Source organism: Nonomuraea cavernae, assembly GCF_040655715.1.
Classification (GTDB): domain Bacteria; phylum Actinomycetota; class Actinomycetes; order Streptosporangiales; family Streptosporangiaceae; genus Nonomuraea; species Nonomuraea cavernae_A.
The window spans coordinates 57,672-172,522 of the sequence record NZ_JBFAKL010000012.1; the positions used below are offsets into that span (position 1 = coordinate 57,672).

Consider the following 114,851-nt stretch of genomic DNA (forward strand, 5'->3'; position numbering starts at 1 on the left):
GACGACCCCGCGGTAGGCGGACGCGAGGGCGCCCGGCCTGGTGCAGGTGGCGGCGAGCTCCCGCCCGCCGGGGCCGCCGAAGACCACGACCGCGTCGGCTCCCAGGGCGCGCAGTCGGCCGACCGGATCGGCCACCGGGTCGAGCCGCCCCGACCACGCGGGCGTGCACTCCTCGGCGCCGGCGACCACGTGCCCGAGGGCGTACCAGCGCAGGCCGGTGCGGCGCGCGTCGGCGGGGAGGTCGAGGCCGGGCTCACGCGCGGTGTCGACGAACCTCACGAACCCGGACGGACCATCGCGACCGGCCTGCCGAGCGGGCGACGTGGACAGGGCGGCGGGCGCGGGCGGAGCGGACCCGGGACGGTCGGCGGCGTCGGCGGGGAGCAGGGTGATCGCCGCCCCCGTCGCACCGGCCAGAGTCAGTGCCACGAGGAAGGCCACAGGGCGCGGGAGCGTGCCCGGCTCCCGCCTGTGCCGCGGACCCGACATGAGCCACTCCGAGTGCTTGACCGGCTACCGGCCGTGAGGCTAGCAGGGGATCACGCGCCCCCGGGTCTGTTTCGCCGATGCCAGATAATGGCGGCATGAAGTTGCGGATCTTCACCGAGCCCCAGCAGGGCGCCACTTATGACGACCTCCTCACTGTCGCCCAGACCGCCGAGCGGCTGGGGTTCGACGCCTTCTTCCGGTCCGACCACTACCAGCGCATCGGACCCGGCGACCCGGGGCCCGGCTCCACCGACGCCTGGATCACGCTGGGGGCGCTGGCCAGGGAGACGTCCACGATCAGGCTGGGCACGCTCGTGTCGCCGGCCACGTTCCGGCTGCCCGGCCCACTGGCGATCGGCGTCGCCCAGGTCGACCAGATGAGCGGCGGCCGGGTCGAGCTGGGCTTCGGCACGGGCTGGTTCGAGGGCGAGCACACCGCCTACGGCATCCCGTTCCCACCGGTCGGCGAGCGGTTCGCCCGGTTCGAGGAGCAGCTGGAGATCATCCTGGGGTTGTGGACGGCCGGCACGTCCTACTCGTTCGAGGGCGCCCACTACCGGCTGGCCGACTCGCCCGCGCTGCCGAAGCCGGTCCAGCGTCCGCACCCGCCGATCATCATCGGCGGGTTCGGCGCCAGGCGGACGCCCCGGCTCGCGGCGACCTACGCCGACGAGTACAACGTGCCGTTCCGCTCCCTGCCCGACACGGGTGAGGCCTTCCAGCGGGTACGTCAGGCGGCCGAGGCCACCGGCCGCGGCCTCGTCTACTCCGCGGCCCAGACCGTGTGCGTGGGCAACGACCAGGCCGAGCTCGAGCGCCGGGCGGCCGCCATCGGCACCGGTCTCGACGAGTTGCGGGCCAACGGGCTGGCGGGCACTCCGGCGGAGGTGCTGGAGAAGATCGGCGCGCTCACGAAGCTGGGCGCCGAACGGATCTACCTCCAGGTGATGGACCTGGCCGATCTCGACCAGCTGGAGCTGATCGCGGCCGAGGTGCTGCCGTACGTGTGACTGGCTGCCGGACGTGCGACTAATCGAGTAGCACCGCTTTGTCGTGCTACGCCACACTTGGGTGGTGCTGCTGACGATCTCCACCACTGCTCGTCCGGCGACCGACCTCGGCTTCCTTCTGCACAAACATCCCGACCGGGTGCAGAAGTTCGGCCAGTCGTTCGGCACGGCGACGGTGTTCTACCCCGAGGCGGGCGAGCGGCGCTGCACGGCGGCGCTGCTGCTGGACGTCGACCCGGTCGCGCTGGCCAGGTCGCGCGGCAAGGGCTCGCCCGACTTCAGCCTGTCGCAGTACGTCAACGACCGGCCCTACGCGGCCTCCTCGCTGCTGGCGGTGGCCCTGGCCGACGTCTTCCGGACGGCCCGGGCCGGGCGGTGCGCGGCCAGGCCGGAGCTGCCCGGCACACCGCTGCCGCTGGAGATCGGGCTGCCGGCGCTGCCCTGCCGTGGTGGGCCCGAGCTGGCCGGGCGGCTGTTCGAGCCGCTCGGCTGGCGGGTGTCCGCGCAGGCCGTACCCCTCGACGAGGGGTTCCCCGAGTGGGGCGACTCGCGTTACGTCCGTCTGTCGCTCAGCGGGACCGTCCGGCTGGCCGACGCGCTCAACCACCTGTACGTGCTGCTGCCGGTGCTCGACGACACCAAGCACTACTGGATCGCGCCCGACGAGGTCGACAAGCTGATCCGCGCCGGTGAGGGCTGGCTTCGCGAGCATCCCGAGCGCGGCCTGATCAGCCGGCGTTATCTGGGTCGCCGGTGGGTGCTCACGCGCACGGCGCTGGCCCGGCTCGCCGAGCTGGGCGACGAGCCCGAGGAGCGGCTGGAGCCCGCGGTCTCCGAGGAGGCCGCCGTGGGCGAGACCGCGGCCGACGAGATGGCCGCGGCGATCGCCCAAGACGTCCCGGACGGCGCCCGGAACGACGTGCCATCGAACGGCGACGCCCCGGAGGGCGGACCCGCCGACGTACGAGACGGCGCGGCGGAGCCGAAGGCGCGACCGCTCGCGGTCCAGCGGCGCGAGGCCGTGCTGCGGACGCTGGAGGAGCTCGGCGCGGCGAGCGTGATCGACCTGGGCTGCGGGCAGGGCGCGCTGGTCGGCGCGCTGCTGGCCACGCCCAGGTTCGCCCGGGTTGCCGGGATGGACGTGTCGGCGATGGCACTGACCATCGCGGCGCGCAAGCTGCGGCTGGAGCGGATGCCGGACGGCAAGCGGGCCAGGCTGACCCTGTTCCAGGGCGCGCTCACCTACACCGACAAGCGGTTGTCCGGCTATGACGCGGCCGTGCTCATGGAGGTCGTCGAGCACGTCGACCCGCCGCGGCTGGCCGCGCTGGAGCGGGTCGTGTTCGGGCACGCCAGGCCGGAGCACGTGATCGTCACCACTCCCAATATCGAGTACAACGTGCGCTACGAGTTCCTGACCGGGCTGCGCCACCCCGACCACCGCTTCGAGTGGACCCGCGCCGAGTTCGCCGGCTGGGCCGCCCGGGTGGCCGCCGAACACGGCTACCGCGTCGTCCTCCGGCCCGTGGGCGAGGAGGACCCCGAGGTCGGCCCGCCCACCCAGATGGGAGTGTTCACCCGTGATCAGCGTTCCTGAGCTCTCGCTCGTGGTGCTCGTCGGCGTCTCGGGCAGCGGGAAGTCGACGTTCGCCGCCCGGCACTTCAGGCCGACCCAGGTCATCTCCTCCGACTTCTGCCGCGGCCTGGTGTCCGATGACGAGAACGACCAGTCGGCCACCCCGGCGGCGTTCGAGCTGCTGCACCACATCGTCGGCACCCGCCTGGCGCGCGGCCTGCTCACCGTGGTCGACGCCACGAACGTGCAGTATCCCGCCCGTAAGTCGCTCATCGACCTGGCCCGGCGGCACGACGTGCTGGCCGACGCCATCGTGCTCGACGTGCCGGAGGAGGTGGCGATCCGGCGCAACGCCGTGCGTCCCGAGCGTGACTTCGGAGCGGGCGTGGTGATCCGGCAGCGCAAGGACCTGCGCCGCTCGCTGGGCAAGATCTCCCGCGACGGGTTCCGCAAGGTGCACGTGCTGCGCGGTCTCGACGCGATCGACGACGCCACGATCTCGTACGAGAAGGCCTGGACCGACAAGCGGCACCTGACGGGACCGTTCGACATCATCGGCGACGTCCACGGCTGCCGCGCCGAGCTGGAGTCGCTGCTGGAGCGGCTCGGCTGGGTCGTGGAGCGGGCCGGCGGCCAGGCGGTGTCCGCCCGCCACCCCGAGGCCAGGACGGCGGTGTTCGTCGGCGACCTGGTCGACCGCGGCCCCGACACGCCGGGCGTGCTGCGGCTGGTCATGGGCATGGCCGAGGCGGGCACCGCGATCTGCGTGGCGGGCAACCACGAGCAGAAGCTGGTGCGCGCGCTGAACGGCCGGGCCGTCAAGACCACGCACGGCCTGCGGGAGTCGCTCGACCAGCTCGGCGCCGGGCCGCCGGAGTTCGCCGAGCGGGCCCGCGCGTTCATGGACGGCCTCATCAGCCACTACCGGCTCGACGGCGGCCGGCTGGTCGTCGCGCACGCCGGTCTCAAGGAGGCCTACCACGGGCGCGCCTCCGGCCGGGTCCGCGCCTTCGCCCTGTACGGCGACACCACCGGCGAGACCGACGAGTACGGCCTGCCGGTCCGCTACCCGTGGGCCGAGGAGTACCGCGGCCGGGCCATGGTCGTCTACGGCCACACGCCCACGGTCCACCCCGAATGGGTCAACAACACGATCTGCCTCGACACCGGCTGCGTGTTCGGCGGCTCGCTGACCGCGCTGCGCTACCCCGAGCGCGAGCTCGTCCAGGTGCCGGCCGAGCAGGTCTGGTACGCGTCGGTCAAACCGCTCGACGGCCCCGCCCGCGACCCCGCCATGCTGGACATCGGCGACGTGCGCGGCACCAGGCACGTCGAGACCCGCTTCGGCACGCGGGTCAAGGTGCTGGAGGAGAACGCGGCCGCCGCGCTGGAGGTGATGAGCCGGTTCGCGGTGGATCCGCGCTGGCTGGTCTACCTGCCGCCGACCATGGCGCCGCCGGAGACGTCCAGGCTGGACGGCTACCTGGAGCACCCGCACGAGGCGTTCGAGGAGTTCGCCGCCGCCGGCGTGAACGAGGTCGTGTGCGAGGAGAAGCACATGGGCTCGCGGGCGGTCGCCGTGCTGGCCCGCACGCCGGAGGTCGCGGCGGCCCGGTTCGGCGTCACGGACGGCGGCTCCGGGACCGTCTACACCCGCACCGGACGGCCGTTCTTCGGTGACCTGGCGCCCCTGGTCGACGGGCTCCGGGAGGCGTGCGAGCCGCTGTGGACGGCGCTCGGCTCGGACTGGGTGGCGCTCGACTGCGAGCTGCTGCCCTGGTCGGCCAAGGCGGGCGAGCTGATCAGGGCCCAGTACGCGTCGGTGGGGGCGGCGGCGCGGGCGGCGCTGCCCGAGGCGGTGTCCGCCCTGGAGGCGGCGGCCGGGCGCGGACTGGACGTGGGCGAGCTGCTCGACCGCACCCGCCGCCGGGCCGGCAACGCGGCGCTGTTCCGCGACGCCTACGCACGCTACTGCTGGCCGGTCGACGGTCTCGACGGCGTGCGGCTGGCGCCGTTCCAGATCCTGGCCTGCGAAGGGCGGGCGACGGCGCTGGAGCCGCACGCCTGGCACCTGTCGACGCTGGCGCTGCTCGACTCTCCGCTGATCACCCCGACCCGTCACGTGTTCGTCTCGCTGGACTCCGCGGAGTCCCGTGCCGGGGCGGTGGCCTGGTGGGAGGCGCTGACGGCGGCCGGTGGCGAGGGGATGGTGGTCAAGCCCGCCGTCCACACGCCGGGCCGCGTACAGCCGGGCGTCAAGGTGCGGGGCCGCGAATACCTGCGCATCATCTACGGGCCCGACTACACCGAGTCGCTGGACGTGCTGCGCCGGCGCTTCCTCGGCAAGAAGCGGTCGATGGCGCTGCGCGAGCACGCGCTGGGGCTGGAGGCCCTGTCCCGGCTGGCCGACGGCGACCCGGGCTGGCGCGTCCACGAACCGGTCTTCGCGGTGCTCGCCCTGGAGTCCGAGCCGGTCGATCCCAGGCTCTGACCGCCCTCACTCCCGCCGGCCGACACGTCAGCTCCCCCACTCCCGCCGGGCCGACGCGTCAGCTCCCCCACACCTGCCGGGCCGACGTGTCAGCCCCCCACACCTGCCCGACGCGTCAGCCCCCTACGCCTGCCGGGCCGACGTGTCAGCTTCCCTCGGCGCACCAAGCCCTGACGGCGGTGACGATCTGGCCGGCCTGGTGGCGGGTCACGTCGGTGAAACGCTCCTGGACGTTGCTGACCAGCTCGGTCTCCGGCACTCCCTGGACGATCTCCAGGCAGGTGGCGCGGGCCCGCGTCAGCGTGCGCGGCTCCTCGGCCACCAGCCATGGGGCGATCCCGTCCAGCCGGGCCAGGAACTCCGACCACTGCTCCTCGTTCGGATCCGGCGTCCCGCTCACCACCCCGGACGCGGCCCCGGGCAGCCGGCCACCCGTCCCGGAGAACGGCGGTGAGACGTCCAGGGCCAGGATCAGCGTGGCGGCCACCCCGGCCACCAGGACGCCCGTGAGGGACGCCCACGCCAGCGGGCCCCGTCGAAGCCGGCGGCTCGCGGACGATCGGCGCTCCTGTGATCGCTGGGGACCCATGCTGCGCACCGTACGCCCTCATGGGCGAATCATCCGGTTCTCACGCGTACGGACGCCCGAAAAAGCCCTTTCGGACCGGGACAAACCCCCGAGAGCTAGCCTCTGACCAGCAGCGCGACGCACTCCACGTGGTGGGTCATCGGGAAGGCGTCGAAGGCGCGCAGATCGTCGAGGCGGTAGCCGCGCTCGGCCAGCCAGGCCAGGTCGCGGGCCAGCGTCGCCGGGTCGCAGGAGACGTAGACGACGCGCGGCGCCTCCAGCGAGGCGACGCGGTCCACCACGTCACGCCCGAGCCCGGTCCGGGGCGGGTCGACCACCACCAGGTCGGCCCGCTCGATCTGGAACCGGTCGAGCGCCTCCTCCACCCGGCCCCGCTCCACCCGCGCCTGAGGGAGGTCGCGCAGGTTGGCCCGGGCGTCGCGGACGGCGGCGGCGTCGGACTCCAGGCCGAAGACGGCGCCCTCCGGGCCCACCGCCTCGGCCAGCCCGGCGGCGAACAGGCCCACGCCGCAGTAGAGGTCGAGCGCCCACTCCCCCGGCTCGGGAGTGGCATAGGCCAGAACCGCGTCGAGCAGCGTCTCGGCGGCCCCGGGATGCACCTGCCAGAAGCCGCTGCCCGAGACCCGGAACTCGCGGTCGCCCACCCGCTCACGCAGCACGCCCGAGCCCCGGCGCGGCACCGTGCGGCCCTTGCCCTGGTCGAGCAGGATCGAGGCTGGCACGTCGAGGTCGGGCACGGCCACCGCGCGGTGCGACCGGGGCCTGATGACCACGGCGTGGTCCCCGCCGGAGGAGGCGATCACTTCGACCCCGGCGGCGCCCGGCCACTCGTGGCGCTCCGCGCCGACCGTCTCGACCTCGGGGTGGGCGATCAGGCAGGCGTCGACCGGCTGGATGTCGTGCGATCGGTGTTTGCGGAAGCCCAGCTCGCCGCCGGGGCGGGCGGCGAACTGCACGCGAGTGCGCCAGCCGAGCCCGTCGGGGGCGCCGGGCACCTCCTCGACGACGATCTTCCGTTCGATGCCCGCCAGCCGCCGTAGCTGCTCGGCGACGACGTCGGCCTTGAGGGCGCGCTGCGCCTCCAGGGTGGCGTGCTGCCAGTCACAGCCACCACAGCGGCCGGGCCCCGCGTAGGGGCAGGGCGGCGTCACACGGTCGGGAGACGGCTCCAGGATCTCCACGGCGTCGGCCCGCAGGAACCGGGTCGTCTCCTCGGTGACCGCGGCGACGACCCGCTCACCCGGCAACGCGTGCCGGACGAAGACCACCCGGCCCTCGTGTCGTGCCACGCACCAGCCGCCGTGTGCGACCGGACCCACCGTCAACTCCAGAGATGCCTGTTCCACACGCATACCCTATGCCCTGCCCCTACGCGGGGCTGGACGCTGAACGACGGCCGGCAGGCGGCTGAGCGAGCGGCTCAGTGGTTCCGCGGCTGGTCGTCCTTGACGTTGCGCCGCGGAGGCCGGCGCGCAGAGCCGGGAGCGGCCGGCTCGGGGCGGCCCAGCAGCCGGTCGGAGGAGTGCAGTTGCCACGGCACGCTCGTCACCATCACGCCCGGCTTGAACAGCAGCCGCGCCTTCAGCCGGAGCGCGCTCTGGTTGTGCAGCAGGTGCTCCCACCAGTGGCCGACCACGTACTCGGGGATGAAGACCGTCACCACGTCGCGGGGCGAGCGCCGGCGCAGCGTCTTGACGTAGTCGAGCACCGGCTGGGTGATCTCCCGGTACGGCGAGTCGAGCATCTTGAGCGGCACCGGGATGCCCATCCGCTCCCAGTCCTCCTGCAACTGCCGCGCCTCCTTGCCCTCGACGCCCACGGTGACCGCCTCCAGGGTGGACGGGCGGGTGGCGCGGGCGTAGGCGAGCGCGCGCATGGTCGGCTTGTGGATCTGGGAGATGAGCACGATCGCGTGGTTGCGCGCCGGCAGCGTCGCCTCGTCGTACTCCTCGGTGATCTCCAGCTCGGCCGCCACGTTGTCGTAGTGGCGCCTGATGGCCTTCATCATGAGGAACAGCAGGGGCATCGCGATGCACACGATCCAGGCCCCGACCACGAACTTGGTGAGCAGCACGACCACCAGCACCACGCCGGTCATGACGGCGCCGAAGAAGTTGATCACCCGGGAGCGGTGCATCTGGTGCCTGACCCGCAGATCGCTCTCGGTCTTCAGGTGGCGGGTCCAGTGGATGACCATACCGGTCTGGCTCAGCGTGAACGACACGAAGACGCCGACGATGTAGAGGTTGAGCAGGCGGCTGACGTCGGCGTCGAAGCCCCACAGCAGCAGGCAGGCGCCGAGCGCCAGGAGGACGATGCCGTTGGAGAAGGCCAGCCGGTCACCGCGGGTGTGCAGCTGGCGCGGCAGGTAGCGGTCCTGGGCCAGGATCGAGCCGAGCACGGGGAAGCCGTTGAAGGCGGTGTTGGCGGCCAGGAACAGGATGAGCGCGGTGACCGCGGAGATGACCACGAACAACAGCGAACCGCCGCCGAAGACCGCGTCGGCCACCTGCGAGATGATCGGCTGCTGGTGGTAGCCGGGGCCGACCGGGGTGCCGTCGGGCCGGAGCAGGTCGGTGGCGACCACGGCCGGGTCCGCCACCTTGATCCCCGAGGCCAGGCCCAGAGCGATGATGCCGCTGAACATCGTGACCGCGATCAGGCCCATCAGCAGCAGCGTGCTGGCGGCGTTGCGGCTCTTGGGCTTGCGGAAGGCGGGCACGCCGTTGCTGATCGCCTCGACCCCGGTCAGCGCCGCGCAGCCGGTGGAGAAGGCCCGCAGGATCAGGAAAGCGGCGGCGAAGGAGGTCAGGTTGGTCTGCTCGGGCACGATGCCGAAGTCGGCGCTGGGCGCCCGCAACTCGTCGCCGAAGACGAGCAGCCGGAAGCCGCCCCACGCGATCAGCCCGAGCACCGCGATCATGAACGCGTACGTGGGCACGGCGAACGCGACGCCCGACTCGCGCAGCCCGCGCAGGTTGACCACGGTGAGCAGGATGACGATGCCGATGGCGACGGCGGGTTTGTGCGCGGCGACGAACGGGATGGTCGCGCCCACGTAGTCGACGCCGTTGGCCACCGACACCGCCACGGTCAGCACGTAGTCGACCATGAGCGCGCTGGCCACGGTGAGCCCGGCGTTCGGGCCCAGGTTGGTGGTGGCCACCTCGTAGTCGCCGCCGCCGCTCGGATAGGCGTGGACGTTCTGCCGGTAGGAGGCGACGACCGTGATCATGACGACCACGACGGCGAGCGCGACCCACGGGCTGTAGGTGTAGAAGGAGACTCCGGCCAGCGACAGGATGACGAGGATCTCCTGCGGCGCGTACGCGACGGAGGACAGCGCGTCGCTGGCGAACACCGGCAGGGCGAGGCGTTTGGGCAACAGTTGCTCGTGCAGTTGGCCGCTGCGCAGCGCGCGCCCCACGAGGACGCGTTTAAAGAGATCCGTTCCCTTCGCCACGTAACGAGATGGTAGTCCCATCTTCCGGGGCCACAGCCACTACGCTCCCGGTCCGCGCCATACTGGTGTCGAGCAACCGGCCGACCGCGAATTGCGGGGGAGAATGCATATAGTGATCATGGGATGTGGCCGGGTCGGCTCGACTCTGGCGCACATCCTCGAGGACAACGGCCATTCCATCGCGATCATCGATCGCGACCCTCAGGCGTTCCGCCGCCTGCGCGCCGGGTTCCGCGGTCGCCGGGTCACCGGGGTGGGCTTCGACCGTGACGTGCTCACCGAGGCGGGCATCGAGTCCGCGACCGCCTACGTCGCGGTCTCCAGCGGCGACAACTCCAACATCATCTCCGCCCGGGTGGCGCGCGAGACGTTCGGCGTCGACAACGTGGTCGCCCGCATCTACGATCCCCGCCGCGCCGAGGTCTACCAGCGGCTGGGCATCCCCACCGTGGCGACGGTGCGCTGGACCGCCGACCAGATCCTGCGCCGCATCCTGCCCGAGGGCGCCGAGCCGCTCTGGCGCGACCCGACCGGCACCGTGGTCCTGGCCGAGGTCACCGTGCACCCCTCCTGGATCGGCACCCAGGTGCACGTGCTGGAGCGCGAGGCCAGGACCCGGGCCGCCTTCATCAACCGGATGGGCGAGGCGCTGGTCATCACCGAGGACACCGTGGTGCAGGAGGGCGACATTCTGCACGTCATCGCCGCCGAGAGCGACATGGACCGGATCAACAAGCTGCTCGCCGCCGCCCACGAGGAGGAGCACTGATGCGTGTCGCCATCGCGGGAGCCGGCGCCGTCGGCCGGTCCATCGCCGCCGAGCTCCTGGAGAACGGCCACGAGGTCCTGCTGGTCGACATCGACCCCAAGGCCATCAAGATCCACACGGTGCCGCGCGCCGAGTGGCTGCTGGCCGACGCCTGCGAGATCGCCTCGCTGGACGAGGCAGGGCTCAACGACTGTCACGTCGTCGTCGCCTCCACCGGCGACGACAAGGTCAACCTGGTCGTGTCGCTGCTGGCCAAGACCGAGTACGGCGTGCCGCGCGTGGTGGCGCGGATCAACCACCCCAACAACGAGTGGCTGTTCAACGAGTCGTGGGGCGTCGACGTGGCCGTCTCGACGCCGCGCCTGCTGAGCGCGCTGGTCGAGGAGGCGGTGAGCGTCGGCGACCTGGTGCGGCTGATGACGTTCCGCCAGGGGCAGGCCAACCTCGTGGAGCTCACCCTGGCCGACGACGCGCCCGTGGTGGGCCAGCGGGCCGGCTCGGTGCCGTGGCCGGTCGATTCGGCGCTGGTGGCGATCCTGCGCGAGGGCCGCGTGCTGGTGCCCAGCGACGACGACCCGCTGGAGGCGGGCGACGAGCTGTTGTTCGTCGCCAGCCAGGAGGTCGAGCAGGAGCTCGCGCACCTGCTCTCCCGGCACTGACCCCCTGCTCTCCCAGCACTGACCCCCCGTTCCCCCGGCACTGACCCCGCGCCGGGGGTCAGGCCGAGGCGACGGGCGGTTTGATCGGGGTGCGGCCCCTGCCGAGCAGCCAGACCATGGCGGCCAGCGCCGCGACCTGCAGCGGCCAGCCCATCGCGATCTTGGCCAGGCCCAGCGCGGCCACGGCCTCGTCACCGCCGCCGAACAGGTAGACCGGCAGCTGCACCGCCACCCGCACCACGCACGGGAGCATGAGCAGCCAGGTCAGCTTGGTGCACAGCCGGACGATGCCCGGATCCTTGTGCCACCCGGTGGGATCACCGGTGACCGAGCCGATCAGGAACCCGACGAGCGGCCAGCGGGTCACGATCGAGACGAGCATGGCGATCGAGTAGGCGCCGTTGTAGAGGATGCCCGGCAGGAAATAGTCCTTGGCGTCACCGGTGCGGCTGGCGAAGAACGCGCCAATCGCGATGCCGATCAGGCTGTTGACCACGAACTGCGGCGTCGACCGCTGCACCAGCCTGACCACGAGCAGGAGCACCGACAGCGCGATGCTGATGATGAGCGACAGCTTCAGGTCTTCGGTGCTGATCCAGGCCACCGTGAACGCGACCGTGGGCACCGCGGCCTCGATGATGCCGCGCACACCGCCGAACGCCTTGCCGAGCTGGGCTCGAACCGCGGCCTCCACAGTGTCGTGGGCGACGTCTTCCGCCTCGGCACTCACCTGATCAACTCCCTGGGCGCAGTTCGTATCGCGGATTGAACATCACTTTGCGCCCGTCCTGCACGCTGACCAGGCCCTCGGCCTTGACGATGCGGCCGGGCTCGATCCCCGCGATCTTACGACGGCCGAGCCAGACCAGGTCGATCACGTCCGACCCGTCGTAGAGCTCGGCCTCCAGAGCCGGGGCTCCGCCCCGTGGACGCAAGGTGACGGTACGTAGCGTACCGGCCACGCAGAACCGGCGGCGGCCGCCACACGAGGCGATCGGTGTCGCGCCGGTCTGCTCGGCGTCTTTGCGCAGCTCCTGGGCCTCGATCTCGGATTGAGGCGAGGCCAGGCGGCTGAAGAACCCGCGCAGGCCCCCGCGTTTGGGGGGCGGTGCCGTACTCATGATGACTCAGCCTATGCGATGGGACGGTCAGCGAATCTCGCTGATCTCGGGCCCGCGTTTGAACGGGTTGAGGCTGGGCTCCTCGCCCGGCTCGGCCGTCTGGTCGCTGGGCCTGCGCAGGGTGATCGGCTCCTCGCGGGCCATCGGCTCGGCGCCGCGCACGACGACGACATCCCTGACGAAGGCGATGAACGGCGCGGCGACCTCCTCGTCCATGGCGGCCTTGCCGTAGATCACGGCGAGCAGGAACCAGCGCGGGCCGTCGATGCCGAGGTAGCGAGCCGGGCGCGTGGCGCCCTCGGAGGTGATCTCACCGGACAGCTCGACGCCGAACGGGCCCTGCCCCTCCTCCAGCGACGGAGCCTGCTGCAGGATCTTGGTCTTGACCTCGTCCCACAGGCTCATGGACCGGGGCGCGGCCAGCGCCTGCAGTTGGAGCGAGCTGTCCTCGTAGAGCACGACGACGCCGATGTGCTGGTCTCCCACCGAGGCCAGCCGTACGTCGAAGTCGGGGTTGTGCGGCAGCCGGAGGCCGCCGAGATCGATGCGGTCATGGTCGGGGTGGGGCTCGTCGGCGTCCCACGGGCCGGAGGCGCGCATGGGGGCGGAGGTCTCCGCCACGACTGGGTCCGGCTGCTCACGACGGCGACGTCGGAACACTGGTCTCACACTCCCTGGATTAACGTCCTGTTGAACCGAAACCGCCGGCGCCGCGCGCCGAGCGGGGCAGGTCTCCCACCTCGCGGAAGGCGGCCCGCTCCACGCGCTGCAGCACGAGCTGCGCGACGCGGTCACCGCGGCGAAGGCGGAACGGCTCCTTGGCATCGGTGTTGATCAGCGTCACCTTGATCTCGCCCCGGTAGCCCGCGTCGACGGTGCCGGGAGCGTTGACCATGGTGACGCCGTGCCGGGCCGCCAGACCCGAGCGCGGGTGCACGAACGCGGCGTAGCCCTCGGGCAGCGCGATCGCGATCCCCGTGCCGACCACGGCCCGCTCACCCGGCGACAACTCGACGTCCTCGGCCGAGTAGAGGTCGGCGCCCGCGTCGCCCGGATGGGCGTAGGAGGGCACGGGCAGCTCGGAGTCGAGCCGGTGGAGGAGGACCTCCATCGTGCCCTCGGCGGGCGTGTCAACGAACGGGCTGCCGGTCAAGGATTCACCTCGAAGTCGTGGTGCTCGGCGGTGATGGCCTCGGCGTCGCCGTGGCGGGCGAAGTGCTCCATCTCGACCTCGATGAAGAGCGCCGCCGCCCGGACGGCGACCGGGCCGTCGGGGGCGCCGATGCGCCCCTCAGCCTCAAGGTACGCCTTCCGGCCCGAGATGCCGTTGCACCAGGCACGCAGGTGGAGTGTCGTGCCGACGGGAACGGGGAGAAGGAAGTCGGTCTCCAGGCGGCCGGTGACGTAGGGCTTGCGGAACAGCCACACGGACATCCCGATGACCTCGTCCATCGCCGAGGCCAGCACCCCGCCGTGCGCGAGCATCGGCGCCCCCTGGTGGGGCTCCCCCACCAGGAACTCCGCCTCGACGCTGACCCCGTCGGGCGTGAACGCCGAGATGTGCAGGCCGGTCGGGTGGTCGACGCCACAGCCGAAGCAGCCGCTGTAGTGGCTGCCGAGCGCGCTGCCCGGCGCCGGTGCGTCGGGATGCGGCTTCGGAGGTTCGGTGCCCGAGGGCGGGGTGGTCACGGGAGAACGAGTCACGGATGACGAGGTTACTCGGTGTCGGCTGGACGCGGGTCCCTACCTGGTAGGACGGGCAGCGCGGGCGGCCGGTCGGGCTCGGGGCCGGGCTCCGGCTCGGCGGACTCCCCCGGAGGCAGGGCCGGCGGGGCGTGCCGCAGCTCGGGCAGCGCCCGGTAGATCACCGCCGCGACCGGCACGGCCACGGCCGCGCCGGCGATGCCGCCGAGGATGCCCCCGACGGCCAGCACGAGGATGATGGCCAGCGGGTGGAAGTTGAGCGCCCGGCCCACGATGAGCGGCTGCAGCACGTGGTTCTCGAGCTGCTGCTCGACGACCAGGATGCCGACGAACACCAGCGCGTAGACGGGCCCGTTGGCGCCGAGCGTGACGAGCGTGGCGATGGTGCCGGCGAAGAAGATGCCGACGATCGGGATGAAGCTGGCGAAGAAGATCAGCACGGCCAGCGGCGCCCAGAGCGGCACTCCCATGCCGGCCAGCACGATGCCCATGATGACGCCGTGCACGGCGGCCACGGCGACGGTGCCCTGCACGTAGTGGGAGAGCGTGGTCCACGCGGCCCGGCCGGCCCGGTCGACCCGCGGCGACATCGCGCCGAACCCGCGCAGGAACCACGACCAGATCCGGTCGCCGTCCTTGAGCAGGAAGAACGTGACGAACAGCAGCAGCACGATGGACGCGAGCACCTCGAAGGCGACGGCCCCGGCGCTCAGCACGGTGCCGGTGATGGCGGTGCGCTGGGTGTTGACCATGTTGGCGACTTCGTCGACATAGCCGGTGATCTGCGCCTGCTGGAGGTGCAGCGGGCCGGTGATCAGCCAGTTCTGGACGTCACGGGCGGTCGCCTGGACCTGCTGGACCAGGTTGGGGAACTCCTCGGTGGCCCGCGCGCCGACCAGCCACCCGGTGCCCACCAACACGGTGAGGGCGACCAGCATGGTGATCCAGGTGGCGTAGATGGGCCGCATCCCGGCCTTGCGCAGACTGTTGGTCAGCGGGAACAGCAGCGCGGTCAGCAGCAGGGCGACGGCCACGGGCAGCGCGACGAAACTGAGCCGCCCGATGCCGAGGGCGAAGAAGTAGACGACCACGCCGACGAGGATCAGGCACGCCGCCCAGGTGGCCATCTTTGCCAGCACGGGTGGCACGAGCGAGGTGGGGCGGTCGGTGGTCACGCCCTCCAGACTGGCACGTCCCGGGCCGGGATGCGCATGGTTAAAAGATCGGGCCTGGGCAAGGTCACCGAGCCGTGTCACCGTCGTGCCCATGAAGGCTGTGGTCACGCTCGTCAGCGTGCTTCTGACCCCGTTCCTCACCGTCCTCTCGGCTCCACCGGCCGCCGCGGCGGCCGGGTCCGCCTCTGGCGGCGGGCTCGCGCTGGAGGTGCTCTCCAGTCGCGCCGACCAGGTGAGCGGCGGTGACGCCCTGGTCAGGGTGCGAACGGCCCGCGGCGGCCCGGTGCGGGTGCTGCGCAACGGAGAGGACGTCACCCCGGTGTTCCGGGCCGATCCGGGAGGGCGCTCGCTCACCGGCCTGGTGACCGGGCTGCGGACCGGCGACAACACGATCAGCGCCGTGGCCGGGCCGCACCGCGAGACGCTGAGGGTGCGTGACCACCCGATCGCGGGACCGATCTTCTCGGGGCCGCACCAGTACCCGTTCGTGTGCAAGACCGAGCGCACCGGGCTCGGCCGGCCGGTGGCCGACAACCAGGACGGGCAGGGCATGCGCGTGCCGGGCGGCTGGAGCAGGGACTGCTTCGCGCCGGCCGTGACCGACCGGATCTACCGGGCGGCCGACGGCGCCTTCAAGCCGATGCCCGCCGAGCGTCCGGCCGACATGACGACCACCACGCTGCTCGACGGGCGCGTGGTGGACTTCGTGGTGACGCGCGAGCGCGGCGTGATCAACCGGTTCCTCTACTCGATCGCGATGATCGAGGGCGGCTGGAACGGCCGGGCGATCTACCGCTTCGACGGCGGCGTGGCGATCGGCCACGACCAGGGCACGCTGGGCGGCGGCGCGCTCGACCCGTACGGGCTGGGCAAGGGCTACGCGATCCTGCACTCGTCGGGCACCCGCACCTCGACCCACTACAACCTGATCCTGGGCGGCGAGACGGCGCTCATGGTGAAGGAGAGGTTCATCGAGCGGTACGGCCCGCCCCTCTACACGGTCGGCCTGGGCGGCTCCGGCGGCGCGATCCAGCAGTACATCTACGGCCAGAACCACGGCGACCGGGTGATCGACGCGGCCATCCCGCAGTATTCGTATCCGGACATGGTCACCCAGACCATCCACGTGGGCGACTGCGAGTTGCTCGAACGCTACATGGACCACAACCCGCGCTGGGCGAACTGGGACTCGCGCACCGCGCTCATCGGGATGAACGCCAGCGACACCGTGGCCAACCCCTACACCGGCAAGGCCGGGTCCGACGAGTGCGTGGAGGGCTGGCGCGGGCTCACCCCGCTGACCATGAACCCGCTGTGGACCCCCGACAACTCCCCCGAGTGGCAGCAGATGGATCCGCCTGGCGTGAAGGACACGGTCCAGTGGACGCACTGGGACGACCTGCGCACGGTCTACGGCCTCGGCTCCGACGGCTACGCCCGCTCCACCTGGGGCAACGTCGGCGTGCAGTACGGGCTGAAGGCGCTGGCCGACGGCACCATCACGGCCGCTGAGTTCCTCGACCTCAACGCCAGGGCGGGCTCGTGGAAGGAGGCTCGGGACATGGTCCAGGAGGGCTGCCCGTTCACGCCCTCGCTCTGCCCGGCCGAGTTCGACCCGTGGAGCTCGCGCAACATGCGCCTGGGCGACCCGGCGCCGCGTCGCGCCGGGGACCCGGTGGCGATCAGGAACGTCGAGCGCAGCGGGCTGGTCTTCCGCGGCGACATCGACATCCCGGTCATCGACTGGCGCCACTACCTGGAGGACGAGCTCGACATGCACAACTCGCACCAGTCGTTCGCCTCGCGCAAGCGGATGCTGAACCACGACGGCGACGCCGCCAACCAGGTCATCTGGTTCACCGACGCCCGCCCCGACGGCCCCCGGTTCGACCAGGCGCCCGAGGCGCTGCGGGTGATCGACGCGTGGCTGGCGAACATCCGGGAGCACCCGCGGCGCGGGGTGGCGGGCAACCGGCCCGCTGACGCGGTGGACCGCTGCTTCGCCACCGACGGCAGCCAGATCGCGGCCGGCCCGCGCGTCTGGGACGGCATCCTGAACCGGCGCGCCGCCGGCGCCTGCACGGAGAGGTTCCCGCTCTACTCGACCTCGCGCATCGTCGCGGGCGGGCCCATCGAGGGCGGCATCTACACGTGCCGGCTGCAGCCGGTGGCCCGCGCCATCGCGCGCGGGCTCTACGGCGGCTGGCGGCCCACCCCCGCCGAGCGGAGCCGCCTGGAGGCGATCTTCCCGACGGGGGTGTGCGACTACTGACCCTCGGCTACTGGCCCTCGGCCAGCGACACCTGGACGGCGAACTCGGGCCCGTCGAGGAGGACGAACTCCTCGACGTTGCCCGCGCCGCACAGGTCGTCCTGGGCGAGGCGGACGAGCCCGATCTCGGGGCCGATGACGGTCAGGCACGAGACCTCGGCCCGCATCGACAGCTTGGCCTCCGACTTGGCCTTGCGGACCCGCCCGAGCACCTCGGAGACGACCGTCAGCACGGCCGGGTCGCCACCGCCGCGCTCGGCCGCCGGCCAGGCGGCGCGGTGCACGCTGCCCTCACGCCACCACGACCAGACCTCCTCGGTGACGAACGGCAGGAACGGCGCGAACAGCCGCAACTGCACATCGAGCGCCCGGCGCAGCGCGGTGCGGGCCGAGGCCGCCCCGGCGCCGGACTCGTAGGCCCGGGCCTTGACCAGCTCCAGGTAGTCGTCGCAGAACGACCAGAAGAACCGCTCGACGGCCTCCAGCGCCCGCGTGTGCTCGTAGCCGGCGAACGCCTCGGTCGCCTCGCGGACCACGTCGGCCAGGGCGGCCAGCATCGACAGGTCGAGCGGCTCGGTGACCTCGCCACCGCCACCGCCCTCACCCGAGCCCCCGCCCGAGCCTTCACCCAAGCCCTCGCCCAAGCCCTCGCCCGAGCCCTCGCCCAGGCCGAGCACGAACTTGGAGGCGTTGAGGATCTTGATCGCCAGCCGCCGCCCGATCTTGAGCTGACCGGCGTCGAAGGCGGTGTCGATGCCGTAGCGGCCGTTGGCGGCCCAGTAGCGGACCGCGTCGGACCCGTGCCGCTCCAGCAGGTCCATCGGGGTGACCACGTTGCCCTTGGACTTGGACATCTTCTTGCGGTCGGGGTCGAGGATCCAGCCCGAGATCGCGACGTCGCTCCACGGGGCGTCGCCGAACTCCAGGTGCGACCTGACCACGGTGGAGAACAGCCAGGTCCGGATGATCTCGTGGGACTGCGGGCGCAGGTCGGCCGGGAAGACCCGCCGGAACAGGTCGTCGTCGGTCTCCCAGCGGCCCGCGATCTGCGGGGTCAGCGACGAGGTGGCCCAGGTGTCCATCACGTCGGGATCGGCCATGAACCCGCCGGGCACGCCCCGCTGGTGCTCCGCGTAGCCGGGTGGCGTGTCGGAGGACGGGTCGATCGGCAGCAGCTCCTCGGGCGGCGTGATCGGCCGGTCGTAGACGGGCCGGCCGGTCTCGTCGAGGGGGTACCACACCGGGAAGGGCACGCCGAAGAACCGCTGCCGGGAGATCAGCCAGTCGCCCGCCAGCCCGCCGACCCAGTTGTCGTATCTCACCCGCATGTGCGGCGGGTGCCAGCTCAGCTCGCGGCCCCGCTCCAGCAGCCGCTCGCGCAGCTCCGCGTCGCGCCCGCCGTTGCGGATGTACCACTGCCGGGTGGTGACGATCTCCAGCGGCTTGTCGCCGCGCTCGTAGAACTTCACCGTGCGCTGGACCGGCCGCGGCTCGCCGTCGAGGTCGCCGGACTCGCGCAGGAGCTCGACGATCCGTTCGCGGGCGCTGTGGACGGTCTTGCCCGCCAGCTCTTTGTACGGCTCCGCGTCGACGCCCGCCGGCGGCTCGGGCAGCAGCCGGCCGTCCCAGCCGATGATCGGGCGGGTCTCCAGGTCGAGCTCGCGCCACCAGGTCACGTCGGTGACGTCGCCGAACGTACAGATCATGGCGATGCCCGAGCCCTTGTCCGGCTCGGCCAGGTGGTGGGGCAGGACGGGCACCTCGACGCCGAACAGCGGCGTGAGCACCGAGGTGCCGAACAGCGGCCGGTAGCGCTCGTCGTCGGGGTGGGCGACCAGGGCCACGCAGGCCGGGATCAGCTCGGGGCGGGTGGTCTCGATCCAGACCGGGCCGTTCTGGCCGTAGAAGGAGATCCGGTGGAACGCCCCCGGCCACTCGCGGTCCTCCAGCTCGGCCTGGGCGACGGCGGTGCGGTAGGTGACGTCCCAGAGCGTCGGCGCCTCGGCCAGGTAGGCCTCTCCACGGCCGAGGTTGCGCAGGAACGCCCGCTGCGACACCCGGCGGGAGTCGTCGCTGATCGTGGTGTAGAGCAGCGACCAGTCGACCGACAGGCCGACCCGCCGCCACACGGCCTCGAACGCCTGCTCGTCGATGGCCGTCAGCTTGTGGCACAGCTCCACGAAGTTGCGCCGCGAGATGGAGATCTCACGTTTGCCGGGCTTGTCTGGCGGTACGAACTCGGGGTCGTAGGGCAGCGAGGGATCGCAGCGCACGCCGTAGACATTCTGCACGCGCCGCTCGGTGGGCAGGCCGTTGTCGTCCCAGCCGATCGGGTAGAACACCGACTTGCCCAGCATCCGCTGGTGGCGGGCCATGATGTCGGTGTGGGTGAAGGAGAAGACATGACCCACGTGGAGGGAGCCGGAGACGGTGGGGGGCGGGGTGTCGATCGAGTAGATCTCCTCGCGCGCCCTGGACCGGTCGAACCGGTAGGTGCCCTCGCTCTCCCAGCGGCCTACCCATACCTGCTCCAAGCCATCGAGAGTGGGTTTCTCGGGCATGGACGCATGGCGTGGTCGCTGTTGAGTCATGCCTCCTTATGGTACGGCTTCGCGGACCACGAACGCGTTGCAGACTAGGGTTCGTTATCTAGGGGAAGGAGACGCCGCATGGCAGAGGACAAGCCGGATCTGGCCTGGCGGGTCATTGGCGGACTGGTCGGTCTGGCGACCGCGTGGGCGGCCCGGAAGCTCCTCGGGTTCGCCTGGGTGAAGACGACCGGCAAGGAGCCACCCATCGACACCGACTCACCCGAGGTCAGCCTGGGCGAGGCGATCGGTTACGCCGTCGTGATGGGCGTCGGCATGTCCGTGGCGCAGATCGTGGTCAACCGGACCGCCAAGAAGCGGTATGAAGCGTGGCGGACTGTGAAACAGGTGACTCCAGGGCATTGAGAAACTCGTTGGCCCAGCGGTCCACGTCGTAGGTGGTGACCCGGCGCCGCATCGTGCGCATGCGCCGGGTCAGCTCGTGCGGCGTGGCCCGCATCGCCGCCAGGAGCTGGCGCTTGACGTCCTCGATGTCATACGGGTTGACCAGATACGACTGCCGCAGCTCATCGGCAGCCCCGGCGAACTCACTGAGCACGAGTGCCCCGTCCATCGCGTGGCGGCAGGAGATGTACTCCTTGGCGACCAGGTTCATCCCGTCGCGCAGCGGGGTCACGACCATCACGTCGGCCGCCAGGTAGAGCGCGGCCAGCTCCCTGCGGCCGTACGACTGGTGGAAATACTGGATCGGCTGCAGCCCGAGCATCGCGTGCTCGCCGTTGATCCGGCCGACCTGCAGCTCGATGTCGTCACGGAGCCGGCGATACTCCTCCACCCGCTCCCGGCTGGGCGTCGCGATCTGCACGAACACCGCCTCGTTGGGCGCCAGGCTGCCGTCCTTGAGCAGCTCGCCGAACGCCTCCAGCCGCTGCCCGATGCCCTTGGTGTAGTCGAGCCGGTCGACGCCGAGCAGCAGGTGGGCGGGGTCGCCGAGCTCCGACCTGATCTCCTTGGCGCGGGTGATGACCGCCGGGTCGCGCACCATGGTGTCGAGCTCACCGAAGTCGACGGAGATCGGGAAGGCCTGTGTGGTGACGACCCGGTCGTCGAGGAAGATCTCGTTCCCCTTGTACGGCAGGCCGAGCAGCCTGCGGCACAGCCGGCGGAAGTTGGAGGCGCCGCCGGACAGCTGGAACCCCACCAGGTCGGCCCCGAGCAGTCCCTCGACCAGCTCCTTGCGCCACGGCAGCCGCCAGAACAGCTCGACCGGCGGGAACGGGATGTGCAGGAAGAAGCCGATGCGCAGGTCGGGCCGGAGCTTGCGGAGCATGGCGGGCACGAGCTGCAGCTGATAGTCCTGCACCCAGACGACCGCCCCCTTGTCGGCCACCTCGGCCGCGGCGTTGGCGAAACGCTGGTTGACGAGGCGGTAGGCGTCCCACATGTCCCGCTCGAAGACGGGCGGCGCGACCACGTCGTGGTAGAGCGGCCAGAGCGTGGCGTTGGAGAACCCCTCGTAGTAGAGCTCCACCTCCTCGGTCGACAGCGGCACCGAGATGAGGTTCATGCCGTCCTGCTCGAACGGGTCCAGTTTCTCGTCGGCGGCGCCGTGCCAGCCCAGCCAGGCGCCGTGACGGCGCTGCATCACCGGAGCGATGGCGGTCACGAGCCCGCCCGGGCTCCTGCGCCATGAGGCCGTTCCGTCCGGCTCGACCGTCCGATCCACCGGCAAGCGGTTGGCAACGATCAGAAACGAGCTACGGCCACTCACTCAAGTCCTCCTACGACTCTGTCCAGCGTGCACCGCGAGGCGCGGTGCACGGCGGCCGCCACCGGCTCCGGCCCCGCATGGGGAATGATCGCGGCGATGTGAGCGTCGGGCCTGATCAGCCACGCTTCGTCCGGCCTGACGCCGAGTTCGTCGGCCAGGCCACCGGTGCCATCCATCGTCGCGAGCTCGCGGACGGCGAGCGGCGCCCTAGTGACTTTGCCCAAGACCTGGGCAAACAAACGCTAATCGCTCATTCCGCCCACAAGTAGTAGGAAACCGTCACAAAACTGATCTCGCAAGCTCCCGTCCGGCAGCCCAGCACCGGCACCGGCCACCACGTAGGAGGGCGAGCAGCGACCGCTCACCGCGAAGCCGGGCCAGCCACTCACGGGCGACCACGGGGGCCGGCACCTCGAAGCAGAGCAGAACATTGCTCGTCGGCGGGCTAGGAGCCTGATCGGCCCCGTTCAGGAGGCTCTAACCGGCCGCGCTCGGGAGCCGCCGGCAGCTTGATCCGCAGGTCTTCGCGGATGGCCTGGCCGAGCTTCTTGGTCGCCAGCCGGTTGAGCGCGCCGCCGGCGACGGCGCCGGTCAGGAACGGGCCGAGCGTGGTCAGGTGGCGGCCCAGGGTGCGCATGAGGCGGTTGCGCAGCGCGGTCTTGGTGGCCGCGCCGAGCGCGAGCGAGACGGAGGCGGGGGCCAGCGGGTCGACGCCGCGCTGCTTGGACCAGGCAGCGGTGAAGGCGACCGCGCGCTGGGCGCCGGTGCCCTCGACGCGTACGCCGTAGACCTCGTGCAGCTCCGCGAGGAGCTTGACCTCGATGGCGGCGACCACGATCGTCTCTGCGACGAGCTGAGCGGGAGCGGAAAGGAGAAGAGGGGGCGCGGCGAACTGGGCCGCCGCGAGCGCGCCACCGATGGCGCCGACCGTCATGGTGGCCTTCTGGGCGGTGCGGACCAGGTCGTCGGCGAGCTGCTCGCCGGTCAGGCCGTGGTGGTGCTCGGACAGGGTGCGCAGGTCCCGGATGGGGATGCGCGGCGCGATGTTGAGGAAGATGTCGGCCAGCCATCGGCCTCGTCCGGTGCCGCTCTCCTTGGCCCTCCTGGAGGCGGCCGAAAGGGACTGGGCTAGGCGGCCGAGCAGCTTACGCCGCTCGGCCGGCTCCAGCTCACCGGGCTCGGTGAGCCTGCCCACGAGCTCGCCGACCTCCCTGTCGAGGTCGGCCTCCTCCTTGCCCGGTTGCTTGTCCTTATCGGGTACGGCCACGCGAAGCCTCCGTCCGGTGGTGGCGACCGCTCAGGGCCGATCGGCATCGCCGCTTGCCCTGAGCCACGGCGTCAGGCAGCGCACTCCCGGCAGACCTGCTGACCGTTCCTCTCGGACGCCAACTGGCTGCGGTGGTGCACGAGGAAGCATCGCGCGCAGGTGAACTCGTCAGCCTGGCGCGGGATGACCCGCAGGCTGAGCTCTTCGTTCGACAGGTCCGCGCCGGGCAGCTCGAGCGACTCGGCGAGATCCGTCTCGTCGATGTCGATGCTGCCGGACGACTTGTCGGTGCGCCGGGCCTGCAGTTCCTGCAGGCTGTCCTCACTGAGATCGTCGTCCGTCTTGCGTGGGCTGTCGTAGTCGGTAGCCATCGTGCTAACTCCATCCCCCTCATCTATATGTCTTCACGCTCATCGCGCGTCTTCTAACGTCCGGGACGCCCATCTTGTGCCCGATCCCGGCGGGGAGATTGTGCATCGGTACCCCAGGAGAACGGCCATCGAACCTCCCAACACGTCAGGGCCTGCCGCCGATGGCAATGGTTAGCCAAATATGGCGAAACCCACAGCCTTGGCGTCACGCACCACCGTGTTCGACGGCACATCCAACCACATGTGCGGCGAGAACGAGACGCCCCCACTCGACCAACACGCCGGATCAGCGGCGTGGAAGCCGAATGGTCACGACAAGTCCGCCGCCGTCGCGTGGCACAGCGGTCACATTTCCCCCATGAGCCTGGACCACCGCTCGCACGATGGACAGCCCCAAACCCGCTCCCTTCGCGGATTCCACCCGGTCGGCGTGGAGCCTCCTGAAGGGCTCGAACAGGCTGTTGACCTCGTACGCCGGAACGTGCTGTCCGGTGTTGGCCACCTGAACAACCAACGCACCGTCCGCCATTCCCGTCTGGATCCAGACTTTTCCGTTTTCGGGAATGTTGTACTTGACCGCGTTCTCCAGCAGGTTACTGACGGACCGCTCCAGGAGCACCGGATCGCCCACGGTAGGCGCGCTGACCAGATCGGTGACGACCGAAACCCCGTGTTCGACGGCGAACGGCATGACCTGCTCGACCGCGGTGCGCGCGACGTCCTCGACGTCCAGGGGTTTGCGCACCGCCAGGTCGCGCTCGCTCCTCGCGAGCAGCAGCAGCCCCTCGATCAGCCGCTCGTTGCGGGCGTTCACCTCGAGCAGGGTGCGGCCCAGGGCCTGGAGGTCCTGCGAGGCCTCGGGGTCGGACAGGGCGATCTCCAGGACCGTCCGGTTGATGGTCAACGGCGTGCGCAGCTCGTGCGAGGCGTTGGCGACGAACCGCCGCTGGGTGTCGAAGGCGACGTTGAGCCGGGTGAGCATGGCGTCGAAGGTGTCGGCCAGTTCCTTCAGCTCGTCGTTGGGGCCCTGGAGGTCGATCCGCTGGTGCGCCAGGTTGCTCTCGGACAGCTTCCTGGCCGTGGCGTTCATCTGCGCCACCGGGCGCATCGCCCGGTCGGCGACGAAGTAGCCGAGGATGACCGCCAGCAGGCCGACGCCCAGCAGGGCGAGGAACGAACTGCTCAGCAGGGCGTCGCGGGCGGTCTGCACCGCCTGCTGCTGGGCCAGGCGCCACCGGTTCTCGATGATGGCCGCGTCGATGGCGTTCATGCCGCTGAGGTCGAGGGGCAGCCAGGCGTCGTCGATCGCCCTGCCGACGATCGCGTAGATCGAGAACAGCAGCACGGCGGCGGCCACGAAGAACAGCGCGCTGTAGGTCAGGGTGAGCCGCCACCGGATGCTCACCCGGCCGGGCAGCTCCCTGACCCGGTCCATCGCGCTCCGCTGGACCGGCGCGTAGGAGGGCGGCGGCGGGCCGTCCCAGGCCGGGGGTCCGCTCGGCGGCGGCGCCTGCCTCTTCCGCTCGGACGACGGGCTGATCATGGGGTGCGTCTGCACCTCTTCGCGCCGTTCTGGACGTTCGCTCACAACTTGTATCCCACCCCGGGCACCGTCTCGATCACCTGAGGGTCGCCCAGCTTCTTGCGCAACGTCATCATCGTCACGCGCACCACGTTGGTGAACGGGTCGATGTTCTCGTCCCATGCCTTGTCCAGCAGGTCCTCCTGGCTGACCACGGCGCCCTCGGCGCGCATCAGCTCCTCCAGGACCGCGAACTCCTTCTTGGTCAGCACGACCTCCCGCCCGTCGCGCTCGACCAGCCGCTTGCCGGGGTCGAGCCGGATCCCGCCGCGCTGCAGCACGGGCGGCAGCGCCGGGGCCGAGCGGCGGCCGAGCGCCCGGACCCGGGCGACCAGCTCGATGAAGACGAACGGCTTGGCGAGGTAGTCGTCGGCGCCCAGGCCGAGGCCCTCCACCTTGTCGTCCACGTCGCCCGAGGCGGTCAGCATCAGGATCCGCGAGGCCGAGCGCTGCTCCACCAGGCGGCGGCAGACCTCGTCGCCGTGCACCACCGGCAGGTCACGGTCGAGGACGATCACGTCGTAATCGATGTAGGACGTGCGCTCCAGCGCCCCGCCCCCGTCATAGGCCACGTCGACGGCCATGGCCTCGCGCCGCAACCCGGTCGCGATCGCGTCGGCCAGCACTCGCTCGTCCTCAACCACCAGCACCCGCACGCCCGTGCACCTCTCTCCGATTCCTGACCGACATTCTGACCTCAGCCTCGATAAGCGCACGGTAAGGCATGTCGGCGCCTGCCTCGGACAAGGCTCCGCGAATTTCCATGTTTCGGATGACGAGGGGGCTGGGTATGCCTGCGAAACACCCGCCGCCGTGTGCCGAACGACCCTCGCGTGCGCAGGCCGGGTCACACCCGTCGCCCAGGACGTTTCTGGACCCCCTCAGAAAGCTGGACCCCCTCAGAAAGCAGGTGAGATGGGCGAGTTCACGACCACGATCGAAAGCCGCCTCGACCAGGCTTACAAGGGCCTCAGGGAGGCCCGCAGCGCCGGTGACGACTACCTCGCCGACACCTTCACCGCGGAGATCGAGGATCTGCGCAGGCTGGCGGACGATCACGGCATCCCGTTGCGGAGCTGATGCCCGCGTGACGGCGGCCGGGCCCCTGGGAAAGGGGCCCGGCCGCCGTCACGTCCGGGGTCGCCCGCCGCTGACCCACGGCCGGCTCGCCCGCCGCGGCCAACCCGCGGCCGGCGTCGAGGTCAGCCGTCGCGCTCGGGGTCGAGCGCGACGAGCAGGTCGTGCAGCTCCTCGAACAGCCCGGGCGCCGCGCAGAGCATCAGGCCGTAGTTGGGCGGCCTGCCGTGCAGTCCGCCCAGCCCGGCCCCGGCCTCGGTGGCCACCAGCCCGGCCGCCGCGAAGTCCCAGTGGTTGACGCCCCGCTCGTAGTAGGCGTCCACCCGGCCCGCGGCCACCGAGCAGAGGTCGATCGCGCAGGACCCGCCGCGCCGGATGTCGCGCACCCGCGGCAGCACCGCCGCCACCACCTCGCCCTGCACCGCCCGCCGGTCGGCCCCGTAGCCGAACCCGGTCGCCACCAGCGCCCGTGACAGCGGCACCCCGGTGTTGCAACGCAGCCGCTCGCCGCCGAGCCAGGCGCCCTCGCCGAGCGCCGCGGTGAACACCTCGCCGCGCGGCACCACGTTGACCACGCCCGCGACGATCTCGCCGTCCACCTCGACCGCGATCGACACCGCCCACTCGGGCAGGCCGTACAGGAAGTTGACCGTGCCGTCGATCGGGTCGACGATCCAGCGGACATCGGAGGAACCGCCCTGCTCGCCGCCTTCCTCACCGAGGAAGCGGTCACCGGGCCGGGCCGCCCGGACGCGGGCGCGGATGAGCTCCTCCGAGGCCCGGTCCAGGGCGGTGACCACGTCAGTGGGGCTGGACTTGGTCGCGACCACGCCGGACATGGTGGGCCGCTTGGCGAGCAGCATGTCGCCCGCCTCCCGCGCGATGTCCTCGGCCAGCCGTGCGAAGTCGGTCATCAGGCCACCGAGTCCGGGCGCTTCCACTCCTGGCCGAGTACGTGCTGGGCGAGGAAGGCCAGGATCGTCTCGTACCAGGCGATGGTGTTGCCCGGCTTGAGGATCCAGTGGTTCTCGTCGGGGAAGTAGAGGAACTTCGACTCGACGTTCGTGCGCCTCAGGTCCCACCAGAGCCGCAGGGCCTCGCCGATCGGCACCCGGTAGTCCTTGTCTCCGTGGATGACGAGCATCGGGGTGCCGATCTCGTCCAGCGCGAGGTGCGGGGAGAGTTTCGCGTAGCGCTCGGAGCCGGGCGCGCCGAACTCGCGCTGCCAGTACATGGAGGCGTCGGTGGTGCCGGCGAACTGGTCGAGGTTCCACAGCGAGGCGTGGGTGACGATGGCCTTGTAGCGGTCGCTGTGACCGGCGACCCAGTTGGCCATGTAGCCGCCGAAGGAGCCGCCCATCGCGCCGAGCCGGTCGGCGTCGATGTCGTCCCTGGCCACGGCCACGTCCATGATCGCGTCGAGGTCGGCCAGGGTGCGCGGGCCCCAGTCGCCCCAGCCGCGGTCGATCATCTCCTGGCCGTAGCCGGTGGACAGGCACGGATCGGGCATCAGGACGGCGTAGCCGTGCTCGGCCATGATCCACGACTGCCAGCGCCACTGCCAGTCGTTCCACGAACCGACGGGGCCGCCGTGGATCCACAGCAGCAGCGGGGCCGGATCGGCGGCCGAGGCGTCCCGGGGCAGCACGAGCCAGCCGCGGATCGTGGCGCCGTCGTCGGCGGTGGTGGAGATCTCGGTCAGGGTGCCGGGCAGCTCGGGACGGGGCGTGGGAGACGGCAGGTCGGCGATCTCGCCGGTGGCGGTGTCGATCCTGGCCGGTGCGGGCGCGAGGCCGACCCCACTGCGCAGCGCGTACAGGAACCGGCCGTCGGGCGAGGCGTTGGGCGCGAGATAGGACGCGTCGTCACCGGTGAGCCTGACCGCCTCTCCGTTCTCGTGATCGCGCCCGTCGCGCTCGCCCACCGGGACGCGGAAGACCGGGCGGCGGCCCTGGTGATCGGCGACCAGGAAGACGGCCGAGGAGTCTGGCGCCCACGCGAGGCCCGCCGGGAACAGGTCGGGCGCGTGGGCGCCGCCCTCGCCGGTGGCCAGGTCGCCGATCCACAGCTCGGCGCGCGCCGACACCTCCAGACCGGTGTGCCGGTCGCGGGAGCAGGCGACGCGGGCGCCGTCCGGCGAGACGGCGATCGGCCCGGTGAAGTCGTGGGCGTCGTCGGCGAAGATCACCCGGCGCTCGCCGGTGGCCACGTCGATCGCGACGAGTTCGGTGCGCAGTTCGCCGCCGGACAGCGGAACCCGCCAGGTCGAGACCACGGTGGCGCCGTCGGGGGTGAGCTCGAACGCGACCTCGCGCAGCGCGTCGCCCGGGTCGGGTGTCAGGTCGCGCACGTCCTCCAGCCGGTCGTCGCCGAGCCTCCCGGCGAACAGCCGGGTCCGGCCGGGGCCGAGGTCGTGGTCCCAGTAGCGGACCGGGTAGCCCTCGTGCAGGATCGCGCTGATCCCGGCGTCCTTGCGCGACTTGCGGCGTTCCTCCTCGGTCGCCTCCTCGCCGTCGAGCACGTCGGAGGCGAACACCACGACGTCGCCCGCCGCGCGCACCGCGCCGATGCCGCCGGGACGGGAGGCCACCTGGCGGGCTTCTCCGCCGGAGCGGGGCAGCAGCCAGAGCGAGGGCACCTCGTCGGTGGAGTCCTTGACCGCCGGGTCGAGGCGGGCGGAGGTGAACAGCAGGTCGCCCGCGCCGGTGAACTCCGCCTGGGTCTCGCCCTTGGCCGACCGGGTCAGGCGGTAGGGCTCGGCGTCCACCGGGATCGCCCAGAGCGCGGTGCCGTACGACTTGCCGTCGGGATTGAGGGACTGCACGGCGGAGATGAGCCGCGAGGCGTCGGGCGAGAGCTTCAGTGAGAGAACTCGAGGGATCGCCACATAGTCACGGATGTCATTGAATGCGCTCACTCGATCGAACCTACCTCGCGGCAGGGAGCACGGACACTCCGACATAGGGTTGTCACGTGGGGAATTACGACGCGTTGCTGATCCTCTCGTTCGGCGGGCCCGAAGGTCCTGACGACGTGCTGCCGTTCCTGGAGAACGTCGTCCGGGGCAGGGGCGTGCCGCGCGCGCGGCTGATGGAGGTGGCCGAGCACTACCTGGCGTTCGGCGGCGTCAGCCCGATCAACCAGCAGAACCGCGACCTGGTCGAGGCGCTGCGCCCGGTGGCCGGCGTGCCCGTCTACTGGGGCAACCGCAACTGGCGCCCGTTCGGCGAGGACACCGTGCTGCGGATGCGCGACGACGGCGTGCGCAGGGCCGCGGTCTTCGCCACCTCCGCGTGGGCCGGCTACTCCAGTTGCCGGCAGTACTACGAGGACATCGCCCGGATCTCCGTCGAGGGAGGTCCCGAGCTGGTCAAGATGCGGCACTACGGCGACCACCCGGGGTTCGTCACCGCCGTGGCCGACCACACCCGGCAGGCGCTGGAGCGGCTCGGCCGTGACGACGCCCGGCTGGTGTTCACCGCGCACAGCATCCCGGTCGCCATGGCCGAGACCTCCGGTCCGGCCGGCGGGCTCTACGAGGCGCAGTTGCGCCGCTCGGCCGAGCTGGTCAACCGGGCGCTGGGCCGCACGCAGCCGTGGGACCTGGTGTGGCAGTCGCGCAGCGGACCGCCGCAGGTGCCGTGGCTGGAGCCCGACGTCTGCGACCACCTGCGCAAGATCGACGCGCCCTCGGTGGTGCTGGTGCCGCTGGGGTTCGTCTCCGACCACATGGAGGTCGTCTACGACCTCGACACCGAGGCCCGGCAGGTGGCCGGCGAGCTCGGACTGCCGATGGAGCGGGCCTCGACGGCGGGCGTGCATCCCGCGTTCGTCCGCATGGTGCGCGAGCTGATGGACGAGCCCGAGCCGGCGCCGTGCGCGCAGACCTGCTGCCCGCCGCCGCGACGCCCGGGAGCGCCCCGGGCGTGATCGGCGGGGGTCAGGCGTAGGCGCGGGCGTAGGCCGCGGCGACGCCCATCACCTTGTTCACGTAGTCCCACGAGTGGTTGTAGAACCAGATCGCCTTGCGCAGCTTCTCGCCGCCCTTGCCGGCGCCGTTCGCGCACAGGTAGTTGGCCGCTCCGGGCACCGCGTCGTACGGGCTCCAGATGTCGGCCTTGCCGTCGCCGTCGCCGTCCACCCCATAGGCCTTCCAGGTGGCGGGCATGAACTGCATGGGCCCGAGCGCGCCCGCGCTGGAGGGGCCGTTGTTGCGGCCGTGGCCGCTCTCCACCTGGCCGATCGCGGCCAGCACCGTCCACGACAGGCCGGGGCAGCGGGTGGCCGACACCTTGTAGAGATCGAGGTAGCTGGTGGGCCGCTGCGCGGCGACCGGCTGTTCCGTCGCGCGGGGAGTGCTCGGGGGGGTGCTCTTGCGCGGTTCGGCGACCAGTGAGACGACCTGGGATCCGTCGCCGAGCAGCCTCTTGACCCGCGCCTGGCTGATGGCGCCCTTGCCGTGCAGGAGCACCGCGACGCCCGGCGCGAGCCCGAGGGCCTTGCCCGTCTCGGTGCTCACCAGGCCGTCGACGCCCTTCAGTCCGAGCGTGGCCGAGGCCGCGACGCGCAACCTGGGGCCGCCGTCCAGCTGGTAATGGGCGCCGAGCACGAGGCCCAGGCGGCGGGTGGCCGCCGCGTCGGCGACGAGTTCGCCCCTGTCCAGCGCGCTCCAGACGCCGGGCTGGCCGGCGACCGCCTTGGGCGTCCACGAGCGGAACCCGGCCGGGTCGACGGCGAGCAGGTTGAGCCCGGTGCCCGACACCTTGACCGAGCCCGCGTCGATCACGATCACCTTCTGCACGTTCTTCAGCTCGGCCAGCGCGAACCGGGTCCGCTTCGGCACCTCGCCACGGGCGATCGCGAGCAGCCTGGGCGGGGTCGGGGTGACGCCGGGGCCGCCTTCGCCGAAGTCTCGGGCGGGCGCCGTGGTGGGGACGAGCTGGTCGAGCCGGATCTGCTCCGGTCGCTCGCGGTCGCGGCGTGCCGGCTGCTCCTTCGCGGTCCCGAGCAGGTCATCGTTCATGATCACCACGACTCCGCCGCCCACCAGCGTGAGGACGACCACGGCGACGATCATGTAGAGCACGGCACGGAGGGTGGGAAGTCCGGACACCCGGCACACGTTAGCTCAGCCATCGGGTAAAACAGTTGCTGTACGGACAGACGGTGCGTAAAGGTTAAGGTCGCGCAGTAGGGAGAAACGTCACGTGGTCGGGCCTTACCGGGGATTGTTCAACGGGCCCGGCGTCAAAGGTTTCGTGCTGGCCGGCTTCATCGGCCGGATGCCCATGTCGATGCTCGGCATCGGCATCGTGCTGCTGATCTCGGCCCTCACCGGGTCCTACGCGACCGCGGGCGCCGTCGCCGCGACCACCAACGTCGCCTTCGCCATCGCCGCGCCGCTGTCCGCGCGGCTGGTGGACCGGTTCGGGCAGAGCCGGGTGATCATCCCGCTCGCCTCGGTCAACGCCCTCGCGCTGGCCGCCCTGATGCTCAGCGCGAGGTTCGGCCTGCCCGAGTGGACGCTCTACGTCACCGGCCTGCTGGTCGGCGCGACCTCGCTCTCGCTCGGCTCCATGGTGCGGGCCCGCTGGTCCACGCTGTACGGCGGCTCGGCCAGGATGCACACCGCGTTCTCCTTCGAGTCGGTGGCCGACGAGGTCATCTTCGTCACCGGGCCGGCGATCGTCACGGTGCTCGCCACGGCGGTCAACCCGTACGCGGGGCTGCTGGTGGCGCTGCTGTGCATGCTCGGCGGCTCCTTCGCGCTGGCGCTGCAGCGGCGCACGCAGCCGCCGGTCCAGCCGGTCAGAAGCACCTCGGGCACCCCCATCCTGATCCCCGGAATCGCCCTGCTGGCCTGCGTCTACGTGGCGCTCGGCGCGGTGTTCGGCTCGGTCGACCTGATCACGGTGGCGTTCGCCGAGGAGGAGGGCGTGAAGGGCGCCGCCGGGTTCCTGCTGGCCTCCTTCGCCGGCGGGTCGATGGTGTCGGGCCTGTGGTTCGGGTCCAGGAACTGGCGGATCCCGCTGCGGGGCCGGTTCGTGCGGGCGCTGGGCGTGTTCGTGGTGGGGCTGGTGCCGATCTCGTTCATCGGCGACGCGTGGATCATGGCCGTGGGGCTCTTCGTGGCCGGGCTGGCCATCTCGCCGACGCTCATCACCGGCTTCTCGCTCACTGAGCGGCTGGTGCCGCCGTCGCTGCTCACCGAGGGTCTGGCCTGGATCTCGACCTCGATCGGGTTCGGGGTGGCGGTCGGCGCGTGGGCCGGCGGGGCGCTCACCGAGGCGTTCGGGGCGTCCAGCGCGTACGGCTTCTCCGTCGTCTGCGCGGCCCTCGCCGCAGTCGTCGGTGTGGGAGGTTCGGGTTTGCTGAGACTTCCCGAGGCACCTTCACCCGCGGAGACATGATCCGCTACGGTCGAAACATCCCTCGTAACACCCTTCACACCGGAAGCCCTATTTCATGTCCCGACAAATCTATTCACTTTTGGCCATCGCGGCTGTCACCCTCACGCTGACACCGGCACCCGCCCTGGCCGACTCCCCAGCCAACCAGCAGGCGGCGAAGACCACCCCCGCCCCGGTCGACTGCGAGCAGCTCAAGTGCATCGCGCTGACCTTCGACGACGGGCCGGGCAAGTACGCGGGCACGCTCCTCGACACCCTGAAGAAGTACGACGCCAAGGCGACGTTCTTCCTGGAGGGCCAGTACGTGAAGAGCCGCCCGGCCTACGTCAAGCGCATGGCCAAGGAGGGCCACGAGCTCGGCAACCACAGCTACAAGCATCCCAACTTCACGACCATCGAGCCGGGGGCCATCCGGAGCGAGATCCAGAAGACGCAGGATGCCGTCAAGAAGGCCGCGGGCGTCGAGCCCAAGCTGCTGCGCCCGCCGTACGGGATGGCCGACCTGCAGGTGTCGGACATCGCGGCCGAGTTCGGCATGCCGATCGTGCTGTGGACCGGCGGGTCGCGTGACTGGTCCACCAAGAACGCCGACGCCATCAAGAAGCAGACGCTGGCGGTGGCCAAGCGCGACGGCATCATCCTCATGCACGACTGGGTGAAGCAGACCGTCGACGTGATGCCCTCACTGGTCAAGACGCTGCAGAGTCGCGGCTACACCCTGGTGAAGGTCTCCGACATCCTCAAGAAGGAGAACCTGGAGGCGGGTGACATCTTCCCGGTTCCGGAGGGCTGGGAAAACTGAGTATCGTTCACGTTTAGTTCGGAACGAGACTCGAAGGGGCCGCTCATGGTCTACACGAACTGGGCACGCAACCAGTCGGCCACCCCCTTCGAGGTGCGCACCCCGGCCTCGGTCGACGACGTCGTACGAGCCGTGCGCGACGCGGCGGCGGGCGGCCGGCGGCTGCGCATGGTCGGCACGGGCCACTCCTTCACCGGAGTGGCCCTCACCGACGGCATCATGCTGCGCCCCTCCGCGCTGACCGGCGTCCGCTCGGTCGACGGCGACCGCGTCACCGTCCTCGCCGGCACCCCGCTCAAGGTGCTCAACGAGCTGCTCGACGAACGCGGCCTGGCCCTGGCCAACATGGGCGACATCACCGAGCAGACCGTGTCGGGCGCCATCCAGACCGGCACCCACGGCACCGGCCGCGACAGCGGCGGCCTGGCCGACCAGGTCACCGCCCTGGAGCTGGTCCTGGCCGACGGCTCGGTGGTGACGGCCGCGCCGGGCGACGACCTGTTCGACGCCGCCCGGGTCGGGCTGGGCGCGCTCGGCGTGCTGACCGCCGTGACGTTCCAGGTGGAGCCCGCGTTCCTGCTGCGCAACCAGCGGCGCCGGATCACACTCAGCCGGATGCTCGACTCGCTCGACGAGATGACCAGCGGCAACGAACACCTCGACTTCTTCTGGCTGCCGCACACCGACGCGTGCCTGGTCAAGACCAACAACCGGCACCCCGGCCCGCCCCGGCCGCCGAGCGCCGCCAAGCACTGGCTGGACAACGTCTTCCTGGAGAACACCGTCTTCGGCGTGGCCTGCGCCGCCGGCGCCCGGTTCCCCGGGCTGATCCCCCGGATCAACGCGCTCAGCGCGGCCGCGCTCGGCGACTCCGAGGCCGTGGACGCCTCGTACCGCGTCTTCACCGCCCGGCGCGACGTGCGCTTCCTTGAGACGGAGTACGCCGTGCCGCGCGATCGGCTCGGCCAGGCGCTGCGCGAGACGCGCGACCTGGTCGAGCGCGCCGACTGGAAGATCACCTTCCCGATCGAGGTGCGGGTGACGCCGCCCAGCGACGCCTGGCTCTCCACCGCGTACGGCCGGCCGTCGGCGTACATCGCCTGCCACATGTACCGGCCGACGCCCAACCCCGCCTACTTCGCGGGGGTGGAGGAGATCATGACGCGGCTGGAGGGCCGGCCGCACTGGGGCAAGCTGCACACCCGCGACGCCGCCTACCTGAGCACGGTCTACCCGAGGTTCGCCGACTTCGTGGCGCTGCGCGACCGGCTCGACCCGGAGCGACTGTTCGGCAACGCCTACCTGGACGCCGTGCTCGGCTGACGGTGACGACGCGGGTGAGCGCCGACCGGCGGGCGCCTGACCCGCCGGCTGACCGGCCCCGTCACTCCGGCGCCCCCGCGGCGGGCTCGTCGCCCTCCGGCGGCGATGCCGGCGCCTCCTCCACCACGTCCGGCCGCTCCGTCGGCTCCGGCGGGGCGCTCGTCGGGTCGACCGGCTCGGCCGGGCGGGTGCCGGTGTCCGTCGGCGTGGGCGTGGGGACGGGCGAAGGCGTCGGCGACGAGGTGGGAGTGGCCGTCACCGTGACCGTCGGCACGGGAGTCGGCGACGGGTCGCCGGACGGCGTGGTGACCGCCGGGGAGGGCTCCCACGAGCGGCGTTCCTCCTCGACCGGCGCCTTCGCCGGCCCCTTGTCGCTGACGGGCCCCCGGAGCTGCTCGTGCACGGTCGTCCCCGCGATCCCCTGGTAGATCAGGATGCCGCCCATGCTGACGGCGAAGACCAGCGTCGCGGCGACGGCGATCGTGATCCACGGCAACTTCGGCCGGGGCGCCTCCACCGGCGCCATGACCAGGGTCGACTCCGCCTGATCGGGGTCGTCGTCACGGACCGTGGCGTGCGCGGCCGTGGCCAGCGCGCCCTCGCCCTCGGCCTCGTGGGGCGGGTCCGCGTGGTCGGGATGGGTCAGCCGGGCGATCACGGTGTGCTGCTTGACCTTGTCGCCGGTGCGCTTGAGGTAGTGCGTGTAGACGGCCGAGGCGACGGTGCTGGCGATGCTCACCACCGCGGCGCCGATCACCGTGCCCGCAACCCCGAGGTAGGAGGCCGCGGCCGCGGCCGTCACCGCCGCCAGGGCGCTCCCTCCGATCTGCGGCCCGCTCAGCTCGAACTTCCGCTGCTCGCCGCCCATACCGTCGATCAGTCCCCTCTGGCCATCCGTAAGGTAAAGAGCTTCCTCGTGAATAGACGCGACTGCGTGTCCCGTTGTTCCTGTGACCTGCGCGACAGGCACCCTCTTGGCTCGTGCCCCGACGATTCGGCCTGCCCTCCGTCTACCTAGCCGCGGCCGTGGCGACGGCCATGACCACAGCGGTGCCCCTGGCCATGACGCCCGCTTCCGGCCTCGCCGCCCGGCCCGCCACGAGCGAGCCCGCCCTGCCCCATGTCGTCACCGCGCGCGACCGGGCCGCCGCCCGGGACCTCGTCGGCGAGGTGCGCTGGCGGGTGCGCCGCTACTACACCGCGGCGCTGCCCGGCTTCGCCACCTGGCTCACCCCGGCCGAGGCGGACGAGCTGCGCGCCGATCCGCGCGTGCGCGCCATCGAACCCGACCGGCTGATCCGCCCGCTGACCGGCTCGCGCCCGCCCGGCGACCCCGGACCGGAGGCCACCGGCGCCGGCACCACGGTGTACGTGGTGGACAGCGGCCTCGACCTCGGCCGCGCCGAGTTCGGCGACCGGGCCTGGCGTGCCTTCGACGCGACCGGAGGCACCGGCGACGACTGCACCGGGCACGGCACGCGGGTGTCCCGCGAGATCTCCGCCGCCGCGCCCGGCTCCAGGATCGCCTCGGTGCGCGTGCTCGGCTGCGACGGCGCCGGCACGCTGTCGGACGTCGTCGCCGGCCTCGACTGGGTGCGCAGACACGCCCGGCACCCCGCCGTGGCGAACCTCTCCCTCGACGGCGCCGGCTCCCCTGCCTACGCCACCGCCGTACGCCGCCTCGTGCGGTCCGGCGTCTTCGTCACCGGCGCCTCGGACACCGCCGGCTGCCGGCTGGCCCGGAACGGCCAGGCGTTCTCCGCCGCCGCCCCTGGGCTGGCCGGACTCGCCGCCCGTCACCTGGAGCTCCATCCAGCCGCCGGTCCATTGGCTCTCGCGTCTTACCTGAAGTGCACGGCGGCGCGCGGCTCAGTTCGCCAGAATCCATCAGGGGCCCCGCGAAACGGCGGGCGCTGATTTCGATGGAAGCGATAAATGTGACCGGCGTCACATCGCCCCGGGGCTATCCCAGGAAGGCGATGTTCGGACATGCCGGGTACGGTGCTGGCAGGCAACCGGCACACGCGAGAGACTCATGGGTCCGGGGGAAGAACGAGCACGCTGACGAAGGGACTCGTATGCAGGAGCTCCGACTCGTCGCGGTGAGCGAAGACGGCACCTATCTCGTGCTGGCGACTGCCGGCCGGGGTACACGCTTCACGCTTCCCGTGGACGACCGGCTCCGTGCTGCCGTCCGTGGCAACTTCTCCCGTCTCGGCCAGTACGAGATCGAAGTGGAGAGTCCGTTGCGCCCCAAGGAGATCCAGGCTCGCATACGTGCCGGAGAGACCGCGGAACAGATCGCCGCGACCGCCGGCATCCCTGTCGAGCGGGTCCGCTGGTTCGAGGGCCCCGTGCTGCAGGAGCGCGAGTACGTCGCCCAGCAGGCGCAGCGCGTCGCCGTACGAATGCCGGGAGAGTCCTCCCCCGGCCCCACCCTCGGCGACCTGGTCGCCGAGCGGCTCACCCGGCGCGGCGTGCCCACCGACGAGATCGACTGGGACTCCGCCAAGCGTGACGACGGGCTGTGGCGGGTCAAGCTCGGCTACGTGTGGAACGGTCACACCAGGCACGCCGAGTGGCTGTTCGACCCCCGGCGCCGCCACGTCACCCCGCACGACGACGAGGCGCTGCGCCTGTCGGCCGCCGACTTCGATCCGAGTCCCGTCACCGAGGACACCACGGTCACACCGTTCGCGCCGCGCGTGGCCAAGCTGCAGCCGGTGCCGCCGCTGGCCTCCGACCCGCTGCCGTTCCCCTCGGTGGTGCGGCGCGAGCCCGAGGAGCCCGCCATCGGCTACCAGCCGCCCGCGCGCGGCTCGGAGTCCGCCTACACGCGCCCGGCCTCCCCGTCCCGTGAGGCTCCCTTCGAGCCCGGCCACACCCGTCCCGGCGGGGGCGCGCCGTGGGCTCCCGACTTCGGCTCCACCCGTCCGGCCGGCCGCGACTTCCGGCCCTCCCCCGGCCCCGACCGCGCGGACGCGCCCGACGACGTCGCGCCGCCCGCCGCCTTCCAGCCTCCGGCCTCCACCGCGCCGCCGTCCTCCCCCGCCGCCCCGGACACCTACCGGCCCACCGGCGCGCGTCCGGTCCAGCCCGAGCACCACCTCTCTCGCCAGCCCGAGCAGCACGCCCCCCGCCAGCCCGATTTCCTCGCCGACACCGGCGCGGCGCCTTCATTCGCCGAGTCCGGATCGACGACGCACGCTGACCCGGGCCGAGCCCCAGGCGTCGGAACGGGCCATGCCGACTCGGGCCGGGCTCCGGGCTCCGGAACGGGCCATGCCGACTCGCTCGCCCCGTCCACACAGGCAGCCGACGGATCGCCGGCCAGGGAACCCGCTCCGAGCCCTCGGCCCGCGACCACTCCGGTCGCCGACGTCCACCCAACCGGCCGGCCCGAGGCACCGCCTCAGGCCTTCTCGGCGCCCCAGGCCGATGCGGTGGCCTCGGCTCCCGAGACACCGCCTCAGACCATCGCGGCCCACGCAGCCCAGGCCGATGCGGTGGCCTCGGCTCCCGAGACGAAGCCCGCCACCGAGGCTCCGGCCTCCCCCGGCGACAAGCCGTCCACCGAGGACCGGCCCGTGGTGACCGAGATGACCGCCCAGGCGGGCACCGGTTCGTCCAGCGAGCCACCGGCCGACGCGGGGATGAGGGTCACCGCGGAGTCCCTGACCGGCGACGCGCCGGAAGGCACGTCCGGCCCGCTCGGCGACCCCGCCGCGCCTTCTCAGCCTGCTGACACGACACCCGCCGCGACCTCAACCGACAGGGCTACGCCTCCCGCCTCCCCGCCGTCCACCACCTCGGCCACACAGCTCGACGCCACCACCGGCACCGACCAGGCCATGAGCCCACAGCCGACAGCGGGCACGCAGACTTCGCCCACCCTGCCCGGCAGCCAGACCACGCCCGACGGCCCGGCCGCCTCTCACGTGCAGGCCACGTCCGAACACCAGACCACGCCTGACGCGCAGGCCACGCCCGAACGGCAGACCACGTCGCCGGCATCCCCGACTACTCCGGCGACTCCCGCCACGCCGGCCGGCCTTCCGACCTCGCCTGCCACACCGACAACGCTTCCGGCACCCGCCACGCCCACCCCCCTTCCGTCGTCACCCGATGCGCCAACCTCGGTCCCGACGACACCGATCGCCCCGCCCGCCGCCGCGCCAGTGACGGCGTCGCCTGCCGTCGCCGAGGGCCAGACCACGCCCGCCGCGTCAGAGACGACCACCGCCGCCAAGGACACAACAGCGACACCGGCAGCCGTCGCGCACACCGAAGCACCGGCGGCCCCGGCAGCGACCGTGCCGCCGTCCGCCGAAACGCCGAGCTCGGCAGAAGGCACCACAGGCACGGCAGAGCCCACCGGCGGGGACGTGCCGGCCACGGAAGCACCCACCGCAGCAGGAACGACCACATCGACCACAACACCTGTCACGACGGAAGCCGCCACACCGGCAGCGGCGACACCCACCACAACGGGATCCGCAGCGACACCGGCGACGGCGGAACCCATCACGCCCATCGCCGAAGCACCCACCACGACGGAAACCGCCACACCGGCCGCAGAAGCCCCTGCCACGACGGAGCCCACCACCCCCGCCGAGGCGCCCGGGGCAGTGGAAACCGCCACACCGGCCACCGGGACCCCTGCCGCGCAAGCACCCGCCGAGATGGCGGTCGCCACGCCGGCCGCCGAGGTGTCCGAGGCGGCGGAGACTCCCGCACCGGCTGCCGAGCCGGAGGCGGAGCCTCAGGCCGCGTCCCAGGAGCCGGCGCAGGAGCCAGTGCAGGAGCCTCCGGTTCCCAAGCCCGTTCCCAAGCCTCCGGCGCCCAGGCCCAAGCCGGCCCCGGGGCGTGAGCCCAAGGCGGCCGTGCCCGCGGCACGGCCGGGCAAGGACGACCCGGCCAAGGAGGGCACGGCCGCGGAGGAGCCCGCGGTGCCGGTGCCGTCCCCACCGCCTGCTCCGGCGGCACGCCCGGCACGCAAGGGGTCGCGGGGACGCCGCGCCTCGGTGCCGACGTGGGACGAGATCATGTTCGGCGCCCGCCGCCCGGACTGATCTTGCGAGTCGCCCGCCGGGGTGACCAGGAGCCAAGGCCCGTCACCTACCGTCGGCCGGGTGGTGCCGCTGGGTGCGGACCGTCACCTGGCGCCATGGCTTTGGGTGGAGACCACGAGGGCCATGGGCAGGTACCTGCCCCGGCCTGGTGATCGGTGGCAGGCCCGGCTGCCGCCCGCACCGGCAGGACGGGGCCTCAGGAGAACCGGGCGAGGATCTGGTCGTAGACGCGATCAAAGCTGATCGTGAAATGCCGTCGCCGGTGTCCCGCGCCGACGAGATGATGGCCGAGCCGTTCAAGATTCGGTGACGGGTCACTGAGCGTTGTCGGAGCCCTCGCTGAAGGGGGCCAGCCAGTCGGGGGTGACCTCGGTGGGGAAGTTCACGGCCTGCTCGCGCGAGACATCGTACGCGGAGTAACCACCCTTGCCCGCCCCCACGCCGGCGATGAGTGTGAAGACGCCGGCCCGGCGCTGGAACCAGGTCTGCCTGATGCGCCAGCCGACCACGGCGCGTCGTTCGACCACGGCCTGGACCCGTCGCAGGGAGCCGGAGCGGACCGAGAGGCGGTCACCGTCGAAGCCGTGCCCCAGCGAGCGGTAGCGGTCGAGGCCGAGCGGGACGCCGAGGCCCGCCAGGATCAGGGCGAGCACCATGAGGATCCACCAGAACAGAGTCCCGGCGAACACCGCGGCCAGGCCGGCGACGGCGGTGAGCACGAGCCACGGGAACACGGCGCGGAAGAGGCGCCGGTTTCGGGCCACGGGGGGATGCGGGCGCAGGGACGCCTGGTAGGGACCGATGGCGTCCGCGACGACCTGGAACGCGACGGCGCGCGGCACGTCCGGCAGGAGCTGCCCCCGTGTGGACGAGTCGCCGAGGCCGGTCACGATGGCCCAGGCACGGGCGACCTTGGCCCACCGTTCGACGAGTCCGTCGACGACCTCGTAGCCGCGCACCCGTCTCCGCTCCAGCGAGACGCTGCGCCGGTTGATCAGCCCGCGCTCCGCCACCAGGTAGCCGTCACGCTGCTTGAGCCGGAAGTCCCAGTTGAACACCGCGTACATGAGACCGCCCACGAACGGCATGGCCACCACGAGCAGCAGCACGGCCACCAGCAGCAGGTAGGGACGGTCCCAGAGCCACTGGCCGACCGTCCAGGCGGTGTCCCTGCCGACGCCGAGCTCGTTGCCCCACTGGAACGCCAGCCCGACGGCACCGCCCACCAGGGCGAACGGTGTCAGCAGGTAGGCGCCTGAAAGGGGGCCGTACAGGAGCCATCTGCGGGGCACACCGATGATGGTGTGCTCGGCCGGCGCGGTGGGGCCCGCGGCCTCCTCGGTCCGCGCGCCCTGCTCCTGCGTCGCGTGAGCGCGGCGCAGGAGGACGGCCTTGAGGCGTTCGGCCTCGTCCAGGGTGACGCCGTCGAGCTTGCCCTCCTCCTCGCCGCCGCTCGCCCCGGTGTCTATCTTGAGCACGGCCAGGCCCAGCAGGCGGTGCATGGGCGGGGTGGACACATCGACGCCGCGTACGCGTTCCAGTGGGATGGTGCGGACGGAGCGGCTGATGAGCGAGCGTTTGATCTCCAGGCGATCGTGCACGATCTGGTAGCTGAAGGTGCCCCACCTGATGACGGCGAAGACCACGGTGCCGAACAGGCCGAGGGCGGCGAAGCCGTAGGAGGTGCCGGAGAAGCCGCCGGCGAGCAGCAGCCCGACGAACGGGAGCAGCAGCGACGGCAGCATCCGAACCGGGTCGATGAGCAGCACCCTGGGGCTCAGCCGCAGCGGCAACCCCGCCAGGCCCGGAACGGGACCGTCATCACCCGGGCCCGGAACGTTCGGCCCTCCCGGTGCCGGGGGCCCCTGCGGGCCCTGTGTCGGGCCCTGTGTCGGGCCGTGCCAGGCGGGCGGGGGCGGGTGCGCCGGGTCGTGAGGCGGCGGTGGGGTCGGAGGCTGGGAAGGTCCGGTCACGTGGCGTCGTCCCGTAGTGCTTCGGCGCGGTGCGCGAGCTGCTCGGCCAGCCCCGCCGCGACCACGTAGTCGAGCCCGTTGATGGTCGAGGAGCCCGCGTGGGACGCGGTGCGGATCTCCAGGGTCGCCAGCCCGAGCATCCGCTCCATCCAGCCCTGCGCCTTGTCGACGGTCTGGATGCGACTCACCGGCACGAACACCCATTCCCTGGTCAAAAACCCCGACCGGGCGTAAACGACGTCACCGGCCAGCTCCCACCGATGTACGGCATAGCGCACGAACGGCTCCGCCACCAAGAACGGAGTCGTCAGCACCGCCACCACCAGGGGCAGCAGCCACCAGCGGCCGTCGAACCAGTCGGGCACCCAGTCCCAGCCGCTCCCGCTGACCCATCCCCCGAGCAGGATCGAACCGCCGATCAGCAGCACGAAGGCGATCAGGGCCTCCAGCAGCCAGAGCCGCACGGCCTTGGGCGAGACGCGGTGCGCCGGGTCGCGCAGTGGACCATTTGACGTCACAAATCCCAGCCTATGGTGCCCGGCACCATGGGGCGATCTCCCGGCGGCGTCACCGCGGCGCCGAAATTGTCGGTGCCGTCGTGGAGAGTGGAGGCCACTGATACGAAGGGACGACGATATGCGATATGCGATTCAGGCCGAGGGCCTGGTGAAACACTATGGCGACACCAAGGCGCTCGACGGCGTCGACCTGGCCGTGCCACCCGGCAGGCTGCTGGGGGTGCTCGGGCCCAACGGAGCCGGCAAGACCACAGCGGTGCGCATCCTGGCGACATTGCTCAGCCCCGACGCGGGGAGCGCCTCGGTGCTCGGGTTCGACGTCTTACGCCAGGCTCATCAGGTCCGCTCGCTGATCGGGCTGACCGGGCAGTACGCCGCGGTGGACGAGATGCTCACCGGGGTCGAAAACCTGGTGATGATCGGGCGCCTGCTGGGCCTGTCCAGGAGTGAGTCACGGCAGCGGGCCAAGGCGCTGCTGGAGCGGTTCGACCTCGCCGACGCGGGCGGGCGCGCGACCAAGACCTACTCGGGCGGCATGCGCCGGCGGCTCGACCTCGCGGCGAGCTTGGTCGGCAGGCCACAGGTGCTGTTCCTCGACGAGCCGACCACCGGGCTCGACCCGCGCAGCCGCACCGAGCTGTGGGGCGTGGTCCGGGGGCTGATGGCCGACGGGGTGACGGTCCTGCTGACCACCCAATACCTGGAGGAGGCCGACCAGCTGGCTGACGACATCGTGGTGTTCGACCACGGCAGGGTGATCGCGTCGGGCACGTCCGACGAGCTCAAGGCGACCACCGGCGCCCAGGTGCTGGAGGTGCGCCCGCTCGACGCGCAGCAGCTGGAGCTGGTGGCCAAGGTGGTCACCGACGTCATCGACGAGGAGCCCGAGGTGTCGGGCGGCAGGGTCACGGCCGCGGTCTACGACCCCGCGGTGGTGCCGGCCGTCGTCCGCCGCCTCGATGACCTCGGCGTCGTGGCCTCCGAGCTGACGCTGCGCAAGTCCAGCCTTGACGAGGTGTTCCTCAGCCTGACCGGGCACCGCGCCGAGGAGCCCGCCGACCAGGAGGAGGTTCTCGTATGACCGCCGTGACGACGCTCGCGCCGCCGCCGGCGGTGAGCAGACGGGTCGGGCTCGGGGCGACCATCCAGCAGACGTTCACGCTGGCGTGGCGGAGCCTGGTGCAGATCAAGCACAATCCGTGGGAGCTGCTCGACCTCAGCATCCAGCCGATCATGTTCCTGCTGCTGTTCACCTACGTGTTCGGCGGCGCGATCTCCGGCTCGACGGGCGATTACCTGCAGTTCGCGCTGCCCGGCCTGCTGGTGCAGAACGCGCTGTTCTACACGCTGTCCACGGCGATCGGGCTCAACACCGACATCACCAAAGGCGTCTTCGACCGGTTGCGCAGCCTGCCGATCGCCCGCGTCGCGCCGCTGGCCGGGCGCATCATCGCCGACACGTTCAAGCAGGTGTGGGCGTTCGCGCTGCTGGTCGGGTTCGGCCTGGTGCTCGGCTTCCGGGTGACGACCAGCCTGGTCGGCCTGGTCGGCGCGCTGGCCCTGCTCGTGGTGGTGGCGCTGGCCATGTCGTGGATGTCGGTGCTCATCGGGCTCAAGGCGTCCAACCCCGAGAAGGTGCAGATGATCGCCTTCTCGGCGATGATGCCGCTGACGTTCACCAGCAGTGCGCTGGTGCCGTCCGACACCTTCCCGGGCTGGCTGAAGGCCTGGTCCGACATCAATCCGGTGACCCATCTGGCCGACGCGATCCGCGGGTTGCTGATCGGCGGAGAGGTCGCTGATCCCGCGCTGGTGTCGCTGCTCTGGTCGGCGGGCTTCGTCCTGGTGTTCGCGCCGCTGGCCATCAGGGTCTTCCGCAAGCACGTCTGACCACCCCCCGCCGCGCCTGGCCGGCCGGTGATCGCGCCGCACAGGGGCAGGCTTGGTCACCACGCCGCGAGTCACGAGAGCGGCGACGATGAGGCGGGTGGGGCGGGGGCGGCGCTTCGTGCGGACGCTCATGCACCGGCGGCCGCACCCGGGGAATCTCGGGTGCGGCCGCCGGTCTCTGTCCGGAGACCGGCCACCTGGCGCACCCGCTTTTGAGACCGGCCACCTGGCGCACCCGCTTTTTTCGAAGTCCGCCCCCCGCCGGACCGCCGGCACGTGACCGCTCCACCACTCGCTCGGCCGATCCGGTGACCGCGGTGTCGCGAAGCGGCAGGCCACAGCGGGTGGGCGGCATTATGGGGCGATCTTCACTAATCACCCATATCGGCACACCTTGTACGTCCGGAAGATGCCGGGGGTCCCGCTTGTGTCCAAGCTCACCCTGTCTATCCCCTGCCCGGTGTCCGATTTCGTATCGTTATCGACCACCGACCCTCTCGAAACGGTCGGCACACCGCCGATACCCGCGTAGCATCATCCGGCATGGGGCTGTGTAACACGGCTGGACGTGTGAGACGCATCGCTGTCATGGTGACAGCTGTGGCGATCATGCTCGCCTTGTCGGGCTGCGGCATCCTCATCGGCAAGTCAGAAGCCAAGGAGATCGCCGAGATCAACGTGTCGAGCCCGGACCTGCGCGACGGAGAGCCGCTGCCTCGCCGATACACATGCAACGGCATCCAGAGCAGCCCGCCGCTGCGCTGGTCCAGCGGACCGCTGCCCACGGCGAAGTCCATCGCGATCGTGGTCGACTCCCTCTCACCGTCCGAGTCCAACGTGCACTGGGTGCTCTACAACATCCCGGCGACCACGACGGAGCTCGGGCCCGACGCGGCGGCCGACGTCCCGGACGGCTCCAGCCAGGCCAAGGTGACCAGCGGCAAGGCTGGTTATGAGGCCCCGTGCGATGAAACAGGCAGTTACCGGTTCTCCGTCTACACGTTGAGCGACAAGGTCAAGGTCCAGGAGGGCGCCCCCCTCTCCGCGGTCTTGAAGGAGATCGCGGACCAGACCATCGCTCGCGGCCGTCTCACCGCAGTCCACACTGAGTGAGATTCCAAACACTACGCGTAGTAATCGTTACCAATTCTTCGCTTAGGGTGTGACAACGCTCGTAGTGGTCCGACAGAATCAGATCCAATTGTTAGGTACTGGTGATCAAAGGGGGCAGATCGCGTCGATGGCCGCGCGATCTCACCGGTGCCACAGGGAGGCCATGGCTTTGAGGGTGGTGCAATGATCGCGGTCGTCATCAGCTTGGTCGCTGTCGTGCTCCTCGTGCTCGTCGTCGTGGCACTGGGCATGCGTTCGATGAGCCGACGGGAGAGTTCGCTCCCGCCGGAGCGGCTGAAGCAGATGGCCGAGAAGGAGGAGATGACTCATGCTCGGTCGACGGACGAGTTCGCCGCTCACGAACCACGGATGAACAACTTCAGCCCCGACTTCAGCCCCATCGACGAACCCAAGCCCAAACCGGTCCGCACCGGTCAGCGGGGCAAGCGTGGCGTCGACGAGTGGGGCAACCCGAGTTCCGACGACGAGGACGAGGAGTTCTGGGCGAACATCCGCAGCGACGCGACCGAGGGCGGCTTCGGCGCCGGGGGCACGGTCGCGGCACGCAAGGGCGCCTCGCGTCCCGTCGAGCGTGAGCAGCCGGACTCCGAGCGCGCACGTCCCGCCGAACGTGAGCGGCCCGCCCGGCGGCAGGCCGCCGCGGCGGTCGACCCGCACGCGGCGACCGTCCAGGCGCCCCTTCCGCAGCGGCCCGTCCCCTCGGCCGGGCTGGCCGACCTGGTGGAGCCCGTTCAGCGGCCCGCCGTCGCGGCCTCCGACCTGGCCGACCAGCGCACGGTGACGTTCTCCGCTCCCACGTCCGACGTGATGAGCATCCTGGGTGCGGGCGCAAAGCCCCTGCCCGCCCCGCCCTCCGGCCCCCGCTCGTCCACCGGGTCGCTGTCCACGCCGAGCGGCTCGTTCCCCGCCACGGGGAGCGGCGCTTCCAGCGGGTCGTTCCCGGCCGCCGGGAGCAGCGGCTCGCTGTCCACGCCGGCCGGTGGCATGTTCTCCCCGGCCAACACCGGCTCGTTCCCCGTCACGCCCGCCGCCCCGGTGCACGGCGCGCCGACCAGCGACCCGTTCCCCGCCTACAACGGCACGGGTGACCAGCTCAGTGGCGGCCCGGCCTGGCCGGCCCCGCCCGCCTCGACCGCCTCGGGCTCCTGGCCGGCCACCGCCTCGCCCGACATCCTCGACGACCCCGCCCCCGTCCCGAGCGGCTCCTGGCCCGCCTTCGAGCCGCAGCAGCCCGCCGCCGCCCCCTACCCGTCGTCCTACGAGGTGCGCTCCGGCTGGGCCGTGGCCGACGACTCCGAGGCGGTCACCGGGCCCTCACCCGCCACCGGCACCCCGACCCGGCCCGCCAGGACGGTCTCGGCCTACGACGACGTGCTGTCGGCGCCGCCGCCCGCCCAGGCCATCGCGTACGAGACGGGCGACTTCACCTCCCAGGCCGCCTGGCCGGAGGGAGCTCCGGGCAACGCCAGCTGGCCTGACTACAACGAGATGTACGGCGCGACGACCGAGGCGGGGCACGCCGCCCGGCACGGCAACGGCAACGGCAACGGCAACCAGCGGACACCCGAGCAAGATTTCCCCGACTACTACCGCTGACCCTTGATTACGTAAAACCCGCGCGATGACCTCTTAAGGGTCGGCCCGTCGGGCGTTAGTGTTTGGCGCATGGACGTCGTCACACAGAGTCGCTTGCTGAGCACACTCAGGTACGACGTGCCTGCTTCGCTGGTGGTCTTCCTGATCGCGGTACCCCTGTCACTGGGCATCTCGATGGCTTCGGGCGCCCCCCTGGCCGCCGGGCTGATCGCCGCGGTGGTGGGTGGCATCGTGGCAGGCGCCCTCGGCGGCTCCGCCGTACAGGTGAGCGGGCCCGCGGCGGGCCTGTCGCTGGTGGTGGCGGATCTCGTCCAGACGTACGGCTGGCGGGCCACCTGCATGATCACGCTGCTGGCCGGGGCCGTACAACTCGTGCTGGGCGTGTTCAGGGCAGCGAGAGCGGCGCTGGCCGTCTCCCCCGCCGTGGTCCACGGCATGCTGGCGGGCGTGGGCGTGGTCATCGCGCTCTCCCAGCTGCACGTCGTGCTGGGCGGCAGCTCGCAGCGTTCGGCCCTGGCCAACATCATGGAGCTGCCCGCGCAGCTGGCCGAGATGCACGGGCACACGGTCGCGGTGGGCCTGCTCACGATCGCGGTGCTGGCGTTGTGGACCCGGCTCCCCAAACGGGTCAAGGTGGTGCCCGCGCCACTCGCGGCGCTGCTCGTGGCCGCTCTCACCGCCTACGTCTTCCAGTGGGACGTCACCCGCATCGACCTGTCAGGCACTTTCGGCGACTGGCAGTTCCCCGTGGTGCCGCAGGGCGACTGGGAACACATCGTGGCGGCCGTGCTGCTGGTCGCGCTGCTCGCGGGGGTCGAATCGCTGCTCTGCTCGGTCGCGGTCGACGGCATGCACACGGGCCCGCGCGCCGACCTCGACCAGGAGCTCACCGGGCAGGGCGTGGCCAACATGGTGAGCGGCGCGCTGGGCGGGCTGCCGCTGGCCGGCGTGATCGTGCGCAGCACCGCCAATGTGCAGGCGGGGGCACGCAGCCGGTGGTCGACGATCCTGCACGGCAGCTGGGTGCTGGTGTTCGCGCTCGGCTTCGGCTGGACGATCAAGTTGATCCCGGTGGAGGCGCTGGCCGCGTTGCTGGTCTTCATCGGCGTGCAGATGGTCAACCTGGGCCACGTCCGCAAGGTGCACGGTCACGGCGAGGTGCCCGTCTACGTGGCGACGATGGCGGCGGTGATCCTGCTGGGGCTGGCCGAGGGCGTGCTGGCCGGGCTGGCGCTGGCCGCGCTGCTCGCGCTCCGGCGGCTGACCTGGGTCACGGTCAAGATCCACGAGATGCCGGACGGGCGCTGGCATGCGACGATCTGTGGCTCGCTCACCTTTCTCGGCGTGCCCCGGCTCACCCACGAGCTGCGGGCCATCCCCGAAGGCGCGGCCGTCGACCTCGACCTGAACATCGACTTCATGGACAACGCCGCCTTCGAGGCCATCCACTCCTGGCGACTCGGCCATGAGCGGCTCGGTGGCACGGTCGACATCGACGAGGTGCACGACGAGTGGTACGCGCTGGCGGCCAGCGGCGCCCGCACCTACCCGGCCAAGAGCCTGCCCAAGGCGCCCGACCGGTCGTGGCTGCCCTGGGCCCACCGCAACCACCGTCCCGCCCGCCATGCGACCCCGCCGACTCATGGCGTGACCCCGCCCACTCACGGCCGTCCCGCCAGCGTCGAGTGCCAGCTGACGGCCGGCGCGCGGGAGTTCCACCGGCGTACGGCTCCGCTGGTGCGGCCCATCTTCACCGAGCTGGCCCACAAGCAGCAGCCGTCGCACCTGTTCATCACGTGCGCCGACTCGCGGGTCGTGCCCAGCCTCATCACCGCGAGCGGCCCGGGTGACCTGTTCACGGTGCGCAACATCGGCAACCTGGTGCCGCGCCGGGGCGCCGAGCCGCACGACGACTCGATGGTGGCGGCGATCGAGTACGCGACCCAGGTGCTGAGCGTCCACACGATCACGGTGTGCGGCCACTCGGGCTGCGGAGCGATGGCCGGGCTGCTCAGCGGCGGCGTCAAGGCGGGCAGCCTGCCGGGGCTGCGGCGCTGGCTGCGGCACGGGCATCACAGCCTGGCCAGGTTCGTCGAGAACGCGGAAGAGCCGCTGGACGGCAGGGCGCTCGACCAGCTCTGCCGGGTCAACGTGCAGCAGCAGCTGGAGAACCTCCGCACATACCGGAAAGTCGACGAGCAGGTGCGTGACGGGCGGCTGCAGCTGGTGGGACTCTACTTCGACATCGGCGCGGCGCAAGTGCACATCGTCCCGCCGCTGCCGCCCACGCTCGCGGTCAAGATCTGACGGCAGCCGGATCCCCCGTTGTGCGTATTCGTCCGCAGACCGGGCGACGGGGCGAGGCTAGCGTCGCCGGTGTCCGCGAGGTTGCCCTTGGTCACCACTGCACCTCGCGCGGCGGCGGTCCACACTCCCAGGGGCCGAGAGGGGCGGAGGTGCCGATGCCTCCGCCCCTCATCTCGGCGTCTCTCCCATCGAGACACGAGCCAGGCGGAGGCGGCGTGATGACGACCTTCCTGATCCCCGGCATGTGCGTGTGCGTGTTCCTGCTGTGCCCGACGACGAGTACGGCGAGGAGGCGGCCAAGTATGCCACCGCGACCATCAAGCGAGGTCGCGCCCTGGGCATCATCCTCATCCTGGCCACCCAGCGCCCGGACAGGACAGCCTGCCCAAGGCCATCTCGGCCAATGCGGGCACCCGAATCCGCCTTCGCGTCATGGGCTGGCATCTCGTTGAATGCCCCTGGAGCCCGTTCCAGGGGCATTCACTTGGGGCCGCTAGAACGCTGGGCCGCAGGCGGCGAGACCTATGCCGGATCGGGCCGAACTCCCCCAGACGCGACCGTCCAGGGGAGTTCGGTGGGGCCATCGGGTGCCGGGTCAGCCCAGTTGCTGGGCGTTCAGGCCGGTGAGGCGTTCGTAGGCGGGGTTTTGGCCGGGGTAGATGACCTGGATGTCGATGGGGAGGGCCGTCCCGGGATCCACGCTGTGTCCGCCGCCTTCAGGGGAGCCGAGCAGGACGGCACCGTCGGTGCCGTCACGGAGGATCTCGCCCCAGAAGGTGTCGATGAAGCTCTTGGACAGTGAGGTTCCCTCCGGCAGGTCACCGAAGCCCACAGCCCATTTCACGACGCGGGTGTCCTCGGCGTGCATCGTGAGCCGGTAGGAGTAGAGGTACCCCGGGCCTTCCGCCCAGTGGCCCCGCAATTCCTGGTCGACGCGCAGGTTCCCCACGAAGCGGGAGGCCAGCGCGGACTGGGCCTGGTCGTTCCAGGAGCCGTTCGGGCTCCCGGCCATGGGGATGTCCGACAGCCTCGCGATCGAGGCGCCCCGGTCCACCGGCAGTGAGTGTCCCTGCTGGTTGGCGGCCGAGAAGAGCGCGTTGTCCTCGACCGTGTTGTTGACGACGGCACTCACCCCGTCGCCGCTGTGGTCGAACCCGTACTCGGAGAAGTCGTTGACATACGCGCCCGTCGGAATGGCCAGGATCTTGTCGCCACGCCCCGGGGTCTGACCCGCGTTGAAGTTGTTGGCCCGGTAGAGACAGAAGTGTCCCTCAGGGCACGCCTCGGCCCCCTGGCCGTAGATCAGCTTCGGTTCCGTGTTGTCGCTCATTGTGCTCCCTTTCCGTTAACGGCTGACGCGGCTGTCCCCAAGAAGAGGTTGAACCGCGCCGGACAAGCGGCGTGCGCGACCGCCAGCCATGGTGTTCTGTAGAGATCGTCTATGCGGAGAGATGCTCCTACCAGCGGAAACGCGGTTTATGGAAGTTCCTTAGATCCCTACCGACTACTCTCTGTATTCGTACATGCCCAGAGAGTGGCCGTTCAAGACCGGAACAGGCCGTGCCCAGACCGGCGGCGCAAAGAAGGGCGTTTCCGCAGATGACCGGCGGCGACGGTTGCCCTCGCCGCTGAACGATCTTCAATTACCTCGACGTGAGTGATCGTCAGCGGAGATCTCGTGGATCGATGTCGAGCAGGTCCAAAAGATCACGTTGGAGGTGGGTGGGGGGTTGCGGGATGGTCGGCGGTGACTGGCCGGTGCCCGGGATCAGCCGGATGCCGGCCAGGGCGCCGAGGATGAGCTTGCCGGTGGGGATCGCGGGACGGCCGGCGTACCAGCCGTCGGTGGCGGCTTCGGCATCCAGCGCCTGCCGGTCGAAGTGCCAGCTCAAGGCGGGCTTGCCGTTGCTGGGGTCGGTGCCGGTCTCAGCCCCTGGTCAGAGGGGTGTGTGAGACGAGTCGGCCTGTAGGCCGGGTTTTGTCCTTCGTGTGAAGGGGCGACCATCCATCTAGGGCCGTCGTTGCCGGCGGCCTCAAGCGGTCTACCCGCGCGGCTCGGGCGGGCAGCCCTCAGGCGCCGCGCGCGGAACGCTCCGGAGAGCGTCCCTTCTTGACCTTGCTCCGGGTGGGGTTTACCGAGCCGCCCACGTCACCGTGGGCGCTGGTGGTCTCTTACACCACCCTTTCACCCTTACCTCCCGCGTGAGCGGAAGGCGGTCTGCTTTCTGTGGCACTGTCCCGCGGGTCACCCCGGGTCGGTGTTACCGACCACCCTGCCCTGTGGAGCCCGGACCTTCCTCGGCGGGCCTTTGCGGGCCCGACGCGGTCGCCCGGCCGACTCGTCCGCTCCGAAGGGTATCGCATCCCAAGCGATCTCCAACTCGGCGACAAGACGGAGCCGGTGGAATGGGCGGTGTCATCGCCTGAGGGGGACGGTGGCGTACGGCGGTCGCGCCGGGTGCCTCTGGCGGCATCCGGCGCGACCGCCCCGGAGCGCCGCCAGGTCGGTGTCAGTGCAGGTGGGAGGTGTCGTTGAAGGACTTGACCACGCTCTGCCCGTCGGAATAGTGCTCGATCAGGGACAGACAGGCCAGGTCGAGGTGCATGCGGTAGAGCGCCTCCGGCGGAGCCATCAGAGCGAACCGCAGCAGCATCTTGATGGGCGTCACGTGCGAGACCGCCAGCACCGTCCTGCCCTCGTACTGGTCGAGCAGCCGCTCGCCGGCCTGCTGGACCCGGCGGGCCACGACGCCGAAACTCTCGCCGTCGGGGGGCGCGGCGTCGGGGTCGGCGAACCACGCGGCGAGCTCGCCCGGCCAGCGGCGCTGGACCTCGGTGAACGTGTGGCCCTCCCAGGCGCCGAAGTCGGCCTCCCTGAGCTCTTCGTCCACCAGCACCGGAAGGCCCGTGCGGTGCGCGACCGCCTCCGCGGTCTGCACGGCGCGCCTGAGGGGAGAGCTGACGATCACATCGATCTCGTACGGCTCGCGGGACAGCCTGGCGGCCGCCGCCGACGCCTGGGCCAGGCCGTTGGGCGTCAGCTCGGCGTCACCCAGGCCGGAGAACCTGCGCTCCACCGACAGCGGCGTCTCGCCGTGCCTGAGCAGCAGCAGCGACGTCGCCACCCGGGCCGGGGGCGCCCAGCCGGCGCCCTTGGCGGTGACGGTGGCCTTGGCTCGCTGCTGGGCGGTGGCCACCGAGGCGGCCGGGGCCGAGACCTCGGAGGCGCCCGCGACGTCGAGCAGGTCGGTCTGCTCCACGAGCACGGGAGACGTCGCGGAGTCGGTGGATCCGCCCGCCTTCCAGTGCAGGCCCTTGGCCGCCGCGTCCATGGCCTCGTTGGCCAGGCGGTCGGCGTGGGAGTTGAGGTGGCGGGGGATCCAGGTCCACTCGGTCACCCGCAGCCGCCTGGCCAACTGGCCGGCCTCCAGCGCGAGCGGTCGCAGGCCCTCGTTCTTGATCTTCCAGCGGCCGGCCATCTGCTCGACGACCAGCTTGGAGTCCATCCGGACCGCCACGGAGGCGCCCTCGCCGCCCACGTCGAGGACGGCGCGGAGCCCGGCGATCAGCCCTCGGTACTCAGCCACGTTGTTGGTCGTGACGCCGATCGCCTCGGCGGCCTCGGCCACCACCTGGCCGTCGGAGGCGTCCTTGACGACCGCGCCGTAACCGGCGGGGCCGGGGTTGCCGCGGGAGCCGCCGTCGGCCTCCATGACATAGGACGTCACAGACCGGACTCCGCGGTGCGGACGAGGATGCGGCGGCATTCGTCGCAACGCAGCACCTCGTCGTGGGGTGCGGACTTGATCTGGTTCATCTCCGCGATGGACAGCGCCACCTTGCAGCCCTGGCAGCGGCCGCCGCGCAGCATCGCGGCGCCCACGCCGTACTGGCCCTTGAGCTTCTGGTAGAGCCCCAGCAGGTCGGCGGGGATGTCGGCGGCGACGGTGGTGCGGCGCCCCTCGGCCTCGGCCGCCTCCTTGTCGATCTCGGCGAGCGCGGCGTCACGGCGGTCCGCGGCGGCGGTGCGGGCGGTGGCGACCTCATCGCGCTGCCGGCGCAGGTCGGCGACCTTGGCGTCGGCGGCCTCGCGGCGCTCCATGATCTCCAGCACGACCTCCTCGAGGTCGCCCTGGCGCTTGTTCAGGGAGACGATCTCGGACTGGAGGCCGGAGAGGTCCTTGGGCGAGGTCACGGCGCCGGAGTCGAGCCGCCTCTGGTCGCGGTCGGCGCGGAGGCGGACGGCGTCGACGTCGCTCTCGGCCTTGGTCTGCTCGCGTGCCAGGTCGCCGGCCTCGGTCTCGGCCTCGATCACCTCGGTGGCCAGCTTGGCGTAGCGCTTCGACAGCTCGTCGATCTCGGCGAGCTCGGGCAGAGTGCGGCGGCGGTGGGCCAGCCGGTCGATCACGGAGTCGAGCTCAGCCAGGTCGAGCAGTCGCTTCTGGATCTCAGGGGCGGCTTTCATGATCAATATCCTCTTGTCCAAGCATCGGTGACCGTGGCGGAGACGCGTGTCTCAACGGTAACGCCACTCGCGTCCAGGATGGACGCGGCGCCGGCCAGCCAGGGCCACTCGGTGGCCCAGTGGGCGGCGTCGATCAGGGCGGGCCCGCCCTCCTCGGCGAACTCGCTGGCCGGGTGGTGGCGAAGGTCGGCGGTGAGGAACACGTCGACCCCGGCCGCGCGGGCCGTGCCGAGCAGTGAGTCGCCCGCTCCCCCGCTGACGGCCACCCGGAAGACCCGGCGGGCCGGGTCGCCCGCGACGCGGATGCCCCAGGCGGTCTTCGGCAGCCCGGCCGCGGCCCGCAGGGCGAACTGCTCCAGCGAGGTCTCCTCGGGCAGCTCGCCGACGCGGCCCAGGCCGCGCCACGGGTCGTCGGGGAACGGCTGGAGCGGCACCAGGTCGCCGACCAGCCCCACGGCACGGGCGAGAGCGTCGGACACGCCCGGATTGGCCACGTCGGCATTGGTGTGGGCGGTGTAGAGGGCGATGTCGTGCTTGATCAGCGTGTGAACGAGACGGCCCTTGGGGGTGTCGGCGGCGACGGTCGTGGTGCCGCGGAGGTAGAGCGGGTGGTGGACGACGATCAGGTCGGCGCCCCACTCGACGGCCTCCTCCACGACGACCGAGACGGGGTCGACGGCGAACAGCACCCGCCGAACCGGCTGGGCCGGGTCACCGCAGACCAGGCCCACCGCGTCCCACGACTCGGCCCGGCCGGGCGGGTAAGCCCCCTCGAGCTTCTTGATCACGTCTGCCAGCGTCACTGCGACCACCTGCGCAGACTATCGGTCGGCGGGCAGGAAGGCGCGGTCGGCGCCATGGCCGGGACTGTTGCCCGAACATGGTTCGGCGTACTGTAAGTGAATCCTGACATCTGGGAGGACGGCATGGCACCCAAGGTCGCGATCGTCGGAGCCGGATTCGGCGGGCTGTGCATGGCGATCCAGCTCGAACGGGCCGGGGTCGACTCCTACACGGTGTTCGAGAAGGCCGGCGACCTGGGCGGCACCTGGCGCGACAACAGCTATCCGGGCGCGGGGTGCGACATCCCCTCGCACCTCTACTCGTACTCCTTCGAGAAGTACGGCAGCTGGACCCGCCGTTACCCCGAACAGCCTGAAATCCTCGGCTACTTAGCGCACTGCGCCGATAAATACGACGTCAGGCGAAAAATCCGCTTCAACAGTGCAGTGGTGAGCGCCGTCTTCGACGGCGCCGAGTGGCAGGTCACCACGGAGGCCCCGACGCCCGGCGCGGAGCCGCTGACCGAGTCGTTCGACATGGTGGTCATGAGTGTGGGCCAGCTCAACCGGCCCCACTTACCCGACATACCCGGAATCTCAGACTTCGAGGGCACGTCCTTCCACTCCGCCCGCTGGAACCACGACCACGACCTCGCGGGCAGGCGGGTGGCCGTCATCGGCAACGGCTCGTCGGCCGCGCAGTTCATCCCCCGCATCGCCCCGCAGGTCGAGCACCTGAGCGTCTTCCAGCGCACCCCGAACTGGGTCATCCCCAAGCCCGACGCGACGTTCGGCCCGCTCGCCCGGCTCGCCTTCCACTACGTCCCCGGCCTCCAGCGCGCCTACCGCGAGTGGATCTACAGGTACGCCGAGGCGACCCTCTACCCGGCCCTCGCCCAGGGCTGGAGCGTGGGGCTGCTGAAGCAGCGGGCGCTGCGGCACCTGCGCGACCAGGTGCCGGACCCCGCCCTGCGGGCCAAGCTGACCCCCGACTACCCGCCGGGCTGCAAGCGGGTGGTCATCGACAGCACCTTCTATCCCGCGTTGACCAGGCCGAACGTGGACGTGGTGACGGAGAAGCCGATCCGGATCACCCCTCGGGGCGTCGAGACCACGGAGTCCCTGTACGAGGTCGACACCATCATCTACGCCACCGGCTTCAAGACCACCGAGTTCGTCGCCCCGATCAGGGTCGCCGGCCGTCAGGGCCGTGACCTCGCCGAGCAGTGGAGCGGCGGCGCGGAGGCCTACCTGGGCATCTCGGTGCCGAACTTCCCGAACCTGTTCCTGCTCTACGGGCCCAACACCAACCTGGGCCACAACTCGATCATCTTCATGATCGAGTGCCAGGTGAACCACATCATGGCCTGCCTGCCGTACATCTCCACGCTGGGCCCGATGGAGGTGCGGCCCGAGGCGATGGCGACGTGGACCAGGCAGATCGACGCGGCGATGTCCCGCATGGTGTGGGGCGACGGCTGCCAGAGCTGGTACAAGACGGCCGAGGGCCGCGTCACCAACAACTGGCCCGGGCCCACCCCCCTCTATCGCAGGCTGACGGCGCTGCCGCCCCGGCGGGCCTACCGCCCGGTGTGACCCACCGAACCGGAGGCCGGGACTTCGTGCCCGCCGACATTGGAGCGGCCGGCGCCGGGCGGTAGCGTCCAGCGCATGACGACTCCTCTGCACCGGCGCGCTGTCGTGGCCGACACCCACAACGATCTGCTGATGGCGGTCTCCGCCCGGCCGCCGGAGCAGTGGGCCTCGTTCTTCCGCGAGCGCTGGCTGCCCCAGCTGGTCGCGGGAGGCGTCGACCTGCAGGTGCTGCCGGTCTTCATCGACGACCAGTACCTCCCGGAGGGGGCTCTCAGGCAGACGCTGCGCATGATCGAGTGCGCGCACGTGCTGGCCGAGGGCAACGCCGAGCACGTACGGATCTGCCGGGACGCGTCCGACATCGACCGGGCGCTGGAGGCGGGCCGGATCGCGCTGGTCATCGCCCTGGAGAGCATGCCGGGCCTGGACGCGAGCGTGGAGCTGATCTCGACCGTCCATCGGCTGGGCGTGCGCATCGCCTCGATCGCGCACTGGGGTCGCACCCCCCTGGCCGACGGCAGCGGCGAGGACGCCACCGGCAGCGGCCTCACCACGCACGGCGTGGCCGCGCTGCGCGAGATGGAGCGGCTCGGCGTCGTCTTCGACATCTCCCATCTGGGCGCGTCCGGCGTGGAGCACGTGCTGGAGCTGGCCACCGAACCGGTCATGGCCACCCACTCCTCGGCCCGCGCGCTGCGCGACCACCACCGCAACCTCACCGACGACCAGCTGCGCGGCGTGGCCGCGACGGGCGGCGTGGTGTGCGTGAACTTCTTCGCGCCGTTCCTCGCCGAGCGCGAGGAGGACAGGACACTCGACCGGCTGCTCGACCACATCGAGCACGTCGCCGAGGTAGCCGGCATCGACCACGTCGGCCTCGGGCCCGACTTCATCCGCGAGGTCATGGAGGACCTGACCCCGCCCTGCTGCGAGGACGTCAACACCAGGGGCGTCGACCCCAGGTCGGCCGTCCCCGGCCTGGAGGGGCCCGCGGGCCTGCCCATGGTGACCGAGGGGCTGCTCCGGCGCGGCATCCCGGAGAAGGACGTCGAGAAGATCATCGGTGCCAACGTGCACCGCTTCCTCGGCGAGCGGCTGGCATGATCGCCGACCTGGAGGAGCTCGTCTCCTGCGAGTCGTTCTCCAGCGACCTGGAGGCGGTGGCGCGCAGCGCCAAGGTCGTGGCCGGCATGGGGGCCCGCCACCTGGGCGCCCAGCCCGAGTTCATCGTGATCGACGGCGTGACGCACCTGCGCTGGACGTTCGGTACGCCCCGGGTGCTGCTGCTGGGCCACCACGACACCGTGTGGCCGATCGGCTCGCTGCTCACCCACCCGTGGTCGGTGCGCGACGGGGTGGCTCGCGGTCCCGGCGTGTTCGACATGAAGGCCGGGCTCGTGCAGACGTTCCACGCGCTGGCCGGGCTCGGTTCGCTCGACGGCGTCAGCGTGCTGATCACCGGCGACGAGGAGGTCGGCTCGCCCACCTCCGCGGGGCTCATCCAGGAGGCCGCGCGCGGGGCGGCCGCGGCGTTCGTGATGGAGGCCAGCGCCGACGGCGGCGCGCTCAAGACCGCGCGCAAGGGCACCTCCCTCTACACCCTGCACGTGTACGGGAAGGCGGCGCACGCCGGGCTCGAACCCGAAAGGGGCGCCAACGCGGGGGTGGAGCTGGCCCACCAGATCCTGGCCGTGGCCGCCCTGGGGTCGGGCGACACCACGGTGACGCCGACGGTGCTGTCCGGGGGCACCACGCTCAACACGGTGCCCGCCGGGGCGACGGTGGGCGTGGACGTGCGGGCGGGCTCGGCGGCCGAGCAGCGGCGGGTCGACGCGGCGATGCGCGCGCTGCGGCCGGCCGTACCGGGCACCCGGCTGGAGGTGCGCGGCGGCCCCAACCGGCCACCGCTGGAGGAGGCCATGTCGGCCGGCCTCTACGCACTGGCCCAGGAGCTGGCGGCCGGTCTGGGGCTGGCGCCGCTGACCTCGGCCGCGGTGGGCGGCGCCTCCGACGGCAACTTCACCGCCGGGGCCGGCTGCCCGACGCTCGACGGGCTCGGCGCGGTCGGGGGCGGCGCGCACGCCGACCACGAGCACGTGATCGTGGCCGAGCTGCCCCACCGTACGGCGCTGCTGCGGGCGCTGGTCGAAGCGGTCCGCCACAGGTCTCCGGGTAGAGGGTGGACATGAAGACCGCCCACGAGGCAGCCGTCGAGGCGGCCGCGAAGGCCGGGGTGACGATCCGCGAGCTGCACGAGATCGGCGAGTTCGCGCAGGTCTACCGGCTCTTCGACGACATCTGGCATCCCGATCCGGGCAATCCGCCGATGACGGTGGAGTTGATGGTGGGGTTCGCCCACGCGGGCGGCTACGTGGCCGGGGCCTTCGAGCAGGGCACGCTCGCAGGGGCGTCGGTCGGCTTCCGGGCCGACGGCACGACGCTCCACTCGCACGTCACGGGCGCCTCGATCGGGCGGGGCATCGGTTTCGCGCTCAAGCTGCACCAGCGCGCGTGGTGCCTGGAGCGGGGACTGACCGCGATCAGCTGGACCTTCGATCCGCTGGTACGCAGGAACGCCCGGTTCAACCTGGGCAAGCTGGGCGCCCGGCCGGTCGAGTATCTGCCGAACTTCTACGGCGTCATGGGCGACGCGATCAACGAGGGCGACGAGTCCGACCGGCTGCTCGCGCTCTGGCGGCTGACGGAGCGGCCGGAGGAGCCGCCGCGCGAGCCGTACACGGTGGGGCTGGGCGTGGAGGGCGGGCGGCCGGTGATCGGGCGCGTGGACGGGCCGGTGGTGCTGGTCGCGACGCCGCCGGACATCGAGACGCTGCGCCGGGACGATCCCGGGGCGGGCCGGGCGTGGCGGCTGGCGTTGCGGGAGGTGCTCGGCGGGCTGATGGTACGGGGATCACAGGTCACCGGGTTCACGGAGAATGGCGAATATGTGGTGATTACTGAATGGTTCACCGGGAACCTCCGAGGAGACCCCCGCCTTCAGGCGGCGGAGGAATCGGACCCCTGTGGAGCAGGGCAGGGGCAGGCGATTCGCCGCCAGGCGGACCGCCGTCAAAACGCCGCACGACACCGCACGGTTCGGTAGCGTGTCTCGACGGTGGCGATGACCAAGCCACCGGACGAACGATCAGAATCACCCTCGCCGCAGGGCTTGCGGAGAGGCGAAACGCCTGTGGAGCCGGTGTAAGACCTCAACGAGAGTTTTCTCGGGCGGGCGACCGGCGGTGAAGCAGGAAGCCCAACCGGCGACGGTTGGAATCCCGGTTCCTCAGAGCCGGGAGGATGTCAACACGCAGTGGTTCCTCATGGAGATCGCGCGCTACACGCTGGCCACCGGCGAGACCGCGCTGACCGGCTTCAGCCGGATGTGGAGGCACTGGGGGCTCGTCTTCGTGCTGATGGCGCTGGCCTCCAACCTGTGGCCGGGGTGGGTGACGACCTCGGCCACCATGGTCACCTACCTCACCGGCAGCGGCGAGGGCAGCGTACGGTGGATCACGATCGGCATGCTGGTGGTCATCGCCCTCGGGCTGACGCTGGCGCCCGTCATCTACACCGCGCTGGAGCGGGTGATCTTCGTGAAGATCGGCCTGGTGCTCACGCTCGTGGTGATCGCGATCGTGTTCGCCATCACCGCCGAGAGCTGGGTCGAGCTGGGCAGAGGGCTCACCGTCGGCGCCGAGTTCCCGGTGCCGCCGCTGGAGTTCGCGCTGCTCATGGGCGCGATCGCGTACGCCGGCGCGGGCGGCGGGCAGAACCTGTGCCAGAGCAACTGGATCCGCGACAAGGGCTTCGGCATGGGCCTGTACATCCCGCGCCTGGTCAGCCCGGTCACCGGGCACGAGGAGGCGGCGCCCTCGACCGGCTTCCAGTTCGCGCCGACCCCCGAGAACCTGGCCCGCTGGCGGCAGTGGTGGCGCTTCGCCAACGTCGAGCAGGCGGTGACGTTCGCGCTGGTGTCGTTCGTGACGATCGCGCTGATGTCGATGCTCGCCTACTCCACGGTGTTCGGTAAGCCGGGCCTGGCCAACGGCATCGGCTTCCTCCAGGTCGAGGGCGAGACGCTGCGGACGGTGGTCGGGCCCTGGTTCGGCGTCCTGTTCTGGGTGATCGGGGCGCTGGCGCTGTTCGCCTCGGCCATGGGCATCGTCGACTACAGCTCCCGGCTGGCCGCCGACACGATCAAGACGATCTACCTGCGCGACCGGGCCGTCTCGGAGAACCGGATCTACTTCGTCGTGGTGTGGGTCATGACGCTGACCGGCGTCACGATCCTGCTGCTCGGCTTCGACCAGCCGCTCCTGCTGCTCGTGCTCTCGGCGAGCTTCGCGGCGGTGATGATGTTCGTCTACTCGATCCTGCTGATCGTGCTCAACCGGCGGGCGTTACCCGGCGCCATCAGGGTGCGGACCTTCCGGCTCGGCGCGCTGGTCTGGTCGGTCGCCTTCTTCGGCTCGCTGACCGTGCTGACCGTGATCCAGCAGGCGGAGCGGCTGTTCGGCGGCTAGTGAGCGCGACTCAGGCAGATCGCGGAACCGGTTCTTCCGCGATAGCGGGCAGACTGAACGGCATGCTGGATACCTCGGCCCGTCTGCTCAAGCTGCTCTCCCTGCTCCAGGCGCACAGGGACTGGTCGGGCCCGCAGCTGTCCGAGCGGCTCGGGGTCTCGACCAGGACCATCCGCAACGACGTCGAACGGCTGCGCAGCCTGGGCTACCCGGTGCACGCCACGCCCGGCGTCGCGGGCGGCTACCGGCTGGGCGCGGGGGCGGCCCTGCCGCCGCTGCTGCTCGACGACGAGGAGGCCGTGGCGGTCGCGGTCGGCCTGGGCCGCGCCGCGGGCGGCGGCGTCGACGGCATCGAGGAGACGTCGGTGCGCGCCCTGGCCAAGCTGGAGCAGGTGCTGCCGTCGCGGCTGCGCAGCCGGATCAACGCGCTCAACACCTACACCGTGCAGATCCCCGGCAAGTCGCCGTCCGTGCCGCCGGGGGTGCTCACGGCGATCGCCGTCTCGGCCCGCGACCACGAGCGGCTGCGTTTCGACTACACCGGTCACGACGGCTCCACCGGGGCGCGCGACGTGGAGCCGCACCGGCTCGTGCACCGGCGTGGCCGCTGGTACCTGGTCGGCTACGACGTCGAGCGGAAGGACTGGCGGACGTTCCGGGTCGACCGGATCACGCCGCGCACGCCGTCGGGGCCGCGTTTCACGCCGCGCGAGCTGCCCGGCGACGGCGACGTGGCGGCGTACGTGGAGAAGGGCGTCAACACGGCGATGTGGCGCTACCGCGCGACGGTGTTGCTGCACGCGCCGATCGAGCGGATGAGCCACCTGCCGCAGGGGCTGGAGCTGGAGCCGGTGGACGACGCCACCTGCCTCGTCAGGGGCGGCGGCGACGACCTCGACGGGATGGCGGCCTGGATGGGGCTTCTCGGCGTCGACTTCGAGGTGCTCGACTCGCCCGAGCTGGCCGAGGCCGTGCTGAGACTGTCGGAACGCTTCCGCAGGGCGGCCGGCGGCTACCACCGGCCCGCGTGACCGGCCTGGACGCGGTACGGCAGGCGGCCGGCGCCGCGCTGCCGTACCGCTGGGCGGTGCTCACATCCCGTCCAGGTACTCCTGCCTGACCTTCGAGCGCGACAGCTTGCCCGTGGGGGTGCGGGGCAGCTCGTCGCGGTACTCGATCACCCTCGGATGCTTGAACCTGGCGATGCGCGGCGCGCAGTGCTCCAGGAGCGCGGCGGTGAGCTCGGGGTCTCCCTCGACGCCCTCGGCCGGCTGCACGAGCGCGACCACGTTGTGGCCCCACTCCTCGTCGGGCACCCCGATGACGGCCACGTCGGCGACCGCCGGGTGCTCCAGCAGCGCCGCCTCGATCTCGGCGGGGTAGATGTTCACCCCGCCCGAGACGATCAGGTCGGTGCGCCGATCGCAGAGGAACAGGAAGCCGTCCTCGTCCATGTAGCCGATGTCACCGGGGGCGTACCACTCGCCGCGCATGCTGGCCGCCGTCTTGGCGGGGTCCTTGCGGTACTCGAAGGTGCCGAGGCCGGACTTGATGTAGATCATGCCGGGCTCCCCGGCGGGCAGGTCGTCGCCCTTCTCGTCGAGGATCTTGGCCTCGAACATGGGCGCCGGCTTGCCGACGGTGCCGGGGCGGGCCAGCCAGTCGTGCGGCTTGACCGAGAAGGCGATCGTGGACTCGGTGGAGCCGTAGTACTCGTACAGCACCGGCCCCCACCAGTCCATGATCCCCTGCTTGACCGCGATCGGACAGGCGGCGGCGGTGTGGATGACCTGCCGCAGGCTGGACAGGTCGTACCTGTTCTTGACCTCGTCGGGCAGTTGCAGCATCCGGTGGAACATGGTCGGCACCATCATCGCGTTGGTCACCCGGTGGCGCTCGATCAGCTCCAGGATGTTGACCGGCTCGAACCTGGGCGTGATCACCACCGTGTGGCCGAAGTGCAGCGCGAACTGCGTGTGCGCGCAGGGCGCCGAGTGGTACATCGGCGAGGTCACCAGGTGCACCTCGTCGCCCGGCACCAGGTCGACCACCTCGCCGAAGAACCACGCGTACAGCGGGGCGATCGCCTCGGGCTCGGTGCCGGGCAGCGGCCGCTGCACCCCCTTGGGGAAGCCGGTGGTGCCGGAGGTGTACCACATGACCGCCCCGGAGGTGCGGTCGGCGGGCGCGGTCTCGGGCTGCCCCTCGGCGAGCGCGCCGGTGCCCACGTCGGCGGTGGGCACGATCTTCGCGTGGGGCGCGTGGACGACGACGACCTTGGCGTCGCAGTCGCTCAGGATGTAGGAGATCTCCGCCTCGGTGAGGTGCCAGTTGATCGGCACGTAGTACATGCCCACCTGGCCGGTCGCCATCAGCATGACCACCGCGTCGATGCCGTTCGGCAGCACCCCGGCCACCACGTCACCGTTGCCGAGCCCGCGAGCCCGCAGGCCGTGGGACACCTGGTTGACCTTGGCGAGCAGCTCTCCGAAGGTCGTCTCGGAGCCGTCGGTGTCGATCACCGCGAGGCGGCCGGGGTCGGCGGCGGCGATCGCGTAGAAGCCGGGCAACTGTTTGACGTCCATTCACAGCTCCAGGAGTTGGGCGAGGCGGGCGCGATGGATCCGGGGCGGGCCGAGCAGGACCTCGTCGGTCTTGGCCCGCTTGTAGAACAGGTGCGCGTCGTGCTCCCAGGTGAAGCCGATGCCGCCGTGCAGCAGCAGGTGGTCGCGGGCCACCTCGAAGCAGGCCCGGCCGACGTACGCCTGGGCGAGCGCGGCGGCGGCGGGCAGCTCCTCGGGCGACTCGTCGGCGGCCCAGGCGGCGAAGCGGACGATGGACTCGGCCTGCTCCAGCTTGCAGTGCATGTCCGCGAGCTTGTGCTTGACCCCCTGGTAGGAGCCGATGTAGCGGCCGAAGGCGACGCGGATCTTGGCGTAGGCGACGATGGAGTCCAGCGAGGCGCGGAGCACGCCGAGCTGCTCGGCGGCCAGAGCGACGGCCAGCCGGTCGCCGATGCCGCCGTCCTGGGGCTGCGCGCCGAGCACCCGGCCGCGCGCTCCGTCGAGCTCGATCCGCGCCTGGCCGCGGGTGATGTCGAGTGTCTCCAGCGGCGTACGGGTGACGCCCTCGCCGGTCAGGTCGACGGCCACCAGGACCACGCCGTCGCCGGTGCGCGCGGGCACCAGCAGCACGCCGGCCTCCATGCCGCCGAGCACCTGGGCCAGCGTGCCGCGCACGGCCACACCGCCGTCGGCGCTCTCGGCGGCCAGGCCGTCCTCCTCGGCGGGCTGGGCGAGGGTGGCGACGACGCGGCCCTCGGCGATGCCGGTCAGCAGCTCCTTGTCGGGCACGCGGGTGAGCGCGATGGCGGCGAACGTGGTGGCCAGGAAGGGGCCGGGCAGCAGCGCCGCGCCCGTCTCGGTGAGCACGACGGCCAGCTCGGCGAAGCCGGCGCCGGATCCGCCGTACTCCTCGGGGACGATCAGGCCCGACAGGCCCAGCTCGCCGTTGAGTCGGGTGTACACGTCCGGGTCGTAGCCCTCGCGGACCTTGGGCAGCGGCGACACCGCGCCCAGGAAGGAGCGGACGGTGTCGCGGAGCTCCTGCTGCTCCGGGCTGAGTACGAGGTTCACGCCTGGGTCCCCACCTTCAGGTCCTTGAACGGCACGGTCTTGTCCACGCGGGGCTCGGGCGGCAGGTTGAGCACCCGGTCTCCGACGATGTTGCGCATGATCTCGTTGGTGCCACCGCCGAGCGCCATGCCGGGCGCCAGGGAGATGGCCTGGGACAGTGGGTTGTCCTCGCCGACGACCGAGGACGGGCCGGCCAGCCGGGTCGCGAGGTCGGCCTGGTACATGGTCAGCTCGGCGAGCAGCAGCTTGGCGGCGCTGCCGCGGGCGCCGGGGAAGACGCCGGCCTTGGTCTCCTGGGCCAGGCGCTGGTTGAACAGGGCCAGCGCGCGGGAGCGGATGTGCAGCTCGACGAGCTCGTCGCGGACCAGCGGGTCGGTGGTGTCGACCAGCCGGCGCAGCCCGTCGAGCGCGGTCGGGTCGTCCCTCCTGGTGCCCATGCCGACGCCGGACGAGATCGACAGCCGCTCGTGCAGCAGGGTCGTGACCGCGACGCTCCAGCCGTCGTTCACCTCGCCGATCCGGTGCTCGTCGGGGATCGTGACGTCGTCGAAGAAGATCTCGTTGAAGTTGGCCCTGCCCGACATGTCCTTGAGCGGCCGGACCGTCACCCCCGGATGCCGCATGTTCACCACGAACATGGTCAGGCCCTTGTGCTTGGGCAGGTCGACGTCGGTGCGGGTCAGCAGCAGGCCCCAGTCGGCGTGGTGGGCCACCGAGGTCCACACCTTCTGCCCGTTGACCACCCAGTCGTCTCCATCACGTACGGCCCTGGTCTGGAGGCTGGCGACGTCGCTGCCCGCGCCCGGTTCGGAGAAGAGCTGGCACCAGATCTCCTCGCCGCGCAGCAGTGGCCGGACGAAGCGCTCGCGTTGCGCGTCGGTGCCGCGGTCGACCAGCGTCGGTCCCGTCATGCCAAGGCCGATGGAGAAGACGTAGGTGGGCAGCGTGAAGTCGCGCGACTCGGCGGCGAAGGCGCGTTCCTCGGCCTGGGTCAGGCCCTGGCCGCCCCACCGCGCCGGCCAGGTGATGCCGGAGTATCCGGCGTCGTAAAGCCTGGCCATGAATTCCTTTGCGCGGGCGATGCCGTCCGCCTCCCGCGCGTCGTCCGCCGGGGTGTTGGCTTCCAGCCACATCCTGGCGGTACGCCGATACTCAGCGAGGTTCACGTCAAGGTTCACATCGTCTCCTTGGCATCAGTGTTCACTTACTCTAACCACCTGGCCACGACCCGCATAGAGCGTTGTTCTGGGCGTTTTATCCGAATTTGGAGCGGAATCTCCGCTAACTAGAGCCACGACAACCTAGTGTGATCATCTGATTACCAGGGGGAAAGGTGTGATCACACGGTTCGGGAGCTCCATCCGGGCGCGGCTGACACTGTGGGCCGGCGTCGCGGCGGCGGTCCTCTGGACCCTGCTCAGCGTGCTCGTGCTGTACGTCGTGCAGCACACCGCCGACGAGTGGCGCAGGGCCTCGGCGGTGAACGCGGCGCTGAGCACGGTGCACCACGTCGAACGCGGCGAGCTGCCCACCGTGATCACCGGCTCCGGCGTGGACGCCATCCAGGTGCTCAACGCCCAGGGACAGGTGATGGCCTCGACCCCCAACCTGGTCGGACGGCCCCGCATCAGCGCCCTGGAGCCCGAGAACACCGCCAGCCGCACGCTGATCACCTGTGACCTGCCGCAGCTGCCCGGGGACTGCCATTTCATGGCGATCTTCCGGGCGTACCAGGACGGCGGCGGCGACTGGCTCGTCTACTCCGTCGTGGAGGAGGTGCCGTGGTACGTCCACCCGGTGCTGGTGGCCTCCCTCGCCGGCTTCACGGTGACCATGGTGCTGCTGACCCGGTTCGGCGTCTCGCGGGTGGTGGCCAGGACGCTCACCCCGGTGGACGGGATCCGCGCCGAACTGGCCGAGATCACCGCCACCGACCCGGGCAAGCGGGTACGGATCCCACGCAACGCGGACGAGATCCGGGAGCTGGCGCATACCGTCAACCAGACCCTCGACCGGCTGCAGGATGCGGCGGAGCGGCAGCGCATGTTCGTCTCGGACGCCTCCCACGATCTGCGCAGCCCCATCACCGCGATGCGCACGCAGCTCGAGGACGCCATGCTGCATCCCGCCGACGCCGACTGGGAGGAGATCGGCCAGGCCCTGATGACCAGCCTGGACCGGTTGCAGGCCATCGTGGCCGACCTGCTCACCCTGGCCCGGCTCGACGCGGGCGCGCCCACGGCCCACGAGCCGGTCAACCTGTCGGAGCTGATCTCGGCTGAGGCGTCCAGACCGCGCGGCAAGAAGGTCATCACCACCCTGCACCCCGATGTGATCGTCCCCGGCGACCGGCTGCAACTGACCCGCCTGCTCACGAACCTGCTCGACAACGCCGAACGTCACGCCGAGTCCACGATCATCGTCGCCGTGCGGCGCAGCAAGGACACGGCCTTCATCGAGGTCCTCGACGACGGAGCCGGCATCGCGCCCGACCAGCGCGAGCTCGTCTTCCAGCGCTTCACCCGGCTGGACGCCTCGCGCAGCCGCGACGCCGGCGGCACCGGACTGGGGCTGCCCATCGCCAGGGAGATCGCGGCGGCGCACCACGGGACGCTCACCATCGAGGATTCCGACTACGGCGCCCGCTTCGTCCTGCAGTTGCCGCTCACGGAGGAGCCGGCCGGGTGATAATCCGATACCCGCCGCCCGTTTTGTCCTACTGATCGTCCGGCGCACTGGTTAAAGTGGCCCGCTGTGACTCCAGGTTTCAGCCGATTAAGGCGTGAGGACTTACTCAAGACGGCCTGCGACGTGATCGCCGAGCGGGGGTTCGGTCACACCAGGACCCTGGACATCGCCCGGGCCGCGGGCGTGAGCCAGGCGCTGCTGTTCTACCACTTCGAGACCAAGGATCGGCTGTTCGCCCAGGCCTTCGACTACGCGGCCCGCCAGCATCGCGACACGCTGGAGGAGATCGAGCGCCTGGAACGGCCTCCGCTCGACCGCCTGCGGACCCTGCTGCGGCGCTGCTCGCCCAACGGCTCGCCGGACGGGTGGCGGCTCTGGATCGACGCCTGGGCCGAGGCGATGCGCAGCCGGGACCTCGAGGAGATCTCACGCAGACTCGACGAGCAGGGCCGGACGGTGCTGCGCGGGATCATCCAGGACGGCGTCGACTCCGGCGACTTCGTCTGCGCCGATCCCGAGGACGCCTCCTGGCGGATCTTCTCGCTCATCGACGGGCTCGCGATCCACAACCACGTGCATCCCCACACGCTGTCCCGGCGCCGGATCAACCATCTGGTCCGTACGGCCGCCGCCATGGAGCTCGGCCTGTCCGTCGCCGATCTGTGAAGCCCTCCCTCTTCCGCTCTTATTGGATGCTTCGTACAATTAGCGGCGAGGAGAGGAGCGCACCCGATGACACCCGCCCCGAGCTCTACCACCGCCAGCGAGCGGAGCGCCTACGAGACGGTCATCGAACGCCTGTCGAAGGCCTCGGTCGACAAGCACTGGGAGCCGTACCGGGACATCCCGTGGGACGACCCCGGCTTCCTCATCGACCGGACCGACCCGCGCTGGGAGCTGCCGGACGTCGACAAGCTGGGCGGTCATCCGTGGTACCGGCGCCAGCCTCCCGAGACGCGGGCGCTGATCGGGCTGTGGCGGGTGGCCACGGCCATGAAGATCGGGCTGCAGTTCGAGAACCTGCTCAAGAGGGGCCTGCTGAACTTCGCCTACCGGCTGCCCAACGGCTCACCCGAGTTCCGCTACGTCTACCACGAGACCATCGAAGAGGGACATCACGGGATGATGTTCCAGGAGTTCGTCAACCGTACGAAGCTCCCGATCCGCGGCATGCCCGGCCCTCTGTCGGCCATCGCGCAGGTCACGCCGTGGATCCCGCTGATCTCGACCGAACTGTTCTTCGTGTTCGTGCTGGGCGGCGAGGACCCGATCGACCACGTCCAGCGCAGGGTGCTCAAGGACGAGCGGCCGCACCACCCGCTGGAGGAGATCATCATGCGCATCCACATCGCGGAGGAGGCCAGGCACATCTCCTTCGCCCGGCACTACCTGCGCGACCGGGTGCCGAAGATGCCCGCACACCGCCGCTTCCTGCTGAGCCTGATCTCGCCGGTCGTCCTCGGCGTGATGGCCCGGATCATGCTGGCCCCGCCCGGCCCGATGATCAAGCGGTTCGGGATCCCGCTGAACGTCGTGACCGAGGTCTACGTGCGCAACCCGGCCGCCAAACAGGAGATCCGCGACTCGGTGAGCCGGACCCGCGAGTTGTGCGTGGAGGTCGGCCTGGTCAACGCCCTCAGCAGGCGCCTCTGGAAGCTGATGGGCATCTGGGCCTGACCGCCGCGGCCACGGGCGCCGCCGTCCCTCGCGAGGTGGGACCATGGACGTCGCGTGACGTCCTAGGGAAGGTGCTGATCGGTGAGGCGGCTACTCACGGTTCTGCTGCTCGTCTGCGCCGGGCTGGGGATCTCACCCCCTGCCCTGGCGCACAACGTGCTGGTGAGCAGCGACCCCAAGGACGGGGCCACGCTGTCCGCCTCTCCCGAGCGGATCACGCTGGTGTTCGACCAGTCCGTACGCCGGGGCTACGCGCAGATCGGCGTGACGGGGGCCGGCGGCTCGTCCTGGGCCGACGGCGCCGCCACTGTGGCCGCCGAGCGGGTGTCCGTCAAGGTCAGGGCGCTCCCCGCGGGGGGCACGTACGTCGTCGGCTACCGGATCCTGTCGGCCGACGGGCACCCGGTCACCGGCAAGATCACCTTCACCCTGGCCGCCGCCCTCCCCACCGGGCCGGCACAGGCTGACGCGGCACGGGCTGACGCGGCACGGGCTGACGCGGCACGGGCTGACCCTGCTCAGAGCGACCCGGCACAGACCAATGCGGCACCGGCCGATCCAGCGCGGCAGGATGCCGGGGCTGAGGCCGCCGATGCGGCCGAGGCGGCGGCGAACGGCGGAGCGGGCATGGCCGTGGTGTGGATCGTAGGTGCACTGCTGATCCTGGCCGTGGGCACGGCGGTCGCCCTGCGCCGGGCCGGTCCCGGCCCGGCGACGGATGGGGAGAGCCAGGCGTGACGGTCACGACTGCCGTCCCCAAGCGAACGAACGACCGGACGGGCGGATGGGCGGCGGGCGCGTTCGCGGTGGGCGCGATCACGGCCACCGTGGTGGCCGCCACGCTGACCGCGCAGGAGGCGGTGCCGGGCATCCCGCTGCCGGGGCCCGTCGTGACCGTCGGGCTGCCGGTCGTCCGCGTGCTCCTGGACATCGCCGCGGTCGCCGTGGTCGGCCTCAGCCTGCTGTCCAAGCTGCTCGGCTACGACGACCCGCGACGCACCGAGCCCGTCATGCGCCGGGTCCGGCCGCTCACGGTCACCGCCGCGTGGGCGTGGGCGGCGTGCGCGCTGCTCACGATCGTGTTCCAGACGGCCGAGCTCAATCCGGGCGGCGTGCCCACGCTCGGCATGATCGCGACTTATGTCGACACCGTCGGCACCGGACAGGGGTTGCTGTTCAGCGCCGCGTGCGCGCTGGCCGCGGCGGGCATCGGACTGATGGCGGTGCGGTTCGGCGAGAAGGTGCCGGCCGAGTTGCGCATCGTGGTGGCACTGTTCGGGCTGCTGCCCATCCCGGTCACCGGTCACGCGGTCGACTCGGTCTGGCACGACCCCATCATGATCTCGATGGAGGCGCACGTGATGGGTGCGGCGGTCTGGACGGGCGGCCTGATCGCGGTCATGGTGTTCGTCGCGCCGCGCAAGGAGTTGCTGGCCGTGGCCCTGCCCCGGTTCTCCCGGGTCGCCACCTTGTGCCTGCTGTTGGTGGGTCTGTCAGGGCTGATCAGCGGGCTCGGCACGATGGCGCTCACGCCCGGCGTCGAGCTGCCGGGCGCGATCGTCACCAGTGAGTACGGCCTGCTGGTCGTGGCCAAGGTGGCCCTGACCGCGCTGCTGGTGCCGCTGGCCGCGCACATCCGCTTCCGGCTGCTGCCCGGCGTCCGCCGGGGCGCGACCACGGCCGTGGTGGCCTGGGCGACGGCCGAGCTGGCCGTGATGGGCCTGGCCTACGGCGTGGCCGTGGCGATCACCCGCGCCTCGATCGGCTGACGCGCGGCCAGCCACTCGCAGACCAGCCAGACGGCCAGCAGCCCGGCCCCCGCCCAGACGGCCGACGACATGACCAGGGGCGGGGCGCCCAGCAGGCCCGACTGGCCGGTGAGCGTGCCGTACACCTGGCCCATGAGCGTGCTCTGCGCGGCCAGCGCGGCGTAGACGGCGGCCGTCACCACGGCCGACCCGAGCACGGCGCGCACGACCGGCATCCGCACCGCGAACGCGAGGTCGACGCAGAGCCCGCCGATCACCAGGAAGAACGGCACCGCCGACGGCGGGAAGCCGGTGAACGTGAGCAGCGGCCAGATCAGCGTGCGGAACCCGACGTAGCCGGCGGCCACCAGCGTCGCCGCGCCGAACTTGCCGATCATCATCCGGGCGACGACCAGCACGGCCAGACCGGCGACCACCGCGTAGACCGGATACAGCACGTCCGGCACGGGCAGCGCGAACCCCGTCATCATCACCCGGTCGATCGGGCGGCCCATCTGGTCGGCGGCGAACCGCAGCAGGATCGGCTCGGCGTAGGTCGCGCCGTTGTCCCAGGCGCCGATCGACAGGATGCCGTACTCCTGGTGCTGTTCGGGGAAGTGCACGTTCTCCAGGAAGAACGCGAAGAAGGCGCCGAGCACGACGGTGCGCTCCCTGCCCGGAGGCGCGCCCATGAACCAGCCGCGGATCACACCCGCGATCATGAGGAACGTCCCGGCGTAGAGCATGATGTGCGACGGGCTCCACGAGGTGATGTCGAGCCCGTTGACCCGGTGGTTGATCAGGTCGAGCGGCACCGCCACGAGGAACACCCCGGTGCCCCACTGGATCAGCCGGAGGGCCGCCTTGTCGACGCCGTAGCCGGTGTAGCCGTGGACGATGGTCAGCGCGAGGACCAGCACCGTGCCCGCCGAGTTGAGCAGGTGCGGCGGGGCGAGGTCGTCACGCAGCCACTTGAAGTGCCACGACACGTCCCAGGCCGAGCCGAGCAGTTTGAGGGTGAGCGCCACCAGCCAGCCGTAGTAGAGCACCCTGAACAGGTCGGGCGGGGTCTCCCGCCCCGCCTGGCCTCTGGTCCAGTGCGGGGCGGCCCAGGCGGCGGCGTTGCTGACGATGGCTGGTGTTTTCACGGCGAGCATCCTACGGGCCGCCGCGGGATCTCAGCAGTGCCGTCTCAGGCGTACGGGCAGCTGCTTGAGGCCGTTCTGGAAGTTCGAGGTGAGGCGTACGGGCTCGCCCGTGAGCGTGACGTCCCAGGTGAGGAGCTCTCTGAAGACCGAGCGCAGCTGGACCCTGGCGAGATGGGCGCCGAGGCAGAAATGCGGGCCGAAGCCGAAACTGACGTGATCGTTCGGGGTGCGGGCGACGTCGAAGCGGTCGGGGTCGGAGAAGACCGCCGGGTCCCGGTTGGCGGAGGCGTGATAGACGACGACCTTCTCCCCCGCCGCGACGCGCCGGCCGCCGAGCGTGAGGTCACGGGTGGCCGTCCGCCTGAAGTCCATGACGGGCGGCCAGAAGCGCAGCATCTCCTCCACCGCGGAGTCCAGCAGCGACGGGTCGGCGCGCAGCCGGGCGAACTCGCCGGGGTGCTGGAGCAGGGTGAGCAGGCCGCCGGGAATGCCGTTGCGCAGCGTCTCGTTGCCGGCCACGGCGAACAGGAAGAACATGTTCTCGAACTCCGCCTCGGTCAGACCGCCCGCGAGCATGGCGGACATGACCGACTCGCCGTCCATCGGCGACCGGGCCAGCGCGTGCGCGTAGCCGAACATGTCGCGCAACGCCGCCCGGGAGCGCGGGTTCGCGCCGGGACGCGGCTCCGGCCGGGAGGCGGCGGCCAGCCAGCCGGCGGGGGTGAGCCGCTCGACGTCGGCCGTGGACAGGCCCGCGTGGTCGGCGTCCTGGTAGCCGATCACCCGCGAGGCCCAGTCGTACAGCAGCCTTCTGTCCTGGCCGGGTACGCCCATGACGTGCGCCAGCGTCCAGACCGGGAGGTCGGCGGCGACCTCGGCGAAGTCGCACTCGCCCGCGGCGAACAGCGACGCGGCCCGCTCCGCGATCGTCCGCTCCAGCGCGCGGACGGCGCGCGGGGTGAGGGCGGCGGCCACGATCCGGCGCAGCCTGGAATGGCCGGGCGGGTCGGTGTTGAGCATCATGGCCCGGACGAAGTCCAGATCGGCCGGGGTCTCGGGGTCGCGGATCTGGGTCGCGCCCAGGTGGGAGGAGAAGTCGGCGGGGGTGCGCAGGACGTGCTTGACGTCCGCGTGCCGGAAGACCGCCCAGTAGCCCGGCCCTTCGGGCCACGGGCCCACCGCGGGCTCGGGGATCCGGCAGACGGGGGCCTCACGCCTGAGCCGCGCGTACAGCTCGTACGGCACGGCCCGCGCGTACGTCGAGGGCAGGAAGACGTCCACGGGCGGCACGGATCCGGCGTCGTCCGCGAGCGGGCGGGGTCGTGGACCGTCGTCCACAGGCGGGCGGGGTGAACCGGCGTTGTCCACAGGAGGCGCCGGAGTGTCCTCGTTCACGGGTTCCAGCGTGCATGATGAGCGCGTGACTCCAGAAGACGCCGAGGCGATTCTGCGCGACTACTTCGCGCCGTGGATCCAGCAGCTGGGGCTGCGGGTCGAAGAGGTGGGCGAGCGCCACGCGATCGTCCGGCTGCCCTGGTCCGGCACCTTGGCCAGGGAGGGCGGCGGGCTGTGCGGGCAGGCGATGATGGCCGCCGCCGACACGGCCACGGTGCTCGCGATCTCGTCGGCCCGGGGCGGCTTCGTGCCGATGACCACCGTGCAGCAGTCGACGACGTTCCAGCGGCCGGTCGTGGACAAGGACGTCCTGATCGACGTGCGCGTCACCAAGCTGGGCCGCACGCTGGCCTTCTCCGAGATCACGCTGATGGCCGACGGTGCCGGCGACCCGGTCGCGCGGGCGTCCACGGTCTACGCGATCCTCGGCTGAGCCGGTCGTCTCAGGGATCTCTCAGGTCGGGAAAGTAGGCTCGCGCCATGAAACGTGTGGCCGCGCTCGTCGCGGTGCTCGCGCTCGTCGGCGTGGCGGCCTGGCTGATCTGGCCGTCCGCACCCGAAGTGCGCGGGCAAGAGCAGAGGATCGCCGTCGTCGACGGGCCCGCCGACGACCAGCGAGTGGAGATAGACGCCACGTTCTTCGCTCCACCGGGCGGCGGCAAGGCTCCGGCGGTCCTGCTCGCGCACGGTTTCGGCGGCAGCAAGCAGAGCGTCCGCTTCCAGGCGGAACGACTCGCGCAGGACGGCTACGCCGTGCTGACCTGGTCGGCGCGCGGGTTCGGCCGTTCGACCGGTCAGATCGCGCTCAACTCCCCCGACTACGAGGTCAAGGACGTCAAGCAGCTGATCGACTGGCTGGCCGAGCGGCCCGAGGTCCGGCTCGACGCCGCGGGCGACCCGCGCGTCGGCATCGCGGGCGGCTCCTACGGCGGGTCGATCGCGCTGATGACGGCCGCCCACGACAACCGGGTGGACGCGATCGTCCCTCAGATCACCTGGTCCGACCTGGCCGACGCGCTGTTCCCCGACGCCACGGGCCAGGGTCCGGAAAACGGCGTGTTCAAGCGTATGTGGGCCGGTTTCTTCTTCGGCAGGGGCGGCGGCCCGATCCAGGGCTTGGAGGCGCTGACCCGGCAGCCCGAGCCGCTCTCGGCGGAGGAGGCGCGCTGCGGCCGGTTCCTGCCCGCGATCTGCGACATCTACCAGCAGGTCGCCCAGACGGGCAAGGCCACGCCCGAGGCCGTGGCGCTGCTGCGCCAGTCCAGCCCCGTCGCGGTGGCCGGCCGCATCAAGGCGCCGACGCTGCTCGTCCAGGGGCAGCGCGACTCGCTCTTCCCTCTCGACCATGCCGACGCCAACGCCCGGGCGATCGCCGCCGCGGGCACACCGGTGAGCCTGACCTGGTTCGACGGCGGCCACGACGGCGGCAACGGTGAGGCCGACTGGCTGCACGACCAGACGACGGCCTGGTTCGGCCACTACCTCAAGGAGGACGGCTCGGCCGTGGCCCAGCCGTTCACGGTGACCCGTGACGGCGGTCGCGACCCCGGCACCCGCCAGCGCATCCGCCTGCACCCCGAGGCCGCCTCCTACCCCGGCCTCGGCGGCACCGCCACGACCTCGGTCACGCTGTCGGGCCCGGAGCAGCCGGTCGTCAACCCGCCCGGTGGCGCGCCCGCCTCGATCTCGACGGTGCCGGGCGTCAGCGGCCTGCTGGGCGGCGGCGGCCAGAGCAACGTGAGCCTCTCGCTCGACATGCCGGGCCAGAGCGCCTCCTTCGAGTCGGCTCCGCTGACCGCACCCCTCCAGCTCACGGGCAGCCCGACCGCCACGATCAAGGTGTCGGGCAAGGGCCAGGTGACGCTGTTCGCCAAGCTCTTCGACGTGTCCGACAGTGCCCAGCCGCCCACCCTGCCCGCCGGGCTGGTGGCGCCGTTCCGTGTGACCGTCCCCGAGGGGCAGAGCAGCGTCGAGGCCACCGTGACGCTGCCCGCCGTCGACCACGCCTTCGCCGCCGGGCACCGGCTGCGGCTGACGGTGGCGACGACCGACATGGGGTACGCCACGCCCGCCGAGCCGGCCTCCTACCAGATCGGCCTGGCCTCGCCCGCGCTGACCGTGCCCACGGTCACCACGCTCACGGCGCCCGCGACCGGGTTGGCCTGGTGGGTGTGGGCCCTGCCGCTGGCCTCCATCGTGGTGGCCGCGCTCGTGCTGGCCACCGGCCGCAGGCGGGTCCGCTCCGGCGAGGACGCGGCCGAGCGGGCCGGCGAGCCCGGGGTCCCGCTGGAGATCACCGGGCTGACCAAGGCCTACCGCAACGGCGAGCTCGCCGTCGACGGGCTGTCGTTCCGGGTCGAGCAGGGCCAGGTGCTGGGGCTGCTCGGGCCCAACGGAGCCGGCAAGACCACCACGATGCGGATGATGATGGGCCTCATCCAGCCCGACGCGGGCGAGATCCGGATCTTCGGCGACCTCGTGACCTCAGGAGCGCCCGTGCTGTCTCGGCTCGGATCGTTCGTCGAGGGTCCCGGGTTCCTGCCCCACCTGTCCGGGCGGGAAAACCTCGAGCTCTACTGGGCCGCCACCGGCCGGCCCACCGCCGACGCACGCTTCGACGAGGCGCTCGAGATCGCGGGGCTGGGCAAGGCGCTGGAGCGGGCGGTCCGCACCTACTCCCAGGGCATGCGCCAGCGGCTGGCCATCGCCCAGGCCATGCTCGGCCTCCCCGACCTGCTGGTGCTCGACGAGCCGACCAACGGGCTCGACCCACCCCAGATCCGGGAGATGCGCGAGGTGCTCAAGCGCTACGCGCGCGACGGCCGCACGGTGATCGTGTCCAGCCACCTGCTGGCCGAGGTGGAGCAGACCTGCAGCCACGTGGTGGTCATGCACCGGGGCCGCCTGGTATCCGCCGGGCCGGTGTCCGTCCTGCTCAGCGAGGCCGTGCCGACCAACGGTCACGGGCCGCGCCTCGAAGACGTGTTCCTCGACCTCATCGGAGACAAGTCGTGACCGCCGCGACGGGCTACGCCCCCCGCCGGACCCTTCCGCTCAAGGTCGAGATCGTCAGGCAGTTTAAACGACGGCGCACGCTGGTCATGTTCGGGTTGCTGCTGGCGCTGCCGTGGATCCTGGTGATCGCGTTCCAGTTCGGCCCGCAGGGCGGCGGCCAGCAGCAGGCGACGCTGCGCATCTCCGACCTGGCCTCGGCGAGCGGGCTCAACTTCGCGGCGTTCGTGCTGTCGGTGTCGGCCAGCTTCCTGCTCGTGGTGGCCGTGGCGCTGTTCTGCGGCGACACGGTGGCCAGCGAGGCCAGCTGGTCGTCACTGCGCTACCTGCTGGCCGCCCCGGTGCCGCGTGACCGGCTGCTCCGGCAGAAGCTCATCGTGGCGCTCGGCTACTCGGCGACGGCGGTCATCTGCCTGCCGTTGATGGCCTTGCTCGCGGGCACGCTCGCGTTCGGCTGGCACGACATCCAGGTGCCCGGCACGGGCGAGACGATCCCGGCGCTCGACGTGCTGCCGCGCTTCGGCATCGTGATCGGCTACGCGCTGGTCAGCCAGCTGGTGGTGGCGGCACTGGCGTTCCTCATCTCCACGGTCACCGACTCGCCGCTCGGCGCGGTGGGCGGGGCGGTGGGCCTGTGGATCGTCAGCACGATCCTGCAGGCCGTGGAGGCGCTGGGGGCCTTGCGGGAGTTTCTGCCCACGTTCTGGAACACCGCCTGGCTCGACGCGCTCGCGCCGGAGCTCGACTGGAGCGGGATGGCCAAGGGCGCCTCGGTGTCGGTGACCTACGCGGCCATCCTCATCGCGGTGGCCTTCCGCAGGTTCCGCCGCAAGGACGTGGTCAGCTAGGTCTCGGGGCCCGGTGCCGGGCCCCGAGGTCAGGCCCAGTGCGGGGGCTTGTCGTCCAGATAGAACGAGTCCGAGTCGTCCTCCTGCCACTCGCCCCAGCCGAGGTCGGTGTCGTCGGTCGACTGCTCAGGGAGAAATTCACTCACGGTAGACATGCTACCGAGAGGAACAAAGTCTCTCCCACAGGCCGCGTCGGCGCCCGGACAGCCGGAATCTCCAGAGGTACGATGCCTGGGCAGGTGTCCGCCTACCCCCTCGTGAGGCAGCCCATGGCCACCCCGACAGGCTGGCGGCGAGAAGGCAATCTTCCGGCGGAGCTGACGAGCTTCGTGGGTCGCACGCGCTTGCTCGCCAACCTCAAGCGCCACCTCGGTGAGTCGCGTCTGGTCACGGTCACCGGGATCGGCGGGGTGGGCAAGTCCCGCACCGTGCTGCGGCTGGCGCACCAGATCAGATCCCAGTACGAAGACGGCGTATGGTTCGCCGATCTGGCGCGGCTGCAGGACGCGGGCATGGTCAAGCACACCATCGCGTCCGCCCTGGGCATCGCCGACCAGTCCTCGCGTACCGAGTCCGAGTCACTGGCGGAGTGGGTCGGCGACCGGCGGATGCTGCTGATCATCGACACCTGCGAGCATCTCGTCCAGGGCTGTGCCGAGCTGGTCAAGGAGTTGCTGGAGAGCAATCCCCATCTGAAGGTCCTGGCCACCAGCCGCCAGTCGCTGCAGCTGCCGTACGAACACGTCGTGCCCGTGCCGCCGCTGCTGGTGCCGGGCGACGATCCGGCCGAGAGCCTGTTCACCAACGAGTCCGTCCAGCTGTTCGCCGCCCGGGCCGGCGCCGTGGTGCCCGACTTCGCGCTCGACGAGCAGAACATCGGCGCGGTGGCCGAGCTGTGCCGCAGACTCGACGGCATCCCGCTGGCCATCGAGCTGGCCGCGGTGCGTCTGCGGGCGCTGTCGGTCGACCAGATCCTCGGATTGCTGACCGACCGGTTCAGCCTGCTCGCGGGGGCCAGCCGGACGGCGCTGCCGAGGCATCAGACGCTGCGCGCGGCCATCGGCTGGAGCCACGAGCTGTGCGATCCGGCCGAGCGGCTGCTGTGGGCGCGGCTGTCCGTCTTCGCCGGCGACTTCGAGCTGGACGCGGCCAGGTCCGTCTGCTCCGACGAGCGGCTGCCGTCCGAGGCGATCACCGATCTGGTGACCGGCCTGGTCGAGAAGTCCATCCTGCTGATCCGGAGCAACCATGCCGGGGTCCGCTACAAGCTGATCGACACGCTGGCCGAGTACGGCGAGGAGTGGCTGGACAAGCTCGGGCAGACCGAGCAGATGCGCCACAAGCATCTCGAGTACTACCTGACCCTGGCGGGGCGCAGCGAGGACGCCTGGTCGGGTCCTCGGCAGATCTACTGGTTCGTCCGCATGCGGCAGGAGCACGACAACGTGCGCGTCGCCCTTGAGCACGCCCTGCGCACACCCGGCGAGACCGTCCTGGCGCTCACCCTGCTGTCGTCGTTGTGGTTCATGTGGGTGTGCTGCGGCTTCGTCCGCGAAGGGCGCCTCTACCTGGAGCGGGCGCTCCAGGCCAACCCGGGCGTGAGCAAGGAGCGGTGCAAGGCGCTCTGGGTGCTCTCCTACGTCCGCAGCGCCCAGGGCGACAGCACGGGCGCGCTGCAGGCGGCCGAGCAGTGCAGCACCGAGGCGGTCAGGGTCGGCGACTCCAGGGCGGTGATCCTCGCCTCCAAGATGCAGGGCACCGCCGCTCTCCTGCAGGGCGACCTGCAGAAGGCCAGCGCGCTGCTGGGCGTGGCGATCGAGTTCAACAGCGACAACAAGGAGCTCAACCCGGGCCTGCTGCCCGCCATCGTCGAGCTGTCGATCGTACTGACCTCGCAGGGCGAGCTGTTCGAAGCCGAGTCGCTGCTGACCGACTGCCTGCAGGTGTGCAAGGAACGAGGCGAGCTGTGGGTGAGCTCCTACGCGCAGTGGGCGCTGTCGATCACGCGTCTGGCCACGGCCCGGACCGAAGATGCCCTGCAGAGCGCGCGTGAGGCTCTGCGGATCAAACGCCACTTCCATGACACGCTCGGCACGCTGCTGGTGCTGGAGACCACCGCGAGGGTCTTCGCCGCGGGTGAGGAGACGACGCTGGCCGCCCGGCTGCTGGGCGCCCTGCACCAGAACTGGAAGACCGCCGGCCTGCCGATGCTCGGGGCTCCGTTCCTGACCAGCGACCACGAGCAGTGCGTCAAGGAATGTCAGAAGGCGCTGGGCGAGTCGCGTTACAGGAACCTCTTCGAGGAGGGTTGCAGGCTCGACCTCGACGAGGCGTCCTCGCTCGCACTGGGCGAGCTGGACGCCCCCGGGGACTGACGGCCTCCGGCCTCCGGCCAGTGGGTTCCGGTGGGCCAGGCGTGGATGTAGCGAGCGCTGCCGAGCGAGAACTGTATGTGCCCGCGCACCCAGTGTTCGAGGCCCCGCACGTATTTACGGACCGGCAGCGTGGCCCAGTGGTCGAGTGACCCGAGCCGGGCCTGGAACGCGGCGATCACGTCGTTGTGCATCCTCGACACCTCTTCCAGCGCCTCCTGCAGGGTGAAGGCCCGGTGCGCCGCGAGGACGGTGACGAGGTTGTGCCTGGCCTGGTCCTTGCCGCGCTCCTTGGCGTACGAGAGCAGGTCGTTGTCCCAGCCGATGAGGTCGCACGCGAGGTCGGACAGGGCGCGCACATCGGGGTGGTGCCATTCCTCCGCTTCGAGCCGGTAGCCGCCGCCCACGTCGATCAGGGCGAAGCAGGTGAAGGTGGCGCCGGTGATGCGCCGCATCAGGACGTACTCCTCGGGGGTGGGGATGAGGTCGATCTCGCGGTTGGCCGCCTCCCAGATCTGGGCGAAGAGATACTCCTTCACCGCGATGCGCCAGCGGTCCACCTGGGCCGGGGTGGCGGTCGCCGAGATGCGGTGGAAGAGCTCGTGGAGCGCCACGCCGAAGGGGTCGTCACCGTCCGGCTTCCTGCGGCCGTCGAGGATCTCCAGGAGCGGCGGCAGCGCGCGGGCGAGCGCGGCGGCCCGGTGTCCCACCAACTCCCCCTCGCAGAAGGCGTCGTCGAACGCGAAGAGCCAGTTGTACCAGTCGTTGATCAGTCTGAGACTTTCGCGCGGAACGGTGGGGTTCGTCCGTGCGGCCAGCAGGCCGATTCTGGAGCGCCGGAAGTGCTCGATCATCTTGGGCCCGTCAAGCATGTGGGAGGCGGCCAGCCAGGCGTGGCTCTCCGCGTCGACCTCCGCGGCATGCACGTTGATGTCACTGGGGAACGGGCATGGCAGCGGGGGGATGCGGAGGGGTCGCCCACCAAAGGAGGAATGCACAGAAGTAGCCACTCATACAGCATGACGATGGAGCGTTTGAAAGGCCACGCACGTTTAGTCCACCACCATTTCCTGATATGTCATGTTATAAATGGCTTTGTCGCTTAGCGCTCTAGAACTGTTCTTTCGCGAATGTCGTGGCGGTGCTCCACCGCGGATGGATTGCCGGCCCCCGATCGGATCCCGCGTCGCGCAACGCTCTGACCACGTCAGGCTCCTTCTTGCCCACGACGCCCGCGAGCGATCTCTGGCCACGGTCGTTCGCGCGGTCCGGGCCGGCACAGGGCTCGATGAGCGTCTCGGCGTTACCGTGATAAGCCGCCGGCATCAGCAAAGTGTCACCTTTGTCGTCGGCAAGCTCGGTGAGCCTCTCGCCCACCGCACAGGCGCGTAAGAACTCCGGCTCACCCACCCTCGCCACGGCGAACAACCTGGTGGGGAGCTCTTCCGGCTCCGGGTCCCGTCCACGCTTCCCCTCGGGGCTAGATAGGGTGCCCTGCACGGAATCGTTCCGGCTCGCCGTAGGTTCTGGAGAGAGTACCTAGGGAAAGGCTGTCCAACCGTGTTCGACCCGAAGGATCTCTACAAGCTCGCAGACGACGTGCCCGAGCCGGCCGATCCGGTGCTCATCTACCACTTCGACGGTTTCGTCGACGCTGGCGGTGCCGGACGCCTCGCGCTGGGCCACCTGCTGGCAGAGCTGGAGCACCGGGTCGTGGCGACATTCGATGTCGACCGCCTGCTCGACTACCGCTCACGCCGCCCCATCATGACCTTCGACACCGACCGCTGGGTCGAGATCGAGACCCCCGCCCTGACCGTGCACACCCTGCGCGACACCACCGGCACGCCTTTCCTCGTCATGACCGGTCCCGAGCCCGACCGGGAGTGGGAGCTGTTCACCAAGGCGGTCGGCACCCTGCTCGACGAGTTGGGGGTCAGCAAGATCGTCACGCTGCACGGCGTGCCGATGGCCGTGCCCCACACCCGCCCGCTCGGCATCACCATGCACGCCAGCCGTCCCGAGCTGATCAACTCGCAGACCAGCTCGTTCGGGAGGGTCCAGGTGCCCGGCAGCGTGGCCGGCCTGCTTGAGTTCCGGCTGGGGGCCGAGGGCCACGACGCGGTGGGCTACGCGGTGCACGTGCCGCACTACCTGTCTCAGGCCGAGTATCCCCATGCCGCCGTCACCGCACTGGAGGCGGTCACCCGGGGCACCGGCCTGGTCTTCCCCATGGACGAGCTGCGCGAGGCGGCCCGGCGTACGACGACGGAGATCGAGGAGCAGATCCAGGCGTCCACCGAGCTGTCGACCGCGATCAAGGGCCTGGAGCAGCAGTACGACGCGTTCGCCGGCGGCTCCGAGCGCGAGAGCCTGATCGCCGAGCCCAACCAGATGCCCACCGGCGATGAGCTGGCGGCGCAGTTCGAGCGCTTTCTGGCCGAGCGTGATGACGAGTGAGCGGCGCGCTAGCCTGACCGGATGAGCGAGATCGACGTCGGCCTGGTCGGCTACGGCACCGCGGGAGCCTGCTTCCACGCTCCGCTGATCGAGGCGACCGCGGGGCTGCGGCTGGCGGCCGTGGTGACCCGCGATCCGGCGCGGGCGGCCGAGGTCGCCGGCAGGTACGCCGCCGTGGCGGTGCCCGACGTGGAGTTGCTCTGGGACCGGTGCGACCTGGTGGTCGTCGCGTCGCCCAACCGCACCCACGTGCCGGTGGCGACCGAGGCGCTCACCCGGGGCAAGCCGGTCGTGGTCGACAAGCCGCTCGCGGGCAGCGCCGAGGAGGCCCGCTCGCTGGTCGCCCTCGCCGGCGAGCGGGGGCTCATGCTGACCGTGTTCCAGAACCGCCGCTGGGACGGCGACTACCTGACCGTGCGCGAGCTGGTGGACGGCGGGGCGCTGGGTGAGGTGCTGCGGTTCGAGTCACGGTTCGAGCGCTGGCGGCCGGTGCCCAAGGGCGGCTGGCGGGAGTCCGGAGGCGCCGAGGAGATCGGTGGCCTGCTCTACGACCTGGGCAGCCATCTCGTCGACCAGGCGATCCAGCTGTTCGGCCCGGTCCGCGAGGTCTACGCCGAGACCGACGTCCGGCGTGCGGGCGTCGCCTCCGACGACGACACGTTCCTGGCGCTCACCCATGTCGGCGGTGTCCGCTCCCACCTGTGGGCCGGCGCGATGGCCGCGCGTCCCGGGCCCCGGTTCCGGGTGCTGGGCTCGGCCGCCGGCTACCTGAAGCACGGTCTCGACGTGCAGGAGGGGCGGCTGCGGGCCGGGCTCTCGCCCGCCGCGCCGGGGTTCGGCGAGGAGGACGAGGACCTGTGGGGCACGCTCGGCGCCGCCGAGCAGGCCGTCTCGGTCCCCACTCTGCCCGGCCGCTATCTCGACTTCTACCGGGGCGTGGTGGCCTGCCTGCGCGAGGGGGCGGCGCCGCCGGTCGACCCGTGCGGCGTCGTCGACGCGCTGGCCGTTCTCGACGCGGCCCGCGTCTCGGCCGTCCAGCGCATCGTGACGCACCTGGGCTGAGGCGCGCACGGGGCGGTGCCCACCCGGCCGGCCCGGCGGCCGGGAGCGCACCTACCGGGCGTGCCGCGCGGGTGGGCGCGCGGTCGCCGGGATCAGTCGCGCAGGCGGGAGCGCACCGCGTCGGTGTCGTCGCCGGTCCAGCCGTGCAGTTCCAGCCAGCCGCGCGGCCCGCCGAAGCGGTCGTCGAGCACGGCCAGGAACTGCTCGATGTACCTCGGTCTCGGCATGTGGTCGTCGGCCGGCCGTGAGTCGAGGTCGTCACGGTAGGTGGTGCTGCTCCGCAGCCGGCGCAGCACCAGCTCCAGTCGCTCTCCGGTGGCCGCGTAGTCCTCGACGATCGCCTGCCTGGTGGCGCCCGCGACCTCCAGCGCGAGCGCCGACAGCACGCCGGTGCGGTCCTTGCCGGCCGCGCAGTGGACCACGGCCGCTCCGTCGCTGAGCGCCATCGCGCGCAGCGCCGCGACGACCGCGTCGGGCCGGTCACGCAGATAGCCGTAGTAGAAGCCGGTCATCCGCAGGTCCTCGTCCAGCCGGCGCTCCTGCCAGGGCAGCACCCGGTCGAGGTCGACGGTGTCGGCCTCGACGTCGGTGTGCCTGCCTCCCTCGGCGAACAGTGTCAGATGGTGGTGGGTCACCTCGGGGACGCGGGCCAGCGGGCCGGGACCTTCGAGGCTGACCTCGGCGGTGGAGCGAAGGTCGACGACGTGGCGCAGCTTGAGCTCGCTGACCAGCCGTGACACATCGCCATGCGTGAGCCCCTGGAGATTGTCCGCGCGAAAAATCCGGCCGTAACGGGTGGCTCCACCATCAGTGGTGGGCAACCCTCCCAGGTCACGGACGTTGACGGCGCCTTCCAGGTCTATCCATCTCGTCATCGCATTCATCGATGCGACCCTATACGTCCCTGAAAAATGAGCGGATTCGAGGTTCATAACGCAGCATGAACCTATGGATCCGCGTGCTCTGCCCCCGCGGCTGGTGATAGATCCATCGCTGCCACCGGAGATATCGATCCAGCTGCGATCCAATCCGCAGGTGCTCCGCATGGCCCGAACCGGCTGGCGGATCGAGCCTTCGTACAATCCCGTCCTGCTCTTCGCTCTGCCCGGCTTCCTGCTGCTCATCTGGATACTGACCGACACCACGGCCACGGTCGTGGCCGCCGCCGGCATGAGCCTCATCGCGCTGATGCGCTGGCTGGCCGTCGACGCCGCCAAGCGGGCGAACAGGAGGCTCCTGCGGCTCGCCTACGAGCACGCCGCGCGCTACGTGCTGCCCGAGGACCTCGACTACCCCTGCCAGATGCTGCTGAGCCGCGCCCAGGACGCGGTCGACAGGATTTTGGCCTCCCGGGTGCACCGGGCCGGGCTGATCGACACGATCGACAACCAGGTGACGCTGCCGGAGGAGGTGTGGCAGATCGCCGAACGGCTGTCGCGGCTGTCGGCCATGCACCGTGAGCACGGCAGGTTGGTCCCGCGCGAGCTGCCGTCGGGCCTGGAGGACGCCTTCAAGCCCTACACCTCGGCGCTCGACGCCGCCTGGACGTCACTGTCGAAACGGGTCCGCCGCCTGGAGGAGTACGCCAAGCAGGTGATGCGGGCCGACCAGGTCTACCACGCCCACCAGCGGCTGGAGGCGCTGGCCGCGCGGACCCCCGACTACCAGCAGCTGATCGCCGAGACGGTGCGCGACCAGGTGGCGTACGAGCGCATCAGGGAGCTGGGCGAGCAGGCCCGGCACGTGCGCAAGTTGTTCGAGGAGAGCATCGACCAGGCCCGCCAGACGGCGGGCGAGCTGATCAGGCCCCCGTCCGCTTGAGCAGCTCCAGGGTGCGGCGCAGGCCGGCCTCGTTGCCGAGGCTGCGATAAATCTCCCTGGCCTGCTCCAGGGGGTGGACGGCGGCGCTCGGGCCGCCCGCGTCGAGGTGGGCCTCGCCGAGGTGGCGCAGGCTCAGCGCCATCCACCACCGGTCGTCCAGCTCCTCGAAGGCGTGCACGGCTCGGCGCAGCTCGCGCTCCGACTCCTCGATCCGGCCCAGCCTGGCGAGCGCCCGGCCGGCGGACAGCGCGGGTGCGGGCCACGCCCCACGAGTCACCGAGGGCCGTCAGGAGCTCCTCGGCGCGCTGTACGAAGTCGAGCTCGCGCAGCCCGTTGGCCGGGTCGCCGACCTCGCCCGCCGCGCGCGGGCAGCGCGCCTCCTCCCACAGCTCGCCGCGCTGCCGGAACATGCCGGCCGCCCGTCGGGGAACCAGTCGGCGACCTCCTGGCCGAAGCGGGCGGTGAGCGCCGACTTGCCGACGCCGCCCCGGCCGTAGACGGAGACGACGAGGGGCGGCGCCAGGTCGCTCGCCTTGCGGCGCGGGGCGAAGACGCCGCGTAACTCGGCGAGCGCCTCGGCGCGCCCGATCTTGGCGGCGCGCCCGATCTTGGCGGCGGGCGGGATCTCCCAATCGACCGATGCCGCCAGGACGCTCGCGGCCGCTGCGGCGAGCCCCGCCGCCACGGGCGCGGCCAGTGGCACCTTGCGGCGCCGAGGTCGCTGATCATCTGGCGACTGCCCCGTCAATGAACACCCCCTCCGGGGTATTCAAACGGACGGGGTACGGCTCGCGCCAGCCATACCCCGTCGTTCACCTACAGGCCGACCTACCGGCGACCTACAGGCCGACCACGTGACAGGTGGCCGTCACCGTCTTACTCGGATCGCTCTCCGAGGTGGCGGTGAGTTCGATCTTCCCGAGCCGGGCGCCGCCCGCCTCGCGCACGGCGTTGACCGTGACCGTCGCGTGCTTGCCGAAGTCGACGGTGGCCAGGGCGTTGGGCAGCCGGGCGGTCCAGCCCTTGCCCCGGGCCTCGGCCTTGAGCCGGTAGACGTCGGTGTTGAGGTAGGCGCTGACGTCCTCGGGGTGCTGCCCCTGCGCGGGGGCCGCCTTACCGGTGTTGAACAGCGGGAACGTGCAGGTGGACACGCCCTTGCCGGCGGGGACTCCGGCGGCGGGCAGCAGCCGGACGCCGCGCTTCTGCGGGCCCGCCCCGTGGAGGGAGCGGACGGCGACCGTGTAGGACAGCGTGCCGTCGCGGCCACGCTTCAGGTCGGTGACGTAGAAGTGCAGGCGGTTGGCCTCGTCGGCGTACTCGTACTCGCTGCCCGAGTCGGTGCCCGCGTGGAAGAGGGCGTCGGACAGCTGGCGGTAGTCGCCCATGGTGATGGGCACCTCGGTGCCGTCGGGCAGCACGTAGTCGGTCATCCCGATGTCCTGCGGGTTGGCGTCGACCACCCAGATGAACGGCGAGCGGTCCTGATCCTTGGTCTTGGCCAGGAGCACTCCGGAGTCGGGGGTGAAGGAGTCGGTGCCGACCCGGTCGACGACCTCGACGGTGTAGTTGTCGTAGCCGCCGCCGTCGCACAGCGGGTTGGTCGCCGTGTCGCAGGCGGGGCTCTTGTCGCCGGAGCCGAAGGCGATGTTGAGGCCCATCAGCCCGTTCGGTCCCGGCTGCACCGCCCGGGCGGTCACCCTGGCGGTCACCAGGCCCGACTCGTCGAGCGCGTCACGGGAGAGGTTCAGCACGTTGGCCTGGTCGACCATCTGCAACTTGATCTTGTTGCGCAGCATGTGCTGCGAGCCCATGGAGGAGCCGGCGGTGGGCGGGATCAGCCAGCGGCTGTGCGGGCCGCCGGGGCCGTTGAAGGTGCCGCGGCTGAGCATCTCCCAGATGCCGGAGTACGCCCTGCGCAGCGGCACGCCGTACGGGTTGTTGTAGTTGTCGGCGATGCCCATGATGTGGCTCAGCTCGTGGGCGTACACCGACATGCCGGAGCTCTCGGCCTGCACCGAGTCGACGCCGAAGCGGGCGTTGGGCCAGAAGGTGGATCCGGCCTGCCACGAGGTCCAGTCGACGTAGCGGGTGGCGGACCAGTTGGGCAGGGCGGGGTCGGGCGGGCCGAACTCGTCGGTCACGTCCTCCTTGGTAGGAAATTTCATCATGCCGAACTCCTGCCAGGTGGACGACTCGTCCTGGCCGGCGCTGACGTAGAAGATGAAGTCGAACTGCGCGGCGACCTCTTCGCCGACGGCGGCGATCCAGGCCGCGTTGCCGTCGGTGCGCAGGTTGCGGTTGCAGGTGTCGCCGCTGGGGCAGGCGTTCCGCTGATACTCCATGGCGTACTCATGGTCCTTGCCCGGCATCGTGTACGGGCCGAAGCCGGTCAGGTCCACGCCGATGCGGCCGCCGGAGTCCTCCATCCAGTACTCATGGATGGTGTGCCCCTTGTTCAGCGCGTTCGGGGTGTTGAGGAAGTCCTGGTAGAACGTGGCCACCTGGTCGCGGGGGATGTCGTGGGCCTCGGCGCTCGGGTTGCCGAAGATCGTCGAGCCCTTGGGCTGAGTGACGACGAACTCCTGGTTGGGGTAGTCGAGCAGGACGAGCGCGCCCTTGAAGGTGCGCGTCGAGCCCTTGACCGCCGGGTCGTTCCAGTTGGTGCCGGGCGGCTTCTTGTAGTCCGCCCACGTCATGTGGTCGGGGTTCTCCCAGTTCTGCGGGTCGATGGGCTTGATGTCCGCGACCGGACGGCCGCGCAGAGCCTGGGCCTCGGCGGGCTCGTCGCGCTGCCAGGGCTGGGTCTGCGGCCAGTGGTTCTGCCGCCAGGGGTGTTCGGGATCGTCTGCGGGGGGTGCTGCGGAAGCGGGTGTGGCCATCAGGCTCATCGGGATCAGCACGAGGGCTGCGAGCAGGCCTTTCAACAGCTTCTTCGGGGGGTTCTTCACCAATGGGACGGTATAGGCGATATTGACAGAGATCACCGGTCAGCTGTAGAGAAGACCCATAGCCGTATCTCCGACATTTGTTGAAATAACCAGGTGAGTTATGGCGGACCTCCAGCGAACCGTGGACGAGCTCGCGGCGCGCCTCGGCCGGCCACTGCTGCTCGAGGACCACCTGCAACGGGTCATCGCCTACAGCGAGCAGAGCGGCGCCATGGACGACATCCGCCGCGACTCGATCCTGCGCAGGCACACCACGCCGCAGGTACGCCAGTGGCTGCGCGCCGCGGGCATCGACGGCGCGGCCCTCCCGCTCCGCACCCCGGGCGCGCCGCACCTGGGCCTGCTCCCCCGCGTCTGCGTCCCGGTACGCCACGAGGCCGGGCTGCTCGGCTTCCTCTGGTTCATCGACGCCGAACCGGCCATGCCCGACGCGCGGGTCGCCGAGGCCGCGGCGGCGGCGCCCGCGCTGGCCCTGGCGCTCTACCACGAGAGCCTGGCCGTCGGCCTGGCCTCGCACCGGGAGCTGGAGGCGGTGACGGGGCTCCTGCTCGGCGAGCGCGACGCGGCCCGCCAGCTGATCGAGGCCGGCGCCTTCCCCCAGGCCCAGCCGGTGACCGTGCTCGTGGCCAGGCCGCTGGCCACCGAGCCGGACGAGGCGCTCAGACTGGCGCTGGAGCAGGGGCTGCTGGCGCTGCGGCGGCGGCTGAGCGGGCACCATCCGCTGCACCTCGTGCGCTACGACCACGCCGTGCTGCTCACCGCCGGCCCCGCCGTCTCCCCCGACGAGCTGCACGCGGCGATGTCCGTGCCGGTCACCGTGGGGATCGGGCGGCCCCGACCGGCGCTGGCCGCGGCGGCCGCGTCCTACACCGAGGCCCGGCACGCGGCCGAGGTCGCCGCCCGGGTGCCCGGCCTCGGCAGCTCGCTGGAGTGGAGCCGGCTCGGTGTCTACCGGATGCTGACCCACCTGTCGCAGCACGAGCTGCACCCCGGCCTCGAACCACTGCTCGCCGACGAGCACCATCTGCCGCTGCTGGAGACCCTGGAGACCTATCTGGACCTGGCCGGCAGCGCCGTCGCCACCTCGCGGGCGCTGCGGCTGCACCGCACCTCCCTGTATTACCGGCTACGCCGGGTGGAGGAGCTGGCACGTACGGATCTGAAGGACGGCGGCGAGCGGCTGGCCCTGCACCTCAGCCTCAAACTGGCCCGGCTGTCCGGCCGCTACCTGCCCCGCGACTCACGCCCGGCGACGCCCGCCTGACCGGGCACCGGGTCTACCTGAACTGGGCGTCCACGGCGGTGAGCAGCTCCTTGAGCTGGTCGCGCTGCTCGGCCGAGAGCACCGCGAACAGCTCCTGGCCCGCCCGTCTGCGGGCCTCGCGGGCACGTTCGTGAATCTCGCGGCCCACCGGCGTGACGACCAGCAGGGTGGAGCGCCGGTTGGCCGGATCGACCTCCCGGCGGACGAGCCCGGCCGCTTCGAGCGCGTCGACGACGGGGGTGACGGAGCGCGGCACGATCCTCAGCTCGTCGGCGAGCTGCACCATCCTGAGAGGCCGGCCCGCGTCGATGAGCACGCGCAGCGCACGAGCCTGACCGGGACTGAGGCCGAGTGGCTCCAGCCGATGCAGATAGCCATGCCGCAACCGGCGGCCGACCAGGTGCATGAGCTCGGAGAGCTCCACGTCGTCCATGGTCCAAGCCTAGTGGCGGAACAAATATGAGCTAACCTCTGTTTGAGAGAACATCTGAAAGGAGCACCTGCTTGGCCGAGGAACCACGCGCCCCGCTGCGGCGCATCGTCCGCCTCTTCCGCGCCTACCGGGGCCGCCTGGCCGTGGTGGGCTGTCTCATCCTGCTGTCGTCGCTGGTGTCGCTGGCCTCGCCGTTCCTGCTGCGCGAGGTGCTGGACGTGGCCATCCCGGCGCGCGACACCGGCCTGCTCGCGCTGCTCGCGCTGGGCATGATCCTGGTCGCGGTCATCACGAGCGTGTTCGACGTGGTCCAGACGCTGGTGTCGACCACCGTCGGCCAGCGCGTCATGCACGACCTGCGCACCGCCGTCTACGGCCACCTGCAGCGCATGTCGCTGGCGTTCTTCACCCGCACCAGGACCGGCGAGGTGCAGTCGCGCATCGCCAACGACATCGGCGGCATGCAGTCGGTCGTCACCTCCACCGCCACCTCCCTCGTCTCCAACCTCACCACCGTCATCGCCACGGTCGTCGCCATGGTCGCGCTCGACTGGCGGCTGACCGTGATCTCGCTGACGCTGCTGCCGGTCTTCGTGTGGATCAGCCGCAAGGTCGGCGCCGAGCGCAAGCGGATCACCTCCGAGCGGCAGCGGAAGCTGGCCGTGATCTCCTCCATGGTCCAGGAGTCGCTGTCGATCAGCGGCATCCTGCTCGGCCGCACGATGGGCCGCTCCCCCGAGTTGTCCCGCCGCTTCGCCGTCGCCTCCGACGAGCTCGCCGACCTCGGAGTCCGCTCCAGCATGGCCGGACGATGGCGGCAGTCGTCGATCCAGATCGTCATGGCCGCGATGCCCGCGGTGATCTACTGGGCGGTCGGCCACACCGGCGCCATCTCCATCGGCACCCTGGTGGCCTTCACCACGCTGCAGGCGAGCCTGTTCAGGCCCACGGTGTCGCTGCTGCGGCTCGGCGTCGAGGTGCAGAGCTCGCTGGCGTTGTTCGGCCGCATCTTCGAGTATCTCGACCTGCCCGTGGACATCCACCCCGGCACTCGCACCCTGACCGGCGTGCGCGGCGAGGTCCGCTACGAGAACGTCGACTTCGCCTACGGCGAGGCGCCCACGCTCACCGGCGTGGACATCACCGTCCCGGCGGGCACCAGCCTGGCGATCGTCGGCGAGACCGGGTCGGGCAAGACCACGCTCAGCTACCTGCTGCCCCGGCTGTACGACGTCACGGGCGGCCGGGTCACGATCGACGACGTCGACGTCCGCGAGCTCACCTTCGAGTCGCTGGCCCGCACGGTCGGCGTGGTCTCCCAGGAGACGTATCTCTTCCACGCCTCCATCGCCGACAACCTCCGCTTCGCCGATCCCACGGCCACCGACGAGGAGCTGGAGGCGGCCGCCCGGGCCGCCCGCATCCACGACCACATCGCCTCGCTGCCCGACGGCTACGACACGCTGGTGGGCGAGCGCGGCTACCGCTTCTCCGGCGGCGAGAAGCAGCGCCTGGCCATCGCCCGGACCATCCTGCGCAACCCGCCGGTGCTCGTCCTCGACGAGGCCACCAGCGCCCTCGACACGCAGACCGAGCGGGCCGTACAGGAGGCGCTGGACACTCTGGCGAAGGGCCGCACCACGATCACGATCGCGCACCGCCTGTCCACGATCCGCGACGCCGACCAGATCGTCGTCCTGGACCACGGCCGGGTGGTGGAGCGCGGCACCCACGACGAACTGCTGGCCCTCGACGGTCACTACGCCGCCCTGGTGAGCAGGGACCGCCCACTCGAACTGGTGTGACGCCCCCGGGCGTGCCCCTGGATGGGCAAGGAAGAGTCGTCGAAGATCCAGGGGAGACCAAATCCTAGGTTTTCGGCGGGCTCCTGGGTAAGAGGATGGGTATGACCGAACAGCCTCCGAACAAGCACGGCCTGGCCGACGAGCAGGAGATCGAGGTCGAGGAGTGGACCGACGACCTCGGCCGGGAGCATCGCATCGAGGGTGACGATCCGCGTCACGAGGACACCCTCGACGAGCGGCTGTGGCGGGAGAAGCCCGACAGGGAGAAGCCGGCGCCGCGGCCGGGACACCGTCTCACCCAGCCCGACGAGGGTCTGGCCCCCGACGAGGAGCCGGACGAGATCGGCGAGGACTGGGGCGACGACTCCGGTGACCTGTCAGCCGAGGAACGCGCGATCTACGTCGAACCCGATGAGGAGATCAGGTGAGACCCGCGAGGGCGGGCAGCAGGGCGGGCAGGTCGTCGACGATCAGGTCGGCGGCCTTCGCCTGCGGCCGTTCGGCGTGCAGATGACCCCACGGCCCTCTGCGCAGCAGCGCCGTCCGCATGCCCGCCCTGGCCGCGGGCAGCACGTCGTTGTCGAGCCGGTCGCCGACGTAGAGGATCTCGGCGGGCTCCCTGCCCGCGATCGCGGCGACCTTGGCGAAGAACTCGGCCGCGGGCTTGGACACGCCCCAGCCTTCGGAGGTGTGCACCGAGTCGACCGGAAGGTCCATGGCGACCAGCGCGTCGTAGGCCCGGACGGGCTGGTTGCCTGCGACGATCACCTGGTGACCGGCCGCGCGCAACTCGGCCAGCGCCTCGCGGACGTCGGGGTAGAGGTCGTCGGCGTCGAAGTGATTGCGCAGGCAGCCGGGCTCGTCGCGCTCCCAGGCCGCCAGCTCGGCGGTGATGTCGAGTCCGGGCCGGACCAGCTCGAACGCCTCGCGGTGGGAACGATCCAGGGCGGCCATCCCGCCGAGCGCGCCCATCAGCACGAACCTGCTCACTCCCAGGCGATCGGCCCAGCGCGACCAGATGCGCGTCTCGTCGATGAGCGTCTCGCCGACGTCGAACACCACTGCCTTGATCATCAAACCCCCCACTCGTACGTCCCCCCACTGTACGGATCCGTACGGAATCACTCGACCGGGGATCGAACCGGTCGCTTGACCATGAAGGGGAATGTTCCATGCCACGAGAGGGCGACACCAAGGATGGGCAGCTCGACGACCTGCCGGCGAGCGCCGACCAGGACGTCTGGCACGACTACACCGCCGATCTGCTGAAGGTGATCAAGCGCGGCGTGAACCGGCGGCCGGGCGAGCGGACCTCGGAGACGCCCGGCGAACCACTGCCCACCTGGTGGCCCACACCCAACTGACGCCCCCGCCGCATCCACGGCCGCCTCGCTGACAGCGAGGCGGCCGGTTTGCCGTCGGAAGGGGGTCTACTTTGCAGGCGCGCGAGTGCGATACTCAGGGTACCCATTCGAGTACGGAGGGACAGTTTCGATGGTTGTCATGGCGATCAGGCAGCACCACACCGAGCTGGTGCCGTCCAACGACAAGCGCTTGCCGGAGACCGCACGGGAGCTGTTCGACGCACTCCCCGAACTCCCCGGCTTCCGGGCCGACGTCGTCGAAGGAAATCTCATCGTGAGCCCTGTAGGCACCCCCGAACACGCAAGCTGCGCGATGCGCCTTCTCCGCGCCCTCATCCCCGTCCAGGACAGGGAGGGATGGGAAGCCTGGACCGGCAACGTGGACGTGTGCGTGGAAGGACCGCGAGAGCCCGTCGAGCCCGACTTCGTGCTCGCGCCACCCGACTGCCCCAGGTGGGGTGATCGCGAGCTGCGGTCGTCCGGGCTGATCATGGTCGCCGAGGTCGTCTCCGCCGGCAGCACCCTCAGGGACCGCGTGGAGAAGCCGCCGCTGTACGCGACCGGCGGCGTGCCGATCTATCTGCTGATCGACCTCCTCGCCGAGCCGCCGTCGGTCACGGCCTACAGCGAGCCCCGCGACGGCGCCTATCTGGCGAGCGGGACGGTGCCGGTCGGGTCGCCGCTGCGGCTGCCCAGCCCGATCGACGTCGAGCTGGACACGTCCGTCTTCAAGGTGTGAGCTTCTCCATCGCCTTGGCGATGCGCTTCTCCGAGACCGGGGTCGGGGTGCCGAGGGTCTGGGCGAAGAAACTGACCCGTAGCTCCTCGATCATCCAGCGGATCTCCACCACGTCGGGGTCGGAGCGCCGCGCGGGGGGCAGCTTGGCCAGCAGGTCGTGATAGTCGTCCTCGACCTTGTGCACGCGGTCCATCCACTCCTCATCGCGCCACGGCTCCTCGGGGAGCTTGGTGAGGCGGCGTTCGACGGCCCGGATGTAGCGCAGCAGGTCGGGCAGCCGCCGGTGACCGGTGGCGGCGACGAAACCCGGGTAGACGAGCTTGGCGAGCTGGTCGCGGACGTCGTCGGCCGAGGCGCCGGCGCGTACGGACTCCAGCCCGGCGCCGACGGTGTGCCAGACGCCGAGGATCTGCTCGACCCGGGCCAGCACATCGGCCGAGGTGGCGTGCAGCTCGGCCCGGACGTGCTGGTAGAGCCGGTCGAAGGAGACAGGGTCCCAGGCCGGGCCGCCCCGGTCGTGCATCAGCTTGTCGACCGCGGCGTCGACCACGTCGTCGAAGAGCGCCACCGCGCCGCCGTGCGGGCTGCGCGACAGGGCCAGCTTGGCCTGGTTGGACAGGCCGCCGAGCAGTGACCGGGCCGGGTTGGTGACGCCCAGCAGCAGCAGCCGGCGGGTGCCGGTCCAGTGGGAGCGGCGCTGCTCCAGCTCGGTCTCGAAGATCTTGATGGAGACCGAGTCGCCGTCGTCGACCAGGGCCGGGTAGCCCTTCATCCGGCCCTGCTCGAACACCTTGGGCAGGGTGCCGAAGCTCCACGTGTGGAGCCCCGACTGCTCCAGGTCGTCGGCCGCCGCCGAGAGCGTCTGGCGCAGCCGCGGGGCGAGCCGCCGCTTCAGCGCGTCGAGGTCCTTGTCCTCGGCGACGGTGCGGCGGCGCTCGTCGATCACCCGGTAGGTGATGCGCAGGTGGTCGGGCACCTGGTCGAGCTGCCAGGCCTCGCGCGGCACCCGGACGCCGGTCAGCCGCAGCAGCTCACGCTCCACGGCCTCCAGCAGCGGCTCGCCGCCCTGACGGGCACCCTCCAGCACCTGCTTGGCGTAGTTGGGGGCGGGCACGAAGTTGCGCCGCAGGTGCTTGGGCAGCGACCGGATCAGCGCGGTGATCAGCTCCTCGCGCAGGCCGGGGATCTGCCAGTCGAACCCGTCGGAATTGACCTGGTTGAGCACCTGGAGCGGCACGTGCACGGTCACGCCGTCGGCGTCGGCGCCGGGCTCGAACTGGTAGGTCAGCTTCATCCGCTGGCCGAGCTGCCGCCAGGCGTCGGGGTAGTCGCGGGCGCTGACGTCGGCGCCCTCGTTGACCAGCATCTCGGGTGAGTAGGTCAGCAGGTCGGGCTCGGTGACGCGGGCCTTCTTCCACCACGAGTCGAAGTGCCGGGCCGAGACGACGTCGGCGGGCACCCGCTGGTCGTAGAAGTCGTGCAGGGCCTCGTCGTCGACCATGATGTCGCGGCGGCGGGCGCGGTTCTCGAGCTCCTCGACCTCTTCGAGCAGCTTGCGGTTGGCGCGCAGGAACGTGTGGTGGCTGTCCCAGTCGCCCTCGACGAGCGCGTGCCTGATGAACAGCTCGCGCGACAGCTCGGGGTCGATGCGGCCGTAATTGACCTTGCGCCCGACCACGAGCGGCACGCCGTACAGCGTGACCTTCTCCAGCGCGATCACCGCGCCCTGGTTCTTCTCCCAGTGCGGCTCGGAGTAGGTGCGCTTGACCAGGTGCTGCGCGAGCGGCTCGACCCAGTCGGGCTCGATCTTGGCGTTGACCCGGGCCCACAGCCGCGAGGTCTCCACCAGCTCGGCCGACATCACCCACTGCGGCTGTTTCTTGGCCAGCGCCGAACCGGGGAAGACGGCGAAGCGGGCGTTGCGGGCGCCGAGGTATTCCTGGATCGGCCGGCGGCCGTCGGAGGCGCGCTGTTTGTCGACGACGTCCTTGACGCCCACGTGTGACAACAGCCCGGCCAGCAGCGAGACGTGCACGCTCCGCGGGTCGGCGACCTGGCTGCCCGGCTGGGCGCCGAGCGACTGGCGCAGCTGGCTGTAGATGTCCTGCCACTCGCGCACGCGCAGGTAGTTGAGGAACTCGGCCTTGCACAGCCTGCGGAACGCGCTGGACGACAGCTCCCGCTGCTTGTCCTGGAGGTAGTGCCAGAGGTTGACGTAGGACAGGAAGTCGGACTCGGGGTCGGCGAAGCGGCGGTGCTTGTCGTCGGCCTGCTGCTGCTTGTCGGACGGACGTTCGCGAGGGTCCTGGATCGACAGCGCGGCGGCGATCACCATGACCTCGCGCAGGCAGCCGTTCTTCTCCGCCTCCAGCACCATGCGGCCGAGGCGGGGGTCGACCGGCAGACCGGCCAGCTTGCGGCCGACCGCGGTGAGGTCGCCCTGCGCGTCGAACGCGCCGAGCTCGTGCAGCAGGCTGACGCCGTCTCTGACCTGGCGGCGGTCGGGCGGCTCGACGAACGGGAACGCCTCGATGTCGCCCAGCCCGATCGAGGTCATCTGCAGGATGACCGAGGCCAGGTTGGTGCGCAGGATCTCGGGGTCGGTGAACTCCGGCCTGGCGAGGAAGTCGTCCTCCTCGTAGAGCCGGATGCAGACGCCGTCGGAGGTGCGGCCGGAGCGGCCCTTGCGCTGGTTGGCGCTGGCCTGGGAGATGGCCTCGATGGGCAGCCGCTGCACCTTGGTGCGGTGGCTGTAGCGGGAGACGCGGGCGTAGCCGGGATCGACGACGTATTTGATGCCGGGGACGGTCAGCGACGTCTCGGCCACGTTGGTGGCCAGCACGATGCGGCGGCCGGTGTGGCGCTGGAACACGCGATGCTGCTCGGCGGCGCTCAGGCGGGCGTAGAGCGGCAGGATCTCGGTGTTGCGGAACTCGGCCTTGGCCAGGGCGTCGGCGGCGTCGCGGATCTCCCGCTCGCCGCTCAGGAAGACGAGGATGTCGCCGGGCCCCTCGGTGACCAGCTCGCGGCAGGCGTCGACGATGCCCTGCGTCTGGTCGTCATCGTCGTCGAGCGGCCGGTAGCGGACCTCGACGGGGTAGGTGCGGCCGGACACCTCGATGATCGGGGCGTCGGAGAAGTGCCGCGAGAACCGCTCGGGGTCGATGGTGGCGCTGGTGATGATGACCTTGAGGTCGGGGCGCTTCGGCAGCAGTTGCTTGAGGTAGCCGAGGATGAAGTCGATGTTGAGGCTGCGCTCGTGGGCCTCGTCGATGATCAGCGTGTCGTACTGCTCCAGCAGCCGGTCGTTCTGCAGCTCGGCGAGCAGGATGCCGTCGGTCATCAGCTTGACCAGGGTGCGGTCGCTCGCCTGGTCGGTGAAGCGCACCTTGTAGCCGACGACCTGGCCGAGGTCGGTGCCGAGCTCCTCGGCGATGCGCTCGGCGACCGTGCGGGCGGCGATGCGGCGGGGCTGGGTGTGGCCGATCAGCCCTCTGACGCCGCGCCCCAGCTCGATGCAGATCTTGGGGATCTGGGTGGTCTTGCCGGACCCGGTCTCGCCCGCGATGATCACGACCTGGTGGTCGCGGATGGCCGCGAGGATGTCGTCCTTGCGCTGGGCGACCGGCAGGTTGTCGGGGTAGCTCACCTCGGGCACGGCCTCGCGGCGGCGGGTCAGCCGCCGCTCGGCGCGCTCGACGTCGGCGAGGATCTCCGCGGCGATCTTCTCCCGGGCCTCACGGGAGCGGACGCGCCGCGCGCCGTCAAGGCGGCGCCGGAGCCGGCGCTGGTCACGGGGCATGAGCTCGGGCAGGCGTGACTGCAGCTCGCCGAGCTCAGAGTGAGAGGAGGACAACGCAGAGGTTCCCATACTGCTTTCAGGATATTTGAGCCCCGCGCGACCGGAGCCAACGACCCATGCTGCCCGATCACCACGGGCGCACGCATCCCAAATAACGCCGTGACCGTCCGCGGCGGGCCCACTCTCCCCAGAGATCGTCGTCGAGGACGGTCACGTCACCAGTGAGACTCCTGAGCAGCCGTTCCGGTTGCCATGCCGGAGCCCCTTTCCGCCCGGGGATTCGGCGGCGTGCCGTACGAGGGCGCGGGGGCCACTTCGCGGCGTCCTGTACGAGCGCGCCGGGGCTACCTCGTGGCGGCCGGGTGGGGAGCGGCGGCCATCTGGGCGGCGCCGATGATGCCCGCCTCGTTCTGCAGGAGCGCGGGGACGATCGGGGTGTCGATGTGCACGTGCGGGAGCCACTTGCCGGATTTCTTGCTGACGCCGCCGCCGACGACGATCAGCGAGGGAGAGAACAGCATCTCCACGTGCCGGAGATACTCCTCCACCCGCGCGGCCCACTTCTCCCAGCTGAGCTCGGACTCCTCGCGGGCGCGGTCGGAGGCGCGGTGCTCGGCGTCCTTGCCCTTCAGCTGAAGGTGGCCCAGCTCGGTGTTGGGCACCAGGACGCCCTCGGTGAACAGCGCGCTGCCGATGCCGGTGCCGATCGTCAGCATGAGCACGGTGCCCCGCCGGCCGCGACCCTCGCCGAAGGCCATCTCGGCCAGGCCGGCCGCGTCGGCGTCGTTCAGCACGGTGGCGCCGCCGAACAACTCGGCCGCGTCGACCCCGATCCAGGAGTGGTGGACGTTCGCGGCCGTCATGACCACCCCGTCGCGCACCACCCCGGGGAACGTCACCCCGACGGGGCCGGTCCAGGAGAAGTGGTCGACGATGCGCGCCACCACCTCGGCGACCGGACCTGGCTTGGCCGGCTGCGGGGTGGGGATGCGCAGGCGCTCCCGGGTGAGCTTGCCGGCCGCGATGTCGACGGGCGCGCCCTTGATCCCGGAACCACCGATATCAATCCCCAGAACATCCATGACAGTCCTTCTCCCCTATCGGCGGCGAATAACGCCGAGCCGGATATTTCCGGACCTCACTGAACCCGTCCCGGGCCGCCCGCGTATCTCGCGTCACAAGCGCTAACAAGGAGGCACGGATGCGGTTACGCATCATCACACTCTGCGCTGTCGGAGTCGTTCTGGGAGCGACTCTCGCCACTCCCGCACAGGCCACCCCTCGCAACAGGTTCGACGTCGTCAACCTCGTCTCGGACCTCTCGGGCAAGGCTCCCGTCACCGATCCCAAGCTGGTCAACCCCTGGGGGCTGGCCATGGGCAAGACGTTGTGGGTATCCGGCACCGGCAGCGGCAGCGCCACCGTCTATTCCGGAAACGGCAAGAAGGAGCAGACCGAGGTCAGCATCCCCGGCGGCGCCCCGACCGGCCAGGTCTTCAACCCCACCGAGGGCTTCACCGTCAAGGGCAAGCCCGCCACCTTCATCTTCGCCAGCCCGAGCGGCGCGATCACCGGCTGGAACGCCGAGGTCGATCCGAAGAACGCCGTCATCGCCGCCTTCACCCGCGGCGCCGACTACAAGGGTCTGGAGTTGGTCCGGACCGACGACGGCGACTTCCTGCTGGCCGCCGACTTCGCGAACGGCCGCATCCACGCCTTCGACTCCGACTTCAGGCGGATCCAGCTGTCACGCTCGCAGTTCAGGGACCGGGCCATCCCGTCCACCTACTCGCCGTTCAACGTGGCGGTCGTGAACGGGAACATCTGGATCGCCTACGCGCTGCGTGACGCGGCGACCGGCAAGTCCGTCGCGGGCTCCGGCAAGGGCTTCATCAGCCGCTTCGACGCGGGCGGCCGCCTGACCGGCCGGATCGCGCGTACCGGGCTCAACGCCCCATGGGCGATGACGGCCGCGCCGAAGTCCTTCGGGCGGTACGCCGGCGCGCTGCTGGTCGGCAACTTCGGCGACGGCACCATCCACGCCTTCCGCCGCGGGCGCCAACTGGGCGCGCTCACCAAGGCGGACGGCCGCAAGATCACGCTGCCCGGACTCTGGGACCTGGAGCCGGGCACCTCGGCCAACGGCGGCGAGAACGCCCTGTGGTTCTCCGCCGGCTCCGACGGCGGCAAGCACGGGGTGCTGGGCGTGATCCGGCCCGCCGGGTCGCGTTCGACCGTGACGGCGCCGACGACGTCTCCGTCGCACTCGCCCAGCCACACCAAGAAGCCCAGCTCGTCCTCGCCGTACGGCGGGTACTGACAGCCAGGGGCCGCTGACGTTTCCGGCGCGGCTGGCGCGGGCCACGCCGGAAACAGGCGGTGCACGGGCGACGGGCCCGCCCAGCCCCACGGGGCGAAGGGCCGGCACGGCGCGGGGCGAGAGTCCCGCTCAGCACGAAGCGAAGAACCTGCTCAGCCAAGCACCACGGCGAGGTCGGCGACCGTCCGGAAGTGGACGCCGGTCATGCCGAGGGCGCGCGCGGCCTCGACGTTCGCCGGCCGGTCGTCGACGAACAGGCAGCGCTCGGGCGCGGCCCCGGCCCGCTCGGCGGCTATCTCGTAGATGCGCCGGTCCGGCTTGGCCACGCCGACCCGCGCGCTGCTGACCACGTCGTCGGCGAAGTAGGTCAGCCCGAGCTGCTCCAGGTGCGCCTCCAGCGTGTCCATGGCGTTGGTGACGAGCACCACGGGCATCCGCTCCTGGGCCCTGGCCAGCAGCCGCCTGACCTCCTCATCGACCCGGAACGGCACCGCGACGAACTCCGCCACGGCCCGCCTGGCCCGCTCGTCTCCGCCGAGGGCGACCACGATCGACTCGGCCCACTCCCGCTCGGTCACCCGGCCGAGCGTGGCGGGCAGCATGAGGGCCGGATCGAAGGCGGTCTTCATCAGCGGCAGCCCGTATCTCGCCTCGATCTCGGCCTGGACGTCGTGGTCGAACTGGCGCAGCACGCCGTCGAGATCGCACAGAACAGCGTCGTAGGTCACAGCCAGCCATTGTGCCGTGCCAGCCGGGCGGCCTCGATCCGGTTGCGCGTGTGGGTCTTGCCGATGGCGGACGACAGGTGGTTGCGCACGGTGCTCTCCGACAGGTGCAGCCGTGCCGCGACGTCGGCGACGGTGGCCCCGTCGAACGCGGCCGCCAGCACGTCGCGTTCGCGCTCGGTGAGCGGGCTCGGTCCGGCGTGCAGCGCGGCGGCGGCCAGGGCCGGGTCGACGACGCGTTCCCCCGCCACGGCCCGCCTGACGGCCGCGGCCAGCTCCTCGACGGGCCCGTCCTTGACCAGGAACCCGGCGGCCCCGGCCTCCATAGCCCGCCTGAGGTAGCCGGGCCGGGCGAACGTGGTCAGCACCAGCACCACGCACTCCGGCAGCGCCGAGCGCAGCTCGGGCAGCGCGTCGAGCCCGCTGCGCCCGGGCAGCTCGATGTCGAGCAGGGCCACGTCGGGCCGGTGCGTCAGAGCGGCGGGCACGATCTCGTCGCCGGACGGCACCTGGGCGACGATCTCCAGATCGTCCTCCAGGCCGAGGAGCAGCGCGAGCGCGTCACGCATCATGCCCTGGTCCTCGGCGATCATGACCCTGATCACGGCGACTCCGTCAACTCGCGGCACCTACTCGCGGCAACTCACCCGCGGAGACTCACTCGGGGAACCCGGTCACTTCCAGAACGCCAGGTCGTGCCCGGCAGCGTAGTCGATCGGCCGGACCGCGCCGGGCGCGAGCGACAGCGTGCCCGACTCCACTCGGGGCCAGGCGGGCAGCCCCCGGCCGTTGGGGTCGCCGGTGCGGGCGAAGTTCGTCCAGTAGGAGACCATCTGCCCCGACAGCCTCCGCTGCTCGGCCGACAGCGCGGCCTTCGGCTCGGGAAAGAGGTACGGCAGGTCGCCCGCGTGGTAGGCGCCCCAGTCGAAGTCGGCCTCCAGCGGCAGGAACATCGGCGCCTTCCGGTCGGCGAACTCGTAGCCGTAGACGGGGACCCGCCGGGCCAGCAGGGTGTTCTGCTCGTGGGTCGCGCGGGCCCACATCCGGTCGGTCAGCACGGTGGCCCAGGCGACGCTCGGCGACCCGTACCGCTTCACCGGATACCTCTTGAGGATCGACGGGGCCTTGCGGCCGAACGCCTCGCGCACCAGCTTCGGATAGTCCGGCGACTCGCCACGCACGTCGTAGCTCATCCCGACGAAGATCCGGTGTTCGTCCTTGGTCGCGCCGGCCAGCACCGGCACCTGGTGGAAGCGGCCCTTCCGCAGCGCCGTGTCCGGCGCGGCCGGCAGCACGTCGTTGCCGTGGGCGTACACCTGGAAGGCGTTCATGATCTGGGGCGCGGCGAGGATCTTGCTGACGGGCAGCGCGCGCAGGCAGGCCAGGTCGGCGCAGCCGAGCTGCTCGGCGTAGTACTGTCCCATCGCGGTGACCTCGGCACCGGTCCGCCATGCGAACGACGGGTAGGCCGGCAGGCCCGGCATCATGCTGCCGGCCGGCATGTCCATCATGGTCTCGCCGCTCTGCATGATCGCCCGCTGGAACAACCCCTGGGCGCCCGGCGAGGTCAGCTGGCCGCCGATGGCCAGCGCGCCGAAGGAGACGCCGAAGACGGTCACATTGCCCGGGTCGCCGCCGAAGGCCGCCGCGTTGCGCCTGACCCAGCGCAGCGCCTCCTGCTGGTCCTGCAGGCCGTACGTGCCCGGGTCGCGCAGGCCGGGGTAGCCGAAGCCGCTGAACACCCCGAGGCGGTAGTTGACGGTGACGACCACGACGCCCTCGGCGGCCAGCCGGCGCGCGTCGGAGAAGTGCCCGGCGCCCACGGCGCCGTCGCCGTGGATCCACACCATCACCGGCCGCCGGGCGTCCGGCCCCGCCGGTCCGGGCGGGGTGGTGACGTTCAGATACAGGCAGTCCTCGTTCTCACTGCTGATGTCGGCGTAGTCGGAGCCGACCTGCGGGCACATGGGGCCGGGCCGGGTGGCGTCCTTGACGCCCCGCCAGGCGGGCGCCGGGCGCGGGGTTTCCCAACGGGCGGCGGTGCCGTAGCGGATGCCTTGGTACAGGCGATATGTTCCGGTCGTGGTGCCCCGTACCGTGCCCGCGTCGGTCCGCACGACCGCGGGGTCCCCCGCGCCCGTCCCGGCGGGCGGGCCCTCCTCGCTGGTGGCGCATCCTGTGAGTAGTACGGCTATGGCCAGCAGAATCCTCATGGACCCACGGTCGCGGACCGGCACGACCTGCCAGAAGGTCCATCGATCCAGGATCGTCCAGGACAAAAGTCCCGGCCCCCGGAGGCGTGTCGGTGCCCGGCACTACCATCTCCCCGACGGATCCGGATCGGAACGGTAGGGCATGAAGGATCACCGGCTGCCACGCGAGCTGTGCCGGCTGTTCGCCGACGGCGGCAGGGGCCGCACCCTGTCGGTCGCGCTGCCCGAGGGCGAGGCCGTCTGGCCCGACCCGGGCTACACCAGCCAGGGCGAGGCGTCGCGGCCCGCGTTCTGGATGAGCGACGAGCCGGCGACGGGCGCCGAGTGGGCCCGCTTCCGCGCCGAGCACCCACGCAGCGGCCTGTGGCCGGTGCTGCTCGACGAGTCGGCCCAGCCCTGGGCGGTCGGCCAGGTGGTGCCCGACGACGCGGAGCTGATCGGCCACTTCACCGCCGAGGGGTTCATGACGGAGGTGTGGCAGGAGTGGGTGGCGCAGATGCCGCCCGACGCGCTCGACGAGCTCGACCCCTTCGGCGCGATCTGCCCGGGTCTGGCGCCGCCTGGCGTGCCGGCGGCCGATCCGGGCGCCGTGGCCGACTGGCACGCCGAGCAGCTGGCCGGCCGGGGCCTGCCGCTCGGGCTGGTCGCCGCCCCCCGGGGCGCCGACGCGCTGGCCGTCATGGGCTGGCAGGGGGCACTGCACCACAACGAGTGGATGGTGCCGCTGGCGGCGGTCGTGCGCAGCTGGGAGGACCGGTTCGGCGTCCGGGTGGTGTGCGTCGGCTTCAACACGCTGGAGCTGAGCGTGGCCGCGCCTCCCGTCGAGCCGGAGCACGCGCTGCACGTGGCGGCCGAGCACTGGGCCTTCTGCCCCGACAACGTGGTGCAGGGGCCCGGCGACCTCCAGGCCTACGCCGAGCAGATCGCCGGCAGCCACAGCTGGTCGTTCTGGTGGGACTGACCGCGTCCGGCTCAGGCGGGCCGGGCCAGGCACGTCAGATCAGGCGGGCCGGGCCGGGCCGGGCACGTCAGATCAGGCGGGCCACGGCCCCGTAGTTGCCCGACGTGCTCGGTTGCTCCAGGCAGGTGGTCTCGGCGCCGTCGGGCCGCCACTCGGGCACCCACACGAGCCCCGGCTCCACCAGGTCGAGCCCGTCCAGCAGCGCCGTGACCTCGGCCCTGTCGCGGATCGCGTGGCCGGGCAGGGTCATCGCCAGCAGCTCGCGGGCGGCCGGCAGCAGCTCCTGGGGGATGCCGTCGAACGTGGTCTGGAGCAGGGCCAGATAGCTGTTGGCCGGGGCGGCGTGGCCCAGGCACTTGATCACGTGCCCGGCGTGCTCGTCACCGACGCCGTGCATCGTGACGAGCAGCATGCCGACCGGCCGGTCCCAGTCGAGGAACGTGCGCACCACCCGGTCGGACAGCAGTTCCTCGATCTGCCGCACGTCCCCCTCGACCACCCGCATCGCGTCGGTCACGGGCTCGATCGTGGCCCGCGCGTTGGCCAGCACCATGGGGTCGTTCTCGACGTAGACGACCCGGGCCTCCGCGCCGCCCAGCGTGTCGCGGGCTATGTCGTGCAGTTGGTGGCCGGTGGGCAGGCCGCTGGGCACGCCACTGCCGATGATCAGATACTGGTCGACTCCGGCGAGCGCCAGGTGCCGCACCACCCGGGCGAGAAAGCCCAGCACGGCACGGGCGGCGGCGGTGGTCACGGGGGTGGCCTCGTCATAGCGCCGCACGGCCTCGCGGTCGGCCACGAAGTTGTTCTTGCCGCCCGCGGCGGCGTCCAGCATGCGGGTGATGCGAGCCTGAGACATATCGAGTCTCGCCAGATTACGGATGGCGCGCTCGTTCATTTCGTCTCGCCCCTTTCCCCTCGCCAGGCAATGCCGGGAAAGTTCTGGCTTCGTGTCTCATCGGAACCAAGTTAAAAATGATCCAAATGTCCCAACAATTCAACACATTGGGGCCAACAAATTCAGGAAATATCGGTTTCCGACTTTGTTTTGATCATCTTTGGGCGGCCCGGTCACGGTACGCATACAGCAGGTCGAGGGTCTCCTCGCGGGTCGTCGTCGTGACCGACAGCTTGGTGAACGCCTGGTGATAGGCCTCGACGGCGGCCGGATCCGTGATCAATTCCTCGGATTCGACGGCGTGCGCACAGGCGATGTCGGGCTCGAAAGCCTCCGCGAAACGCCAGAGCGTGAACGGCCCCGTGCGCGGCAGATAAGCCGGATCTTGAATGGGGACCACGTGCACCGAGATGTGCGGGCGTTTGGCGTATTCGAGAAGCGTTTCGAGTTGCGCCAGATGCACGTGTGGCTCGGCGATCGAACGCAGCAGCGCGCTCTCGTCCATGATCGCCCACACGACCGGCCCGCCCTCGATCACCGGCTTCTGGCGGGCCAGGGCGAGCCGGGCCGCGTCGTCGACCGACTCCTGCCCGAGCGTGGCCGGCCCGGCGACCGCGATGGCGGCCCGCGCGTAGCCCTCGGTCCGCAGCAACGCCGGGACCAACTGCGGGTGGTAGGTGCGGATCACCGAGGCGCGCTGCTCCAGCGCGAAGGCGGCGGCCAGCCAGACGGGCACGGCGTCGTCGTCCCAGCGCACCGGCTCGCGCTCGGCGCGGGCCAGCGACAGCACGTGCTCGCGGACGGGCAGCGAGGTCACGCCGTAGAGGTCGAGCAGGAGCTCCACCGTGGCGGGAGCGGGCACGACGGCGCCCGCCTCGATGGCCTCGATCGCCGCCTTGCCCCGGCCGAGCGCGGTCTCGACCTGCTCGGGTGACCTGCGCGCCGACAGGCGCAGGCCGCGCAGCCGCCTGCCGAGCGCCTCGCGCTGCGCCCCGGAGAGCGCGGGCGCCACCTCGGGGATCTCCGGGATCCGGGGCGCGGGCTCGGGCTCCGGCTCCCGCTCCGGCAGGCCCTCGGCCCGCCGAGCCAGGCCGATCACGTCGCGCACGACGTGCAGCGAGGTGTCGGACAGGCCCGACGCGGACTCGCCGATCGCGTCCGCCGGCCCGGCGGCTCGTTCCTCGCCGAGGTCGGCGTGCTCCTCGCCGACCAGCCAGCCCACGCTGACCTGCAGGCAGGCGGCCAGGGCGCGAAGCACCTGGAGCGTCGGGTTGGTCTGCTTGCCGGTGCGCAGCTGGCTGACGTAGGCGCGGGTGATCGGGATGCCGGCCTTGGTCAGCTCGGCCGCCACCTGGGCGCCGCTGTAGCCGCGCTTCCGCAGAGCGAGGTCAAGCCGCTCGGCGATGTTCGCCACCGCGCACCTCCTGCCGCCCGTAGGGCCTCCAGCGTAAGGGAAGCCGGGCGTTTCGTCGCATGTCCGGCCGCGGGTCCGGGATTCCGCTCCCTAAACCGATTCAAACTCAAATGATAACTACCAGTTGACACAACTTCCGCCCTGGTCCCACTATCGGACCGACACATGGTAACTGTGACTTGACGGCCGGACGGTTCTGGAGAGTCGCCGGCGAGGAGGAGGCCGGACGTGACCCTCGATCCCCAGAACGGTTCCTGGTTCGCCAGGCGGCCCAAGGCCGTGCCGGCGCAGGACCGGGTGATCCAACGCATCTGTTCCCGGGTGGCGCCCGAGAACAAGCAGGTGCACGTCGCCAACCTGCCGCTCGGCGGCGTGCAGGTCTGGGTCGACGGCAACGGCGAGCGGTGGGTGCTCTACCACCGCATGGCCCGCGAGCTCAGGCTCGCCGGCTGGCACACCGAGGTGGGCGAGGACCGCCTGATGGTGCTCGGCTGGAGCGCCGACTGCCTGACCCACCGGGCCCGGATGCTCGACGCCGCGCTCGCCGGGCGGCTGGCCGACTACGAGCACACCGCCCGCACGGCCGTCGCCATCGGCACCCGGCTGCGCGACGAGAAGTATCCCGAGGACCGCATCGCCGGTGAGGTCCAGGACCGCCTCGGCAGGCAGCTGCGCTGGCCGCACCGGCTGGCCGAGCTCGACGGCCTGGAGCGCACCGCGTCGCTGGAGCCGCTGCGGCTCAGGCTGGCGCAGGTGGCCGGCCTGGAGGCCAAGGTCAGCCGCCGCTGCGCGGAGCACCTGACGCTGGCCTCGCAGATCGTCCGGACGCTGGTCGGTGGCAAGGCCCAGCCCTGGTCCCGCACGCCCGGCCAGTCCGTGGGGCTGACCGAGCGGATGGTCGCGGCGAGCGTGCCCAACTGTCCCGAGATCCCGCGCCCCGAGCCGGTCACCGTCGCCCACCGTGACCTCGCGGAGACGCCGCGATGACACTGACCTCCCTTCGCGAGCATGTCGCCGGACCCGTCGTCGAGCCCGTGGCACGGCCACGGCTCCGGGTCCGGGGACGCTTCGCCATACTGCGCCTGATCGCCTCCGGAGTGGTGATCGCGATCATGGCCGACAGCACGGCGACGATGCTGGCGATCCCCGTGCTGAGCCGTGACCCGATCGCGGCCGCCCTGCCCATGGCCGAGGTCACCTGGGTCAGCACGGTCAACTTCGCCGCGGTCGCCGCACTGCTGGCCACCGCGGGTCGCTTCGCCGACCTGCTGGGCAGGCGCAATGTCCTCGCCTTGGGTCTGGCCCTCTACGGCCTCGGCGCGGCGGCGGTCATCGCCACCACGTCCTGGCCGCTGCTGCTCGGCGGGCGGGCCGCGCAGGGCATCGGCGCCGCGCTGATGTTCCCCGCCTCACTCGCCCTGCTGCTCGGCGAGCTGCCGGCCAACCGCCGCGCGGGCGCCATCGCCCTGTGGAGCGCCTCGTCGGGCATCGGCGCGCTCGCCCTGCAGGGAGCCGGCGGGCTGCTGGTCGAGTCGTACGGCTGGCGCGGCCTGTTCCTGCCCAGTGCCGGGCTGGCGGCCGCGCTGCTGATGCTGACCCCCGCGCTGCCGCGCTCGCGCGGCACGGACCGCCGGGTGCCCGACGTGCTGGGCACGGTGCTCCTGGTCGGGGCTATCGCGGCGGCCGTGCTCGCGATGTCCCAGGGCGGCGCGTGGGGATGGACCTCCACGCGGACACTCGGCTGCGCGGCGGCAGCCGCGGTGCTGCTGGCAGGGGCCGTCACGAAGTCGTGGCGCCACGCCGCGGGCGCCATCGACATGCGGCTGTGGCGGCGCCCCGGCTTCCTGTGGGCCGGAGGAGCGTCCCTGTTGTACGGCGCGGCGTCGTTCGTCGTGCTGGCCATGGGGCCGCTGTACCTGAGGTCGTCCGGCTTCGACCCCGTCAGCATCGGCCTCTGGCTGGCTCCGGTGTCGATCGCGATGATCGTGTCGAGCCCGCTGGCCATGCTGGCCGGCCGCCGCATCGGCCTCAACGCGGTCATCTACGCCGGAGCGCTCCTGCTCGGCGGCGGCTGCGCCCTCATGCTGGCCTACCCCCAGCCCAACGTGCTGAGCGTGATCGCCGCGCTGATGCTGGGCAGCGGCTTCGGCGCGCTGTCCACCGGCACCTTCGCGGTCGGCACCATGGCCGCCCACCCCACCCAGTACGCCTCCGCCGTCGGCGCCATCAACACCGCCCGCATGCTCGGCGGGGCGATCGGCGTGGCGGGCGCCTCGGCGCTGGTCGACCAGCCACTGCTGGACGGGCCGATGCCGGGCTTCGCCTCGGTGCTGGTCGCCTGCATGGCCGCGGCCGTGCTGCTCGGCACCGCCGCACTCGTCCGCGTCGCCGGCACCCCGCGCCGCCGGCCGGCCCGGATGTCCAGGCGGGAGGCCGAGGAGGAGCTCATCATGCTGCGCCGGCTCCTCGCCGAGCTTCGCGACAGTTTCGTCCAGGTACGCGACGAGGCCGAGGAAGAACTGGCCCGCTTCGGCGCCCGCGAACCTCTCACGTATAGAGCCGTCAACCAGCGCTGACAGGAGTGGCCATGCTCGCCGACGACCTCCGCAGGCCGTACCAGCACCCCTACGCCGTGACCGCACGCGGCGAACGGCCCGCACCGACCCCCACTTCGAGCGACGACCACCCCCCGAGAACCGCCGCCTCCGCCGAGCGCACCGTGCACCGGCTGCACCACATCAGGCAGGTGTCCGACCAGGCCATCAGCGTGATCGACCAGGTGCTCGAGCAGGCGTCTTGATCATCCCCAGAACCCCCCGCAGGAGGAACACCATGGTCACCATCAAGGTCGAATGCCCGCCGAACGTGAACACCGACCGTCAACGGGAATTCGCGGACACCGTGATAGGGGCCGCAGTGGACCTGCTCGGCGTCGAACGCACGGGGGTGCGGCTCGACGTCACCGACGAGGACGAGAAGCGGGCACGTCGCGAAGCGGCTTTCTGGGCCGCGGCCTGGTCGGGTTGCTGATGACCGCCGACCTCATCCCTCCTCCCGTCCTGGGGGGCAGGCGCCGGTACATGGGGATCGGCCCGGCTCCCGGCCCGCGCAGGGGGCGCGGCACGATCACCACGGTTCCCGTCCCGCGCAACGGGCGCGCGGCCGGCACCACCGTCCCCGGCGCCCGCAACGGGCACGGCACGATCGCGGCCCCTCCCGCGCCGAGGGTGGCGCCCGTCGTGACGGCGCTGCGGCGCAAGGCGGAGGCCGTGGCCGACGCCGAGCTGGGCCGGCTCGCCTCCCGGGCGCCCGGGCTGGACGACTCCGTGCGCGACGAGGTCAGGGACACCGTCCAGCGCGTGGTCGAGGCGTTCCTGGACGGGCCTATCACCCGCGTCACCCGCTACGCGGACTCCCCGCTGGGCGACCGGTACGCCGACGCCCTGCGCACGCTGTTCGCACTCGAAGGTCAGGCGGGAGGGACGGCATGAGGCGAGGCAGAGTGGGCGTGATCGTGCCGCCCGCGAACCCGGCGGCGGAGCCCGAGCTGGCGCGGCTGCTCGGATCCCGCGCGGACATGCACGTCACCCGCTTTCCCGTACGGCCGGGGCTGGGCCTGGCCGAGCGGCTGGAGAGCTACAACGAGGCGCTCCCCGCGATGATCTGCTCCTTCGGCAACCTGCCGCTGGACGCGATCGTCATGCTCTGCAGCGGCTCGCGCTACCTGCTCGGCCCCGACGAGGACCGGTTCCGGTGCGACGAGCTGAGCAGACGGTTCGGGATCCCGTTCGCCTCGGCCACGATGGCCACGCTGGACGCCGTCGAACACATCGGCGCCGACGAGATCATCCTGGTCTCGCCGTACCAGCCGTGGCTGACCGAGCTCGCCGAGCGGTTCTGGAAGTCGGCCGGCGTGAACGTCAGCCGGGTGGTGCCGGTGCGGGCGCAGGGCATGTTCTCGCCCTACTCCGTCACGCCGGCCGAGCTGGTCGAGCAGGTGGGCCAGGCGTGCCTGCCGCACGACGCCGTGGTGCTGATCACCGGCACCGGGATGCTCACGCTGCCCACGCTGGTGTCCATCGGCGCCGGCAACGACCGGATCCTGCTCACCTCCAACCTGTGCAGCGCCTGGTGGGCGCTGTCCAGGGCGACGGGCATGCCGATCCGGCTGGGCCGGGTGCCGCATCGCCCGGCGGCCCAGGGACAGCGGTCATGAACGGCGTCGTCGTGGTCGGCGCGGGCCCGGTCGGGCTGGCGGCGGCGCTCACCCTGGCCAGGGCCGGCGTGCCGGTCACCGTGCTGGAACGCGAGCCGGGGCTGGCCTCGCAGTCCCGCGCCTCCACCTTCCATCCGGCCACGCTCGACCTGCTGGACGACCTCGGTGTCACCGAGCAGCTCATCTCCCGCGGCCGGGTCGTGGAACGCGTCCAGTGGCGCGACCGGGCCGGCAGCGTGCTGGCCGAGATGGGGATGGGCAGCCTGGACGGGCTGACCCGGCACCCGTTCCGGCTGCACGCCGAGCAGTCCTCGCTCACGCCGCTGCTGCTGGCGGCGCTGTCCGGCTACCCGGAGGCGGACGTGCGGTTCGGCACGCACGTGGACGGAGTGGCCGAGGGCGGCACCGGGGTGCGGATCCGCATCGGGCACACGTGGACGCGGGCCAAGTACGTGATCGCCGCGGACGGGGCGCACAGCACCGTGCGCCGGTCGCTCGGGCTGCCGTTCCCCCGGTCCAGCTATCCCACGCAGGCGCTGCGCGTCTTCACCGACTCACCGCTCGACCAGTTGCTGCCCCGCCTGGCGCCGCTCACGTACGTGCGCGACGTCGGCCAGTCCTGCAGCCTGCTCGCGCTGCGCGACCACTGGCGGATCATCGTCAGGATCCCGTGCGACGCCCACGACCCGCTGTCCGCCGCCAACGTCTCCGAGCTGGTACGCCGGGCGCTTCCCGGAGTCCGCCGGCCGGTGCGCGTCATCGGCGCCGACAGGTACGGCCTGGCCCGGGGCGTGCTGTCGTCCTACCGGTGCGGTCGCGTGCTGTTCGCCGGCGACGCGGCGCACCTCACCTCCACCGCCGGCGGGCTCAACATGAACGCCGGCATCCACGACGCCGTCGACCTCGGTCACGTGCTCGCCAACGTGCTCGGCGGCCTGGCCGGCGTCGACGCGCTCGACGCCTGGGCCTGGCGGCGGCGGGCCGTACTGCTCGAACGGGTGATCCCGCGCAGCGAGGCGCGCGTCGCCGGCGTGCAGGACCGCAACACCTCCAAGCTGGCCGCGGCGATGGCGGGACTGCGCGCGATCGCCGGCGATCCGGAGGCCACCCGCGTCTACCTTGCGCAGGCCTCGATGCTCGACACCATCCCTCACTCGCTCACCCCCCAAGCGGTAAGGCACAACTGACATGCGCATCTGGTTCCAGAAACACACCGTCGAAGGCCGCTCGGCACTTCTGGACAAGTTGTACGCCGAGCACCTGGCCCTGGTCACCTCTCCCGGCACCACCGTGGAGATCCACACGCTCCCCCCGGAGACGTACGGCACCGCGTTGCCCGAGCATCTGGTCGGTTACGGGCAGCTCGGCCTGCTCTTCGGCCACTATTTCGCGCAGACGGCCGTGGCCGCCGAGCGTGCGGGGTGCACCGCGTGGATCAGCGGCGCCGGGCAGGACCCGGGTCTGGCCATGGCCCGCTCGCGGGTCTCGATCCCGGTCGTCGGCTACGGCGACGCGGTGTGGCAGGCGGCCAGGATGGAGCGCCACCGGCTGGGCGTGATCGGCTTCATCCCCGATCTGGCCGAGCCCATCACCGAGAACATCCGCGCGGCGGGCGCCGAGCTGGCCTCCTATCAGGTCGTCGAGAACGGCACGGCGCTGGTCGAACGCGCGTTGGCACACGACTTCGGGCCTCTCGTGGACGCCTATTCCGCGGCCGCGCGGCGGGCGGCCGAGGCGGGGGCGCAGTGGCTGGTGCCCGCGGAGGGCATTCCCAACGTGATCCTGGTCCACCTGCGGATCCACGAGTTCCACGGCCTGCCGGTGATCGACCCCGGTGGGCTGGCGATCAAGACCGCTGAGCACCTGTGCGGCTTGCGGGCACTGAACATCACGGCGCGCAGCGGCGCCGGTTACTGGTTACGGCTGCCGCCCGCAGCCGCTGTCGAGCATGCCGAGCGTGTCCTGCTCGGCAAGGTGATCGGAGGCTGAATCGTGAGTTATCCCGCAGACCGACCTCGCCGCCTGCGGCGTACCAACGCCCTTCGCGGCCTGGTCGCGGAGACCCGGCTGCATCCGGCCGACCTGGTGCAGCCCCTGTTCGTCCGCGAAGGGCTGGACGAGCCCCGGCCGATCGCCTGCATGCCCGGCCAGGTGCAGCACACTCGCGACAGCGTGCGCAAGGCGGCCGCGGCCGCCGCGCGGGCCGGCGTCGGCGGGCTGCTGGTCTTCGGCATCCCGGAGTCCAAGGACCGCGACGGGCGCGGCGCCTGGGACGAGCACGGCATCACGCAGCTGGCCCTCGCCGACATCGCCGCCGAGGTGGGCGACGAGACGGTGGTGATCGGCGACGTCAACCTGGACGAGTACACCGAGCACGGGCACGTCGGCGTGCTCGACGCCGGCGGCGACGTGGACAACGACGCCACGCTGCGCGCCTACGCCGAGGTCGCGGTCGCCCAGGCCACGGCCGGGGCGCACATGGTCGCGCCGAGCGGCATGATGGACGGCCAGGTCGCCGCGATCAGGGCCGCGCTCGACCGGTCCGGGCACCAGCGGGTGCCGATCCTGGCCTACGCCGCCAAGTACGACTCCGCCTTCTACGGCCCGTTCCGCGACGCCGTCGAGTCCCGCCTGGTCGGCACCCGCTCGACGCACCAGCAGGATCCCGCCAACCTGCGCGAGTCGCTGCGCGAGGTGCTGCTGGACGTGGAGGAGGGCGCCGACATGGTGATGGTCAAGCCGGCCGGACTCTACCTCGACGTGGTGCGCAAGGTCGCCGACCTGGTCAACGTGCCGGTGGTCGCCTACCAGGTCTCGGGCGAGTACGCGGCGATCGAGGCGGCCGCCGAGCGCGGCTGGCTCAACCGCGACCGCGCGATCCGGGAGAGCCTCGTCGCGATCCGCCGGGCGGGGGCGGGCAGCGTGGTGACCTACTGGGCCACCGAGGTCGCCGAGCAGCTACCGGGCTGACTCGCGAGCAGCACACAACAGGAAGGAGATGGGACTCGGATGTGGCGAACCCTGTCGGAGGACACTCGCGAAGCCGTTCGCGAGCTGTGCGACGGCTACGGGCCCCATCTCTACGACTACTGCCGGACGGAGCTCGCCTCGAGCGACGCCGAGCTGGCCGTGGCGGGAGCGCTGCTGTCGGCGCAGGCCCGCGCCGACCGGGTGGAGCAGTCGTCCCTGCTGCGCCCCTGGCTGTACGCGCTGGCCCGCGCGCACCGCGCCTATCTCGCCACTCCGACCAGCGTCGGCTCGTGGTCGCGGCCGGGCAGGATGTCGGACCTGCTGCCCGAGGCCCTGCGCGCCCTCGACCCGTCGCGCAGGGAGCTCCTCGATCTGTCCGTACGGCACGGCCTGACGAGCGCGGAGATCGCGGTGATCTTCGACGTGAGCCCGGACGAGGTCGAGACCATCGTGCTGGAGGCGGCCGACGGGCTGGAGGAATGGTTCGCCGCCGTCATCGCCGCGAGGACCCGCCATGGGTGCCCGGCGTTGGAGTCCCGGGTGACGGACTGGGCCTCCACGCCGGGCAGGCGGACCCGCGCGCGGATCAGCCGCCACATCGCGCGCTGCGGCGACTGCCGCCGGGCGCCGCGCACCATGGTGGCCGACACCCTGCTCCGGCAGATGCCGATCGCGCCCGCGCCGAGCACGCTCGGCGAGCAGCTGGCCTGGGCGCTGCCTCTGCCCGGCGAGGCCGGAATGTGGCGCGACGACGGGTTCCCCACGCAGGTGCGCGGCCTGACGGAACCCGCGCCACCCCCGATCTCCTCGGTCCCCGGCCCCACGACGGGGACCAGGGAGAGTTCCGGGCCGGTGGCGGGCGCGGCCGCCGCCGGCCCGGAGCACACCGACGATCTGGCCGCGCATCGCACCACCAGCCGGCACGCCCGGCCCGGCCCGCCCGACCAGGGGCCGGGCTCGGACGAGGAGGCCCTGGTCACGACCGCGCCAATCCGCAGGACGGCCCCTGGCCGGGCCCGCGGCGGGGGACCCATCCTGGCCGCGCCCGTCTATCTCCCCGACGAGGTCACCGAGCTCGACGGCCCCGTCCAGCCCGCCGAACCCGCCGAACCCGTCCACGCCGCCCTCTCCGGCCCGGAGGCCGCGGCCCGAACGGGCACCGGAGCCGCGAACGGCATCGTCCTTCCGGCTCCCACCGTGCCCGGCCCTGACTGGGCCATCGTCCGACGCGCCCGCGGAGGCGTGCCGTACCGGAACCTTCCAGCGGCGTCCGCTCACGACCGGAGCACCAGCGGCCCGGCCGGTCGCGAGAGGGACCCCTCACGCCGGGCCGAAGGTGGCCCGCCATGGGAGCACCAGGCGGACGATGGCCCACCGGGGAAGGCCGGGCACGCGCCGGCGATGCGGATCCGGGCCACGGCCGAGGACCTGCCACCGGCTCACGAGGCCGGCGGCGAGCCGGTCTGGGCGCGCGGCAGGGACGGCGAACCGCCGTGGACCGGCGGGAACGAGAGCGGCCCGGCCTGGGTGAACGGCGGTCAGGTGATGGAGCTGCGGGTCGGGCCGGACGAGTTCTGGCAGAACCGCCCCGACGAGACCGACTCCGAGCCGGCGATCACGATCAGGACGGTGGCCCGCGTCGGGCTGTTCGTCGGTGTCGGCATCCTGGTCGCGGGCCTGGCCTGGTCGGGGCTCAACGCCCGCCAGCGGATGACCGTGATCTCCGAGATGGCCGCGCCGGGGCCGGTGGTGACGCCCGCGCCCGGTGACCGCCCCTCACCCCAGGCGGCGGTGCCGGTGCCTCCACCGGGCGACGCGACCCCCGCCGCGAGCCCGGTGGAAAGCTCGAACGTGGGCCCGACCGTGGCCGGCACCATGAGCCCGGCGGAGCCGTCCGGGGAACGCGCGACCGGCGCGTCACGGCCGAGCGAGACGGGGACGACCCACCGGTCACCGGTCAAGCAGGCGGTCCTGCCCCGGCCGAAGGCTCCGATGGCGTCGCTGACGCCCACCTCGATCAGCCTGGACACCCGCCGCACCGGCTCGTTCGCGCTCGCCTGCAGGGGCGGCGCCTGCCGGGTCACGTCCGTCACGGGCTCAGGTGGCATCGCCGTCTCGGGCAGGTCGTTCCGGGTGAAGGCGCCCGCCTCCCGTCCCGACTGCCCCGGCCCGGCGGCCCGCGGGTCCGGCACGATCACCGTCCGCTGGCAGGGCACGGCCAAGGGCGACGGCCGTACGACCGCGGGCACCACCACCGGCGGCGGCACGCTCAAGCTCCGCGTGACGTGGAAGGTGCCGAGAGACCCTGGACCGTACGTGCAGGACGGCGAGGGCGGCGGCACCTGGACCAACTGCAGCTCGTACTAGCCAGGAAAGGACGTGAGACCGGCATCCGGGCGGCTCATCGTGGCAGCCCACCCACAGTGGCAAGACCCTCAGAGGTGGTCGTCCCCCGCCGGCCTCCGCGGTGACCGTCACCTGGCCTCCAGGTGACGGTCACCGAAGAAGGACGAGCGAGCGAGGGGTCACGGTGGGATCTGGACAGGACCGCCGGGTGGTGGTCGGCGTGGCAACCACCCGGCGGT

Annotated in this window: 102 protein-coding genes and 1 other RNA gene (1 of these 103 only partly in view); 54 read left to right on the forward strand and 49 right to left on the reverse strand. The window is 71.3% G+C overall.

Annotated elements, in window-relative coordinates:
• Positions 1 to 489, reverse strand: the beginning of a protein-coding gene (locus AB0I38_RS19315) for a hypothetical protein (RefSeq protein WP_358469354.1). The gene continues 543 nt to the left of window position 1, outside the view; only the first 489 of its 1,032 coding nucleotides appear in the window; its start codon is at positions 487 to 489; its stop codon lies beyond the left edge, outside the window.
• Between the two features lie 95 nt (positions 490 to 584).
• Between AB0I38_RS19315 and AB0I38_RS19320 the strand changes: the two genes are divergently transcribed.
• The 3 genes from AB0I38_RS19320 to AB0I38_RS19330 all read left to right on the forward strand — a co-directional run bounded on the left by AB0I38_RS19320 (position 585) and on the right by AB0I38_RS19330 (position 5,566).
• On the forward strand, positions 585 to 1,499 hold the full coding sequence (locus AB0I38_RS19320) for an LLM class F420-dependent oxidoreductase (RefSeq protein WP_358469357.1): 915 nt from the start codon (positions 585 to 587) through the stop codon (positions 1,497 to 1,499).
• A gap of 64 nt (positions 1,500 to 1,563) precedes the next feature.
• Positions 1,564 to 3,096 carry a 3' terminal RNA ribose 2'-O-methyltransferase Hen1 gene (locus AB0I38_RS19325; protein WP_358469791.1) on the forward strand — a complete coding sequence of 511 codons (1,533 nt, stop codon included), beginning with the start codon at positions 1,564 to 1,566 and terminating at the stop codon, positions 3,094 to 3,096.
• Positions 3,080 to 5,566, forward strand: coding sequence for a polynucleotide kinase-phosphatase (locus tag AB0I38_RS19330; protein WP_358469360.1), 2,487 nt, complete (start codon positions 3,080 to 3,082; stop codon positions 5,564 to 5,566). The genes AB0I38_RS19325 and AB0I38_RS19330 overlap by 17 nt, the downstream gene beginning before the upstream one ends.
• A gap of 145 nt (positions 5,567 to 5,711) precedes the next feature.
• Here the strand turns inward: AB0I38_RS19330 and AB0I38_RS19335 are convergent, their stop codons facing one another.
• From AB0I38_RS19335 to AB0I38_RS19345, 3 genes are all read right to left on the reverse strand, one after another.
• Positions 5,712 to 6,155, reverse strand: coding sequence for a DUF732 domain-containing protein (locus AB0I38_RS19335; protein WP_358469363.1), 444 nt, complete (start codon positions 6,153 to 6,155; stop codon positions 5,712 to 5,714).
• Between the two features lie 95 nt (positions 6,156 to 6,250).
• Positions 6,251 to 7,501 (reverse strand): class I SAM-dependent RNA methyltransferase, encoded by a 1,251-nt coding sequence (locus tag AB0I38_RS19340; RefSeq protein WP_436838759.1) that lies wholly within the window; start codon positions 7,499 to 7,501, stop codon positions 6,251 to 6,253.
• A 74-nt stretch (positions 7,502 to 7,575) separates the two neighbouring features.
• On the reverse strand, positions 7,576 to 9,618 hold the full coding sequence (locus AB0I38_RS19345) for an APC family permease (protein ID WP_358469368.1): 2,043 nt from the start codon (positions 9,616 to 9,618) through the stop codon (positions 7,576 to 7,578).
• Positions 9,619 to 9,721: 103 nt separating this feature from the next.
• Here AB0I38_RS19345 and AB0I38_RS19350 point away from each other — a divergent pair, with 103 nt between their 5' ends.
• Both AB0I38_RS19350 and AB0I38_RS19355 read left to right on the forward strand, forming a co-directional pair.
• Positions 9,722 to 10,387 carry a potassium channel family protein gene (locus AB0I38_RS19350; RefSeq protein ID WP_358469371.1) on the forward strand — a complete coding sequence of 222 codons (666 nt, stop codon included), beginning with the start codon at positions 9,722 to 9,724 and terminating at the stop codon, positions 10,385 to 10,387.
• Complete coding sequence (locus tag AB0I38_RS19355; RefSeq protein ID WP_358469374.1) at positions 10,387 to 11,046, forward strand: potassium channel family protein; 660 nt, start codon at positions 10,387 to 10,389, stop codon at positions 11,044 to 11,046. The genes AB0I38_RS19350 and AB0I38_RS19355 overlap by 1 nt, the downstream gene beginning before the upstream one ends.
• 58 nt (positions 11,047 to 11,104) lie before the next feature.
• Here the strand turns inward: AB0I38_RS19355 and AB0I38_RS19360 are convergent, their stop codons facing one another.
• From AB0I38_RS19360 to AB0I38_RS19385, 6 genes are read right to left on the reverse strand one after another with little or no spacing between them, the layout of a single operon-like run.
• Positions 11,105 to 11,776: a DUF3159 domain-containing protein gene (locus tag AB0I38_RS19360; protein WP_358469376.1), complete on the reverse strand. Its 672-nt coding sequence runs from the start codon at positions 11,774 to 11,776 to the stop codon at positions 11,105 to 11,107.
• 4 nt (positions 11,777 to 11,780) lie between these two features.
• Positions 11,781 to 12,167: an OB-fold nucleic acid binding domain-containing protein gene (locus AB0I38_RS19365; RefSeq protein ID WP_358469379.1), complete on the reverse strand. Its 387-nt coding sequence runs from the start codon at positions 12,165 to 12,167 to the stop codon at positions 11,781 to 11,783.
• Between the two features lie 27 nt (positions 12,168 to 12,194).
• Positions 12,195 to 12,788 (reverse strand): DUF3710 domain-containing protein, encoded by a 594-nt coding sequence (locus tag AB0I38_RS19370; RefSeq protein WP_358469382.1) that lies wholly within the window; start codon positions 12,786 to 12,788, stop codon positions 12,195 to 12,197.
• Positions 12,789 to 12,846: 58 nt separating this feature from the next.
• Positions 12,847 to 13,278, reverse strand: coding sequence for a dUTP diphosphatase (dut, locus tag AB0I38_RS19375; protein WP_358469794.1), 432 nt, complete (start codon positions 13,276 to 13,278; stop codon positions 12,847 to 12,849).
• 38 nt (positions 13,279 to 13,316) lie between these two features.
• Entirely contained in the window at positions 13,317 to 13,871 is a 555-nt protein-coding gene (locus AB0I38_RS19380) for a PaaI family thioesterase (protein WP_358469385.1), read from the reverse strand.
• 11 nt (positions 13,872 to 13,882) lie between these two features.
• The gene (locus AB0I38_RS19385) at positions 13,883 to 15,046 is read right to left on the reverse strand and encodes an AI-2E family transporter (RefSeq protein ID WP_358469387.1); all 1,164 of its coding nucleotides are present in this window, start codon (positions 15,044 to 15,046) and stop codon (positions 13,883 to 13,885) included.
• Between the two features lie 91 nt (positions 15,047 to 15,137).
• On the opposite strand from AB0I38_RS19385, the gene AB0I38_RS19390 reads away from it, so the two are divergent.
• On the forward strand, positions 15,138 to 17,318 hold the full coding sequence (locus tag AB0I38_RS19390) for a DUF6351 family protein (protein WP_358469389.1): 2,181 nt from the start codon (positions 15,138 to 15,140) through the stop codon (positions 17,316 to 17,318).
• Between the two features lie 7 nt (positions 17,319 to 17,325).
• On the opposite strand, the gene valS is transcribed toward AB0I38_RS19390, so the two are convergent.
• On the reverse strand, positions 17,326 to 19,908 hold the full coding sequence (gene valS, locus AB0I38_RS19395; protein WP_358469392.1) for a valine--tRNA ligase: 2,583 nt from the start codon (positions 19,906 to 19,908) through the stop codon (positions 17,326 to 17,328).
• A gap of 78 nt (positions 19,909 to 19,986) precedes the next feature.
• Between valS and AB0I38_RS19400 the strand changes: the two genes are divergently transcribed.
• Positions 19,987 to 20,271, forward strand: coding sequence for a DUF4235 domain-containing protein (locus AB0I38_RS19400; RefSeq protein WP_358469395.1), 285 nt, complete (start codon positions 19,987 to 19,989; stop codon positions 20,269 to 20,271).
• Here AB0I38_RS19400 and AB0I38_RS19405 read toward each other — a convergent pair.
• From AB0I38_RS19405 to AB0I38_RS19430, 6 genes are all read right to left on the reverse strand, one after another.
• Positions 20,204 to 21,637, reverse strand: coding sequence for an alpha,alpha-trehalose-phosphate synthase (UDP-forming) (locus AB0I38_RS19405; protein ID WP_358469398.1), 1,434 nt, complete (start codon positions 21,635 to 21,637; stop codon positions 20,204 to 20,206). The genes AB0I38_RS19400 and AB0I38_RS19405 overlap by 68 nt on opposite strands.
• Positions 21,634 to 21,861: a hypothetical protein gene (locus AB0I38_RS19410; protein ID WP_358469401.1), complete on the reverse strand. Its 228-nt coding sequence runs from the start codon at positions 21,859 to 21,861 to the stop codon at positions 21,634 to 21,636. Before AB0I38_RS19410 ends, AB0I38_RS19405 begins: the two co-directional genes overlap by 4 nt.
• A 221-nt stretch (positions 21,862 to 22,082) precedes the next feature.
• Positions 22,083 to 22,904, reverse strand: a complete 822-nt coding sequence (locus AB0I38_RS19415; RefSeq protein WP_358469404.1) for a hypothetical protein — start codon at positions 22,902 to 22,904, stop codon at positions 22,083 to 22,085.
• 71 nt (positions 22,905 to 22,975) lie between these two features.
• Positions 22,976 to 23,275, reverse strand: a complete 300-nt coding sequence (locus AB0I38_RS19420) for a DUF4193 domain-containing protein (protein ID WP_358469407.1) — start codon at positions 23,273 to 23,275, stop codon at positions 22,976 to 22,978.
• Between the two features lie 286 nt (positions 23,276 to 23,561).
• Positions 23,562 to 24,818, reverse strand: a complete 1,257-nt coding sequence (locus tag AB0I38_RS19425) for a sensor histidine kinase (RefSeq protein ID WP_436838762.1) — start codon at positions 24,816 to 24,818, stop codon at positions 23,562 to 23,564.
• 41 nt (positions 24,819 to 24,859) lie between these two features.
• A complete protein-coding gene (locus tag AB0I38_RS19430) occupies positions 24,860 to 25,513 on the reverse strand; it encodes a response regulator transcription factor (RefSeq protein WP_358469412.1) in 654 nt (217 codons plus the stop codon).
• A 259-nt stretch (positions 25,514 to 25,772) separates the two neighbouring features.
• Here AB0I38_RS19430 and AB0I38_RS19435 point away from each other — a divergent pair, with 259 nt between their 5' ends.
• Positions 25,773 to 25,937 carry a hypothetical protein gene (locus tag AB0I38_RS19435; RefSeq protein WP_358469415.1) on the forward strand — a complete coding sequence of 55 codons (165 nt, stop codon included), beginning with the start codon at positions 25,773 to 25,775 and terminating at the stop codon, positions 25,935 to 25,937.
• Between the two features lie 122 nt (positions 25,938 to 26,059).
• Here AB0I38_RS19435 and AB0I38_RS19440 read toward each other — a convergent pair whose 3' ends face one another.
• Both AB0I38_RS19440 and AB0I38_RS19445 read right to left on the reverse strand, forming a co-directional pair.
• Positions 26,060 to 26,848: an inositol monophosphatase family protein gene (locus AB0I38_RS19440; RefSeq protein ID WP_358469418.1), complete on the reverse strand. Its 789-nt coding sequence runs from the start codon at positions 26,846 to 26,848 to the stop codon at positions 26,060 to 26,062.
• Positions 26,848 to 28,896 (reverse strand): S9 family peptidase, encoded by a 2,049-nt coding sequence (locus tag AB0I38_RS19445; protein ID WP_436838760.1) that lies wholly within the window; start codon positions 28,894 to 28,896, stop codon positions 26,848 to 26,850. Before AB0I38_RS19445 ends, AB0I38_RS19440 begins: the two co-directional genes overlap by 1 nt.
• Positions 28,897 to 28,907: 11 nt before the next feature.
• Here AB0I38_RS19445 and AB0I38_RS19450 point away from each other — a divergent pair, with 11 nt between their 5' ends.
• Positions 28,908 to 29,864: a ferrochelatase gene (locus tag AB0I38_RS19450; protein ID WP_358469424.1), complete on the forward strand. Its 957-nt coding sequence runs from the start codon at positions 28,908 to 28,910 to the stop codon at positions 29,862 to 29,864.
• A gap of 10 nt (positions 29,865 to 29,874) precedes the next feature.
• Here AB0I38_RS19450 and AB0I38_RS19455 read toward each other — a convergent pair whose 3' ends face one another.
• The gene (locus tag AB0I38_RS19455; RefSeq protein ID WP_358469427.1) at positions 29,875 to 31,047 is read right to left on the reverse strand and encodes a lytic transglycosylase domain-containing protein; all 1,173 of its coding nucleotides are present in this window, start codon (positions 31,045 to 31,047) and stop codon (positions 29,875 to 29,877) included.
• 94 nt (positions 31,048 to 31,141) lie between these two features.
• Here AB0I38_RS19455 and AB0I38_RS19460 point away from each other — a divergent pair, with 94 nt between their 5' ends.
• The 3 genes from AB0I38_RS19460 (at position 31,142) to AB0I38_RS19470 (ending at position 34,469) form a co-directional block, all read left to right on the forward strand.
• Complete coding sequence (locus AB0I38_RS19460; protein ID WP_358469430.1) at positions 31,142 to 32,344, forward strand: MFS transporter; 1,203 nt, start codon at positions 31,142 to 31,144, stop codon at positions 32,342 to 32,344.
• A gap of 79 nt (positions 32,345 to 32,423) precedes the next feature.
• The gene (locus AB0I38_RS19465; protein WP_358469433.1) at positions 32,424 to 33,146 is read left to right on the forward strand and encodes a polysaccharide deacetylase family protein; all 723 of its coding nucleotides are present in this window, start codon (positions 32,424 to 32,426) and stop codon (positions 33,144 to 33,146) included.
• A gap of 45 nt (positions 33,147 to 33,191) precedes the next feature.
• Positions 33,192 to 34,469, forward strand: coding sequence for a D-arabinono-1,4-lactone oxidase (locus AB0I38_RS19470; protein WP_358469435.1), 1,278 nt, complete (start codon positions 33,192 to 33,194; stop codon positions 34,467 to 34,469).
• Between the two features lie 61 nt (positions 34,470 to 34,530).
• Here the strand turns inward: AB0I38_RS19470 and AB0I38_RS19475 are convergent, their stop codons facing one another.
• Positions 34,531 to 35,337 (reverse strand): hypothetical protein, encoded by an 807-nt coding sequence (locus tag AB0I38_RS19475; RefSeq protein ID WP_358469438.1) that lies wholly within the window; start codon positions 35,335 to 35,337, stop codon positions 34,531 to 34,533.
• Positions 35,338 to 35,450: 113 nt separating this feature from the next.
• On the opposite strand from AB0I38_RS19475, the gene AB0I38_RS19480 reads away from it, so the two are divergent.
• On the forward strand, positions 35,451 to 36,386 hold the full coding sequence (locus AB0I38_RS19480) for a S8 family serine peptidase (RefSeq protein ID WP_358469441.1): 936 nt from the start codon (positions 35,451 to 35,453) through the stop codon (positions 36,384 to 36,386).
• Between the two features lie 161 nt (positions 36,387 to 36,547).
• The gene (gene sepH, locus AB0I38_RS19485) at positions 36,548 to 39,541 is read left to right on the forward strand and encodes a septation protein SepH (RefSeq protein ID WP_358469444.1); all 2,994 of its coding nucleotides are present in this window, start codon (positions 36,548 to 36,550) and stop codon (positions 39,539 to 39,541) included.
• A gap of 314 nt (positions 39,542 to 39,855) precedes the next feature.
• On the opposite strand, the gene AB0I38_RS19490 is transcribed toward sepH, so the two are convergent.
• Entirely contained in the window at positions 39,856 to 41,334 is a 1,479-nt protein-coding gene (locus tag AB0I38_RS19490; RefSeq protein WP_358469447.1) for a PH domain-containing protein, read from the reverse strand.
• 176 nt (positions 41,335 to 41,510) lie between these two features.
• Entirely contained in the window at positions 41,511 to 42,032 is a 522-nt protein-coding gene (locus tag AB0I38_RS19495; protein WP_358469450.1) for a PH domain-containing protein, read from the reverse strand.
• A 118-nt stretch (positions 42,033 to 42,150) separates the two neighbouring features.
• Here AB0I38_RS19495 and AB0I38_RS19500 point away from each other — a divergent pair, with 118 nt between their 5' ends.
• The 5 genes from AB0I38_RS19500 (at position 42,151) to AB0I38_RS19520 (ending at position 48,959) form a co-directional block, all read left to right on the forward strand.
• A complete protein-coding gene (locus tag AB0I38_RS19500) occupies positions 42,151 to 43,113 on the forward strand; it encodes an ATP-binding cassette domain-containing protein (RefSeq protein WP_358469453.1) in 963 nt (320 codons plus the stop codon).
• Positions 43,110 to 43,922 (forward strand): ABC transporter permease, encoded by an 813-nt coding sequence (locus tag AB0I38_RS19505; protein WP_358469456.1) that lies wholly within the window; start codon positions 43,110 to 43,112, stop codon positions 43,920 to 43,922. The genes AB0I38_RS19500 and AB0I38_RS19505 overlap by 4 nt, the downstream gene beginning before the upstream one ends.
• 609 nt (positions 43,923 to 44,531) lie before the next feature.
• Entirely contained in the window at positions 44,532 to 45,035 is a 504-nt protein-coding gene (locus tag AB0I38_RS19510; protein ID WP_358469797.1) for a YbhB/YbcL family Raf kinase inhibitor-like protein, read from the forward strand.
• A gap of 183 nt (positions 45,036 to 45,218) precedes the next feature.
• A complete protein-coding gene (locus AB0I38_RS19515; protein WP_358469459.1) occupies positions 45,219 to 46,652 on the forward strand; it encodes a hypothetical protein in 1,434 nt (477 codons plus the stop codon).
• 69 nt (positions 46,653 to 46,721) lie between these two features.
• Positions 46,722 to 48,959 carry a SulP family inorganic anion transporter gene (locus tag AB0I38_RS19520; protein ID WP_358469462.1) on the forward strand — a complete coding sequence of 746 codons (2,238 nt, stop codon included), beginning with the start codon at positions 46,722 to 46,724 and terminating at the stop codon, positions 48,957 to 48,959.
• Positions 48,960 to 49,554: 595 nt separating this feature from the next.
• Here AB0I38_RS19520 and AB0I38_RS19525 read toward each other — a convergent pair.
• The 6 genes from AB0I38_RS19525 to AB0I38_RS19550 form a co-directional block, all read right to left on the reverse strand.
• Positions 49,555 to 50,289 carry a peptidase inhibitor family I36 protein gene (locus AB0I38_RS19525; RefSeq protein ID WP_358469465.1) on the reverse strand — a complete coding sequence of 245 codons (735 nt, stop codon included), beginning with the start codon at positions 50,287 to 50,289 and terminating at the stop codon, positions 49,555 to 49,557.
• Between the two features lie 334 nt (positions 50,290 to 50,623).
• Positions 50,624 to 50,851: a hypothetical protein gene (locus AB0I38_RS19530; RefSeq protein WP_358469468.1), complete on the reverse strand. Its 228-nt coding sequence runs from the start codon at positions 50,849 to 50,851 to the stop codon at positions 50,624 to 50,626.
• A 59-nt stretch (positions 50,852 to 50,910) separates the two neighbouring features.
• An RNA gene (gene rnpB / locus AB0I38_RS19535) (RNase P RNA component class A) lies at positions 50,911 to 51,301 on the reverse strand.
• 168 nt (positions 51,302 to 51,469) lie between these two features.
• Positions 51,470 to 52,687 carry a bifunctional RNase H/acid phosphatase gene (locus tag AB0I38_RS19540; protein ID WP_358469471.1) on the reverse strand — a complete coding sequence of 406 codons (1,218 nt, stop codon included), beginning with the start codon at positions 52,685 to 52,687 and terminating at the stop codon, positions 51,470 to 51,472.
• Positions 52,684 to 53,424, reverse strand: coding sequence for a zinc ribbon domain-containing protein (locus tag AB0I38_RS19545; protein ID WP_358469474.1), 741 nt, complete (start codon positions 53,422 to 53,424; stop codon positions 52,684 to 52,686). The genes AB0I38_RS19540 and AB0I38_RS19545 overlap by 4 nt, the downstream gene beginning before the upstream one ends.
• Before the next feature lie 2 nt (positions 53,425 to 53,426).
• Complete coding sequence (locus AB0I38_RS19550; protein ID WP_358469477.1) at positions 53,427 to 54,227, reverse strand: Nif3-like dinuclear metal center hexameric protein; 801 nt, start codon at positions 54,225 to 54,227, stop codon at positions 53,427 to 53,429.
• Positions 54,228 to 54,350: 123 nt separating this feature from the next.
• Between AB0I38_RS19550 and AB0I38_RS19555 the strand changes: the two genes are divergently transcribed.
• The 6 genes from AB0I38_RS19555 (at position 54,351) to AB0I38_RS19580 (ending at position 61,359) form a co-directional block, all read left to right on the forward strand.
• Positions 54,351 to 55,802 carry a flavin-containing monooxygenase gene (locus AB0I38_RS19555; RefSeq protein WP_358469480.1) on the forward strand — a complete coding sequence of 484 codons (1,452 nt, stop codon included), beginning with the start codon at positions 54,351 to 54,353 and terminating at the stop codon, positions 55,800 to 55,802.
• Positions 55,803 to 55,877: 75 nt separating this feature from the next.
• Positions 55,878 to 56,906, forward strand: a complete 1,029-nt coding sequence (locus AB0I38_RS19560; protein WP_358469483.1) for a dipeptidase — start codon at positions 55,878 to 55,880, stop codon at positions 56,904 to 56,906.
• Entirely contained in the window at positions 56,903 to 57,991 is a 1,089-nt protein-coding gene (locus AB0I38_RS19565) for a M20 family metallopeptidase (RefSeq protein WP_358469486.1), read from the forward strand. Before AB0I38_RS19560 ends, AB0I38_RS19565 begins: the two co-directional genes overlap by 4 nt.
• Positions 57,988 to 58,905, forward strand: coding sequence for a GNAT family N-acetyltransferase (locus AB0I38_RS19570; RefSeq protein ID WP_358469489.1), 918 nt, complete (start codon positions 57,988 to 57,990; stop codon positions 58,903 to 58,905). Before AB0I38_RS19565 ends, AB0I38_RS19570 begins: the two co-directional genes overlap by 4 nt.
• 139 nt (positions 58,906 to 59,044) lie before the next feature.
• The gene (locus AB0I38_RS19575; protein WP_358469492.1) at positions 59,045 to 60,328 is read left to right on the forward strand and encodes an Nramp family divalent metal transporter; all 1,284 of its coding nucleotides are present in this window, start codon (positions 59,045 to 59,047) and stop codon (positions 60,326 to 60,328) included.
• A 62-nt stretch (positions 60,329 to 60,390) separates the two neighbouring features.
• A complete protein-coding gene (locus AB0I38_RS19580; RefSeq protein WP_358469495.1) occupies positions 60,391 to 61,359 on the forward strand; it encodes a helix-turn-helix transcriptional regulator in 969 nt (322 codons plus the stop codon).
• A 60-nt stretch (positions 61,360 to 61,419) separates the two neighbouring features.
• On the opposite strand, the gene AB0I38_RS19585 is transcribed toward AB0I38_RS19580, so the two are convergent.
• The 3 genes from AB0I38_RS19585 to AB0I38_RS19595 are packed head-to-tail and all read right to left on the reverse strand — an operon-like array spanning position 61,420 to position 65,141.
• Positions 61,420 to 62,913: an AMP-binding protein gene (locus AB0I38_RS19585; RefSeq protein ID WP_358469498.1), complete on the reverse strand. Its 1,494-nt coding sequence runs from the start codon at positions 62,911 to 62,913 to the stop codon at positions 61,420 to 61,422.
• Entirely contained in the window at positions 62,914 to 63,963 is a 1,050-nt protein-coding gene (locus tag AB0I38_RS19590; protein ID WP_358469501.1) for an acyl-CoA dehydrogenase family protein, read from the reverse strand.
• Positions 63,960 to 65,141 (reverse strand): acyl-CoA dehydrogenase family protein, encoded by a 1,182-nt coding sequence (locus tag AB0I38_RS19595; RefSeq protein WP_358469504.1) that lies wholly within the window; start codon positions 65,139 to 65,141, stop codon positions 63,960 to 63,962. Before AB0I38_RS19595 ends, AB0I38_RS19590 begins: the two co-directional genes overlap by 4 nt.
• 157 nt (positions 65,142 to 65,298) lie before the next feature.
• Between AB0I38_RS19595 and AB0I38_RS19600 the strand changes: the two genes are divergently transcribed.
• From AB0I38_RS19600 to AB0I38_RS19620, 5 genes are all read left to right on the forward strand, one after another.
• Positions 65,299 to 66,651 carry a sensor histidine kinase gene (locus AB0I38_RS19600; RefSeq protein WP_358469507.1) on the forward strand — a complete coding sequence of 451 codons (1,353 nt, stop codon included), beginning with the start codon at positions 65,299 to 65,301 and terminating at the stop codon, positions 66,649 to 66,651.
• Positions 66,652 to 66,717: 66 nt separating this feature from the next.
• Positions 66,718 to 67,317: a TetR/AcrR family transcriptional regulator gene (locus AB0I38_RS19605; protein ID WP_358469509.1), complete on the forward strand. Its 600-nt coding sequence runs from the start codon at positions 66,718 to 66,720 to the stop codon at positions 67,315 to 67,317.
• 66 nt (positions 67,318 to 67,383) lie between these two features.
• Positions 67,384 to 68,328 (forward strand): AurF N-oxygenase family protein, encoded by a 945-nt coding sequence (locus tag AB0I38_RS19610; protein ID WP_358469512.1) that lies wholly within the window; start codon positions 67,384 to 67,386, stop codon positions 68,326 to 68,328.
• Between the two features lie 81 nt (positions 68,329 to 68,409).
• On the forward strand, positions 68,410 to 69,066 hold the full coding sequence (locus AB0I38_RS19615; RefSeq protein WP_358469514.1) for a copper resistance CopC family protein: 657 nt from the start codon (positions 68,410 to 68,412) through the stop codon (positions 69,064 to 69,066).
• Complete coding sequence (locus tag AB0I38_RS19620) at positions 69,063 to 70,097, forward strand: copper resistance D family protein (RefSeq protein ID WP_358469516.1); 1,035 nt, start codon at positions 69,063 to 69,065, stop codon at positions 70,095 to 70,097. The genes AB0I38_RS19615 and AB0I38_RS19620 overlap by 4 nt, the downstream gene beginning before the upstream one ends.
• Here the strand turns inward: AB0I38_RS19620 and AB0I38_RS19625 are convergent.
• Together AB0I38_RS19625 and AB0I38_RS19630 are read right to left on the reverse strand one after the other, a co-directional pair.
• Positions 70,055 to 71,224 carry a hypothetical protein gene (locus AB0I38_RS19625; protein ID WP_358469518.1) on the reverse strand — a complete coding sequence of 390 codons (1,170 nt, stop codon included), beginning with the start codon at positions 71,222 to 71,224 and terminating at the stop codon, positions 70,055 to 70,057. The two genes, AB0I38_RS19620 and AB0I38_RS19625, sit on opposite strands and share 43 nt — an antisense overlap.
• Positions 71,225 to 71,254: 30 nt before the next feature.
• Entirely contained in the window at positions 71,255 to 72,619 is a 1,365-nt protein-coding gene (locus tag AB0I38_RS19630) for a cytochrome P450 (protein ID WP_358469520.1), read from the reverse strand.
• A 25-nt stretch (positions 72,620 to 72,644) separates the two neighbouring features.
• On the opposite strand from AB0I38_RS19630, the gene AB0I38_RS19635 reads away from it, so the two are divergent.
• The 4 genes from AB0I38_RS19635 to AB0I38_RS19650 all read left to right on the forward strand — a co-directional run bounded on the left by AB0I38_RS19635 (position 72,645) and on the right by AB0I38_RS19650 (position 78,854).
• Positions 72,645 to 73,052 carry a PaaI family thioesterase gene (locus tag AB0I38_RS19635; RefSeq protein WP_358469522.1) on the forward strand — a complete coding sequence of 136 codons (408 nt, stop codon included), beginning with the start codon at positions 72,645 to 72,647 and terminating at the stop codon, positions 73,050 to 73,052.
• A gap of 47 nt (positions 73,053 to 73,099) precedes the next feature.
• Complete coding sequence (locus AB0I38_RS19640; RefSeq protein ID WP_358469524.1) at positions 73,100 to 75,634, forward strand: alpha/beta fold hydrolase; 2,535 nt, start codon at positions 73,100 to 73,102, stop codon at positions 75,632 to 75,634.
• Positions 75,631 to 76,479, forward strand: coding sequence for an ABC transporter permease (locus AB0I38_RS19645; protein WP_358469526.1), 849 nt, complete (start codon positions 75,631 to 75,633; stop codon positions 76,477 to 76,479). Before AB0I38_RS19640 ends, AB0I38_RS19645 begins: the two co-directional genes overlap by 4 nt.
• A gap of 329 nt (positions 76,480 to 76,808) precedes the next feature.
• Positions 76,809 to 78,854, forward strand: coding sequence for an ATP-binding protein (locus AB0I38_RS19650; RefSeq protein ID WP_358469528.1), 2,046 nt, complete (start codon positions 76,809 to 76,811; stop codon positions 78,852 to 78,854).
• On the opposite strand, the gene AB0I38_RS19655 is transcribed toward AB0I38_RS19650, so the two are convergent.
• Positions 78,764 to 79,777, reverse strand: a complete 1,014-nt coding sequence (locus AB0I38_RS19655; RefSeq protein WP_358469530.1) for a terpene synthase family protein — start codon at positions 79,775 to 79,777, stop codon at positions 78,764 to 78,766. The two genes, AB0I38_RS19650 and AB0I38_RS19655, sit on opposite strands and share 91 nt — an antisense overlap.
• Before the next feature lie 184 nt (positions 79,778 to 79,961).
• Entirely contained in the window at positions 79,962 to 80,261 is a 300-nt protein-coding gene (locus AB0I38_RS19660) for an ankyrin repeat domain-containing protein (RefSeq protein ID WP_358469532.1), read from the reverse strand.
• A gap of 150 nt (positions 80,262 to 80,411) precedes the next feature.
• On the opposite strand from AB0I38_RS19660, the gene AB0I38_RS19665 reads away from it, so the two are divergent.
• Together AB0I38_RS19665 and AB0I38_RS19670 are read left to right on the forward strand one after the other, a co-directional pair.
• Positions 80,412 to 81,311 carry a proteasome assembly chaperone family protein gene (locus AB0I38_RS19665; RefSeq protein WP_358469534.1) on the forward strand — a complete coding sequence of 300 codons (900 nt, stop codon included), beginning with the start codon at positions 80,412 to 80,414 and terminating at the stop codon, positions 81,309 to 81,311.
• A 21-nt stretch (positions 81,312 to 81,332) separates the two neighbouring features.
• Positions 81,333 to 82,373, forward strand: a complete 1,041-nt coding sequence (locus tag AB0I38_RS19670; RefSeq protein WP_358469536.1) for a Gfo/Idh/MocA family protein — start codon at positions 81,333 to 81,335, stop codon at positions 82,371 to 82,373.
• A gap of 92 nt (positions 82,374 to 82,465) precedes the next feature.
• Here AB0I38_RS19670 and AB0I38_RS19675 read toward each other — a convergent pair whose 3' ends face one another.
• A complete protein-coding gene (locus AB0I38_RS19675; protein ID WP_358469539.1) occupies positions 82,466 to 83,248 on the reverse strand; it encodes a tyrosine-protein phosphatase in 783 nt (260 codons plus the stop codon).
• A 169-nt stretch (positions 83,249 to 83,417) separates the two neighbouring features.
• Between AB0I38_RS19675 and AB0I38_RS19680 the strand changes: the two genes are divergently transcribed.
• On the forward strand, positions 83,418 to 84,194 hold the full coding sequence (locus tag AB0I38_RS19680) for a hypothetical protein (protein WP_358469542.1): 777 nt from the start codon (positions 83,418 to 83,420) through the stop codon (positions 84,192 to 84,194).
• Here AB0I38_RS19680 and AB0I38_RS19685 read toward each other — a convergent pair.
• The 3 genes from AB0I38_RS19685 to AB0I38_RS19695 form a co-directional block, all read right to left on the reverse strand.
• The gene (locus AB0I38_RS19685) at positions 84,175 to 84,471 is read right to left on the reverse strand and encodes a tetratricopeptide repeat protein (protein WP_358469545.1); all 297 of its coding nucleotides are present in this window, start codon (positions 84,469 to 84,471) and stop codon (positions 84,175 to 84,177) included. The genes AB0I38_RS19680 and AB0I38_RS19685 overlap by 20 nt on opposite strands.
• Positions 84,472 to 84,480: 9 nt before the next feature.
• Positions 84,481 to 84,897 (reverse strand): hypothetical protein, encoded by a 417-nt coding sequence (locus AB0I38_RS19690; RefSeq protein WP_358469548.1) that lies wholly within the window; start codon positions 84,895 to 84,897, stop codon positions 84,481 to 84,483.
• Between the two features lie 136 nt (positions 84,898 to 85,033).
• Positions 85,034 to 87,142, reverse strand: a complete 2,109-nt coding sequence (locus AB0I38_RS19695; RefSeq protein WP_358469551.1) for a M6 family metalloprotease domain-containing protein — start codon at positions 87,140 to 87,142, stop codon at positions 85,034 to 85,036.
• A gap of 100 nt (positions 87,143 to 87,242) precedes the next feature.
• Between AB0I38_RS19695 and AB0I38_RS19700 the strand changes: the two genes are divergently transcribed.
• Positions 87,243 to 88,406, forward strand: coding sequence for a PucR family transcriptional regulator (locus AB0I38_RS19700; protein ID WP_358469554.1), 1,164 nt, complete (start codon positions 87,243 to 87,245; stop codon positions 88,404 to 88,406).
• 13 nt (positions 88,407 to 88,419) lie between these two features.
• Here the strand turns inward: AB0I38_RS19700 and AB0I38_RS19705 are convergent, their stop codons facing one another.
• On the reverse strand, positions 88,420 to 88,839 hold the full coding sequence (locus AB0I38_RS19705; RefSeq protein ID WP_358469557.1) for a MarR family winged helix-turn-helix transcriptional regulator: 420 nt from the start codon (positions 88,837 to 88,839) through the stop codon (positions 88,420 to 88,422).
• A gap of 71 nt (positions 88,840 to 88,910) precedes the next feature.
• On the opposite strand from AB0I38_RS19705, the gene AB0I38_RS19710 reads away from it, so the two are divergent.
• A complete protein-coding gene (locus tag AB0I38_RS19710) occupies positions 88,911 to 90,644 on the forward strand; it encodes an ABC transporter ATP-binding protein (protein WP_358469560.1) in 1,734 nt (577 codons plus the stop codon).
• A 101-nt stretch (positions 90,645 to 90,745) separates the two neighbouring features.
• Entirely contained in the window at positions 90,746 to 91,072 is a 327-nt protein-coding gene (locus AB0I38_RS19715; RefSeq protein WP_358469563.1) for a DUF5709 domain-containing protein, read from the forward strand.
• Here the strand turns inward: AB0I38_RS19715 and AB0I38_RS19720 are convergent.
• Positions 91,065 to 91,718 carry an HAD family hydrolase gene (locus tag AB0I38_RS19720; RefSeq protein ID WP_358469566.1) on the reverse strand — a complete coding sequence of 218 codons (654 nt, stop codon included), beginning with the start codon at positions 91,716 to 91,718 and terminating at the stop codon, positions 91,065 to 91,067. The two genes, AB0I38_RS19715 and AB0I38_RS19720, sit on opposite strands and share 8 nt — an antisense overlap.
• Positions 91,719 to 91,816: 98 nt before the next feature.
• On the opposite strand from AB0I38_RS19720, the gene AB0I38_RS19725 reads away from it, so the two are divergent.
• Positions 91,817 to 92,008 (forward strand): hypothetical protein, encoded by a 192-nt coding sequence (locus tag AB0I38_RS19725; protein ID WP_358469569.1) that lies wholly within the window; start codon positions 91,817 to 91,819, stop codon positions 92,006 to 92,008.
• A 139-nt stretch (positions 92,009 to 92,147) separates the two neighbouring features.
• Complete coding sequence (locus AB0I38_RS19730; protein ID WP_358469571.1) at positions 92,148 to 92,747, forward strand: Uma2 family endonuclease; 600 nt, start codon at positions 92,148 to 92,150, stop codon at positions 92,745 to 92,747.
• Here the strand turns inward: AB0I38_RS19730 and hrpA are convergent.
• Together hrpA and ppgK are read right to left on the reverse strand one after the other, a co-directional pair.
• Positions 92,737 to 96,618 (reverse strand): ATP-dependent RNA helicase HrpA, encoded by a 3,882-nt coding sequence (gene hrpA / locus AB0I38_RS19735; RefSeq protein ID WP_358469574.1) that lies wholly within the window; start codon positions 96,616 to 96,618, stop codon positions 92,737 to 92,739. The genes AB0I38_RS19730 and hrpA overlap by 11 nt on opposite strands.
• Before the next feature lie 275 nt (positions 96,619 to 96,893).
• On the reverse strand, positions 96,894 to 97,631 hold the full coding sequence (gene ppgK, locus AB0I38_RS19740; protein WP_358469577.1) for a polyphosphate--glucose phosphotransferase: 738 nt from the start codon (positions 97,629 to 97,631) through the stop codon (positions 96,894 to 96,896).
• A gap of 119 nt (positions 97,632 to 97,750) precedes the next feature.
• Here ppgK and AB0I38_RS19745 point away from each other — a divergent pair, with 119 nt between their 5' ends.
• Entirely contained in the window at positions 97,751 to 98,869 is a 1,119-nt protein-coding gene (locus AB0I38_RS19745; protein ID WP_358469579.1) for a TIGR03118 family protein, read from the forward strand.
• A 152-nt stretch (positions 98,870 to 99,021) separates the two neighbouring features.
• Here AB0I38_RS19745 and AB0I38_RS19750 read toward each other — a convergent pair whose 3' ends face one another.
• The 3 genes from AB0I38_RS19750 to AB0I38_RS19760 form a co-directional block, all read right to left on the reverse strand.
• Positions 99,022 to 99,597, reverse strand: coding sequence for an HAD family hydrolase (locus tag AB0I38_RS19750; protein ID WP_358469581.1), 576 nt, complete (start codon positions 99,595 to 99,597; stop codon positions 99,022 to 99,024).
• Positions 99,594 to 100,199, reverse strand: a complete 606-nt coding sequence (locus tag AB0I38_RS19755; protein WP_358469584.1) for a response regulator transcription factor — start codon at positions 100,197 to 100,199, stop codon at positions 99,594 to 99,596. Before AB0I38_RS19755 ends, AB0I38_RS19750 begins: the two co-directional genes overlap by 4 nt.
• Positions 100,200 to 100,268: 69 nt before the next feature.
• On the reverse strand, positions 100,269 to 101,807 hold the full coding sequence (locus AB0I38_RS19760; RefSeq protein ID WP_358469587.1) for a carboxylesterase/lipase family protein: 1,539 nt from the start codon (positions 101,805 to 101,807) through the stop codon (positions 100,269 to 100,271).
• 142 nt (positions 101,808 to 101,949) lie between these two features.
• Here AB0I38_RS19760 and AB0I38_RS19765 point away from each other — a divergent pair, with 142 nt between their 5' ends.
• The gene (locus AB0I38_RS19765; protein WP_358469590.1) at positions 101,950 to 102,768 is read left to right on the forward strand and encodes a DUF4253 domain-containing protein; all 819 of its coding nucleotides are present in this window, start codon (positions 101,950 to 101,952) and stop codon (positions 102,766 to 102,768) included.
• A gap of 67 nt (positions 102,769 to 102,835) precedes the next feature.
• Here the strand turns inward: AB0I38_RS19765 and AB0I38_RS19770 are convergent, their stop codons facing one another.
• Positions 102,836 to 103,627 carry an SAM-dependent methyltransferase gene (locus tag AB0I38_RS19770; RefSeq protein WP_358469593.1) on the reverse strand — a complete coding sequence of 264 codons (792 nt, stop codon included), beginning with the start codon at positions 103,625 to 103,627 and terminating at the stop codon, positions 102,836 to 102,838.
• 193 nt (positions 103,628 to 103,820) lie between these two features.
• A complete protein-coding gene (locus AB0I38_RS19775; protein ID WP_358469596.1) occupies positions 103,821 to 105,080 on the reverse strand; it encodes a DUF5753 domain-containing protein in 1,260 nt (419 codons plus the stop codon).
• 228 nt (positions 105,081 to 105,308) lie between these two features.
• Between AB0I38_RS19775 and AB0I38_RS19780 the strand changes: the two genes are divergently transcribed.
• From AB0I38_RS19780 to AB0I38_RS19825, 10 genes are read left to right on the forward strand one after another with little or no spacing between them, the layout of a single operon-like run.
• A complete protein-coding gene (locus AB0I38_RS19780; RefSeq protein WP_358469599.1) occupies positions 105,309 to 106,067 on the forward strand; it encodes a hypothetical protein in 759 nt (252 codons plus the stop codon).
• Positions 106,064 to 107,656, forward strand: a complete 1,593-nt coding sequence (locus AB0I38_RS19785; RefSeq protein WP_358469602.1) for an MFS transporter — start codon at positions 106,064 to 106,066, stop codon at positions 107,654 to 107,656. The genes AB0I38_RS19780 and AB0I38_RS19785 overlap by 4 nt, the downstream gene beginning before the upstream one ends.
• 11 nt (positions 107,657 to 107,667) lie before the next feature.
• Positions 107,668 to 107,880, forward strand: coding sequence for a hypothetical protein (locus AB0I38_RS19790; protein ID WP_358469605.1), 213 nt, complete (start codon positions 107,668 to 107,670; stop codon positions 107,878 to 107,880).
• A gap of 32 nt (positions 107,881 to 107,912) precedes the next feature.
• The gene (locus AB0I38_RS19795; protein ID WP_358469608.1) at positions 107,913 to 108,110 is read left to right on the forward strand and encodes a hypothetical protein; all 198 of its coding nucleotides are present in this window, start codon (positions 107,913 to 107,915) and stop codon (positions 108,108 to 108,110) included.
• The gene (locus AB0I38_RS19800; protein ID WP_358469611.1) at positions 108,110 to 108,571 is read left to right on the forward strand and encodes a hypothetical protein; all 462 of its coding nucleotides are present in this window, start codon (positions 108,110 to 108,112) and stop codon (positions 108,569 to 108,571) included. Before AB0I38_RS19795 ends, AB0I38_RS19800 begins: the two co-directional genes overlap by 1 nt.
• Positions 108,568 to 109,296, forward strand: a complete 729-nt coding sequence (locus AB0I38_RS19805) for a maleate cis-trans isomerase family protein (RefSeq protein WP_358469613.1) — start codon at positions 108,568 to 108,570, stop codon at positions 109,294 to 109,296. The genes AB0I38_RS19800 and AB0I38_RS19805 overlap by 4 nt, the downstream gene beginning before the upstream one ends.
• Complete coding sequence (locus AB0I38_RS19810) at positions 109,293 to 110,483, forward strand: FAD-dependent oxidoreductase (RefSeq protein ID WP_358469616.1); 1,191 nt, start codon at positions 109,293 to 109,295, stop codon at positions 110,481 to 110,483. The genes AB0I38_RS19805 and AB0I38_RS19810 overlap by 4 nt, the downstream gene beginning before the upstream one ends.
• Position 110,484: 1 nt before the next feature.
• Positions 110,485 to 111,285, forward strand: coding sequence for an aspartate/glutamate racemase family protein (locus AB0I38_RS19815; RefSeq protein WP_358469619.1), 801 nt, complete (start codon positions 110,485 to 110,487; stop codon positions 111,283 to 111,285).
• Positions 111,286 to 111,288: 3 nt separating this feature from the next.
• Entirely contained in the window at positions 111,289 to 112,266 is a 978-nt protein-coding gene (gene hemB, locus AB0I38_RS19820) for a porphobilinogen synthase (RefSeq protein ID WP_358469622.1), read from the forward strand.
• A 39-nt stretch (positions 112,267 to 112,305) separates the two neighbouring features.
• Entirely contained in the window at positions 112,306 to 114,633 is a 2,328-nt protein-coding gene (locus AB0I38_RS19825; RefSeq protein WP_358469625.1) for an RNA polymerase sigma factor, read from the forward strand.
• Positions 114,634 to 114,851 lie beyond the last annotated feature (218 nt).

Excerpts from the sequence above, each read along its gene's own strand:
- AB0I38_RS19525 (WP_358469465.1), bottom strand. The coding sequence starts at position 50,289 with ATGAGCGACAACACGGAACCGAAGCTGATCTACGGCCAGGGGGCCGAG.
- AB0I38_RS19715 (WP_358469563.1), top strand. The coding sequence starts at position 90,746 with ATGACCGAACAGCCTCCGAACAAGCACGGCCTGGCCGACGAGCAGGAG.
- AB0I38_RS19705 (WP_358469557.1), bottom strand. The coding sequence starts at position 88,839 with ATGGACGACGTGGAGCTCTCCGAGCTCATGCACCTGGTCGGCCGCCGG.
- AB0I38_RS19515 (WP_358469459.1), top strand. The coding sequence starts at position 45,219 with ATGATCGCGGTCGTCATCAGCTTGGTCGCTGTCGTGCTCCTCGTGCTC.
- AB0I38_RS19580 (WP_358469495.1), top strand. The coding sequence starts at position 60,391 with ATGCTGGATACCTCGGCCCGTCTGCTCAAGCTGCTCTCCCTGCTCCAG.
- AB0I38_RS19810 (WP_358469616.1), top strand. The coding sequence starts at position 109,293 with ATGAACGGCGTCGTCGTGGTCGGCGCGGGCCCGGTCGGGCTGGCGGCG.
- AB0I38_RS19570 (WP_358469489.1), top strand. The coding sequence starts at position 57,988 with ATGAAGACCGCCCACGAGGCAGCCGTCGAGGCGGCCGCGAAGGCCGGG.
- AB0I38_RS19560 (WP_358469483.1), top strand. The coding sequence starts at position 55,878 with ATGACGACTCCTCTGCACCGGCGCGCTGTCGTGGCCGACACCCACAAC.
- AB0I38_RS19765 (WP_358469590.1), top strand. The coding sequence starts at position 101,950 with ATGAAGGATCACCGGCTGCCACGCGAGCTGTGCCGGCTGTTCGCCGAC.
- AB0I38_RS19545 (WP_358469474.1), bottom strand. The coding sequence starts at position 53,424 with ATGAAAGCCGCCCCTGAGATCCAGAAGCGACTGCTCGACCTGGCTGAG.
- AB0I38_RS19800 (WP_358469611.1), top strand. The coding sequence starts at position 108,110 with ATGACCGCCGACCTCATCCCTCCTCCCGTCCTGGGGGGCAGGCGCCGG.
- AB0I38_RS19420 (WP_358469407.1), bottom strand. The coding sequence starts at position 23,275 with ATGGCTACCGACTACGACAGCCCACGCAAGACGGACGACGATCTCAGT.
- valS (WP_358469392.1), bottom strand. The coding sequence starts at position 19,908 with ATGACTCAACAGCGACCACGCCATGCGTCCATGCCCGAGAAACCCACT.
- AB0I38_RS19510 (WP_358469797.1), top strand. The coding sequence starts at position 44,532 with ATGCTCGCCTTGTCGGGCTGCGGCATCCTCATCGGCAAGTCAGAAGCC.
- AB0I38_RS19795 (WP_358469608.1), top strand. The coding sequence starts at position 107,913 with ATGGTCACCATCAAGGTCGAATGCCCGCCGAACGTGAACACCGACCGT.
- AB0I38_RS19680 (WP_358469542.1), top strand. The coding sequence starts at position 83,418 with ATGGCCCGAACCGGCTGGCGGATCGAGCCTTCGTACAATCCCGTCCTG.
- AB0I38_RS19390 (WP_358469389.1), top strand. The coding sequence starts at position 15,138 with ATGAAGGCTGTGGTCACGCTCGTCAGCGTGCTTCTGACCCCGTTCCTC.
- AB0I38_RS19335 (WP_358469363.1), bottom strand. The coding sequence starts at position 6,155 with ATGGGTCCCCAGCGATCACAGGAGCGCCGATCGTCCGCGAGCCGCCGG.
- AB0I38_RS19565 (WP_358469486.1), top strand. The coding sequence starts at position 56,903 with ATGATCGCCGACCTGGAGGAGCTCGTCTCCTGCGAGTCGTTCTCCAGC.
- hrpA (WP_358469574.1), bottom strand. The coding sequence starts at position 96,618 with ATGGGAACCTCTGCGTTGTCCTCCTCTCACTCTGAGCTCGGCGAGCTG.
- AB0I38_RS19365 (WP_358469379.1), bottom strand. The coding sequence starts at position 12,167 with ATGAGTACGGCACCGCCCCCCAAACGCGGGGGCCTGCGCGGGTTCTTC.
- AB0I38_RS19445 (WP_436838760.1), bottom strand. The coding sequence starts at position 28,896 with ATGTCGGAGTGTCCGTGCTCCCTGCCGCGAGGTAGGTTCGATCGAGTG.
- AB0I38_RS19470 (WP_358469435.1), top strand. The coding sequence starts at position 33,192 with ATGGTCTACACGAACTGGGCACGCAACCAGTCGGCCACCCCCTTCGAG.
- AB0I38_RS19350 (WP_358469371.1), top strand. The coding sequence starts at position 9,722 with ATGCATATAGTGATCATGGGATGTGGCCGGGTCGGCTCGACTCTGGCG.
- AB0I38_RS19670 (WP_358469536.1), top strand. The coding sequence starts at position 81,333 with ATGAGCGAGATCGACGTCGGCCTGGTCGGCTACGGCACCGCGGGAGCC.
- AB0I38_RS19700 (WP_358469554.1), top strand. The coding sequence starts at position 87,243 with ATGGCGGACCTCCAGCGAACCGTGGACGAGCTCGCGGCGCGCCTCGGC.
- AB0I38_RS19505 (WP_358469456.1), top strand. The coding sequence starts at position 43,110 with ATGACCGCCGTGACGACGCTCGCGCCGCCGCCGGCGGTGAGCAGACGG.
- AB0I38_RS19425 (WP_436838762.1), bottom strand. The coding sequence starts at position 24,818 with ATGATCAGCCCGTCGTCCGAGCGGAAGAGGCAGGCGCCGCCGCCGAGC.
- AB0I38_RS19585 (WP_358469498.1), bottom strand. The coding sequence starts at position 62,913 with ATGGACGTCAAACAGTTGCCCGGCTTCTACGCGATCGCCGCCGCCGAC.
- AB0I38_RS19790 (WP_358469605.1), top strand. The coding sequence starts at position 107,668 with ATGCTCGCCGACGACCTCCGCAGGCCGTACCAGCACCCCTACGCCGTG.
- AB0I38_RS19435 (WP_358469415.1), top strand. The coding sequence starts at position 25,773 with ATGGGCGAGTTCACGACCACGATCGAAAGCCGCCTCGACCAGGCTTAC.
- AB0I38_RS19770 (WP_358469593.1), bottom strand. The coding sequence starts at position 103,627 with ATGTCTCAGGCTCGCATCACCCGCATGCTGGACGCCGCCGCGGGCGGC.
- AB0I38_RS19730 (WP_358469571.1), top strand. The coding sequence starts at position 92,148 with ATGGCGATCAGGCAGCACCACACCGAGCTGGTGCCGTCCAACGACAAG.
- AB0I38_RS19475 (WP_358469438.1), bottom strand. The coding sequence starts at position 35,337 with ATGGGCGGCGAGCAGCGGAAGTTCGAGCTGAGCGGGCCGCAGATCGGA.
- AB0I38_RS19785 (WP_358469602.1), top strand. The coding sequence starts at position 106,064 with ATGACACTGACCTCCCTTCGCGAGCATGTCGCCGGACCCGTCGTCGAG.
- AB0I38_RS19825 (WP_358469625.1), top strand. The coding sequence starts at position 112,306 with ATGTGGCGAACCCTGTCGGAGGACACTCGCGAAGCCGTTCGCGAGCTG.
- AB0I38_RS19440 (WP_358469418.1), bottom strand. The coding sequence starts at position 26,848 with ATGACCGACTTCGCACGGCTGGCCGAGGACATCGCGCGGGAGGCGGGC.
- AB0I38_RS19720 (WP_358469566.1), bottom strand. The coding sequence starts at position 91,718 with ATGATCAAGGCAGTGGTGTTCGACGTCGGCGAGACGCTCATCGACGAG.
- AB0I38_RS19760 (WP_358469587.1), bottom strand. The coding sequence starts at position 101,807 with ATGAGGATTCTGCTGGCCATAGCCGTACTACTCACAGGATGCGCCACC.
- AB0I38_RS19610 (WP_358469512.1), top strand. The coding sequence starts at position 67,384 with ATGACACCCGCCCCGAGCTCTACCACCGCCAGCGAGCGGAGCGCCTAC.
- sepH (WP_358469444.1), top strand. The coding sequence starts at position 36,548 with ATGCAGGAGCTCCGACTCGTCGCGGTGAGCGAAGACGGCACCTATCTC.
- dut (WP_358469794.1), bottom strand. The coding sequence starts at position 13,278 with ATGGAGGTCCTCCTCCACCGGCTCGACTCCGAGCTGCCCGTGCCCTCC.
- AB0I38_RS19805 (WP_358469613.1), top strand. The coding sequence starts at position 108,568 with ATGAGGCGAGGCAGAGTGGGCGTGATCGTGCCGCCCGCGAACCCGGCG.
- AB0I38_RS19355 (WP_358469374.1), top strand. The coding sequence starts at position 10,387 with ATGCGTGTCGCCATCGCGGGAGCCGGCGCCGTCGGCCGGTCCATCGCC.
- AB0I38_RS19640 (WP_358469524.1), top strand. The coding sequence starts at position 73,100 with ATGAAACGTGTGGCCGCGCTCGTCGCGGTGCTCGCGCTCGTCGGCGTG.
- AB0I38_RS19815 (WP_358469619.1), top strand. The coding sequence starts at position 110,485 with ATGCGCATCTGGTTCCAGAAACACACCGTCGAAGGCCGCTCGGCACTT.
- AB0I38_RS19320 (WP_358469357.1), top strand. The coding sequence starts at position 585 with ATGAAGTTGCGGATCTTCACCGAGCCCCAGCAGGGCGCCACTTATGAC.
- ppgK (WP_358469577.1), bottom strand. The coding sequence starts at position 97,631 with ATGGATGTTCTGGGGATTGATATCGGTGGTTCCGGGATCAAGGGCGCG.
- AB0I38_RS19725 (WP_358469569.1), top strand. The coding sequence starts at position 91,817 with ATGCCACGAGAGGGCGACACCAAGGATGGGCAGCTCGACGACCTGCCG.
- AB0I38_RS19555 (WP_358469480.1), top strand. The coding sequence starts at position 54,351 with ATGGCACCCAAGGTCGCGATCGTCGGAGCCGGATTCGGCGGGCTGTGC.
- AB0I38_RS19500 (WP_358469453.1), top strand. The coding sequence starts at position 42,151 with ATGCGATATGCGATTCAGGCCGAGGGCCTGGTGAAACACTATGGCGAC.
- AB0I38_RS19400 (WP_358469395.1), top strand. The coding sequence starts at position 19,987 with ATGGCAGAGGACAAGCCGGATCTGGCCTGGCGGGTCATTGGCGGACTG.
- AB0I38_RS19745 (WP_358469579.1), top strand. The coding sequence starts at position 97,751 with ATGCGGTTACGCATCATCACACTCTGCGCTGTCGGAGTCGTTCTGGGA.
- AB0I38_RS19675 (WP_358469539.1), bottom strand. The coding sequence starts at position 83,248 with ATGACGAGATGGATAGACCTGGAAGGCGCCGTCAACGTCCGTGACCTG.
- AB0I38_RS19520 (WP_358469462.1), top strand. The coding sequence starts at position 46,722 with ATGGACGTCGTCACACAGAGTCGCTTGCTGAGCACACTCAGGTACGAC.